At 66.4% G+C, this 115,343-nt stretch carries 106 protein-coding genes and 3 tRNA genes (1 of these 109 only partly in view); 83 read left to right on the top strand and 26 right to left on the bottom strand.

The features are described from left to right. From EB836_RS08890 to hrpB, 3 genes are all read right to left on the bottom strand, one after another. Window positions 1-987, bottom strand: partial view of an alcohol dehydrogenase catalytic domain-containing protein gene (locus tag EB836_RS08890; RefSeq protein ID WP_135539533.1) — the 5' portion only. It extends 69 nt beyond the left edge of the window; 987 of the gene's 1,056 nt are visible here — the first part of the coding sequence; its start codon is at window positions 985-987; the stop codon falls past the left edge of the window. A gap of 60 nt (window positions 988-1,047) precedes the next feature. Then, on the bottom strand, window positions 1,048-2,001 hold the full coding sequence (locus EB836_RS08885; RefSeq protein WP_346763084.1) for a 3-methyladenine DNA glycosylase: 954 nt from the start codon (window positions 1,999-2,001) through the stop codon (window positions 1,048-1,050). 84 nt (window positions 2,002-2,085) lie between these two features. Next, window positions 2,086-4,821 carry an ATP-dependent helicase HrpB gene (gene hrpB, locus EB836_RS08880; RefSeq protein WP_135539531.1) on the bottom strand — a complete coding sequence of 912 codons (2,736 nt, stop codon included), beginning with the start codon at window positions 4,819-4,821 and terminating at the stop codon, window positions 2,086-2,088. Between the two features lie 179 nt (window positions 4,822-5,000). On the opposite strand from hrpB, the gene EB836_RS08875 reads away from it, so the two are divergent. The 5 genes from EB836_RS08875 (at window position 5,001) to EB836_RS08855 (ending at window position 8,996) form a co-directional block, all read left to right on the top strand. Next, complete coding sequence (locus EB836_RS08875) at window positions 5,001-5,807, top strand: fumarylacetoacetate hydrolase family protein (protein ID WP_135539529.1); 807 nt, start codon at window positions 5,001-5,003, stop codon at window positions 5,805-5,807. A gap of 68 nt (window positions 5,808-5,875) precedes the next feature. Then, a complete protein-coding gene (gene gltX / locus EB836_RS08870) occupies window positions 5,876-7,342 on the top strand; it encodes a glutamate--tRNA ligase (RefSeq protein ID WP_135539527.1) in 1,467 nt (488 codons plus the stop codon). A 2-nt stretch (window positions 7,343-7,344) separates the two neighbouring features. Continuing rightward, the gene (locus tag EB836_RS08865; RefSeq protein WP_135539525.1) at window positions 7,345-8,685 is read left to right on the top strand and encodes an alpha/beta fold hydrolase; all 1,341 of its coding nucleotides are present in this window, start codon (window positions 7,345-7,347) and stop codon (window positions 8,683-8,685) included. A 126-nt stretch (window positions 8,686-8,811) separates the two neighbouring features. Beyond that, window positions 8,812-8,883: transfer RNA gene (locus EB836_RS08860), tRNA-Gln, on the top strand. 40 nt (window positions 8,884-8,923) lie between these two features. Next, window positions 8,924-8,996, top strand: a tRNA-Glu gene (locus tag EB836_RS08855). A 118-nt stretch (window positions 8,997-9,114) separates the two neighbouring features. Here EB836_RS08855 and EB836_RS08850 read toward each other — a convergent pair. Further along, complete coding sequence (locus EB836_RS08850; RefSeq protein WP_135539523.1) at window positions 9,115-9,831, bottom strand: DUF4282 domain-containing protein; 717 nt, start codon at window positions 9,829-9,831, stop codon at window positions 9,115-9,117. A gap of 138 nt (window positions 9,832-9,969) precedes the next feature. Then, window positions 9,970-11,043, bottom strand: a complete 1,074-nt coding sequence (locus EB836_RS08845) for an aldose 1-epimerase family protein (RefSeq protein ID WP_135539521.1) — start codon at window positions 11,041-11,043, stop codon at window positions 9,970-9,972. A 122-nt stretch (window positions 11,044-11,165) separates the two neighbouring features. Between EB836_RS08845 and galT the strand changes: the two genes are divergently transcribed. After that, window positions 11,166-12,392 carry a galactose-1-phosphate uridylyltransferase gene (gene galT / locus EB836_RS08840; protein WP_135539519.1) on the top strand — a complete coding sequence of 409 codons (1,227 nt, stop codon included), beginning with the start codon at window positions 11,166-11,168 and terminating at the stop codon, window positions 12,390-12,392. Beyond that, entirely contained in the window at window positions 12,389-13,681 is a 1,293-nt protein-coding gene (gene galK / locus EB836_RS08835) for a galactokinase (protein ID WP_135539517.1), read from the top strand. Before galT ends, galK begins: the two co-directional genes overlap by 4 nt. Before the next feature lie 152 nt (window positions 13,682-13,833). On the opposite strand, the gene EB836_RS08830 is transcribed toward galK, so the two are convergent. The 4 genes from EB836_RS08830 to EB836_RS08815 form a co-directional block, all read right to left on the bottom strand. Further along, entirely contained in the window at window positions 13,834-14,121 is a 288-nt protein-coding gene (locus EB836_RS08830; RefSeq protein ID WP_135539515.1) for a hypothetical protein, read from the bottom strand. Window positions 14,122-14,138: 17 nt separating this feature from the next. Continuing rightward, a complete protein-coding gene (locus EB836_RS08825) occupies window positions 14,139-15,836 on the bottom strand; it encodes a sodium:solute symporter family protein (protein ID WP_135539514.1) in 1,698 nt (565 codons plus the stop codon). Window positions 15,837-16,008: 172 nt separating this feature from the next. Then, window positions 16,009-16,767: a DeoR/GlpR family DNA-binding transcription regulator gene (locus EB836_RS08820; protein ID WP_135539512.1), complete on the bottom strand. Its 759-nt coding sequence runs from the start codon at window positions 16,765-16,767 to the stop codon at window positions 16,009-16,011. 76 nt (window positions 16,768-16,843) lie between these two features. Next, entirely contained in the window at window positions 16,844-17,560 is a 717-nt protein-coding gene (locus EB836_RS08815) for an IclR family transcriptional regulator (protein ID WP_135539510.1), read from the bottom strand. A 176-nt stretch (window positions 17,561-17,736) separates the two neighbouring features. Here EB836_RS08815 and leuC point away from each other — a divergent pair, with 176 nt between their 5' ends. From leuC to EB836_RS08780, 7 genes are all read left to right on the top strand, one after another. Then, on the top strand, window positions 17,737-19,221 hold the full coding sequence (gene leuC, locus EB836_RS08810) for a 3-isopropylmalate dehydratase large subunit (RefSeq protein ID WP_135539508.1): 1,485 nt from the start codon (window positions 17,737-17,739) through the stop codon (window positions 19,219-19,221). A 16-nt stretch (window positions 19,222-19,237) separates the two neighbouring features. After that, on the top strand, window positions 19,238-19,837 hold the full coding sequence (leuD, locus tag EB836_RS08805) for a 3-isopropylmalate dehydratase small subunit (RefSeq protein WP_135539506.1): 600 nt from the start codon (window positions 19,238-19,240) through the stop codon (window positions 19,835-19,837). Between the two features lie 162 nt (window positions 19,838-19,999). Beyond that, complete coding sequence (gene murA / locus EB836_RS08800) at window positions 20,000-21,316, top strand: UDP-N-acetylglucosamine 1-carboxyvinyltransferase (RefSeq protein WP_135539504.1); 1,317 nt, start codon at window positions 20,000-20,002, stop codon at window positions 21,314-21,316. Then, the gene (locus tag EB836_RS08795) at window positions 21,313-22,080 is read left to right on the top strand and encodes a lysophospholipid acyltransferase family protein (RefSeq protein WP_135539502.1); all 768 of its coding nucleotides are present in this window, start codon (window positions 21,313-21,315) and stop codon (window positions 22,078-22,080) included. The genes murA and EB836_RS08795 overlap by 4 nt, the downstream gene beginning before the upstream one ends. Continuing rightward, a complete protein-coding gene (locus tag EB836_RS08790) occupies window positions 22,077-23,090 on the top strand; it encodes an NAD(P)H-dependent glycerol-3-phosphate dehydrogenase (RefSeq protein ID WP_135539500.1) in 1,014 nt (337 codons plus the stop codon). Before EB836_RS08795 ends, EB836_RS08790 begins: the two co-directional genes overlap by 4 nt. 8 nt (window positions 23,091-23,098) lie before the next feature. Continuing rightward, the gene (locus tag EB836_RS08785) at window positions 23,099-23,632 is read left to right on the top strand and encodes a YbhB/YbcL family Raf kinase inhibitor-like protein (protein ID WP_135539498.1); all 534 of its coding nucleotides are present in this window, start codon (window positions 23,099-23,101) and stop codon (window positions 23,630-23,632) included. 92 nt (window positions 23,633-23,724) lie between these two features. Next, window positions 23,725-24,840, top strand: coding sequence for a D-alanine--D-alanine ligase family protein (locus EB836_RS08780; RefSeq protein ID WP_135539496.1), 1,116 nt, complete (start codon window positions 23,725-23,727; stop codon window positions 24,838-24,840). A 4-nt stretch (window positions 24,841-24,844) separates the two neighbouring features. Here EB836_RS08780 and EB836_RS08775 read toward each other — a convergent pair whose 3' ends face one another. Then, a complete protein-coding gene (locus tag EB836_RS08775) occupies window positions 24,845-25,393 on the bottom strand; it encodes a DUF3515 domain-containing protein (protein ID WP_135539494.1) in 549 nt (182 codons plus the stop codon). A 32-nt stretch (window positions 25,394-25,425) separates the two neighbouring features. Between EB836_RS08775 and thiL the strand changes: the two genes are divergently transcribed. Genes thiL through rsmD form a run of 4 tightly spaced genes read left to right on the top strand, consistent with a single transcriptional unit; the run spans window position 25,426 to window position 30,844 of the window. Further along, the gene (gene thiL / locus EB836_RS08770; RefSeq protein ID WP_135539492.1) at window positions 25,426-26,469 is read left to right on the top strand and encodes a thiamine-phosphate kinase; all 1,044 of its coding nucleotides are present in this window, start codon (window positions 25,426-25,428) and stop codon (window positions 26,467-26,469) included. 1 nt (window position 26,470) lies between these two features. Then, window positions 26,471-28,102: a DAK2 domain-containing protein gene (locus EB836_RS08765; protein ID WP_135539490.1), complete on the top strand. Its 1,632-nt coding sequence runs from the start codon at window positions 26,471-26,473 to the stop codon at window positions 28,100-28,102. After that, window positions 28,099-30,246, top strand: coding sequence for an ATP-dependent DNA helicase RecG (locus tag EB836_RS08760; protein WP_135539488.1), 2,148 nt, complete (start codon window positions 28,099-28,101; stop codon window positions 30,244-30,246). The genes EB836_RS08765 and EB836_RS08760 overlap by 4 nt, the downstream gene beginning before the upstream one ends. Window positions 30,247-30,256: 10 nt before the next feature. Continuing rightward, entirely contained in the window at window positions 30,257-30,844 is a 588-nt protein-coding gene (rsmD, locus tag EB836_RS08755; RefSeq protein ID WP_135539486.1) for a 16S rRNA (guanine(966)-N(2))-methyltransferase RsmD, read from the top strand. 35 nt (window positions 30,845-30,879) lie between these two features. On the opposite strand, the gene ehuA is transcribed toward rsmD, so the two are convergent. From ehuA to ehuB, 4 genes are read right to left on the bottom strand one after another with little or no spacing between them, the layout of a single operon-like run. Then, window positions 30,880-31,686 (bottom strand): ectoine/hydroxyectoine ABC transporter ATP-binding protein EhuA, encoded by an 807-nt coding sequence (gene ehuA / locus EB836_RS08750; protein WP_135539484.1) that lies wholly within the window; start codon window positions 31,684-31,686, stop codon window positions 30,880-30,882. Next, window positions 31,673-32,332, bottom strand: coding sequence for an ectoine/hydroxyectoine ABC transporter permease subunit EhuD (gene ehuD / locus EB836_RS08745; RefSeq protein ID WP_135539482.1), 660 nt, complete (start codon window positions 32,330-32,332; stop codon window positions 31,673-31,675). Before ehuD ends, ehuA begins: the two co-directional genes overlap by 14 nt. Next, window positions 32,329-33,159, bottom strand: a complete 831-nt coding sequence (gene ehuC, locus EB836_RS08740; RefSeq protein ID WP_135539480.1) for an ectoine/hydroxyectoine ABC transporter permease subunit EhuC — start codon at window positions 33,157-33,159, stop codon at window positions 32,329-32,331. The genes ehuD and ehuC overlap by 4 nt, the downstream gene beginning before the upstream one ends. A gap of 23 nt (window positions 33,160-33,182) precedes the next feature. Next, on the bottom strand, window positions 33,183-34,061 hold the full coding sequence (ehuB, locus tag EB836_RS08735) for an ectoine/hydroxyectoine ABC transporter substrate-binding protein EhuB (RefSeq protein WP_135539478.1): 879 nt from the start codon (window positions 34,059-34,061) through the stop codon (window positions 33,183-33,185). Window positions 34,062-34,177: 116 nt separating this feature from the next. Here ehuB and EB836_RS08730 point away from each other — a divergent pair, with 116 nt between their 5' ends. The 7 genes from EB836_RS08730 to mutM all read left to right on the top strand — a co-directional run bounded on the left by EB836_RS08730 (window position 34,178) and on the right by mutM (window position 39,335). Further along, window positions 34,178-34,936 (top strand): GntR family transcriptional regulator, encoded by a 759-nt coding sequence (locus tag EB836_RS08730; RefSeq protein ID WP_135539476.1) that lies wholly within the window; start codon window positions 34,178-34,180, stop codon window positions 34,934-34,936. A gap of 66 nt (window positions 34,937-35,002) precedes the next feature. Continuing rightward, entirely contained in the window at window positions 35,003-35,533 is a 531-nt protein-coding gene (gene coaD, locus EB836_RS08725) for a pantetheine-phosphate adenylyltransferase (RefSeq protein WP_135539475.1), read from the top strand. Window positions 35,534-35,536: 3 nt separating this feature from the next. Beyond that, entirely contained in the window at window positions 35,537-36,727 is a 1,191-nt protein-coding gene (locus EB836_RS08720) for an MFS transporter (RefSeq protein WP_135539473.1), read from the top strand. Window positions 36,728-36,882: 155 nt separating this feature from the next. Continuing rightward, window positions 36,883-37,362, top strand: a complete 480-nt coding sequence (locus EB836_RS08715) for a YceD family protein (RefSeq protein WP_240689754.1) — start codon at window positions 36,883-36,885, stop codon at window positions 37,360-37,362. Window positions 37,363-37,364: 2 nt separating this feature from the next. Beyond that, window positions 37,365-37,568 carry a 50S ribosomal protein L32 gene (rpmF, locus tag EB836_RS08710; protein ID WP_025777330.1) on the top strand — a complete coding sequence of 68 codons (204 nt, stop codon included), beginning with the start codon at window positions 37,365-37,367 and terminating at the stop codon, window positions 37,566-37,568. Between the two features lie 4 nt (window positions 37,569-37,572). Beyond that, window positions 37,573-38,277, top strand: coding sequence for a ribonuclease III (rnc, locus tag EB836_RS08705; protein ID WP_135539469.1), 705 nt, complete (start codon window positions 37,573-37,575; stop codon window positions 38,275-38,277). Window positions 38,278-38,315: 38 nt separating this feature from the next. Further along, window positions 38,316-39,335, top strand: a complete 1,020-nt coding sequence (gene mutM, locus EB836_RS08700) for a bifunctional DNA-formamidopyrimidine glycosylase/DNA-(apurinic or apyrimidinic site) lyase (protein ID WP_135539467.1) — start codon at window positions 38,316-38,318, stop codon at window positions 39,333-39,335. An 89-nt stretch (window positions 39,336-39,424) separates the two neighbouring features. Here mutM and EB836_RS08695 read toward each other — a convergent pair whose 3' ends face one another. Beyond that, the gene (locus EB836_RS08695) at window positions 39,425-39,907 is read right to left on the bottom strand and encodes a hypothetical protein (protein ID WP_135539465.1); all 483 of its coding nucleotides are present in this window, start codon (window positions 39,905-39,907) and stop codon (window positions 39,425-39,427) included. Window positions 39,908-40,441: 534 nt separating this feature from the next. Then, window positions 40,442-40,514, bottom strand: a tRNA-Asn gene (locus tag EB836_RS08690). A gap of 86 nt (window positions 40,515-40,600) precedes the next feature. On the opposite strand from EB836_RS08690, the gene smc reads away from it, so the two are divergent. The 18 genes from smc to EB836_RS08600 all read left to right on the top strand — a co-directional run bounded on the left by smc (window position 40,601) and on the right by EB836_RS08600 (window position 59,581). Further along, window positions 40,601-44,188, top strand: coding sequence for a chromosome segregation protein SMC (gene smc / locus EB836_RS08685; RefSeq protein ID WP_135539463.1), 3,588 nt, complete (start codon window positions 40,601-40,603; stop codon window positions 44,186-44,188). 309 nt (window positions 44,189-44,497) lie between these two features. After that, window positions 44,498-44,899 (top strand): hypothetical protein, encoded by a 402-nt coding sequence (locus EB836_RS08680; RefSeq protein ID WP_135539461.1) that lies wholly within the window; start codon window positions 44,498-44,500, stop codon window positions 44,897-44,899. 195 nt (window positions 44,900-45,094) lie between these two features. Next, window positions 45,095-46,237, top strand: a complete 1,143-nt coding sequence (ftsY, locus tag EB836_RS08675) for a signal recognition particle-docking protein FtsY (RefSeq protein WP_135539459.1) — start codon at window positions 45,095-45,097, stop codon at window positions 46,235-46,237. 161 nt (window positions 46,238-46,398) lie between these two features. Beyond that, a complete protein-coding gene (locus tag EB836_RS08670; protein WP_135539457.1) occupies window positions 46,399-47,619 on the top strand; it encodes an ammonium transporter in 1,221 nt (406 codons plus the stop codon). A 327-nt stretch (window positions 47,620-47,946) separates the two neighbouring features. After that, the gene (gene ffh / locus EB836_RS08665; RefSeq protein WP_135539455.1) at window positions 47,947-49,560 is read left to right on the top strand and encodes a signal recognition particle protein; all 1,614 of its coding nucleotides are present in this window, start codon (window positions 47,947-47,949) and stop codon (window positions 49,558-49,560) included. Window positions 49,561-49,717: 157 nt separating this feature from the next. Continuing rightward, a complete protein-coding gene (gene rpsP / locus EB836_RS08660; RefSeq protein ID WP_135539453.1) occupies window positions 49,718-50,152 on the top strand; it encodes a 30S ribosomal protein S16 in 435 nt (144 codons plus the stop codon). A gap of 1 nt (window position 50,153) precedes the next feature. Beyond that, a complete protein-coding gene (locus EB836_RS08655) occupies window positions 50,154-50,384 on the top strand; it encodes an RNA-binding protein (protein WP_135539452.1) in 231 nt (76 codons plus the stop codon). Window positions 50,385-50,574: 190 nt separating this feature from the next. Continuing rightward, on the top strand, window positions 50,575-51,075 hold the full coding sequence (gene rimM / locus EB836_RS08650) for a ribosome maturation factor RimM (RefSeq protein WP_135539450.1): 501 nt from the start codon (window positions 50,575-50,577) through the stop codon (window positions 51,073-51,075). Window positions 51,076-51,149: 74 nt separating this feature from the next. Next, on the top strand, window positions 51,150-51,920 hold the full coding sequence (trmD, locus tag EB836_RS08645; RefSeq protein ID WP_135539688.1) for a tRNA (guanosine(37)-N1)-methyltransferase TrmD: 771 nt from the start codon (window positions 51,150-51,152) through the stop codon (window positions 51,918-51,920). Window positions 51,921-52,094: 174 nt separating this feature from the next. Next, window positions 52,095-52,436: a 50S ribosomal protein L19 gene (gene rplS / locus EB836_RS08640; protein ID WP_135539448.1), complete on the top strand. Its 342-nt coding sequence runs from the start codon at window positions 52,095-52,097 to the stop codon at window positions 52,434-52,436. 31 nt (window positions 52,437-52,467) lie between these two features. After that, window positions 52,468-53,091, top strand: a complete 624-nt coding sequence (gene lepB, locus EB836_RS08635; protein WP_135539446.1) for a signal peptidase I — start codon at window positions 52,468-52,470, stop codon at window positions 53,089-53,091. A gap of 173 nt (window positions 53,092-53,264) precedes the next feature. Further along, window positions 53,265-53,969: a signal peptidase I gene (gene lepB / locus EB836_RS08630; protein WP_135539444.1), complete on the top strand. Its 705-nt coding sequence runs from the start codon at window positions 53,265-53,267 to the stop codon at window positions 53,967-53,969. Continuing rightward, window positions 53,969-54,730 carry a ribonuclease HII gene (locus tag EB836_RS08625; protein ID WP_135539442.1) on the top strand — a complete coding sequence of 254 codons (762 nt, stop codon included), beginning with the start codon at window positions 53,969-53,971 and terminating at the stop codon, window positions 54,728-54,730. The genes lepB (EB836_RS08630) and EB836_RS08625 overlap by 1 nt, the downstream gene beginning before the upstream one ends. Next, entirely contained in the window at window positions 54,717-55,034 is a 318-nt protein-coding gene (locus tag EB836_RS08620) for a DUF2469 domain-containing protein (protein WP_135539440.1), read from the top strand. The genes EB836_RS08625 and EB836_RS08620 overlap by 14 nt, the downstream gene beginning before the upstream one ends. A 154-nt stretch (window positions 55,035-55,188) precedes the next feature. Continuing rightward, window positions 55,189-55,590: a YraN family protein gene (locus tag EB836_RS08615; RefSeq protein WP_240689752.1), complete on the top strand. Its 402-nt coding sequence runs from the start codon at window positions 55,189-55,191 to the stop codon at window positions 55,588-55,590. Then, window positions 55,587-57,167 (top strand): YifB family Mg chelatase-like AAA ATPase, encoded by a 1,581-nt coding sequence (locus EB836_RS08610; protein WP_240689750.1) that lies wholly within the window; start codon window positions 55,587-55,589, stop codon window positions 57,165-57,167. The genes EB836_RS08615 and EB836_RS08610 overlap by 4 nt, the downstream gene beginning before the upstream one ends. Further along, window positions 57,164-58,372, top strand: coding sequence for a DNA-processing protein DprA (gene dprA, locus EB836_RS08605; RefSeq protein WP_135539438.1), 1,209 nt, complete (start codon window positions 57,164-57,166; stop codon window positions 58,370-58,372). Before EB836_RS08610 ends, dprA begins: the two co-directional genes overlap by 4 nt. Before the next feature lie 156 nt (window positions 58,373-58,528). Next, window positions 58,529-59,581 carry a tyrosine recombinase XerC gene (locus EB836_RS08600; protein ID WP_135539436.1) on the top strand — a complete coding sequence of 351 codons (1,053 nt, stop codon included), beginning with the start codon at window positions 58,529-58,531 and terminating at the stop codon, window positions 59,579-59,581. A 9-nt stretch (window positions 59,582-59,590) separates the two neighbouring features. Here the strand turns inward: EB836_RS08600 and EB836_RS08595 are convergent, their stop codons facing one another. After that, window positions 59,591-60,721 carry a D-alanyl-D-alanine carboxypeptidase family protein gene (locus tag EB836_RS08595; protein ID WP_135539434.1) on the bottom strand — a complete coding sequence of 377 codons (1,131 nt, stop codon included), beginning with the start codon at window positions 60,719-60,721 and terminating at the stop codon, window positions 59,591-59,593. 588 nt (window positions 60,722-61,309) lie between these two features. Between EB836_RS08595 and rpsB the strand changes: the two genes are divergently transcribed. The 9 genes from rpsB to EB836_RS08550 all read left to right on the top strand — a co-directional run bounded on the left by rpsB (window position 61,310) and on the right by EB836_RS08550 (window position 69,471). Beyond that, complete coding sequence (gene rpsB / locus EB836_RS08590; protein ID WP_135539432.1) at window positions 61,310-62,284, top strand: 30S ribosomal protein S2; 975 nt, start codon at window positions 61,310-61,312, stop codon at window positions 62,282-62,284. A gap of 33 nt (window positions 62,285-62,317) precedes the next feature. Beyond that, complete coding sequence (gene tsf, locus EB836_RS08585; protein ID WP_135539430.1) at window positions 62,318-63,145, top strand: translation elongation factor Ts; 828 nt, start codon at window positions 62,318-62,320, stop codon at window positions 63,143-63,145. A 185-nt stretch (window positions 63,146-63,330) separates the two neighbouring features. After that, a complete protein-coding gene (gene pyrH / locus EB836_RS08580) occupies window positions 63,331-64,083 on the top strand; it encodes a UMP kinase (protein WP_135539682.1) in 753 nt (250 codons plus the stop codon). A 168-nt stretch (window positions 64,084-64,251) separates the two neighbouring features. After that, window positions 64,252-64,809, top strand: coding sequence for a ribosome recycling factor (frr, locus tag EB836_RS08575; protein WP_135539428.1), 558 nt, complete (start codon window positions 64,252-64,254; stop codon window positions 64,807-64,809). Then, window positions 64,809-65,831 (top strand): phosphatidate cytidylyltransferase, encoded by a 1,023-nt coding sequence (locus tag EB836_RS08570; RefSeq protein ID WP_135539426.1) that lies wholly within the window; start codon window positions 64,809-64,811, stop codon window positions 65,829-65,831. The genes frr and EB836_RS08570 overlap by 1 nt, the downstream gene beginning before the upstream one ends. Window positions 65,832-65,896: 65 nt before the next feature. Continuing rightward, complete coding sequence (locus tag EB836_RS08565; protein ID WP_240689748.1) at window positions 65,897-67,201, top strand: 23S rRNA (adenine(2503)-C(2))-methyltransferase RlmN; 1,305 nt, start codon at window positions 65,897-65,899, stop codon at window positions 67,199-67,201. A gap of 114 nt (window positions 67,202-67,315) precedes the next feature. Next, complete coding sequence (locus tag EB836_RS08560) at window positions 67,316-67,876, top strand: DivIVA domain-containing protein (RefSeq protein ID WP_135539424.1); 561 nt, start codon at window positions 67,316-67,318, stop codon at window positions 67,874-67,876. Further along, entirely contained in the window at window positions 67,869-68,555 is a 687-nt protein-coding gene (locus tag EB836_RS08555; protein ID WP_135539422.1) for a hypothetical protein, read from the top strand. Before EB836_RS08560 ends, EB836_RS08555 begins: the two co-directional genes overlap by 8 nt. A gap of 31 nt (window positions 68,556-68,586) precedes the next feature. Next, entirely contained in the window at window positions 68,587-69,471 is an 885-nt protein-coding gene (locus EB836_RS08550; RefSeq protein WP_205683340.1) for a hypothetical protein, read from the top strand. A 96-nt stretch (window positions 69,472-69,567) separates the two neighbouring features. Here the strand turns inward: EB836_RS08550 and EB836_RS08545 are convergent, their stop codons facing one another. Continuing rightward, window positions 69,568-70,767, bottom strand: a complete 1,200-nt coding sequence (locus EB836_RS08545; RefSeq protein ID WP_135539676.1) for an acyl-CoA dehydrogenase family protein — start codon at window positions 70,765-70,767, stop codon at window positions 69,568-69,570. Window positions 70,768-70,938: 171 nt separating this feature from the next. Here EB836_RS08545 and dxr point away from each other — a divergent pair, with 171 nt between their 5' ends. Next, the gene (gene dxr / locus EB836_RS08540) at window positions 70,939-72,231 is read left to right on the top strand and encodes a 1-deoxy-D-xylulose-5-phosphate reductoisomerase (protein WP_135539420.1); all 1,293 of its coding nucleotides are present in this window, start codon (window positions 70,939-70,941) and stop codon (window positions 72,229-72,231) included. Beyond that, entirely contained in the window at window positions 72,228-73,736 is a 1,509-nt protein-coding gene (locus tag EB836_RS08535; RefSeq protein ID WP_135539418.1) for a site-2 protease family protein, read from the top strand. The genes dxr and EB836_RS08535 overlap by 4 nt, the downstream gene beginning before the upstream one ends. Before the next feature lie 12 nt (window positions 73,737-73,748). On the opposite strand, the gene EB836_RS08530 is transcribed toward EB836_RS08535, so the two are convergent. Then, window positions 73,749-75,188: a serine hydrolase domain-containing protein gene (locus EB836_RS08530; RefSeq protein WP_135539417.1), complete on the bottom strand. Its 1,440-nt coding sequence runs from the start codon at window positions 75,186-75,188 to the stop codon at window positions 73,749-73,751. 236 nt (window positions 75,189-75,424) lie between these two features. Here EB836_RS08530 and ispG point away from each other — a divergent pair, with 236 nt between their 5' ends. Further along, window positions 75,425-76,576 (top strand): flavodoxin-dependent (E)-4-hydroxy-3-methylbut-2-enyl-diphosphate synthase, encoded by a 1,152-nt coding sequence (gene ispG, locus EB836_RS08525; RefSeq protein ID WP_135539415.1) that lies wholly within the window; start codon window positions 75,425-75,427, stop codon window positions 76,574-76,576. Between the two features lie 89 nt (window positions 76,577-76,665). Continuing rightward, window positions 76,666-77,547: a DUF4081 domain-containing GNAT family N-acetyltransferase gene (locus tag EB836_RS08520; RefSeq protein WP_240689746.1), complete on the top strand. Its 882-nt coding sequence runs from the start codon at window positions 76,666-76,668 to the stop codon at window positions 77,545-77,547. 14 nt (window positions 77,548-77,561) lie between these two features. Here EB836_RS08520 and EB836_RS08515 read toward each other — a convergent pair whose 3' ends face one another. Next, a complete protein-coding gene (locus EB836_RS08515) occupies window positions 77,562-77,978 on the bottom strand; it encodes an RNA-binding S4 domain-containing protein (RefSeq protein WP_135539413.1) in 417 nt (138 codons plus the stop codon). Next, window positions 77,975-78,721: an NUDIX domain-containing protein gene (locus tag EB836_RS08510; protein ID WP_135539411.1), complete on the bottom strand. Its 747-nt coding sequence runs from the start codon at window positions 78,719-78,721 to the stop codon at window positions 77,975-77,977. Before EB836_RS08510 ends, EB836_RS08515 begins: the two co-directional genes overlap by 4 nt. Before the next feature lie 242 nt (window positions 78,722-78,963). Between EB836_RS08510 and EB836_RS08505 the strand changes: the two genes are divergently transcribed. Both EB836_RS08505 and EB836_RS08500 read left to right on the top strand, forming a co-directional pair. Continuing rightward, the gene (locus EB836_RS08505) at window positions 78,964-80,838 is read left to right on the top strand and encodes a proline--tRNA ligase (protein WP_135539409.1); all 1,875 of its coding nucleotides are present in this window, start codon (window positions 78,964-78,966) and stop codon (window positions 80,836-80,838) included. 9 nt (window positions 80,839-80,847) lie between these two features. After that, window positions 80,848-81,672, top strand: coding sequence for a TSUP family transporter (locus EB836_RS08500; protein ID WP_240689744.1), 825 nt, complete (start codon window positions 80,848-80,850; stop codon window positions 81,670-81,672). 51 nt (window positions 81,673-81,723) lie between these two features. Here EB836_RS08500 and EB836_RS08495 read toward each other — a convergent pair whose 3' ends face one another. Together EB836_RS08495 and EB836_RS08490 are read right to left on the bottom strand one after the other, a co-directional pair. Further along, a complete protein-coding gene (locus EB836_RS08495) occupies window positions 81,724-82,743 on the bottom strand; it encodes an aminoglycoside phosphotransferase family protein (protein WP_135539407.1) in 1,020 nt (339 codons plus the stop codon). Then, window positions 82,740-83,744 carry a hypothetical protein gene (locus tag EB836_RS08490; protein WP_135539405.1) on the bottom strand — a complete coding sequence of 335 codons (1,005 nt, stop codon included), beginning with the start codon at window positions 83,742-83,744 and terminating at the stop codon, window positions 82,740-82,742. The genes EB836_RS08495 and EB836_RS08490 overlap by 4 nt, the downstream gene beginning before the upstream one ends. 197 nt (window positions 83,745-83,941) lie before the next feature. On the opposite strand from EB836_RS08490, the gene EB836_RS08485 reads away from it, so the two are divergent. From EB836_RS08485 to EB836_RS08420, 14 genes are all read left to right on the top strand, one after another. After that, window positions 83,942-84,406, top strand: coding sequence for a ribosome assembly cofactor RimP (locus EB836_RS08485; protein WP_135539403.1), 465 nt, complete (start codon window positions 83,942-83,944; stop codon window positions 84,404-84,406). Between the two features lie 157 nt (window positions 84,407-84,563). Continuing rightward, a complete protein-coding gene (gene nusA, locus EB836_RS08480; RefSeq protein ID WP_135539401.1) occupies window positions 84,564-85,526 on the top strand; it encodes a transcription termination factor NusA in 963 nt (320 codons plus the stop codon). 117 nt (window positions 85,527-85,643) lie between these two features. Beyond that, entirely contained in the window at window positions 85,644-85,919 is a 276-nt protein-coding gene (locus tag EB836_RS08475; protein WP_135539399.1) for a YlxR family protein, read from the top strand. Between the two features lie 130 nt (window positions 85,920-86,049). Beyond that, window positions 86,050-88,986: a translation initiation factor IF-2 gene (gene infB / locus EB836_RS08470; protein ID WP_135539397.1), complete on the top strand. Its 2,937-nt coding sequence runs from the start codon at window positions 86,050-86,052 to the stop codon at window positions 88,984-88,986. A 153-nt stretch (window positions 88,987-89,139) separates the two neighbouring features. Beyond that, window positions 89,140-89,574 (top strand): 30S ribosome-binding factor RbfA, encoded by a 435-nt coding sequence (rbfA, locus tag EB836_RS08465; RefSeq protein ID WP_135539395.1) that lies wholly within the window; start codon window positions 89,140-89,142, stop codon window positions 89,572-89,574. Window positions 89,575-89,693: 119 nt separating this feature from the next. Beyond that, the gene (locus tag EB836_RS08460; protein WP_135539393.1) at window positions 89,694-90,554 is read left to right on the top strand and encodes a ligand-binding protein SH3; all 861 of its coding nucleotides are present in this window, start codon (window positions 89,694-89,696) and stop codon (window positions 90,552-90,554) included. An 11-nt stretch (window positions 90,555-90,565) separates the two neighbouring features. After that, complete coding sequence (truB, locus tag EB836_RS08455; protein WP_135539391.1) at window positions 90,566-91,504, top strand: tRNA pseudouridine(55) synthase TruB; 939 nt, start codon at window positions 90,566-90,568, stop codon at window positions 91,502-91,504. Between the two features lie 76 nt (window positions 91,505-91,580). Continuing rightward, entirely contained in the window at window positions 91,581-92,207 is a 627-nt protein-coding gene (locus EB836_RS08450) for a hypothetical protein (protein WP_135539389.1), read from the top strand. Then, entirely contained in the window at window positions 92,197-92,568 is a 372-nt protein-coding gene (locus EB836_RS08445; RefSeq protein ID WP_135539387.1) for a hypothetical protein, read from the top strand. The genes EB836_RS08450 and EB836_RS08445 overlap by 11 nt, the downstream gene beginning before the upstream one ends. A gap of 166 nt (window positions 92,569-92,734) precedes the next feature. Next, window positions 92,735-93,673 (top strand): bifunctional riboflavin kinase/FAD synthetase, encoded by a 939-nt coding sequence (locus EB836_RS08440; RefSeq protein ID WP_135539385.1) that lies wholly within the window; start codon window positions 92,735-92,737, stop codon window positions 93,671-93,673. A 91-nt stretch (window positions 93,674-93,764) separates the two neighbouring features. After that, window positions 93,765-94,034 carry a 30S ribosomal protein S15 gene (rpsO, locus tag EB836_RS08435; protein WP_135539384.1) on the top strand — a complete coding sequence of 90 codons (270 nt, stop codon included), beginning with the start codon at window positions 93,765-93,767 and terminating at the stop codon, window positions 94,032-94,034. 449 nt (window positions 94,035-94,483) lie between these two features. After that, complete coding sequence (locus EB836_RS08430) at window positions 94,484-96,706, top strand: polyribonucleotide nucleotidyltransferase (RefSeq protein WP_135539382.1); 2,223 nt, start codon at window positions 94,484-94,486, stop codon at window positions 96,704-96,706. A 62-nt stretch (window positions 96,707-96,768) separates the two neighbouring features. Next, window positions 96,769-98,022 carry a pitrilysin family protein gene (locus EB836_RS08425; protein ID WP_240689742.1) on the top strand — a complete coding sequence of 418 codons (1,254 nt, stop codon included), beginning with the start codon at window positions 96,769-96,771 and terminating at the stop codon, window positions 98,020-98,022. 15 nt (window positions 98,023-98,037) lie between these two features. Then, on the top strand, window positions 98,038-98,685 hold the full coding sequence (locus tag EB836_RS08420) for a TetR/AcrR family transcriptional regulator (RefSeq protein WP_240689740.1): 648 nt from the start codon (window positions 98,038-98,040) through the stop codon (window positions 98,683-98,685). 32 nt (window positions 98,686-98,717) lie between these two features. On the opposite strand, the gene EB836_RS08415 is transcribed toward EB836_RS08420, so the two are convergent. Next, the gene (locus tag EB836_RS08415; protein WP_135539380.1) at window positions 98,718-99,383 is read right to left on the bottom strand and encodes an SDR family oxidoreductase; all 666 of its coding nucleotides are present in this window, start codon (window positions 99,381-99,383) and stop codon (window positions 98,718-98,720) included. Window positions 99,384-99,594: 211 nt separating this feature from the next. On the opposite strand from EB836_RS08415, the gene EB836_RS08410 reads away from it, so the two are divergent. From EB836_RS08410 to EB836_RS08380, 7 genes are all read left to right on the top strand, one after another. Continuing rightward, entirely contained in the window at window positions 99,595-100,779 is a 1,185-nt protein-coding gene (locus tag EB836_RS08410) for a Glu/Leu/Phe/Val dehydrogenase dimerization domain-containing protein (protein WP_135539378.1), read from the top strand. A gap of 4 nt (window positions 100,780-100,783) precedes the next feature. Beyond that, complete coding sequence (locus EB836_RS18655; protein WP_135539376.1) at window positions 100,784-102,826, top strand: acetate--CoA ligase family protein; 2,043 nt, start codon at window positions 100,784-100,786, stop codon at window positions 102,824-102,826. A gap of 2 nt (window positions 102,827-102,828) precedes the next feature. Then, window positions 102,829-104,472 carry a thiamine pyrophosphate-dependent enzyme gene (locus tag EB836_RS08400; protein ID WP_240689738.1) on the top strand — a complete coding sequence of 548 codons (1,644 nt, stop codon included), beginning with the start codon at window positions 102,829-102,831 and terminating at the stop codon, window positions 104,470-104,472. 103 nt (window positions 104,473-104,575) lie between these two features. Then, window positions 104,576-105,742, top strand: coding sequence for an acyl-CoA dehydrogenase family protein (locus EB836_RS08395; protein WP_135539375.1), 1,167 nt, complete (start codon window positions 104,576-104,578; stop codon window positions 105,740-105,742). Window positions 105,743-105,918: 176 nt separating this feature from the next. Next, a complete protein-coding gene (locus tag EB836_RS08390; protein ID WP_135539373.1) occupies window positions 105,919-106,545 on the top strand; it encodes a superoxide dismutase in 627 nt (208 codons plus the stop codon). A 308-nt stretch (window positions 106,546-106,853) separates the two neighbouring features. Then, window positions 106,854-107,600, top strand: coding sequence for a 4-hydroxy-tetrahydrodipicolinate reductase (gene dapB / locus EB836_RS08385; RefSeq protein ID WP_135539371.1), 747 nt, complete (start codon window positions 106,854-106,856; stop codon window positions 107,598-107,600). Then, entirely contained in the window at window positions 107,600-108,058 is a 459-nt protein-coding gene (locus tag EB836_RS08380) for a tetratricopeptide repeat protein (protein WP_135539369.1), read from the top strand. The genes dapB and EB836_RS08380 overlap by 1 nt, the downstream gene beginning before the upstream one ends. Here the strand turns inward: EB836_RS08380 and EB836_RS08375 are convergent. Next, window positions 108,021-109,295 carry a heparan-alpha-glucosaminide N-acetyltransferase domain-containing protein gene (locus EB836_RS08375; RefSeq protein ID WP_135539367.1) on the bottom strand — a complete coding sequence of 425 codons (1,275 nt, stop codon included), beginning with the start codon at window positions 109,293-109,295 and terminating at the stop codon, window positions 108,021-108,023. The two genes, EB836_RS08380 and EB836_RS08375, sit on opposite strands and share 38 nt — an antisense overlap. Window positions 109,296-109,486: 191 nt before the next feature. Between EB836_RS08375 and EB836_RS08370 the strand changes: the two genes are divergently transcribed. From EB836_RS08370 to EB836_RS08360, 3 genes are read left to right on the top strand one after another with little or no spacing between them, the layout of a single operon-like run. Then, complete coding sequence (locus EB836_RS08370) at window positions 109,487-111,487, top strand: FAD-dependent oxidoreductase (RefSeq protein WP_135539365.1); 2,001 nt, start codon at window positions 109,487-109,489, stop codon at window positions 111,485-111,487. Then, window positions 111,484-112,107, top strand: coding sequence for a TetR family transcriptional regulator C-terminal domain-containing protein (locus tag EB836_RS08365; protein ID WP_135539363.1), 624 nt, complete (start codon window positions 111,484-111,486; stop codon window positions 112,105-112,107). Before EB836_RS08370 ends, EB836_RS08365 begins: the two co-directional genes overlap by 4 nt. A 16-nt stretch (window positions 112,108-112,123) precedes the next feature. Continuing rightward, window positions 112,124-112,804 carry a VOC family protein gene (locus EB836_RS08360; RefSeq protein ID WP_135539361.1) on the top strand — a complete coding sequence of 227 codons (681 nt, stop codon included), beginning with the start codon at window positions 112,124-112,126 and terminating at the stop codon, window positions 112,802-112,804. Between the two features lie 16 nt (window positions 112,805-112,820). Here EB836_RS08360 and EB836_RS08355 read toward each other — a convergent pair whose 3' ends face one another. Next, window positions 112,821-114,137, bottom strand: coding sequence for an ATP-binding protein (locus tag EB836_RS08355; RefSeq protein WP_135539359.1), 1,317 nt, complete (start codon window positions 114,135-114,137; stop codon window positions 112,821-112,823). 264 nt (window positions 114,138-114,401) lie between these two features. Here EB836_RS08355 and dapA point away from each other — a divergent pair, with 264 nt between their 5' ends. Continuing rightward, window positions 114,402-115,325: a 4-hydroxy-tetrahydrodipicolinate synthase gene (gene dapA / locus EB836_RS08350; protein ID WP_135539357.1), complete on the top strand. Its 924-nt coding sequence runs from the start codon at window positions 114,402-114,404 to the stop codon at window positions 115,323-115,325. The last annotated feature ends 18 nt before the right edge of the window (window positions 115,326-115,343 follow it).

Here is a 115,343-nt window from a genome sequence, read left to right as displayed (position 1 = left end):
GGGTGCTTCATCGAGACCGATGACCTTCGTGACGAGCTCCTGCGGGCGCAGCCGACCCGCGACGACGAGTTCGACGAGTCCGGGGTAGTCGGCGGCGGCCATTCCGTGCGAACCGAGCACACTGAGCTCGAGCGCGATCACCCGCGGCACATCGATGACCGGCTCTTCGGGCAGCAGACCGATCTGCACATGCCGGCCCAGGGGTGCCAACGCCCCGATCGCCGCCCGGATCGTATCGGCCCGACCCAGCGCATCGACGGTCACATCCACTCCATCGGGGCAGTCGTCGCTGAACTGCGCGACCACCTCGGCGCTCAGCTCGTCCGGACTCAGCCCGGAGGCGTTGACGGTCCTGCCGGCACCGAGGGTCCGCGCGGACTCAAGGCTCGCCTCGGCGATGTCGATCGCCACGACCTGCGCGCCGAGAGCCCGGGCGATCATGATCGCCGACAGTCCGACTCCGCCGCAGCCGAACACGGCCACCGTCTCCCCGGCGCTCAGCTGTGCGCGTGCCCGCAGCCCGTGGAAAGCCGTGGCAAAGCGGCAGCCGAGACCGACGACAGCCGCGGCCGGGAGTTCCTCCGGCACGGCCACGAGGTTCGCATCGGCATGGTGGATGACGACCTGATCAGCCCATGAGCCGAAATGCGTGAAGCCCGGCTGCGTCTGCTCGGGGCAGACCTGTGCATTGCCGGAGAGGCACCAGCGGCAGGTCCCGCAGCCGCAGACGAACGGCACGGTCACGCGCTGACCGGTGCGGAATTCCTCCACGCCGACCCCCACCGAGGCGATCCGACCGACCAGCTCATGTCCGGGAACATGAGGCAGATCGATCGTCGCATCGTGGCCCGACCAGGCATGATGATCGCTGCGGCAGACCCCCGTGGCTTCGACGTCGATGACCACGCCCGCAGCGGGCGCGGTCGGAGCAGCGATGTCGCGCAGCTGAGGGCGGACGGAGAACTGATCGAAGACGATGGCGCGCATACTGCTGATCGTAGACGGCACGTTCGGCCCGGAATCATCGCGTCCGCGTTCTGGCGGACGTCAGCGCGGGTGGATGTCGGCGGCCGCCAGAGCCTCGAGCATCCGTGCCCGCAGAGCCTGCGCCCGGGCCGAGAACTCCTTCTGTCGGCGCATGTACTCGGCCTTGCCGGCAGCGGTCTCGATGGCGACGACACCGTACCCCCATCCGCGCAGGTCATAGGGGGAGGCCTCCATGTCGAGCGTGCGGATGTCGAGCGCGAGATCGAAGCAGTCGACGACGAGACCGGAATCAGCGATCGGCGAGATCTTCATCGCCCATTTGTACAGATCCATGCCGGCATGCAGGCAGCCGGGCTGCTCATCGGCGATCATGCCCTCCCGGCGCGGCTGCAGAGTGTTGAGCGGCCTCGCGGGCTCGGTGAAGAAGCGGAACGCATCATGATGCGAACACTGGATGCGGTGACTTTCGACGACAGTATCGGTCTCGGCCGGGCTCAGCCGCAGCGGCACCTGCTGATGCCGGCGCTGCTCGTCGGTCAGACGGTAGACCATCGCCCACTCATGGATGCCGAAACACCCGAAATTCGCTTCCCGATGGAGTGTCGACGACAGCAGAGAGGCGATGAACTTCGCCCCGTCCCCGCGGTCTGTGCGCCAGGACCCGAGGTCGACCTCGGCGAAATTCCGGTCCTCATCGATGCGATACCAACGACGGTCGAAATACCGATGATCGGCCGCCTCGGCGAGCTCGACGCGGACTCCCGGACCGGGATGCCACTTCTTCAGCTGCCCGACCTTGAACGGATAGTAGGTGAAGAGGAAATCCTCGACCGGGTGGGACTCCTGCCGCATCCGCCGCTCGATGTGCGCATCGGTGCGCTCGGCGATCCCGGCAGCGTGCGCATCGCGCAGCGGCCGCCAGATCGCGGCAGGCACGACACCCTCACCGAGGTTGCCCGACGCGGAGTCGGCGCGCTCGGTCGCGGACGGAGTCGACGAGAGTGCGGAAGTCACCGGTCCATTGTCCCAGACCGCGAGGCGGATGCAGATTCGACGGCGGCGATGCCGACAGTGGGCGAGATCGGATTCGCCTGCGGTTCAGCGTCCGGAGCGTTTCGTGCCTTTCGCCGCTGGAGCGCTCAACGGGTCCGCGGGCCACGGGTGCTTCGGGTATGCGCCCCTGTTCTCGGCCCTGACCTGGGCATACGCATTGGCCCAAAATGACGCGAGATCGCTGGTGACCGCCAAGGGGCGTCGGGCGGGGGAGAGCAGGTGCGCGGTGACGGCGACCCTGCCGTCGCAGATGCGGGGGATCTCGCTCCACCCGAAGCACTCTTGGAGCTTGACTGCGAGCACGGGGCCGGGGATCTGTTCCGGATCGACGAGATCGGGATCCGGGTAGTCCAGCCGAACCCGGGATCCGCTGGGCACCTCGAGGCGGCTCGGCACCAACTCCTCGAGGCGGGCCGCCTCCGGCCACGGCAGCAGCGTGCGCAGCGCGGAGACGAGGTCGACCCGCGCAGGGTCGGCACCCTTCGCAACCCGGTCGAGAGCTTCGGGGCACCAGTGGTCAAGCGTGTCCGTGAGGTGCTGCCAGCTGACCTCGGGCCACGGCTCGCCGAACACCAGCCGCAGCATCCCGAGTCTGGCCCGCAGCGCTTCGAAGGCCTCCGAGGGGCGCAGCACCTCCCGCGCCCCACGCTCACGCACGGATTCGGCGATGGCCCGGCGGGCGAGTTCGGGACCGGCCTGAATCGGGGTGGCCGAGAGCTCGATCCCGCCGAGGCGGCTGCGCCGGACCGCCCGCACCTTGCCGCCCTCGAAGCTCGCTGTCTCCTCCGTGCGGAGCAGGCCGGCACCGGCGAGTTCGGCAGTGTCCTGGTCGATGGGCACCGCGGAGCGGATGATCGCCCGCGAACCGGCCAGCCCCACCTCGGCGATGGCCAGCCACGGACTGCCCTGCAGGGAGGAATCCCGCGGCAGGTTCGCCGCGGTTCCCGACGCCAGCAGATAGTCGGAGTCCGAACCGCTGCGCAGCCGGGCGATCTGCGGCGGGAAGGACAGAGCGGTGATGAGCCCGAGATCGTCCGTGCCGAGGCGGCCGAGTCTGTCGAGCGCGGCGTCGTCGGGCGCTTCGGGTCCGCCGTCGCCGAACTGCCGGGCCATGCCGGTGAAGCGTTTCCGGTCCTGGACGAAGCGGGAATCCTTGCTGCTGCTGCGCAGCTGTCGCAGCAGTGCTGAGAGGTCGGCTCCGGGAGCGCGCTGGTCGGATTCGATGACGGCGGTCGCCTCAGCTGCGAGCGCGGGGGTGAGCAGCGCCGTGCCGTCGAGGAGGCCGCGTGCCGACCACACCGAGGCGGGAATCGCCGCGATCGCCCGCCCGGTCTCGGTGACGTGGAGCCCGGAGATCGGGAGGTCGGGTGCACCGTCTGGCCCGTCCGTCGCGTCACTGACATCGACAGCGCCGATCGCCACGAGGTTGTCGATCGCCTGCCTTTTCGGTCCGGCCGGCAGCGGTTCGGGCAGCAGCGTCTCATCCCCACCCCACACCGCCAGGGCCAAGACCGCTGCGGTGAGGTCTGAGGTCACGACCTCGGGAGGAGTGTGCTCGGGCAGGCTCGCCCAATCGGCCTCGGACAGGCAGCGATAGGCCACACCGGGCCCCTGTCTCGCGGCGCGACCGGAACGCTGAGTGCCCGAGGCCTTCGACTCGCGCATCGTCACCAGGCCGGACATGCGCCGACGTGTATCCAATCGCGGCCCGCGTGCGAGCCCGGAATCGACGACGATCCGCACACCCGGAACCGTCAGCGCCGATTCGGCGACCGAGGTCGAGACGATGACGCGACGGGGAGACTGCGACTCATGAGGGCGGAGGATCGCGTCCTGGTCCTTCGCCGGCGTCCGGCCGGTGAGCGTGTGCACTTCGACCGGCGCGGCGGGTTCCGTCCCGGACGACGCAGATTCGGACGAAGCTGACTCCAAACGCCGCCGCACCCGCACAGCCACTTCGTCGACCTCACGGGCACCGGGTGCGAAGACGAGCACATCACCGGACCCGTTCTCTGCGAGCGCCCGCAGCGTCGTCGCCGCCAGATGATCCAGGAAAGCTCGGGTCACACCCCTGGCGTCGAGGGGCCGCTCTTTCGCCGGCGCCCACCGGATCTCCAGGGGATGGACGTCCGCGGCCACCGACAGCAGCGTCGCCGGCGACTGCGGACCCTCACCGAGGCGTGCAGCCCACAGTCGGGCATCGAGAGTCGCCGACATGACGATCACGGACAGGTCCTCGCGCAGATCCACCAGCTCCCGACACATCGCGAACATCAGATCGGTGTCCAACTGCCGCTCGTGCACCTCGTCGAGGATCACCCCCGACACCCCGGCCAGCTCCGGATCCCGCAGCATCCTGGCCATGAGCACACCGGTGGTGACGAACTCGATGCGTGTGCGCGCTGAGGTCCGCGAATCACCGCGGACCGTGAACCCCACCACCTCGCCGAGGCGGGTTCCCGTCAATGCGGCCAGTCGCCTGGCCGCCGCGCGGGCAGCCATCCGCCGCGGCTGGGTGACGATGATGCGCCCCGGTGCGGCGTCTGCACCGCTGGCAGCGGCCGCACCGCCAGCAGTGGCCGCACCGGCCGTCAGGGCCAGGTGCTCGGCAATCATCGGCGGCACCACGGTGGTCTTACCGGTGCCGGGAGGAGCCTCGACGACCAATCGCGGGGCACCGGCCGCCTCGGCGAGGTGGAGCTCGCCGATGAGCGCGGCTGCGGGCAGGCCCGCACCGATGCGGGCGAGATCGAAGGTGTGCGGGGCGGACGGATCGGGCATGGCACCAGTCTCTCAGCCGGGCGGCCCCACCCGCGCACTCAGCCCCACCCGCGCACGCGGCTCCGCGGCGCTCCTGCACGGGAGCCGACCAGTCATCCGGACGCATCCGGGCCCACCGGCTCACGGACCGGCAACGACCCGTGCGCGGAAGCGGCCCGTCACTGACTAGACTGGGGCACATGCGTATCGCCAGATTTGTGCATCAGGACGAACCCAAATACGGAGTCGTCGAGGGAGACGTGCCGCCGATCACCGACGGCAGCTGGGACACCTCGGGACTCGAACTCGCCGTCCTCGACTCGGACCCGTTCTTCTCACCGGCCCAATCGACGGGGGAGAGGCTGAAGCTCGACGATGTGCGTCTGGTCAGCCCCATCCTGCCGCGCTCGAAGGTCATCGGCGTCGGCCGCAACTTCGCCGACCACGCCGCCGAACTCGGCAACGAAGTACCCGTATCACCGCTGACCTTCTTCAAACCCAACACCGCGGTCATCGGTCCCGGCGACCCCATCCGTCTGCCGGCCGTCAGCGAATACGTCTCCTATGAGGCCGAACTCGCGGTCATCATCGGCCGCGTCGCCAAGGGTGTGAAGGCCGAGAACGCCCTCGACCACGTCCTCGGCTACACGGCCGGCAACGACGTCACCCTGCGCGACGTCCAGAAGGCCGACAAGCAGTGGTCGCGAGCGAAGGGCTTCGACACCTCCTGCCCGCTGGGCCCGTGGATCGAAACCGCACTCGACATCGACGATCTGAACATCCGCTCCTGGGTCGATGGAGACAAGAAGCAGGACGGCACGACCGCCGACTTCATCTTCGACATCCCGACTCTCATCGAACACCTGTCGGAGACGATCACCCTGCTGCCCGGCGATGTCATCCTCACCGGAACACCGGCCGGAGTCGGCCAGATCGTGTCCGGCAACCGCGTCGACATCGCCATCGAGGGACTCGGCGTCCTGTCGAACCCCGTCATGGACGCCTGAACCGCGCCACCGCGCACCGACTCACACACCACCGACTCACACCCGAGAAGAACACGCAAAGGACAATCGTGAGCGTCACAGTTCGTTTCTGCCCATCACCCACCGGCACTCCGCACGTCGGCATGGTCCGCACAGCCCTGTTCAACTGGGCTTACGCCAAGCACACCGGCGGCAAATTCGTCTTCCGCATCGAGGACACCGACTCCGCCCGTGACTCTGAGGAGAGCTTCGGCCAGGTCGTCGAGGCCCTCAAATGGCTGGGCCTGGACTGGGACGAAGGCATCGAGGTCGGCGGCGTCAACGGACCCTACCGTCAATCGCAGCGCGGTGAGATCTACGCCGATGTCATCGCCAAGCTCAAGGCCGGCGGCCACATCTACGAGTCCTACTCGACGAACGAAGAGGTCGAAGCCCGGCACAGAGCCGCCGGGCGTGACCCGAAGCTCGGCTACGACGGCTTCGACCGGGACCTGACCGACGAGCAGAAGGACGCCTTCCGCGCCGAAGGCCGCGAGCCGGTGTGGCGCGTGCGCATGCCCGATGAAGACATCACCTTCACCGACCTCGTCCGCGGTGAAATCACCTTCAAAGCCGGCACCGTGCCCGACTTCGTCGTCGTCCGCGCCACCGGGCAGCCGCTGTACACCCTGGTCAACCCCGTCGACGATGCACTCATGGGCGTCACTCATGTGCTCCGCGGTGAGGACATCCTGTCCTCGACCCCGCGCCAGATCGCGCTCTACGAACATCTCAAAGCGATCGGAATCGCCGAGGCGACCCCCGAGTTCGGCCACCTGCCCTACGTCATGGGCGAAGGCAACAAGAAGCTGTCCAAACGCGACCCGGAATCGAACCTGTTCCTCCACCGCGACAACGGCTTCATCCCCGAGGGCCTCATCAACTACCTCGCGCTGCTCGGCTGGTCGATCGGGCCCGACCGCGACATCTTCAGCGTCAAGGAATTCACCGAAGCCTTCGACATCCACGATGTCCTGCCCAACCCGGCCCGCTTCGACGTGAAGAAGGCCACCGCCATCAACGCCGACCACATCCGCATGCTCGAGACGGATGACTTCCGTGATCGACTGGTGCCCTACCTTCAGGCCGCCGAGGTGCTGCCGGAGACGCCGACGGATGCTCAGCTGGCGATCCTCGACCAGGCGGCACCTCTCGTGCAGACCCGGATGAAGCTGCTCGGCGAAGCCCCGGACCTGCTTGCGTTCCTCTTCACACCCGACGCGGATCTCGTCATGGCCGAAGACGGGCTGAAGACGCTCAAAGACTCTGCTCCCGAAGTGCTCGCCGCTTCGCTCTCGGTCCTCGAAGGACTCGAGGAATGGACGACGGAGAAGCTCGAGGAAGTGCTCTCGGCGAAGCTCGTCGATGAGATGGAGATCAAGCCGCGCCTGGCCTACGGTCCGCTGCGCGTGGCCGTGTCCGGCCGCAAGGTCTCCCCGCCGCTGTTCGAGTCGATGGAGATCCTCGGCAAGGACTCCTCGCTCACCCGCCTCAAGGCGCTGGCCGCACAGCTGTGACCATGGTCGAACAGACGAACTGGGCCCGCGGGGGACTGCACTTCTCCGATATCGTCATCGACGCGCCCTTCGACCATTTCGGACGGTCGGGCGATGCACCGGGGACGGCCGCCTCGGCGGGTGCCACCTCGGGCGGGATGACCTCGGCGCCGGTCAACCTGCCGCAGACGCTGACCGTGTTCGCACGGATCATCGCGACCGAGCCGGCGAGCACCAAGCCCTATCTCGTCTTTCTGCAGGGCGGACCCGGCGTCGAGGCCCCGCGGCCGGTGACACCGGTGAGCCCCGGCAGCTGGGTGGCCCGGGCGCTCGAGGAATTCCAGGTCGTCATGCTCGATCAGCGGGGGACCGGCCGCTCGAACCCGATCGGCTCGGTCGACGGGACGATCACCGGGTTGGAGTCCGTCGGCGATGACCCGGCCGCGATCGCCGAGGCGCTCTCGTACTTCCGAGCCGACTCGATCGTCGAGGATGCAGAGGTCCTGCGCGGCCACCTCGGCGTGGAATCCTGGTCGCTGCTCGGCCAGTCCTTCGGGGGTTTCACCACCCTGCGGTACGTCTCAGCGCACGCGTCTTCGCTCGACGAGGTGTACTTCACGGGCGGTCTGCCGGCGATCGGCCTCGACCCGGCCGCCGTGTACGGGCGGACGTGGGAAGGCATGATCGGCAAGTCTGAGCAGCACTATCGGACCTTCCCCGGCGACCGGGAGAAGATGCGTCGTCTGGTTGATCTCGCGTCGGCCGGCGAGGGCATCGCCCTGCCCGGAGGAGCACGCGCGACGCCCGAGCGGATCCGTCTGCTCGGGCACTTCCTCGGAGCCTCCGACGGACCGGAGAAGCTGCACTATCTGCTCGACCTCGATCCCGCCTCGGCGGCGTTCCGGCACGATCTGGCCGCGTCCCTGCCGTTCTCGGGACGCAACCCGCTCTACGCGGTCATCCACGAATCGTGTTGGGCCGACGGCACGGTGACGAACTGGGCCGCGCGACGGGCGATGCCCGACGCCGTCGCCGAGGATCCCACTCTGCTGGCCGGCGAACATGCCGGGCCCGAATCCCTCCACGAGGATCCCGAGCTCGCGCCGTTCGCCGAGGTGGCCGACCTCGTTGCCGTTCGTCAGTGGCCGAGGCTCTACGACGTCGATGCGCTGCGGGCCGCCGAGGTCCGCGGTGCTGCGGCGGTGTACTACGAGGACGCCTACGTGCCCGTGGAGCACTCGCTGGCCACTGCCGAGCACCTTTCCGGGGTGCAGGCGTGGGTGACGAACGAGTACGAGCACAACGGGCTGCGAGCCGACGGCTACCGAGTCCTCGACCGGCTCATCGGGCTCGCCCGCGGGTGAGGCCGGCGTGTTAAGAAGCTCACACTGAAAAGGAGCCCCGGAAATTTGTCGTGAGGCGGGGTGCTTGTGTAGAGTTATATCTCGTTGCTCAGGGAAAATCCCCACGGGGATGACCTTGAAAAACATTGGGCTATGGTGTAATTGGCAGCACGAGTGATTCTGGTTCATTTAGTCTAGGTTCAAGTCCTGGTAGCCCAGCGGACATCATCCGGAGGAGTCTCCAGGTGAGTTGTTCTGAGCCCCCGTCGTCTAGTGGCCTAGGACGCCGCCCTCTCAAGGCGGTAACGGCAGTTCGAATCTGCTCGGGGGTACGGTTGAGCCCCGCATCGAAGTTTCGGTGCGGGGCTCACTCTAATTCACGGGGCCTGAGCTCGGCAGGATCGCCGGCCTCCCCCGGGGCGGCGATCTGCCCGAGCTGCGGCGGCGGACTCAGCGGGAGACGGAGTCGGCGATCTTCTTCGTGTTCTCGGCCGTCTTGATGTTCGACACGATGAGCTCGAGCACGAGACGCACGCCGATGACCCACAGCGCCGGAATGATCCAGCCGAAGACGATCGAGAGGATCAGCGGCAGGACGTTGAAGCTCGGGCCGTCGTTGAAGTAGCTCGCCGTCGTACCGGCGACGACTCCCGCGCTGATGCCGGCGACGATGGTGCCGAGGTACGAAAGCGCGGCGACGATCATCGCGATGATGTAGATGAAGCCCGCCCACTTCACCGCAATGAAGTTGTCGAAGCGGATGTCGAACAGCGACTTGAAGAATCCTGCCTGGGCGGGTGCCTGCTGTGGGGCCTGCCCGTACGCGGGCTGACCGTAGACCGGCTGACCATACGCCTGCTGGTCGTAGGCCTGCTGCTGGCCCGCGCCCTGCTGATAGGCGCCGGGCTGTGAGTAGGAGCCCTGCTGGTACGACGGAGACTGGTAGGCGTTGGGATCATACGTTCCCTGCTGGTAGGCGGCCTGTTGGGCCTGGCCCTGGCCCTGTCCCTGATCGCCGGCGCCTGCGCCCTGGCTCTCGGAAAGCTGTTCATTGGGGGTGGGCTGCCCCTCGGGAAGCGGTTCATTCGGATTGGGCTGACCGCTGTTGGGGTCGTTCGGGTTCGGCTGGCCGGTGTTCGGGTCGTTCGGATTCTGAGGAGTCGACATGTTCGTCCCTTTCGCGAATGGAGAGCGGTCCGTCCGGATTGCACTCCCTGGCTATCTGCCTGTAGTCGCAACCTATCAGGGCACCCTTTCAGAGGGAACGTCGTCCGTCATGTTGACAGAGACAGGAGAAACGACGATTCAGACGGCATCCTCCGGAGCGGAGTCCGCACTCGCCGACGAGGATCCCGCGCGGGGCCGCAGGCCGATGCTCCACTCGACGGCGAGCTCGTCTCCGGGTGCGACGATGTCGAAGTCCTCGCCTGGAATTCCGGCGGCGAATGCGTTCGGCGGACAGGTCATCGGCTCGATCGCGATCGCCCGCCGGGCCAGATCCGCGCCGAGTCCATCACCGGTGCACACCTGCCAGGTGCGGAAACCAGGGTCCATCCCGATGATGACCTCACGATCGTCGGCGCCCTTGAGCCGGGCGCGTGACCATGCATCGTCCCCGCGCCGAGGCGAACCGAAGGCATCATCGAGCACCGTGTCACCGATCGTGCGCAGCGCCCGGAAGTCCTTGCACACGATGCACGCTGACTCATCGGCCACATGGTCGGCCGGGATCACCGTGCCGTCGTCGAAAGGACGGACGTCGGTCGGGATGAGCCGGTCATCGGTCTCGAGCCAGGTCGTGGCGGGAACGACCAGCTGGGCGTCGTCGACTGCGCCGCCAGAGGAGCCCGAGCCCCTGTCGCCGGGGGAGCCCGAGCCCCGGCCGCCGGAAGAGTGCGAGCCGGGGCCGCCGGGGGAGTGCGAGCCGGGAGAGATCCACGGGTGGAAACCGAAACCGAACGGAGCCCGATCCGACCCTGTGTTGAGGGCACGGGCGCGGACGCTCAGCCCCTCCTCGGCGAGCTCGTAGACGATGCGGAGTGCGAAGGCGAACGGGTAACCCTCCGCAGGCTCCAATGCGTAGTCGAGGCTGACGGTGGACTCGCAACGCTGCGTCACCGTCCACTCGACGTCGGCGACGAGGCCATGCAGAGCGGTATCGTTGCCGGGCTCGGTGATCGGAAGCTGATGATTTCGCCCGTCGAAATCGAAGCGCCCACCGGCGATCCGGTTCGGCCACGGCGCGAGCACGGCACCGTCGAAGGCCGCCATCGGCACCACGATCGGGCGATCGCCGACGGTGAAGCTGAGCAGGGCCGCACCGATGGGGGAGACGACTGCCGTGGACTCGCTGCAGACGAGTTCGATGCTGGTGGTCATAGGTCTCCGGAGTCGGCGATGGCGGTGGGAGGATTCGTTGCCGATATTCTACGCCGTCCGCCGTCGCCGCAGCGGGCGGATGTTAGCATTATGATCGAAAATGATAACTTTTGGGAGGTCTGATGCCAGCGTCGCATCGCCGGACGAATCTGTCCGATGGTCGTGAGGTCCTGTTCTTCCAGGACCCCGACTCACCAGCACCGACGATCGCCGCGGACCCCCGTCCCGACGAATCCCGGCCGGCCAGCGGCGCCCTGCGCTTCGATGTGCTCACCGGCGAATGGGTGGCCGTGGCCACGCACCGACAGTCGCGCACTCACCTGCCCGCCGCCGCCGACTGCCCGCTGTGCCCGTCGACGACCGCTCGGCCCACCGAAGTCCCGGCCGAGGACTTCGACGTCGTCGTCTTCGAGAACCGATTCCCCTCGCTGGGACCCGACCTCGGCGAGGTCCCGCCCGTGACGACCGTCGACGAGGCCCTCGCCGAGGCAGCACTCAGTTCCGGTGACACCGCCACCGGGGCCGACGCAGCCACCGCCGAATCCGTGAGAGCCGCACTGTCGGCTCCCGGGTACGGCCGCTGTGAAGTCGTCGTGTTCTCCTCCGAACACAACCGGTCCTTCGCCGAGCTCGGCACCGCCCGCGCTCGCACCGTCATCGACGCCTGGGCGCATCGGACAGCCGAACTGTCGGCCCTGCCGGGCATCGAGCAGGTCTTCATGTTCGAGAACCGGGGCGAGGAGATCGGGGTGACGATGAACCACCCGCACGGTCAGATCTATGCTTACCCGTATGTCACTCCGCACACGGCGATCACCTCGGCCCGGGCACGGCAGCATCTGCGGGCGAGCGGCCGGGCGCTGATGGGAGACGTGCTGGCCTTCGAACGCGAGTCGGGGGAGCGGATGGTCCTCGAATCCGAACACTTCTCCGCTTTCGTGCCCTTCGCCGCCCGCTGGCCGATCGAAGTCCATATCGTCCCTCACCGGCAGGTGGGCAGCCTCGACGAACTCGATGAGGTCGAACGCGACGATCTGGCTCGAACCTATCCCGAAGTGCTGCGGCGCATCGACGGCCTCTATCCGACGTCCACCCCCTATATCGCGGCCTGGCATCAGGCGCCGGTCAACAGCGACGATCGCGACGCCGAATGGCTCCACCTCGAGATCACGAGCCCGCGGAGAGCCGAAGCCAAACTCAAGTTCCTCGCCGGCTCCGAAGCGGCCATGGGGGCCTTCGTCGGCGACGTCTCGGCCGAAGAGACCGCGGCACGGCTGCGTGCCGTGCCGAGTGCGGACACCGATGCGACCGGCACGGTCGACGACTCGAACGAAGGCAGAAGCCGATGAGCAGCGCAGCAGCACCGACCCCCGAGAGCCTTTCGACGGAGTTCGAGACCCTCTTCGGATATGCGCCGCTCGGCTGCTACCGCGCGCCCGGACGCGTGAACTTCATCGGCGAGCACACGGACTACAACAACGGCTTCGTGCTGCCCATCGCCATCGACAGGGCCGTGTACGTGGCCATCGGACGGCGTCCGGCGCACAACACCGAAGAAGCCGACGACGGCGCACTCGGGCGAAACCACTCGAACGACACGGGCAGAGGAAGTGCGCAGCCGCCTCGGTGCGGGGAGAGCATTCGCATCATCTCCGACCACCGCGACGAATCGGGCGAACGCGTCAGCGGACAGTTCACGGCTGCAGAGCTGACCCCCGGAACGCTGCCCGGCTGGCTCAGCCACCCGGCCGGCGTCGTCGACGAGATCGCCAAGACGACCGGCACGATGGTCGGCGGAGTCGACCTCTACATCGAATCGACCGTCCCCGTCGGTGCGGGACTGTCGTCATCGCACGCCCTCGAAGTGGCGGTGCTCATCGCCCTCGACGAGGTCTTTGGGCTCGGGCTCGACGACCGGGAGAAGGTGCTGCTGACCCAGCGGGCCGAGAACGACTTCGTCGGCGCGCCGACAGGAATCGTCGACCAGGCCGCGTCGATCATGACCGAGGCCGGACATGCGCTGTTCCTCGACTGCCGCGACCTCAGCGCCCGCCAGATCCCCTTCGACCTCGACGCCGAAGGGCTCAGACTGCTCGTCATCGACACCCACGTCTCCCACTCGCACAGCGAAAGCGGATACGGGGCCCGGAGGAAGACCTGCGAGGACGTCGCCGCACTCTGTGGCGTCGAGAGCCTGCGGGAACTCGCCGACGATGTCGACCTCACCGGTTTCACCGAGGAGCAGCGCAAGCGGGTGCGCCACGTCCTCGCCGAGAACGCTCGCGTCCGCGCCACCGTCGAACTCCTCACAGACAGCAGATCGTCGACAGGCGCCGACCATGACGCTCGCGTCCAGGCGATCGGCGATCTGCTGGTGGCTTCTCACGAGTCCCTGGCCCATGACTACGAGGTCTCATGCGTCGAGCTCGATGCCGCCGTGACGGCGGCGCTGGGAGCCGGGGCGATCGGGGCGCGGATGATCGGCGGCGGTTTCGGCGGATCGGCGATTGCGCTCATCGACGCTGCTGAAGTCGACGCTGTCGGGCAGGCCGTGACCGCGGCCTTCGCCGAACTCGGATACCGGGCACCGGACATCTTCGCCGTCAGCGCGGGACGAGGAGCCGGCCGGTTCGAGTGACCCGGCGCCGGGCTGCCCCCATGAACCAGCAGTGAAACCGACGGATCGGCAGGCGTGATGCCTGCCGGTCCGTCGGTTTCGTCACCGGATGCGCGTGAGGAGCGCCCTCATCGCGGCTGGGCCCTGAACTGCACCAGCTGCGAACTGCAGTGTCAGTCGTTGTCCGGGGCCGCCTCGGTGCCGGTGACGTCATCGGTGGTCTCGACGATCCGGATCGGTCGCACCTTGGCCCAGGCGAGGAAGAGTGCGGCCGCGATGATGAGGCCGATTCCGGTCCACAGGTTCGCGTCGATGCCTCCCGTCCGCTCCGCCTCATCGGGAGTGAAGTCGACGATGCCGGCGATCGTGAGGACGATCCCGAAGATCCCCAGCAGCACGCCGATGAAATTGCGGATGTCGAAGGCGCCCGCGGTCTTGGTCAGTTCGTTCGAATTGCTCATTGGATTCACTGGCTCCTTCACCCGAAGGTCACGTTGAGGATGATGACGAGGACGAGCGCGGCTCCGGCCACCGGGACCGGACGCTTCCACACCGGCGGCTTCGGCTCGTTGAAGTCCTCGAAGTCGGCCTTCGGAGTCTCGGAGTAGACGAGTCCGCGCAGCTCATGGGCAGGCTTCGGTGCCGTCCGGAAGGTGACGATCACCGAGAGGAGGATATCGACGACGAAGGCCGTGCTGGCGGCGAGGAACGCCGCGCCCTGGCCCGGCAGGTCGAAGACCCCGGTCTCGCTGAGGATGAAGACCGCGACGGCCGAGAGCGTACCGCCGACCAGACCGACCCAACCGGCGGTTGCGGACATCCGCTTCCAGAACATACCGAGGATGAACGTGGCGAACAGCGGCGCGTTGAAGAAGCCGAACAGCGTCTGCAGGTAGTCCATGAGGTTGGAGAAGTTGCCGGCGATGAGCGCGGTGAAGATCGCGACGATGCAGGCGCCGATCGTGGCGAAGCGGCCGACCTTGAGGTAGTAGTCGTCCTCGCGGTCCTTGACCACGTACTGCTGCCACAGGTCGTAGCTGAAGACGGTGTTGAACGCGGAGATGTTCGCGGCCATTCCGGCCATGAATGCGGCGAGGAGACCGGCGATCGCGACGCCCAGCAGGCCGTTGGGCAGCACCTCGCGCATGAGCAGCAGGAGCGCATCGTTGTAGGTCACTCCCGTCTCGGCGGCGGCGCTGGCCTCGCCGACGGAGGCGGAGATCTCCTTGAACTTCGACAGCTGGGTGACGAGGACGGCGGCGATCATGCCGGGGATGACGACGATGAAGGGGATGAGCATCTTCGGGAATGCACCGAGGATCGGTGTCATCCGCGCGGCATTGATGCTCTTCGAGGCCATGGCCCGCTGGACTTCGACGAAGTTCGTCGTCCAGTAGCCGAAGGAGAGGACGAAGCCGAGACCGAAGACGATGCCGACGACCGAGAGCACGGGGTTGGCGAAACCGGAAAGCTGCTCACCGGGCCAGCTGCTCAGCTGCTCGGCACCGAGCATGCCGTCGTTGCTCACCTTCTCCACGAGGCCGTCCCAGCCGCCGACCCGGTTCAGCCCGATGATCGTCAGCGGCAGAAGGGCTGCGACGATGACGAAGAACTGGAGCACCTCGTTGTAGATCGCTGCGGTCAGTCCGCCGAGGGTGATGTAGGACAGGACGATGACCGCGGCGACGACGAGGGCGATCCACAGCGGCCACCCGAGCAGACGGTTGACGATCGTGCCGAGCAGGAAGAGGTTGACGCCGGCGATGAGGATCTGCGCGACCGCGAACGACAGCGCATTGACCAGGTGAGCACCCGGACCGAAGCGCTTGCGCATGAACTCCGGTACGGATCTGACCTTCGACCCGTAGTAGAAGGGCATCATGACGACGCCGAGGAAGAGCATCGCCGGCACCGCTCCGATCCAGAAGTAGTGCATCGTCGGCATGCCGTACTGAGCGCCGGTGGCCGACATGCCCATGATCTCCACGGCACCGAGGTTGGCCGAGACGAACGCGAGAGCCGTGACCCACGCCGGAAGGCTCCGGCCCGAGAGGAGGAACTCGATGCTCGAGGAGATCCCGCGTTTGGCGAACCACCCGATTCCGAGGACGAAGATGAAGTAGATCGCAATCAGCAGATAGTCGATCCACTGTGCGTCCAAGCGGATTGCTTCCAAGGTTCCTCCAACAGCGTCGGTGAATGGTCGGCTGTGGTCTGAGCCACCCAAACCGACACTTTAGAGGATTGTGAGCTTGATCGCTAGTGATCGAACCTGAACAGTTTTGATCGCTTGTCCGGGGGTGTGTCGAAGCCGGTGTCGACGGAGGCGTCGACAGTGGGTCGGAAGGTCACGCAACTTCGACATCGACGCCTGCAGACCGCAGCGCCTCGAGCGGGGTCTTCTCGCTCTTGCCGTCGGTGATGAGGTGGTCGATCTCGTCGGTGGGCACGGTGAGCACAGAGGAACGCAGGCCGATCTTCGTGTGATCGACGAGCGCGATGACGCGAGTGGCGCCGGCAGCCATGGCGCGATCCGTGTCGGCGACGGGGAAGGCGGGAGTCGAGAGACCGAAGTCCGCGGCCAGCCCATTGCCGGAGAGGAACACGGTGTCGGCGCGCAGTCCGAGCAGCTGGGAGACCGTCCCGCCGCCGACGAAGGCTCGGATGGAGTGGCGGAGGATTCCCCCGACGACGATGACCTCGTTGTCGGGGGAGGAGACCATGGCCTCGGCGACGAGGAGTGAGTTCGTCACGACTCGCAGTCCTGAGCGGCCGACGAGCTCCTTGGCCAGCAGTTCGGTCGTCGTGCCGGGGCCGAGTGCCACGACGTCGCCGTTGCGCACATGCGCCGCCGCGGCCCTGGCGATTGCGGTCTTCTCTGCCAGCGCCTGTTCGAGCTTCTCCGCATAGCTCGACTCGCGGGCACTCGATACCAGCACGGCGCCGCCATGCGTGCGGATGAGCCGCCCCTCATCGGCGAGCTGGTCGAGGTCGCGCCGGATGGTCACGGCCGAGGTGTCGAGCTTCTCCGAGAGCGAGGAGATCGATACGGCTCCATCGCGTTCGATCGTGTCGACGATGATGTTGCGTCTCTGAGCGGCGATCATGGGGCCATAGTACAGACCGCGGGCCCGGAGGAGAGTTCCTCCGGGCCCGCGGTCGGGTGCGGCTTCGGGAGCGTGGCTAGCCGCGCACGAGTGCTTCGGTCAGCGTCCTCGCGGCGTCGATGACGGACTTCGCGTGCAGGCGACCCGGCTGCCGGGTGAGCCGGTCGACGGGGCCGGAGATCGAGACGGCCGCGACCACGCGATTGCTCGGCCCGCGCACGGGGGCCGACACCGAGGCGACACCGCGCTCGCGTTCAGCGATCGACTGCGCCCATCCTCGGCGACGGATACCGGAGAGCATGGTCGCGGAGAACCGGGCCCCGCGCAGCCCGGTGTGCAGCCGGTCGGGCTCCTCCCAAGCCAGCAGCACCTGGGCGGCGGAACCGGCGCGCATCGACAGCGTCGCCCCGATCGGCACGGAGTCGCGCAGACCCACGGGGCGTTCGGCCGCGGCCACGCACAGACGCAGATCGCCCTGACGGCGGAAGAGCTGGGCGGACTCACCGGTCTGATCGCGCAGCTGCCCGAGCACGGGACCGGCCGCGGCCAGCAGGCGATCCTCGCCGGCGGCCGAGGACAGCTCGGCCAGGCGCGGACCGAGGACGAAGCGCCCCTGCAGGTCACGACCGACGATGCGGTGGAATTCGAGGGCAACAGCCAGGCGGTGGGCAGTGGGGCGTGCCAGTCCGGTCAGCGTCACCAATTCGGCGAGAGAGGCGGGTCCGGCCTCAAGTGCGGAGAGAACCATTGCGGCCTTGTCGATGACCCCGACGCCGCTACCATTGCTTGTCATAGACACCATTGTGCGCGTCTCAGTGGGCGAGATGCAAGTTCGCATTGCGATACGGGCGAGTAGATTTCCCTTACGCACTCACTCCAGTGCAGACAACCCAGTTCATCGACGCGCCGACCCTCGTCGCGTCAGATCTACATCGGGTGCAGGGAACCCCTGCACCGGCGGGAGGAACCATGCCACGCACATTGGCCGAGAAGGTCTGGGCCGATCACGTCGTCTCACTTGGTGTTGACGGTGCGCCGGACCTTATCTACATCGACCTCCACCTCGTCCACGAGGTCACCAGCCCGCAGGCCTTCGATGGACTCCGACTCGCCGGGCGCCCCGTGCGCCGCCCCGACCTCACGATCGCCACCGAGGACCACAACACACCGACCTGGGACATCGACAAGCCGATCGCCGAACCCACCTCGGCCACGCAGATCAACACCCTGCGCAAGAACGCCGGGGAGTTCGGGATCCGCCTGCACAGCCTCGGCGACGCCGACCAGGGCATCGTCCACGTCGTCGGACCGCAGCTGGGCTTGACCCAGCCGGGCACGACCGTCGTCTGCGGCGACTCGCACACCTCCACCCACGGTGCTTTCGGGGCTCTGGCCTTCGGCATCGGCACCTCCGAGGTCGAGCATGTGCTCGCCACTCAGACGCTGAGTCTCAAACCGTTCAAGACGATGTCGATCACCGTCGACGGCGACCTGCCCGAAGGCTCGTCCGCCAAGGACATCATCCTCGCCATCATCGCGAAGATCGGCACCGGCGGAGGACAGGGCTACGTCCTCGAATACCGCGGCTCGGCGATCCGTCAGCTGTCGATGGAAGCACGCATGACGATCTGCAATATGTCGATCGAAGCCGGCGCCCGCGCCGGAATGGTCGCCCCCGACGAGACGACCTTCGACTACGTCAAGGGCCGCCCGCATGCCCCCGAAGGCGAAGACTGGGACGCCGCAGTCGAATACTGGAAGACCCTCTACACCGATGAAGGCGCCGAATTCGACGCCGAGGTCGTCCTCAAGGCCGAAGACATCGAACCCTTCGTCACCTGGGGCACGAACCCCGGGCAGGGCCTGCCGCTGTCGGCCTCGGTGCCCAGCCCCGATGACTTCACCGACGAGAACGACAAGACCGCCGCGGCCAACGCCCTGGCCTACATGGGGCTGACCCCGGGCACCCCACTGCGCGAGATCGCCGTGGACACCGTCTTCCTCGGCTCCTGCACGAACTCCCGGATCGAGGACCTGCGGGCCGCTGCCGAGATCGTCCGCGGCCGGAAGAAAGCCGAGAACGTCCGCTTCATGGTCGTGCCCGGCTCGGCGAAGGTCCGCCTCCAGGCCGAGGACGAAGGCCTGGACAGGATCTTCAAGGACTTCGGCGGCGAATGGCGCTTCGCCGGCTGCTCGATGTGCCTGGGCATGAACCCCGACCAGCTCGCCGAAGGCGAACGCTGCGCCTCGACATCGAACCGCAACTTCGAAGGCCGCCAGGGCAAGGGCGGACGCACCCACCTCGTCTCACCGCTCGTGGCTGCGGCCACCGCGGTGCGCGGCACCCTGTCCTCGCCCGGCGACGTCGCCGACCTGCCGCGGGACGCCGAACCCGTGGAATGGGCCGACGAACGACTCAGCCTGTCCCTGACCCCGATCTCGGCGAACGACTGAAGAAGGAAGACGAGCCATGGAAGCTTTCAGCACCCACACCGGCGTCGGCGTTCCTCTGCGCCGATCCAATATCGACACCGACCAGATCATCCCCGCGAAGTTCCTCAAGCGGGTCACCCGCACCGGCTTCGAAGACGCTCTGTTCTACCGGTGGCGGACCAGTGACGACTTCGTCCTCAATGACCCGGACTTCTCGGCCGGCTCCGTGCTCGTGGCCGGCCCCGACTTCGGCACCGGGTCCTCACGCGAACATGCCGTCTGGGCGCTCAAGGACTACGGCTTCCGGGTCGTGCTGTCCTCGCGCTTCGGCGACATCTTCCGCGGCAACTCCGGCAAGGAGGGCCTGCTGGCCGCGCAGCTCGAACAGCACGACATCGAGCTGATCTGGAAGATCCTCGAAAACCAGCCGGGCACCTCCATCACCGTCGATCTCGAGGAGAAGACAGTGACCTGCGATTCGGTCACCGTGCCCTTCCAGATCGACGACTACACGCGCTGGCGCCTGCTCGAAGGCCACGACGACATCAGCCTCACCCTGGCCAAGGAAGAGGACATCGTCGCCTACGAATCCTCCCGGTTCGCGTTCAAGCCCAAGACCCTGCCCGCCAAGGTCTGACCCTCGCCGAGGCGGCCGACTCCGGCTCGGGTCGGCCCCGCCTCGGCGAGTCGGTGGGAACCCGATGCCTGCGATAGTCTAGGACGGTGCCCCGGCCAACGTTCGGGCACCGTCTCCGGGCGTCACCATGCCCGGATCCGATCATCGGAATCAGGGAGGAACATGCTCGAAGTACGTGGGGGAAGCCCGCTGGACGGCACCGTCAGAGTCCGCGGCGCCAAGAACCTGGTGCCCAAGGCGATGGTCGCCTCCCTGCTGGGAGAGACCCCATCCGTGCTCCGCGGTGTGCCCCAGATCCGCGACGTCGAGATCGTCACCGGACTCCTCGAGCTCCACGGGGTGCGTGTGAGCTCGGCCCCCGACGGAGACCAGCCCGACGGTGAACTCCACCTCGACCCTGCCGACGTCGCGCAGGGCTCGATCGTCGACATCGACGCTCACGCCGGCTCCTCGCGCATCCCGATCCTCTTCTGCGGACCGTTGCTGCACAGTCTCGGGCAGGCCTTCATCCCCGACCTCGGCGGCTGCCATATCGGGGACCGGCCCATCAACTTCCACCTCGACGTCCTCCGCCAGTTCGGTGCCGAGGTCGACAAGACTCCCGGCGGTATCATGCTCAAGGCGACCAGCCGCCTGCAGGGAACGAAGGTCGAACTGCCCTACCCCTCGGTCGGCGCCACCGAACAGGTGCTGCTGACAGCCGTGCGCGCCGAAGGCGTGACCGAGCTGCGCAATGCCGCGATCGAACCCGAGATCATGGACCTCATCGCGCTGCTGCAGAAGATGGGTGCGATCATCACCGTCGACACCGACCGGGTCGTGCGCATCGAAGGCGTGGAGTCGCTGCGCGGCTTCATCCACCGTGCCCTGCCCGATCGCAATGAGACCGCCTCCTGGGCCTCGGCCGCCCTGGCCACCGGGGGAGACATCTTCGTCGCCGGAGCCAGCCAGCCCGAGCTCATCACCTTCCTCAACATCTTCCGCAAGATCGGCGGCGAGTTCGAGGTCCAGGAATCAGGAATCCGTTTCCGCCATCCCGGCGGCAAACTCAAATCCTTCGCCCTCGAAACCGACGTCCACCCCGGCTTCATGACCGACTGGCAGCAGCCGCTCGTCGTCGCGATGACCCAGGCCGAGGGGCTGTCGATCATCCACGAAACCGTGTATGAGAACCGCTTCGGCTTCACCGAGGCCCTGCGCGACATGGGAGCCCAGATCCAGCTCTACCGCGAATGCCTCGGCGGCACCCCCTGCCGCTTCGGCCGCCGCAACTACCAGCATTCGGCCGTGGTCTCCGGACCCACCGACCTCAAGGGCACCCGCATCGACGTGCCGGACCTGCGCGGCGGATTCAGCCATCTCATCGCCGCTCTGGCCGCCCAGGGCGCGAGCGAAGTCCACGGCATCGAACTCATCAACCGCGGATACGAGAACTTCCTCGACAAGCTCGTCGGACTCGGTGCCGAGGTGTCCGCATGAGCGCGGTCACCGAACCGGACTCGAACAACCACGACCTGGTCTCCTTCGACCCCGCCTCGGTGCGGTCTCAGAACCGGGCGGGCACCGTGGCCGCTACCGCGGCCTTCGGGCTCATGCGCACAGCCACGAAGATGAGCGTGCGCGGCATCGAACACCTGCCGCCGAAGGGCACCGGAATCATCGTCGCGGCCTACCACGCGAACCACCTCGACCCGATCCTCGTCGGGCTCGCCCTCAAACGCAACGGTCGGATGCCGCACTTCCTCGCGAAGTCCACCCTGTTCTCCGGGGCCCTCGGCCTCATTCTCAAGACGATCGGACAGATCCCGGTGCTGCGGTCATCGGCTTCGGCGGGAGACTCCCTCGAATACGCGAAAGACGCCCTGGCCCACGGGCAGACCGTCGTCATCTATCCCGAAGGCACGCTGACGAAGGACCCCGAGCTCTGGCCCCAGCATTTCAAGACCGGCACCGCCCGGCTCGCGCTCGAGACCGGAGCCCCGATCATCCCCGCCGCCCACTGGGGACTGAACACGATCTTCCCGCGCGGCCAGAAGAAGCTGCGCTTCAAACCCTTCAGCAATGAGTCGACGGTCGTCTTCGGACCGCCCGTCGACTACTCGGACCTGTGGGCCCACCGCGCCGAGAAGGCGACGATGGGGAAGCTGTCCAAACGGCTGAAGGACACCATCGCACGGATGGTCGCCGAACTGTCCGAGCGTGCACTGCCGCAGCGATTCGAAGAGAAGGAGACGGGCGAATGAGTGTGGACAAGATCGCGGTCCTCGGAGCCGGATCGTGGGGGACGACCTATGCCGCGGTCATCGCCGACGCCGGATTCCCCGTCACCCTGTGGGCCCGCCGTCCCGAGGTCGCCGAGGAGATCAACACCTCACACACGAACGACCGCTACCTCGGCGAGCGCATCCTGCCCGCGGGGCTGTCCGCGACCGCTGACGACATCGCCGCCGTCACCGACGCCGAGGTCATCGTGCTCGCCGTGCCCGCCCAGACTCTGCGACAGAACCTCTCCCGGTGGAAGCCGCACCTGCGCCCCGGGGTCAAGCTCGTGAGCCTGATGAAGGGCATCGAGGTCGACACCGGCAAACGCATGTCCGAAGTCATCGCCGAGGTCGCCGAGGTGGACGAGAACCAGATCGCCGTCGTCTCGGGCCCGAACCTCGCCCGTGAGATCGCGGACCGGCAGCCGACCGCCACCGTCGTGGCATCGGCCGATATCACCACCGCCGAGGTGGTCGCGGAGATCAGCGCGAACGCGTACTTCCGTCCGTACACGAACACCGACGTCGTCGGCGTGGAGGTCGGCGGTGCGATCAAGAACATCATCGCCCTGTCCGTGGGCATCGCCGACGGGCAGAAGCTCGGCGACAACTCGAAGGCCTCGATCATCACCCGCGGACTCGCCGAGACCTCCCGACTGGCCGCGGCCATGGGCGCGGAAGCGCACACCCTGTCCGGGCTGGCCGGGCTCGGCGACCTCGTCGCCACCTGTGCCTCACCCCTGTCGCGCAACCGCACCTTCGGGCGCCATCTCGGTGAGGGGATGAGTCTCGAGGACGTCATCGCCCACACCTCGCAGACGGCCGAAGGCGTGAAGTCGGCCCCGGCCGTGCTCGCCCTGGGCCGCCGCTTCGACGTCGACCTGCCCATCACCGAGGCGGTGTGCGCGGTGCTCGCCGGCAAGCTGCGGGTTGACGAACTCGCCGGTTTGCTGTTGTCTCGGAAGCGTAAGCACGAAGGACCCCCGGCCTAAGGAGCATCATGAGTGCGAACTCACCGTTCTACAATCTTCCCGAACTCCCGACCTTCACGCTGACCAGCACTGACATCGAGGACGGCGGGGTGCTCACCGGCCCCCAGCTCTCCGGTGCCATGGGTGTTCCCGGCGGCGAGGACGTCTCCCCGCAGCTGTCCTGGTCCGGCTTCCCGGCCGAGACCAAGGCCTTCGCCGTGACCTGCTTCGACCCCGATGCCCCGACCGGCTCGGGATTCTGGCACTGGGTCGTCACCGACCTCGACGCCACGACGACGAGCCTGCCCGCCAACGCCGGTGACCCGGCCGCAGACCTGCTGCCCGGTGGTGCCGTGACGCTGCGCAACGACGCCGGAGAGCCGCGCTTCGTCGGTGCCGCCCCTCCGGAAGGCCACGGCCCGCACCGCTACTTCTTCATCGTCACGGCCCTGGCCGAACCGCTGGGCATCGACGAATCCGCCTCACCTGCCTTCGCCGGTTTCAACATGTTCTTCAAGGGCATCGGCCGCGCGTGGCTGGAATGCACCTTCGAGGCCAAGTGAGCTAGAGTCTTTCAGTCCGCGCACACCTCGACGGCGTGCGCACCCCCGTTTCCGGTCCCAGTTCGGGGGAGCTCCACACAACAAGGAATCTCATGGCAGACAACGATCACCGGCCCCTCGTCGCAGTTCTCTTCGGCGGGCGTTCGAGCGAGCATTCCGTCAGCTGCGTCACCGCGGCCGGAGTGATCGGTGCCATCGACGCCGAAGCCTTCGACGTCCTGCCGATCGGCATCACGAAGACCGGCGTGTGGCGGGTCGTCGACGACTGGGCGAGCATGCGCTTCGACCCCCAGGACATGCCCGAGGTCACCGACAACGGCACCGAGGTGATTCCTCCGCTGGCCGCAGACGGGGCGCCTCTTCTGCAGCGCGACGCCGAGGGCAACTGCTCCGAACTCGGCTCCGTGGATGTGTTCTTCCCGCTCCTGCACGGACGCTTCGGTGAGGACGGGACGCTGCAGGGTCTGTTCGAGCTCAGCGATACCGCGTTCGTCGGTTCCGGTGTGTTCTCCTCGGCCGCGAGCATGGACAAGCACTTCACGAAGTCGCTCATGGCGCAGGCCGGGATCCCCACCTGCCCGTGGGAGCTCGTGACCGAGACGATGTGGGAGATCGACCGTGCCGAGGTCGAGGCCCGCATCGCCGGCCTGGGCCTGCCCGTGTTCGTCAAACCTGCCCGCGCCGGCTCGTCCATGGGCGTGAGCCGAGTCGCCGAGGCGGCCGACCTCGAGGCCGCACTCGCCGGAGCCTTCGAACACGATTCCAAGGTCATCGTCGAACCCCAGGTCAACGGCCGAGAGGTCGAATGCGCGGTGCTCGGCTCGCTCTACGATACGACCCTGCGCGTGTCCTCACCGGGGGAGATCAGCGTCACCGGCGACCACGCCTTCTACGATTTCGATGCGAAGTATCTCGATCTCGCCGATGCCGAGGTCACCTGCCCGGCCGACCTCGATGAGATGACGACGGAGGCGGTGCAGGACGTGGCCGCAGCGGTGTTCCGTCTCTTCGACTGCACCGGCCTGGCCCGTGTCGACACCTTCGTCACGGACACCGGGGACGTCGTCGTCAACGAACTCAACACCCTGCCCGGGTTCACCCCCACCTCGGCGTACCCGTTCATGTGGGCGAAGTCGGGAGTCGAATACTCCGAGCTCATCGGCGAACTCATCTCCATCGCGCTCGTCGATCACGCCCGCGCGAAGTGAACCTCTAGTCTTCGACGTCCTCGGCGCCGACGCATTCGGCTTCGGGCTCGAGCTTCGCCAGGGCCGGGGAGACCGCGGCGAGCACATCGTTGCCGGATTCGGCCTTGCGGTTGACGAGCACCTCGACGGCGGGCTTCCGGCCATAGCTGGTGAACATCCACGTCGCATCGTCATCGTCGTCCGACGGCTTCGAGATCCAATCGACTCCGCTGACACTCACACACTGATCGGTCGTCGGCCCGGGCGGGGTGACCCCGCAGCGCAGCACCGCGATGTTCGGATCGCCCCACGCCTTCGTGCCCTGTGAGGACGTGGTGCGGGCCTTCTGCCCGGAGATCTCATCGGGCAGGGTGAGCATGATGTCCGCACACTTCGGGTTCGCGGCATCCTTCGCCGGTTCGACGATGACCTTGTGCGCACAGCCGGAGAGCGCGACGCCGACCAATACGGCGGCCACGGCGGCCAGGGCCAGAGAGCGCGGGCGATGCGGCGACCGCGAGGCGCGGCGCGGCGACTGTGAGACGCGGCGCGGCGAAGCAGAGCGAGATCTCATAGGACTACCGTATCTCCCGATAACCTGGAGGCATGACCCGACTGTCCGAACTTCGCGAATCACACATCATCGCCCGCGTGCTCACTGGCAACCCGAGCAGCGCTCACGTGATCGTCGGACCCGGAGACGATGCGGCCGTGACCGCACCGGACGGTCGGCTCGTATCGACGGCGGACATGCTGGTGGAGAACGAGGATTTCACCCGCGACTGGTTGGAATGGGAGAAGCTCGGCCGGAAGGCCGCCGCCCAGAACCTCGCCGATGTCTGCGCCATGGGTGCCCGCCCGCACGGACTGCTCGTGTCCCTGGCCGTTCCCGACGACACGGACATCACCGCCGTCGAAGCCCTGTACTCGGGTCTTTTCGCCGAGGCGGGGCGTGCCGGTGCCGCACTCGAGACCACCGTGCCGATCATCGGCGGAGATCTGTCGTCCTCCGGCCTCATCGTCGTCGCGATCACCGCACTCGGGACCGTGGGCCAGGGCAGCACCGCGGCCGCTGTCGGCACCGCAGGTGTGGACGGGCCGGGCACGGGTCCGGCGATTCTGCGCTCCGGCGCCCGACCGGGAGATTCTCTCTACCTCGCCGGGACGGTCGGTCGGGCCGCGGCCGGACTCGACCTCCTCTTCTCCGGTCTCCGACCGGACACGGCCGCACCCGAACTCGCCTCCCTCATCACCGCCCAACTGGCCCCACGCCCCGACTACGGGGCGCTGCTCGGTCTGAGGGCCGCCTCGGCGATGATCGACGTCTCCGACGGTCTGAGCCTCGATCTGGCCCGGATCGCCGTCGCCTCGGGGGTCGGCGTCGAGCTCGACCGGACGGCGCTGCAGGATCTCGTCGACCCGCTGCTGCCGGCCGCTGAACAGGTGCTCGGTGAAGTGGCGGGTGCAGCGGACCTCGCCCTGTCCTGGGTCCTCCACGGAGGAGAGGACCACGGCTTCGTCGCGTCGAGCGCCTCGAGTCAGGACCCTGGAGTAGGCTGGCGGAGAATCGGTGAGATCCGCACCGGACACGATGTCAGCCTCGACGGCACACCCGTGCCGACGAGCGGTTTCAGCCATTTCGGGAAGTGACATGAGCAACGCCATCAGCCTCAACGGTCGACTGGCCGCCCGTTGGGCCCGTCGGGCGGTCGACCGGCTGCGCAAGGAACGCACCGAGATCGACGAACTCAACGTCTTCCCCGTCCCCGACGGCGACACCGGCACGAACATGTACCACACCCTGCGCTCGGCCTACCTCGCCGTCGAAGAACTCACCGGACCCGTCACCCTCCCGCAGGTCGTGGCCGCACTCGCCGCCGGTGCCGGCCGAGGCGCACGCGGCAACTCCGGACTCATCCTCGCCGTCGCCCTCCAAGGCGTCGCCGATGCCTTGGCCGAGGTCACCGTCGCCACCGCCGACGCGATGGCCACCGCCCTCGAGACCGCATCCGACCGGGCCCGCGCCGCCGTCGCCCGGCCCGTCGACGGCACCATGCTCACGGTCCTTGACGCGATGGCCACCGAGGCGCGTGAACGCGCCGAGACCGGTGGTGACCTGCTCGAAGTCATCGAAGCCGTGCGCGAACGCTCGCGTTCGGCCCTGCGTGAGACCACCGGTCAGCTCACGGTCCTGCGCGAAGCCGAAGTCGTCGACGCGGGATCGACCGGCATCGTCGAACTCTTCGACCTCCTCTACGCGACCGTCACCGGACGCACCCCGCAGGATTCGATGCTCACCGAGGTGGCCCGCGCCCCGAAGATCATCCACGAGGCCACGGCCGAGGAGCTCGAGATCGTCGTGATCCTCGCGACCGCCCCCGCCGCCGAGCTCGCTGAGGAGCTCGACCGCCTCGGCGGGACCTCGATCGTCATCACCGCGCACAAGGTCCACGTCCACGTCATCGACGAAACGGTCGCCGCGACGGTCATCGACCACCTCGGCGGCTATGGGATCGCTCGCCTGGACATGGAGGATCTGCGCCTGCACGAGGAGGAGGGGGAGACGAAGCTCGTCGCCCTCGTCCAGGGCACGGGACTGCTCATGCATGCTGCGCTCAACGGGGCCACGGCACTGACCTCGTCGGTCGGGGATCTCGCGGAGACGATGTCCGAACTCATCGCCTCCGAAGACCGTGAGGTGATCGTCGTGCCCAGCTCCACTTCGGCGCTCAAGGCCCTCTCCGGGCTGCGCGCGGTCACGGGAAAGGATGCGGAACGGGCCGGGCGGGCGCAGGTCGTGCGCTCACGCAACGCCGCCACCCTGCTCTCGGCTCTGGCCGTCTACGATCCCTTCGCCCCGGCCGCGGAGATCTTCGCCGATATGACCGAAGCCGCTGCCGGCACCCGGGTCGGGACGATCTTCTCGGCCGATCAACTCGCCACGGACCCGCCGACCGGGGTGCTGCCGATCGTCCGCGAAGGCGACGACGCAGGAACAGCCTCGGCGCTGGGAGCAGCGGCTCATCCGGCGCAGTTCTACCGGGTCTACATCGAAGGCAAGGCGAAGACGCAGAGCACGGAGCTGAGCACGCTCGTCGTCAAACTCGCCGACCGGCTCCTCGGGGCCGGGGGAGAGCTGCTCACCGTCGTCCACGGACCCGACTGCGTCCCCGAGGTGCTCGACCATCTGCGGGACTGGATCGCGAAGTCCCACGACAATGTCCACTTCCAGGAGTTCGACGCCCGCGACCGCGGGGTGCTCGTCATCATGGGGGTCGAATGACGACCCGGCTCGAAGACAATTTCCGCAAGGCCGACCGCACGCACCTGGCCAAACGCGGTGTGCACACGGTGGCCGACCTGTTCCGGTTCTTCCCCCGTCGCTACCTCGTCCCCGGTGAGTCCACACGGTTGGGCGATCTGCCGCTGGGGGAGACCGCGATCATCCAGGCCGAGGTGATCAGCGTGAGCACACGGCGGATGAAGCAGCGGCGCGGCACGATCACCGAGGTCATCGTCCACGACGGGGAACAGTCGATGAAGATCGCGTTCTTCAACCAGCACTGGTTGGACAAGGCTCTGACGCCGGGGCTGACCGTGGTATTCGGCGGCAAGGTCGAATCTTACCGCGGGCAGCTCACCCTGGCCTCCCCTGCGTGGCTCAACCGCACCGAGGACGACCACGAGTGGACGCCAGAGGATCTCAACTCGCCGTTTCCCATCTACCCGGCGGTCAAGAAGATCGCGCAGTCGCGGCTGTGGAGCGCGATCAAGACTCTGCTCAGCGTGGCCGGGCCCGAAGAGTTCGCCGACCCCCTGCCCAAGGGCCTGCGCGAGAAATACGATCTGCCGGATCTGCGTACGGCGCTCGAGGACATGCACAAGCCGCGCCGGATCGAGGACGTCGAGAGGGCCCGCCAGCGGTGGAAGTGGGAAGAGGCGCTGGCCCTGCAGACCGAATTCGTCTCCCGCAAGGCCGCCTATGCGCAGGAGAACGCCACCCCGCTGCTGACCGAGGGGCCGAAGAGCCGGCGCTTCGACTCCTCGCTGCCCTTCACGCTCACCCCGTCCCAGGTCAGAGTCGGTGAGGAGATCGGTGCGGACATGGGCCGGGAGCAGCCGATGCACCGACTCCTCCACGGAGATGTCGGCTCCGGCAAGACCCTCGTGGCTCTGCGGGCGATGCTCACTGCCGTCGATTCCGGGGCCCAAGCCGCGATGCTCGCCCCCACCGAGGTCCTCGCGACTCAGCATTTCCACTCCATCCAGCACTTCCTCGGCGAACAGATGGGGCTCTCGCCCCTGCTGTCCGAGGACGACCAGGTGACGGTGGCGCTCATGACCGGATCGATGCCGGCCCGGGAGCGGCGGGAACTCGCCCTCGACCTGGCCACCGGGAACATCGACATCGTCGTCGGCACGCATGCGCTGCTGTCGGAATCGACGATCTTCGAGAACCTCGGGCTCATCGTCGTCGATGAACAGCACCGCTTCGGTGTCGAACAGCGTGAGGCGATGCGGGCCAAGGGCGGGGAGTCCACCCCGCACACGCTCGTGATGTCCGCGACCCCGATCCCGCGCACGGTCGCGATGACGGTCTTCGCCGATCTCGACATCTCGACACTGACCGAGATGCCGGCCGGGCCGAAGAACATCGCCACCCACGTCGTGCCGATCGTCGACCAGCCGAACTGGTTCGCACGGGTCCGGACGCTCATGCGCGAGACCGTCGAATCGGGGCGCGGGGTCTTCGTCGTCTTCCCTCGGATCGAACCCACGGACATCGAGGACCCGGAGACCGGTGCCGTGATCGGACAGAAGCAGGGCATCGAGGATCTCAGCCGCAAACTCGAAGACACCCCGGAGCTGTCGGGGAAGAGATTCGGGCTGCTGCACGGGCGGATGTCGACCGGTGAGAAGGACAAGGTGCTCAAGGACTTCGCCGACGGGGACATCGAGATCCTCGTCTCGACGACGGTCATCGAGGTCGGAGTCGACGTGTCACGGGCGACGATGATGGTCATCGCCGAGGCGGAGAACTTCGGTGTCGCCCAGCTCCACCAGCTGCGCGGACGTGTCGGACGTGACGGCAGTGCGGCCATGTGCTTCCTGCTCACCGAGCTGAGCGAGACCGATGAGAGCTTCGCGCGGCTGCAGGCCGTGGCCGAGACGCTCGACGGATTCGCCCTCGCCGAGTACGATCTGGATTCCCGCGGGGAAGGCGATGTGCTCAGCGCCTCCCAATGGGGCGGATCCTCGCTGCGGCACCTGTCGATCCTCCGGGATTCCGAGATCGTGGCTGAAGCCAGGAGAGTCGCCGAGCAGATCGTCGCCGTCGACCCGCAGCTCGACGCGGTACCGGCGCTCAAGGCCTTCATCCGGCGGGTGCTGCCCGAAGGCGACGCACACTTCATCGAAGCAGGCTGAGGAGGCAGGTATGAGAATCATCGCCGGAGCGCACAAGGGTGCCCGCTTGTCCTCCCCGTCCGGGGCGAACACGCGCCCCACCGCCGATCGGGTCAAGGAATCCCTGTTCTCGATGCTCGAAGGCTATGGGGTGCTGCAGGCCGCGAACGTCCTCGACCTCTTCGCCGGATCCGGAGGCCTCGGATTCGAAGCGATGTCGCGGGGCGCCGCGCAGGTCGACTTCGTCGATTCGTCGCTGACTTCCATCCGCTCCCTGCAGTCCAATGCCGAGAAGCTCGGTATCGAACACTCCGCGGAGGTGCACGCCGGAGACGTCCTCCACTTCCTGGCGGGACTGCCGGTGACGGACGCCCCGGAAGCGCGGACGTTCGACCTCGTGTTCATGGACCCGCCGTATCCGCTCAGCGAAGACGCGGTCACACAGATCCTCGGACGGCTGACCGCGCACCTGGATCTCGAGTCGATCGTCGTCGTCGAACGCGCCGCACGCTCACCCGAGCCGACGATGCCCGACGGGCTGGAAGTCTTCCGGTCGAAGACCTTCGGTGAGACCGCGGTCCATTTCGTCCAGCTCGTCGGGGAGCCGGGCGAGGCCTGACTCCCCGACGCGGTGCTGACGCTTCGGAAGCGAGATCAGAGCACGCTGGAGAGGAACGACCGCGTGCGATCGTGCTGCGGGTTGTTGAAGATCTGATCCGGCGGCCCCTGCTCGAGGACCTGACCGCCGTCGAACATCATCACCCGGTGGGAGACGTCGCGGGCGAACTGCATCTCATGCGTGACAAGCAGCATCGTGATGTCCGTGGTCTCGGCGATGTCGCGGAGCACTCCCAGCACGTCGCCGACGAGCTCCGGGTCGAGCGCCGAGGTCACCTCGTCGAGGAGGAGGATCTCCGGGCTCATCGCCAGCGCACGGGCGATCGCCACACGCTGCTGCTGACCGCCGGAGAGCCGGGTCGGGTGCTCATCGGCCTTCTCGGCCAGCCCGACGCGTTCGAGCAGCTCCTTGGCTTCCTTGCTCGCTTCGCTCTTGGACTTGCCGAGCACATGGACAGGGGCCTCGATGATGTTCTCGAGCACGGTCATATTCGGGAACAGGTTGAACTGCTGGAAGACCATGCCGATGCGCGTGGTCATCTCCCGCGTGCGCTTCTTCGGCAGCTCGACTCGCTTGCCGTCGCGCTCTTCGAAGGTCAGCGGTTTGCCGTCGACGAAGATGTAGCCGCCGGTGAGCTCCTCGAGCGTCATCACCAGGCGCAGGATCGTCGTCTTGCCCGAACCGCTGGGGCCGATGAGAGTGACGCGTTCGCCGGGAGCGACAGAGAAATTGAGGTCTTTGAGCACAGTCGTCGGACCGAAGCTCTTCTCGACATCGGTGAACTCGATCGCGGGGGTCGCCGAAGCGGAAGGATTGGCTGGGGTGTTCTCAGTAGGTGGCAAGGCGCTTGTCCAATCTCTGAATGAGCAGTGAGGTCGGGTAGCTGGCGGCGAGGAAGATGATGCCGGCCAAGGTGAAGGCTTCCGTGTAGGCGAACGTCGACCCGCCGAACTGCTTGGCCGCAGTGACGAGCTCGACGACGGAGATCGCGAACAGGAAAGGCGTGTCCTTGAACATCGCGACCGCGTAGTTGCCCAATGACGGGATGGTCGCACGCAGCGCCTGCGGCAGGATGATGGCCGTGAACTTCCGCACGGGCGGAAGCGACAGGGCTGTCGCCGCCTCGTGTTGACCGGGAGGCACAGAGTCAATGCCGGCACGATAGCTTTCGGACATGTACGTCGAGTAGTGGACGCCGATGACGATGAAGCCGATGACGAGTGCAGGGACGTCCACGAGTCCGGGGATGCCGGAGAAGGCGAAGTAGACGAACATCAACTGAACGACCAGTGGAGTGTTGCGGATGAATGCCACGAGCAGTCGCACGAGCCAGTTGATCCACCGCGGCAGTCCGCGGATGGCCACGGCGAGGATGAGGCCGAGGATCGCGGCGATGACAGTGCCGATGACCGTGGCGATGAGAGTGTTGACGAAACCGTGGAGCAGGATGGGCAGGGCTTCAGCGGCGAATTCCCAATTCCAGTTCACCGGTCACCTCCCTCGCCTGAAGAGGGACGTTTGAGCGGATCCGTTCCGAGTCCCGAGTCTGTGCCTTCACCCGCGACGCCGTGTGAGACGAGGCGGTCCTTGCGCACGGTGTCCGCGCGGGCGGCGCGTCGGGCCTCACGACGGTCGGTGCGCGAATTCGGGCGTCGGCGGCCGAGTGCGGCCGTGGCCCTGCGTTCGAGGAAGTTCATGAACTCCTGCAGCATCCAAGCGAGGATGAAGTAGATGATGAGACCGATGGAGAATGCGAAGTATGTATCGCCCGTCGACTGGCGCAGCTGATTGATCTTGTCGGTGAGATCGGACAGCGTGATGAAGAAGACGACCGCCGAGCCCTTGAGCAGCTGGATGAGCAGCGTCGCCAAGGAGGGGATCATCAGAGCCCAGGCCTGTGGGAAGATGACACGCAGCATCCGGCGGGTGGGGGAGAGGCTGAGCGCGATCGCGGCCTCCCACTGGCCAGGCGCCACGGTCTTGATCGACGAGCGGACGACCTCGGCCGAATAGGCACCGTAGTTGAGCGCGAGAGCCCCGATGCCGCAGAGCAGCGGGTCGAGTTCGAATCCGAGGAGCGGGAGGACGTAGAACAGCCAGAACAGCTGCACGAGCAGAGACGTGCCGCGGAAGAACTCGACGATGATCCGTGCAGGGGCGCGCAGCCACCAGTGCGGCGAGGTCATCGTGATGCCGAGGACGAGCGCGATGATGATGGCGCCGACCGAGCCCGCGACCGTGAGGATGATCGTTGTCTGAATTCCCTCCCACAGCTGTGGGAGGAAACTCAGCAACGTTGCGAGATTGTCGTTCATGATCTCAAGTGCCGAAGGACGACTCAGGAATCAGCGGTGGGCAGGTCGCCCTTGCACAGCTGATCGGTCGTGATCGAACCGTCAGGACGCTCTTCCTTCGTGAATCCGTAGTCACCGACCACGTCGAGGTAGGACTTCTCATCGGAGACGATGTTCTCCAGAGCCTTGTTCCACTCGTCTCGGAGTTCATCGTCATCGGTGCGGAAGACCGTGGCACCGGCACCGACCTGCGGAACATCGTCGATGACCTGGACGAAGGAGTCGCTGACTTCGACGCCGGAGTCCTTCGTGTTCTTCTCCATCCAGTTGAGCGAGATGGCGGTGAGGGCGAAGACATCGGCGCGGCCGGTCGTCACGGCGTCCATGCCGTCCTGGGGCGTGCCGACCTCTTGGGTCTTGATGCCCAGGTCCTTCGCATAATCTGATTCGACGGCGCCGGTCATCGTCGCGAGTTTGGCGCCCTTCTTCTTGACGTCGTCGAGGTTCTTCATGCCGTCCTGCTTGCCCTTCTTCGTCATCAGGGCGGTGGTGTACATGAATTCGGGATCGCCGAAGGAGGCCTGTTTGCAGCGGTCGGGCAGGATCGACATGCCGGCTGAGATCGCGTCGAAGCGTTCGGCGTTGAGGCCGGGGATGAGGGAGCCGAATTCGGTGTTGACGCCTTCGACGTCGTCGACGCCGAGCTCCTTGAACACGGCCTTCGCTATGGCGACGGACGCTCCCTGGAGCTCTCCGCCCTTTTCGAAGCTGTACGGGGCTTCGCCGGCGAAGCCGACGGTGATCTTTCCGTCGTCGATGGCCTTCTGCAGAGTCGACTTGTCCGAGTCGCTTCCTCCGCAGGCACCGAGGGTGAGCGTCAGCGCGAGAATCGATGTCGCGGCGGCCAGTCCTTTGAGTTTCATGTGCTGTTCCTTCCTTGAACGTCGACACATCGTCGTGACGTGCGTCTCCTGGACAGTATTCAATACTTATGTTGTCCGAATGTCACACTGTCAGACAAAGTTATATGATCGTAACCGTGACGAATCCTCCCGCCTCCGAGCTGCCGGTCCTGCGCAAAGTGGTCCGTTCCTCGACGAGCGACCTCATCGCCGACCAGCTGCGCAATGCCATCTACAACGGATCGCTCGAACCCGGGCAGTCGATCAACGAAGTGCGCACCGCCGAACTCCTCGAGGTGTCGCGGCCGTCCCTGCGGGAAGCGCTGCAGCGGCTCATCAGCGAAGGCGTGATGACGCATGCGCCGGGGCGGGGAGTCCATGTCAAGAAGATGCGGGTGACCGACATCGACGACGTCTATGCCGTCCGGGAAGCCATCGAATCGCAGGCGATCAAGCTCATCATCCGGCGGGAGCGCGCCACCGCCCGGATCACCCGCGCGCTCAGGGAGCTGGAGCGGGCGATCGAAGACAATGCTGCGCGCACCATCGGCGATGCCGACCTGTCGTTCCATCATGCGCTCGTCGCCTGTTCCGGTTCGGCCCGGCTGACAGACCTGATGAAGGTCTCGATGGTCCACACCCGTCTGCTGTCTCTTTCGGACCGACGCGGCTACGAGGTTCGCTGCGACGTCCTCGACAGCCACCGCGAACTCGCCGAGGCGGTCACCGCCGGCCGCGAATCACAATCCCTTGGGGTCCTTGCCCGGATCATGGCCGAAGCGGCTTCCCGACTGCACGGGCCCGACGCCGGAGTCGACGCGCAGGTCGTCAAGGCCCTCGACGACGGTGCCGCCGCCGATGACCAATGGTCGCGGCTGCGGGAGAGAGCGCAGTGAGCACGGTGGGGCGTCCGCGACCCGGGGTCGGCACCGCAGGCGACCGCCAGCCGATACGATGAGGGCATGAAGGTCGTCTGTCCCGGTTCCTATGATCCGATCACCATGGGTCATCTCGATATCATCGCCCGCAGCGCACGCCTGTTCGAGGAAGTGGTCGTGGCCGTCGTGCACAACCCCTCGAAGTCCGGTCGTTTCGCCCCGGAAGTCCGCGCGGACCTCATCCGCCGCTCGCTCGATGACGATGAGCGAACCCGGAGCGCCGAGAACGTGAGCATCGACATCGTCTCCGGCGGCCTCCTCGTCGACTACTGCACGAGCATCGGTGCACCCGCCGTCGTCAAGGGGCTGCGTTCGGGCACGGACTTCGCCTACGAACTGCCGATGGCGCTGATGAACAAACACCTCACCGAGCTCGAAACGATCTTCGTCCCCGGCAATCCGCGGTTCGAACACGTCTCCTCGTCTCTCATCAAGGAAGTCCACGCGAACGGCGGGGACATCCACGGGCTCGTCCCCGCCTCGGTGCTGGAAGCTCTGCACGGTCATGACACCGGTGCCGGTGATGACGGCTCCGGCAACGACAGCGCCGACTGAGGGATGAGCGCGGCCGCAACACCTGCCAACAGGGCCTGGTTCCCGGGCCTCGTCACCCACACCGTCATCGCACACGCGACGTACAACGGCGTGCGCGTGCTCATCTCCTACCGGACCCTCGAGCTCGGCGGATCGGGGGTCGTCCTCGGTCTCATGACCGCCGTCTACTCCCTCGTTCCGCTGCTCACGGCCCTCTTCGTCGGCCGGCTCGTCGATCGGGGGTACGCCACCGCGGTGCTGTGGGTCGGCACCATCCTGTCGATCCTGCCCGTCGCGCTCGCGGCCGTCGCACCCAACCTCGGCGTACTCCTCATCGCCACGATGAGCTTGGGCGTCGGGCAGCTGCTGACGACCGTGGCCTCCCAAGCGCTCATTCCGCAGAGCTTCCCCGCCGACCGGATGACCGCGAAGTTCGGCCACCTCACCCTCGGGGTGTCCATGGGCCAGACCATCGGACTGCCCGTGGCCGGCATGATCGCCGACGCCACCTCGGGTGACGCCGCGATCACCAATGCGCTGTGGTTCATGACCGCGCTGTCGGCGCTGACCCTCATCGCCGCTGTCGTCGTCATGCTCCGCGGGCGCACCCCGCACGTCTCCCGCGCCGAGGCGGCCGAAGGCGCCATCGCACCGTGGACGCTCCTGTCGACCCGGGGAATGAAACCCGCGATCTTCGCTTCCATGGCCACGCTCGCCGCCGTCGACCTGATGACGGCGTACCTGCCGCTCATCGGACAGGAGAACGGACTGTCCGTGACGCTGGTGACCTGGCTGCTGGCGCTGCGAACGCTCGCCTCGGTGATCTCGCGCCTGTTCATCGGGATGCTCACGACCAGGTGGCGCAACCTGTCCCTGCTGTGGACCGCCTCGGCGACGGCCGGTGTCTGTGTCGCGCTCATCCCCGTGCTCAGTCAGCCGTGGACGCTCGGACTCCTGCTCGCCCTCGCCGGATTCTGCTTCGGACTCACCCAGCCGCTGACGATGACCTGGGTCTCGACCCTGGCCGATGCGAAGAATCGGGCCGCGGTGCTGTCCATCCGTTTGGCGGGCAATCGACTCAGCCAGGTCGCGATCCCCTCGGCCGCCTCGGCGCTGACGGTCATCGCCGGTTCCGGGGCCGTGTTCATGATCGCCGGCGCGCTGCTCCTCGTTGCCGGGGGAGTGACCTGGCGCAACGAACACGAGCGATGGTGATGAGGAACACCTGCGGCGGTCGATCGGGGCGATTGGTAATGACCGCCGATGATGATTAGAATGGTGAGTCGCGTGTGAACGCAGGAGCGACATCCTCAAACCACCGGGAGGACGGCATGAAGCAGCGATCTGAATTCGTCTTCGATCTCAGATCGATGGGTCTGCTCGGCAATCCGGGTGAGTGGGAACGGGTGAACACCACCTTGTCTGCTCCAGCGGATCTCAAGATCGAAGTGATCGGGGTTGGTCAAGGTTCACCACTGGCGCTCGAGCTGATGTTCGAGAGCGTGTCGGAGGGGATCTACGTGTCGGGCACAGTCTCGGCGACGGCCCGCGGCGAGGACGCGAGGACACTCGAGCCCATCGAGCTGCCGATAGATGTCGACATCCAGGAGATGTACGTCTATGAGCAGGCCGAAGGCGACGAGGACTCCTACGTCATCGACCGGGATCAGCTCGACCTCGAGCCCGCGATCAGAGACGCCGTGGTGATGGCTCTGCCGTTCAATCCTTCACAGGATGAGAGCGAGGAGTTCAGCTACACCCTGGGGGAGGACCTCGAGGTGGAACCGGACGAATCCGAATCGCCGTTCGCATCATTGAAGAATCTGTTGGATGAGAAGAAAGAGAGCTAGACGTGGCTGTTCCGAAGCGTAAATTGTCGCGCAGCAACACCCGCCACCGTCGTTCGCAGTGGAAGGCCAAGGCTCCGAACCTGGTCAAGACTGTGGAGAACGGTCGCGTTGTGTACTCGCGCCCCCACCAGGCCAAAGTCGTCGAAGACGCAGCCGGCACCCCGCTGTACCTCGAGTACAAGGGCCGCAAGGTCGCTGACGTCTGAGACTGTGGACACTGACACCACAGCAGCACTGAAGAAGAGTCTCGGGATCGATATTGATCCCGAGACTTTTCGTCTCGCGCTCACGCATCGTTCTTATGCCTTCGAGGCCGGCGGAATCCCCACCAATGAGCGCCTCGAGTTCCTCGGCGATTCCGTGCTCGGCCTCGTGGCCACCGAATCGCTCTACTACGACAACCCGGACCTGCCCGAAGGCCAGCTGGCCAAAATGCGGTCGGCCGTGGTCAACACTCGAGCCCTGGCCGCGATCGCCCGCAGGCATGGGATCGGCGAGCACATTCTGCTCGGCAAGGGTGAGGAGCTGACCGGCGGCCGCAACAAGGATTCGATCCTCGCCGACACCGTCGAGGCTCTCATCGGCGCCGTCTTCGTCTCTCGGGGACGCGACGTCGCCTTCGCCTTCGTCCATCGCCTCATCGACGGCATGCTCGACGACGCGGTCAACCTCGGCGCCGGAATGGACTACAAGACCACGCTGCAGGAGGCTGCGGCCGACCTCAGCCTCGGGGCCGTGAGCTACGAGATCACCTCGTCCGGGCCCGACCACGCTATGGTGTTCACCGCCACCGCGATGCTCGGCGACAACGGCTGGGGCAGCGGGGACGGCTCGTCGAAGAAGGCCGCCGAAGCCGCCGCCGCCGAGGTCGCCGTCAAAGCCATCCGCACCGTCTACCCGGACTACCGTCGCTGAGCGATCTGTGGGTCCGCGTGTGACAGGACGGTGTTCCCATGCCTGAGCTTCCCGAGGTCGAAAGCGTCCGCCGCGGCGTCGACGAATGGACGACGGGGACGACGATCACCGGCGCCGAGGTGATCGACCCCCGAATACTCGGCACGACCTCCCAGCGCCGCATCGACCCGTCCGCGATCGACGGCTTCGTCACCGCCGTCAACGGTGCGCACATCCTCGGTGCCGAACGGCGCGGGAAGTTCATGTGGCTGAGCCTGGGGGAGGGCAGCCGGCCACAGCCGGGCCCGGCCGATCGGCAGAATACGATGCTCGGAGAGACGCCCGAGTTGGGCATTCTCGTCCATCTCGGGATGAGCGGGCAGCTGCGCATCCACGATCCGAATGACGAACTGCACCGGCACACGCGAGCGATCCTGCGCCTCGGCGGCAGCGACAGTGAGCTCGGTGGCCGAGCAGGCGATGGGGCAACCAACGGTGGGGCAGCCAACGGTGGGGGAGGCGTCGCCGGAGTGGGTCGCGAACTGCGCTTCGTCGACCAACGGATCTTCGGTCATATCGGCGTCCAACCGCTCGTGCACGGGTATGGGCGGCTCGTGCCCGCCTCGGCGATCCACATCGCCGCAGACCCACTCGAACCCGCATTCGACCCCGAACGGGTCGTGGAAGCTCTGGCGAAGAAGCGCACGGCGATCAAAGCGGCGCTGCTCGACCAGACTTTAGTCAGCGGCATCGGCAACATCTACGCCGATGAGGCGCTGTTCCGGGCGGGAGTCCATCCTTCTGCTGTCCCTGCGCGCACGCGGAAGAGCCGCCTCGTTGCGGTCCTCGAATCCGCGACGAAGGTGATGACCGATGCCTTGGCCGTGGGCGGGACGAGTTTCGATGCCCTCTACGTCAACGTCAACGGCGAATCCGGATACTTCGACCGGGCGCTGCTCGTCTACGGGCGCGGAGGACAGGAATGCGTGCGCTGCGGGACCGAGATCGCGAGGATCACCGTCGGCGGCCGCGGCACTCACTTCTGCCCGGAGTGCCAGAAACCCCCACGGTACCGGTAGTCCCCGGGCCGATCACCTCGGCGAACGTGGGCTCGGCCGAGCTGCCGACCGTCCGAGCGGGTGAGGGGTGCCGGTTACGGGGAGTGGAATCAGCGACGTCCGGCAGCCCCGGCGAGGAAAGCGCGATGACCGTCGATGAGAGTTCGCTGCGCCTGCGAGTGGTTCGGGGCCGAAAGCATGTTCGCGGGGTTCGTCGGTGACAGCCACAAGGCGTCGACCTCCACGACGGCTCCGTTTTTCAGTCGTGCAGCCGCGACGAGGCGGGGGCGGGAGCCGGGAGCCGGGATGAGGATCCTGTCGAGTTCTCGCCACGAGATTCGCCTGGCCCGCCCGACGAACCCGCACCAGATGAACTCGTCGGGAGTGATTTCGAGCCGAGCCCGCGAGCCGAGCCAGAAGTTCACTCCGGCACCGATGAGCAGGAGGAGGGGGCCGAAGAGGAAAATGAGGAACATGGTGTCGCCGAGGACGGCTAAGAGGATCACCGCAATGAGAGCCAGAGCCGCCATGATGGTGAGCATCCAGCCGATGACGAATGAGATCTTCCCCTCGCGCCTGATGACCGCGTTCATCTGATCAGACTCTGCCTTTCCTCGTGTCGACCAAGCTGGCTTCCCCGCGAACCGATCCCTCAAGAACAGCGATCGCCGTGCGCGTCAGCGTCTCAGCGTCACTATGATCCCACACCTGTCCCGCAGCGCTCCTTGAAGCGGGCACGGGGAGACGGGGCAGAAGCTCTGCTCGCCGGTGCTGTTTCGTCTCTTGTGTACGAACGCATCCAACACCGTTCGCGGCGAATCACACCGTTCGCGGCAGCATGCACCGGTGCGGCGCGCTGAATTGCCGCTAACGGTGCCGGATGCCCGGCTGAAGCTCGGAGACGGGCTCGGACTGGCGGCCGATGCGAACCGAGCAGAATGCACCCGATCGGCTCACCCCCATGATCGTCGCGGGCGCAATGAAGCCGCCTGCGGGCAATGGGCGAAGATGGCCGGATGTCCGTCTTCTCGGACCGTCATCGGTCGCATTCGCTGTGCAACACCACCTGCCGTCGGCGGGCGGTGAATGGTCAAGGGCCCCGTCGCGCACGACAGGGCCCCCACCAGCTCCCCCGGCTGGGCTCGAACCAGCGACCCTTCGATTAACAGTCGAATGCTCTGCCAACTGAGCTACGGAGGAAAACGGCGCAGTTGCCTGCGCACGAGGAGACACTTTACCAAAAGATTCCGAATCTCGTGGCCCGCCCGGATATGCTGGTTTCCAATATGCATCTCAAAAGCCTGACACTGCGGGGATTCAAGTCCTTTGCCTCGGCGACGACTCTCAGATTCGAGCCGGGCATCACCTGCGTCGTCGGTCCCAACGGTTCAGGCAAATCCAATGTCGTCGACGCCCTGTCCTGGGTGATGGGCGAGCAGGGTGCGAAGAATCTGCGCGGCGGAAAGATGGACGACGTCATCTTCGCCGGAACCTCGAAACGCCAGGCCCTGGGGCGCGCCGAGGTGACTCTGACGATCGACAACACCGACGGAGCCATCCCTGTCGACTACACCGAGGTGACGATCTCGCGGACCCTCTTCCGCACCGGCGGGTCCGAATACGCCGTCAACGGGGCCCCGGCCAGGCTCCTCGACATCCAAGAGCTGCTCAACGACTCCGGCCTGGGCAAGGAGATGCACGTCATCGTCGGTCAGGGCCGCCTCGACGCGATCCTCCACGCCGACCCGCTGGAGCGACGCAGCTTCATCGAAGAGGCCGCCGGTGTGCTCAAACACCGTCGCCGCAAAGACAAAGCGGTCCGCAAACTCACCGGACTGCAGACGAACCTCGACAGGCTCACCGATCTGCGCACCGAACTCAACCGGCAGCTCGGGCCCCTGGGCCGACAGGCCGAAGCCGCGGCGAAGGCCGCCACCGTCCAAGCCACACTGCGAGACACCACCGCCCGACTCCTCGCCGACGATGCGGTGCGGATGCAGTCCTCGCTGGCGACGACGAGCGGGGGCGAGGACCACAGCGACCGCATCGACGAACTCGACCGGCTCCGCACCAGCACCGAGGCGCGACTGGGTGAGGTCGAAACCCGCCTGTCGGGACTCGACACCGAACTCGAGGCGAAGCGGACCGCCGAATCGAAGACTCAGACGCAGATCGTCCGTGCCCAGGGCCTGAGCCAGCGGGCCGAAGACAAGCGCTCCCACCTGCTCTCGGAGGTCGCGAGCCTGGGCCGCCGCGAATCCAAGTCTCCCGATGAGCTGCGTGCCCAAGCCGCCCGCTTCAAGGACGAACTCACCGAGGCCGAGGCGGCCGTCACCGAGACGAACTCAGCGCTCGAGGCCAGCCAGAAACGCAAGGAAGAACTCACCCGGGACCTGCGCACCGCCGAAGACGAAGTCAAGGCAGCACAGATCGCCATCACCGAAGCAGTGAAGAACCGGTCGGCTCTGCAGTCGAAGCAGACCCAGGCCGAGGAGCGCATCGCGGACCTGCAGTCGCGCATCGCCGCCAACCGGTCCGAAATCAACACCGTCACCGCTCGCATCGCCGAACGCAGCGCCGAACTCGAGACCGCAGAGACCGGGGTTGAAGACGTCGAAGCAGGGGAGACCGAACTCGACTCCGCTTATGAGACGGCGCTGGAGGCCCAGGAGAAGTGTGAGGCCGAACGCGCCGAGCTGCAGGAGAAGCAGTCGCAGGTCGCCTCCGAGCTGTCCTCGGCCAGAGCCCGGGCCGAAGCCCTGGCACTGGGCACCGCGCTCGAGGCCGACCTCGAAGACATCATCAACGCCGAACTGCCCGGAGTCGGCACCGCCGTGACCGAACACCTGAGTGTGACGACCGGCTTCGAGATGGCGGTGGCCGCGGCCCTGTCGACCACGGTGTCCGGCGTCATCGTCGACGATGGCCAGTCGGCGCTGGGAGTCCTCGACCACCTCGGCGAGGACACGAACGTGTCCCTGACGATCCCGACCGGCGCCGAGGCGGTCGCCGGCAAGGGCGGCAACGGAACGGGGCGGACGGAGCTCGCCCCGCTGCCCGAGCTGGCGGGGCTCTCCGGCACCGAGGCGGGGGAGCCAGCTGCCGGGGCGGGGAAGCTGCAATGGCTGAGCGAACTCGTCACCAGCGATGTCCCCGAGCTGCGGACCCTGCTCGCGGCCGCCCTGCACGCAGTCGTCTGCGTCCCCGACGCTCGTGCCGGCGTCGCTCTGACCAAAGCCCGTCCCGAACTCACCGCGGTCACCGTCGACGGGGAGGTGCTCTCGGCCACCCGCATCAGCCGGGCGCGCACGGCCTCGGGCACCCGGTTGGCCTCTCAGACCGCACTCGACGACACCCATGCGACGATCACCGAACTCGAGGATCGGGCGGAGACGCTCAAGACTGCGCTCGCCGACCTCGAACCGCGCCTGAGCAGAGCCCGCGAGGAAGCGGCGGCGGCACTCGATGCGCTCCACTCCTCGGACGCGAAGATCATGGCCGCAGCCGAAGAGGTCTCGCGCATCACTGGCGAGATCGGTGTTGCCCGCACCCGCCTGCAGCGTGCCGAAGAGAACGAAACGGAGCTGAAGTCCCGCCTCGATGCCGCCCAGCGCGAGGTCGAGACCGCGCAGGCGGCGCTGGCCGGAACCGCCGAGGTCGTCGAAGTCGTCGACACCTCCCGCCGGGACGAACTGAGCGCGCAGGTCTCCCAGTCGTCCGAAGACCTCGTCGAGGCACGCATCAGCCACCGTTCGGCCACGGACCGGGCACGGTTCCTCAGCGACCGGGTCGACTCTCTGCTGCGGGCGGCGAAGGCCGAAGAGGCGGCGCGGGAGCAGAACCAGCGCACGATTGCGAAGAAGAAGCGCGCGGCCGACTCGGCGAAACTCATCGCTGAAACCGCGGCCGACGCCGCGGAACTGGCACAGTCGACGGTCGTCGAACTCGGCGAGGCGATCCAGGTCCTCGTCGACGAACGCGGCGGTCTGCGCGAGGAGAAGGGCCGCCTCGGCGAGGAATTGGCTGCCACTCGAACTCAGCTGCAGAAGCTCAAGGACGCCGCCGCCGAGGCGGAGCTGGCCAAGGAACGGTATCGACTGAAACTCGAGGAGATCGCCCACCGGGCGCAAGAGGAGACGGGGCTGGGCATCGATCGGCTCATCGACGAATTCGGCCCCCACCTGCCCGTGCCCTCGTTCGAGGAGGGTGTGGAGGACACGCCGTACGTGCGTGCCGAAGTCGAGAAGCGACAGAAGCAGGCGTCTGCCTCGCTCAAGCGCATCGGCACGGTCAATCCGCTCGCGCTCGAGGAGTATGAGGCGCTGAAGGAACGGCATCAGTTCCTCGAGAAGCAGATCGCCGACATCGAAACCTCCCGCAAGGACCTCATGCAGCTCGTCGAGGAGGTCGACCGGCACGTCGAACGCGTCTTCGCGGACGCCTATGCGGACACGGCACGGGAATTCGAGGACATCTTCTCCCGACTCTTCCCCGGCGGTGAAGGTGCGCTGAGCCTGACCGACCCCGACGATATGCTCACCACCGGCGTCGACGTCCACGCCCGGCCGGCCGGCAAGAAGGTCAAACGGCTCTCCCTGCTCTCCGGCGGTGAACGCTCGCTGGTCGCCGTGGCGATGCTCGTGGCGATCTTCAAGGCCCGACCGAGTCCCTTCTACGTCATGGACGAGGTCGAAGCCGCTCTTGACGACCTCAACCTCTCGCGTCTGCTCACGGTGTTCGAGGAGCTGCAGGACTCCTCGCAGCTCATCGTCATCACCCACCAGAAACGGACGATGGAGATCGCCGATGCGCTCTACGGGGTGACGATGCACGGCGATGGGGTGTCGAAAGTCATATCGCAGCGCATTCCGTGAGCCCAGCTTGTCAATGTCGAATGACTGCCCGCGGCCACGAGCGCGGCCACGAGCGCGGCGGCGGGCGCGCCCGAGGCGGCGGCGGGGGCGCCTGAGGGGGCGATGTGGAGGTTCGGGCCCGGGCCGATGAGGCGATTCGGCACGGACGCCCAGGACAGTCCCAGGGAATTCTCCAACTGCCATGCGGCCCTGTAATACGATTGTCGTCGCCCGGGACTATAGACTTGGGCCGAGACCCAGGTATTCGAAGAATGTGAGGAGCGGGACGTCCATGGCCGAGGCTGCTGATCTGCGAGGTGGCTCGAGGGCATGAATTCGGTGCTTGTCATCATCGTAGGACTGGCGATCTCGTTCGCTCTGGCTCTCGTCGTCGTCCTCCTCGTCGCTCTGCCCGGCCTGCGTGCCGAGGGCCGACTCAAGTACTCCTCCGAGGTGCAGCGATTCCGTCTGCCCGCCCAATGGACCGGCTACGACGACGAAGTCCACGAATTCTTCGGCCACGACGACGGCACCTCGCATCTGGCCACGCGGGAACAGGCGGCGGTCACCGCGATCCGCGACCATTCCTATGTGCTGCGTCCGCAGCCTCGCCGTCACGCGGCCCCCTCGCTCATCACGGTGCGTCCGCGCACCCGCCACTGGAAGATCCCGGAGTCGGGAACCGGGTGGAAGACCACCGCCGGTCTGCTCTTCGGCAGCCGCGGATCCTGAGTGCTGACAGGTTCTGAGCGCAGACGAAACCAAGATCACAGACAAACCGGTCCCCGCGGAATCGGGGCCGAGGACAATGGAAACCGCGCCGACTGATTCCGGCGTGGGACACGACAGACAGACACCACCGGATGAGTCCGGGAACTCGAGTGCCGGCGGCCTGACCGAAGGCTCTCAAAGGAGGACGGAAGAACAATGGATCAGCCGATCATCTTGCTCGTCGTCGCGGCCATCGTCTTCATTCTCGTTGTTGCGCTGGGCATCTCCCTGCGCGTCAGCGGCACGAAGCGAGGACCGCGCGAAGAACGCAGCATCGATGCCGATGTCACCGGTGAGCTCAGTACCGATGAGGTCGCCGAGGCGGTCGCGAAGGAGAAGGCCGAGGCCCGCGGTTCGGAGGTTCCCACGGAACCGGCCAGCCGGCTCGTGCGCCTGCGCGAACGCCTCGCGAAGTCGAACTCCGGGCTCGGCCGCGGCCTGCTCAATCTCCTGTCGCGGGACAACCTCGACGAATCCGCATGGGAGGAGATCGAAGACACGCTCATCCTCGCCGACGTCGGTGTGGAGCCGACGACCGAACTCGTCGACCGGCTGCGCGAACGCGTCAAGGTCCTCGGCACGCGTGACCCCGACGAGGTGCGCGGGCTGCTCCGGGAAGAGCTCATCACCCTCGTCGACCCGACCATGGACCGCTCCCTGGCCGATCAGGGAACCGGCGGAGATCCCGCGGTCATCCTCGTCGTCGGAGTGAACGGATCGGGGAAGACCACGACCGTGGGCAAGATCGCCCGCGTGCTCGTCGCTGAGGACAGAACCGTGCTCCTCGGGGCCGCGGACACCTTCCGCGCAGCCGCCGCCGAGCAGCTGGCCACCTGGGGTGAACGCGTCGGCGTCGAAACCGTGCGCAAGGAAGAAGGGGCCGATCCCGCCTCGGTGGCCTACTCGGCCGTGGAGAAGGGGCAGGCCGACGGCACTGACGTCGTCCTCGTCGACACCGCCGGACGGCTGCAGAACAAGCGCGGCCTCATGGACGAGCTCGGCAAGGTCAAGCGTGTGGCCACCCGCCCGCTGGGCGAGGGCCACGAGATCGACGAGGTGCTCCTCGTCCTCGATGCGACCACCGGACAGAACGGCATGCAGCAGGCGAAGGTCTTCGCCGAGGCGGTCGACGTCACCGGAATCGTGCTCACGAAACTCGACGGCACGGCGAAGGGCGGCATCGTCATAGCCGTCCAGCGTGAGCTCGGCGTGCCGGTCAAGCTCATCGGGCTGGGTGAGGGCGCAGACGATCTCGCGCCCTTCACCGCCGAAGGATTCGTCGACGCGCTGCTCGACTGATTTCGCGTACTGATTCTGCCGGGTCTCACCCTTGTATCGACGGGGTGGGGCCCGGCTTGTCACACTGCGGAAACATGACCGAAGCATCACTGTGACATGCGTCATGGAGACTGTCTCTGCGCGGTTCGATCCGGAACCGGCTTGGACAGATGAGAGACGACATGGAACTCGATGCAGTGAACGTATGGATGATGGTCGCGGCAGGGCTGGTGCTGCTCATGACACCGGGGGTGGCGTTCTTCTACGGCGGGATGACGCGAATCACCTCGGCCATCAATATGATGATGATGGTCTTCTCCGCAATGGCCGTCGGCGGGCTCGTCTGGGTGCTCTGCGGATATGGTCTGAGCTCGGGTGATTCGATCGCCGGAATCGTCGGCGATCCGCGGTCCCAGCTCGGACTCAGCGGTGCCGTGGCCGATGATCCCGCCTCGCTCATCTCGATCGGCTACGGATCGACCTTTGCGATGATCGCGATCGCGCTCATCGCCGGAGCCGTCGCCGACCGAGCGAAGTTCTCCACCTGGCTCGTCTTCTCCGCCGCCTGGGTGACTCTGGTGTACTGCCCGCTGGCGTTCATGGTCTGGGGCGACGGTCTGCTCAGCGAATCGGGTGCGATCGGCCGCCTGTTCGGACCCGCCATCGACTTCGCCGGCGGCACCGTCGTCCACATCAACGCCGGCATCTCCGCCCTCGTCCTCGTCATCGTCATGGGTCGCCGCGCCAGATTCTCGGCCCCGCACAAGCCGCACAATATTCCGATCACCGTGCTCGGAGCGGCCCTGCTGTGGTTCGGATGGTTCGGCTTCAACGGGGGCGCCGCCGCGACGATCGAACAGGGCGGTCTGATCTGGATCAACACCCTGGCCAGCCCGGCCGCCGGCATGATCACCTGGATCGTGATCGAACGTCTCCGGGCTTCGCGACCGAGCAGCATCGGCAGCGTCTCGGGAGCGATCGCCGGCCTCGTCGCGATCACCCCGGCGTGCGCTGACGTCGACCCCTATGCTGCCGTGCTCATCGGCATCGCCGCAGGTGCCGGAGCGATCTTCGCCGTGGAGGCGAAGAATCGTCTGCGCTACGACGATGCGCTCGATGTGGTGGCCGTCCACCTCGTCGCGGGGGTCATCGGCACTGTGATGATCGGCTTCTTCGCCTTCCCGCACGAGGACGGGCCGGCCGGTCTCTTCTACGGAGCCGGTTTCGAACTGCTCATCGCGCAGGTGCTCGCCTGTCTCGTGGCCGTCGTCTTCGCCGGCCTCGCCACGCTTGCCATCGCACTGGTGCTGCGCGGGACGATGGGGCTGCGGATCGACCCTCGCGAGGAGCTCGAGGGGATCGATGCCTTCGAGCACGCGGAGCAGGCCTACTCCTTCCGGTGACCTGCGACCGGCGGCCGCCGCTTCCCGCCGGTCACTGCGGCCCGGTGGTCACTGCCCCGCCGCCCGTCTGCAGGTGCTCTCTCCTGCAGTCAGGCGGGCATCCATCATCGTTCACCGCAAATCACCGTGGCGCAGCGAGGGGGTTTGCTGCTTACGGTGCCTGTTGCGACTAACGGTGCCTGTTGCGAGGGAGCGGGTGGGGGAGTGCGAGGCGGGGCCGCCTCGGCGAGAGTTCACCGGGCATTGTCAGCACTCACGGTTTCAGCCGGACGCGGGTGAGTTGCTAGGCTTAAGAGTCGACCAAATCATCGTGAAGAAGGCTTGTACGTGTTTAACTCTCTGTCAGACAGGCTCACCGCGACTTTCAAGAATCTGCGCGGGAAGGGCCGGCTGTCCGAAGCCGACGTCGATGCCACCATTCGTGAGATCAGACGTGCCCTGCTCGACGCCGACGTCGCCCTGCCTGTCGTGCGTGCCTTCACCGGCCGGATCCGGGAGCGTGCGCTGTCCGAGGAAGTCTCGGGCGCACTCAATCCCGGCCAGCAGGTCGTCAAAATCGTCAACGACGAACTCGTCGGCATCCTCGGTGGTCAGACGCGCCGTCTGAACTTCGCCAAGCGTCCGCCGACGGTCATCATGCTCGCGGGCCTCCAAGGTGCCGGTAAGACCACCCTGGCCGGAAAGCTCGCGCACTGGCTGAAGTCCGAGGGCCACCGCCCGATGCTCGTCGCCGCCGACCTGCAGCGGCCCAATGCGGTCAACCAGCTCCAGATCGTCGGTGAACGTGCCGGAGCCGTCGTCTACGCTCCCGAACCGGGCAACGGCGTGGGCGATCCGATCCAGGTCGCCACCGACTCCCTCGAGGTCGCGAAGTCGAAGCTGCACGATGTCGTCATCGTCGACACGGCCGGCCGGCTCGGCATCGACGAGGAGCTCATGGCCCAGGCCGCGGACATCCGCACCGCGGTCAACCCCGACGAAGTCCTCTTCGTCATCGACGCGATGATCGGCCAGGACGCGGTGAAGACCGCCGAGGCGTTCCTCGAAGGCGTCGACTTCACCGGCGTCGTGCTCTCGAAGCTCGATGGCGACTCCCGCGGCGGTGCGGCACTGTCGGTCGCCGAGGTGACCGGCAAGCCGATCATGTTCGCCTCGACCGGTGAGTCGATGAAGGACTTCGAACAGTTCCATCCGGACCGGATGGCTGACCGGATCCTCGACATGGGCGACATCATGACGCTCATCGAGCAGGCCGAGAAGAACTTCGACGAAAAAGAGACCGAGAAGCTCAAGAAGAAGGTCGAAGCCGGCGAGGACTTCGATCTCAACGACTTCCTCACGCAGATGGCGGGCCTGAAGAAGATGGGCTCGATGAAGAAGATGCTGGGCATGATGCCCGGCATGAGCCAGTACAAGGAACAGCTGGCGAACTTCGACGAGCGTGAGGTCGACCGGGTCGAAGCGATTGTGAGATCGATGACACCCCAGGAGCGATCGAACCCGAAGATCCTCAACGGCTCCCGCCGCGCCCGCATCGCCAAGGGTGCCGGCACCACCGTCACCGCGGTCAACCAGCTCATGGAGCGTTTCGGCCAGGCGCAGAAGATGATGCGCTCGATGACCCGCGGCGGCGGGATGCCCGGAATGCCCGGTGGCGGCGGTGGCATGCCGCAGATGCCCGGAATGGGCGGAATGCCCGGTGGCCCGGGGGCCCGGAAGAAGAAGGTCTCGGGGAAGAAAAAGGGCCGCAAGGGCGGTCAGTCGGGCAACCCGGCCAAGCGCGCCCAGGAAGCGAAGGCGCTGGCCGATAAGAAGGCCGGCAAGACCCAGGACCCGGTCGGCTCGGCCTTCGGCGGAGTCGATCTGGACAAGGACGAGGAATTCGACCCTTCGAACCTGCCGAAGGGATTCGGCGGAATCTTCCCAGGTGGCAAGAAGTAGAGCCTTCTGGCACAATTGACTCTTGTACTTTTGCTCTCGGTCCGGGCCCTCTCATCCGCGCCGAAGTGATAGTCCGAGCCGCGGCTTCCAGCAGGTCAACCCCACGATCGAACTGGATCAGCTGTGCACACAGAACACAAAAGGAGACACCACTCAAGTGGCAGTCAAAATTCGTCTGACCCGCATGGGCAAAGTCCGTGCACCCTTCTACCGCGTCGTCGTCATGGATTCGCGGACGCGTCGCGACGGCAAGGCCAAAGAGCAGATCGGCATCTACCACCCGACCCGTGAGCCTTCGGTCGTCGAGATCGACTCCGAGCGCGCTCAGTACTGGCTCTCGGTGGGCGCTCAGCCCACCGAACAGGTGCGTGCCCTGCTCAAGCTCACCGGTGACTGGCAGAAGTTCACCGGCGAGGGCGAAGCGGTCAACACCGTCAAGCCGCAGCAGGAGAAGGAAGCCTACGTGGCTCCCAACGCCGAGTCGGTCGTGAAGGAAGCCATCACGCAGAAGGGCGGCAAGTCCGCTGACGCTGCTGAGGCTCCGGCCGCCGAAGCCGCACCTGAGGCCGCTGAAGAAAGCGCTGAAGCCTGAGATGTTGGCTGATTCGCTCGAGCATCTGGTCCGCGGCATCGTCGATCATCCCGACGACGTGTCCGTTCGCTCGCGTTCATCGCACCGCGGCACGACCCTCGAGGTTCGGGTTCACCCCGAAGACCTCGGTCGGGTCATCGGCCGTGCGGGCAGGACCGCCAAGGCCCTGCGCACCGTGATGAACTCTCTGGCCGGCCGTGAGTCGGTGCGAGTGGACCTCATCGAGGCGTAACACCTTCTGTGCGAGAGGGGATGCAGTGCAGATGCGCTGCATCCCCTCTCGTGCATTCACCACCCCGTCGCCGACTAGACTGGTGCCTGAACACGGCCGCAGGCGCAGGATCTGCCGCGACGGATCGTCGCGCACATGCACCGACGTCAGCCGGCCGGACAGTCAACGACCGCAAACTTCGAGGAGCAGAATGGACACGGTGATCGCCCGCCTGGGCAAGCCGCACGGGATCAAGGGCGAATTCACCGTCGAGGTGCGCACGGACCGTCCCGAGGAACGGCTCACCCCCGGGGCGAACTTCGCCACCGACCCGGACATCGGCACGCTGACGCTGAAGTCGGCGAGGTGGCACCGCGACCGACTTCTCCTGGCCTTCGAGGAAGTCCCCGACCGCAACCGCGCCGAGGAGATCCGCAACACCCTCATCCTCGCCGAACAGGACGAAGAGGACGAGGACGACGACGCCTGGTACCTCGACGACCTCATCGGCCTCAACGTCTATGAGAACGACGAGCTCGTCGGAGAGATCGTCGACGTCACCAACGGCACCGCTCAGGACCTGCTGCACATGAAGCACACGCTCGGCCATGTCGTGCTCATCCCGTTCGTCACCGCGATCGTGCCCGATGTCGACATCGAGGCCGGCCGCCTCGTCGTCACCCCACCCGCCGGCCTCTTCGACGCCGAATGAGTGAACCGTCCCCGATGAGCAGCAACGACACCCCCGCCGAGGAGGCCGCCGCCGTTGGGCAGGGGGACCGGGCCATGTCGATCGACGTCGTCTCGATCTTCCCCGAGTACCTTGCCGGACTGCAGCTCTCGCTCATCGGCAAGGCCGTCGAACGCGGGCAGCTGGGACTCAACGTCCATGACCTGCGCGACTTCACCTTCGACCGGCACAACACCGTTGACGACTCTCCCTATGGCGGGGGAGCGGGTATGGTCATGAAGGCCGAACCCTGGGCGCTGGCGCTCGAACACATCCTCGCCGGTCGCCCCGCCGGGGAGGCGAAGCCCACGCTCATCGTCCCGAGCCCCGCCGGCGAGGTGTTCGACCAGCGCATCGCCGAGGATCTCGCCTCCCGGCAGCATCTCGTGTTCGCCTGCGGTCGCTACGAAGGCATCGATCAGCGGGTCATCGACTGGGCCGGGGAGCGCTTCGAACTGCGGCCCATGAGCATCGGCGACTACGTCCTCAACGGCGGTGAAGTCGCGTCGATGGTGATGATCGAAGCGATCAGCCGACTCATCCCCGGGGTCATCGGCAACCCGGAATCCCTGACCGAGGAGAGCCACGAAGACGGTCTGCTCGAATACCCGATCTTCACGAAGCCGGCGAGCTGGCGTGGCCGGGACGTGCCGGAGATCCTGCTCAGCGGCAACCATGCGGCGATCGCGCGGTGGCGGCGTGACCGACGTCTCGAAAAGACCGCCGAAGTCAGACCCGACCTCCTCGCCCGGCTCACCGACCTGAGCGGAGAGGACCTGGCCGCGCTCGAACGGTTTGAGTCTGAGCGTGGAACCGTGACAGAATAGAGCGTCGCGTTTGTTGGCCCCCACCTGCTTCAGGGGGATGTGGGTCCACCATGATCCGCCGTCTCTGATGCGGCGGATCGACGGGGAGCAATCCCGACAGACGATCCAGTCACCGGTTCACCGGTCCGATATGCGTGTCCTCGACCTGAAGCTGGGGCCACAGGAGAAACCACAATGCAGAAGCTCGATGTTGTAGATTCAGCCTCGCTGAAGTCCGATGTGCCTGAATTCCGCGCCGGCGACACCCTCAACGTTCACGTCAAGGTGATCGAGGGTTCGCGCTCGCGTATCCAGGTGTTCAAGGGCATCGTCATCCGTCGCCAGGGCGACGGAGTCCGTGAGACCTTCACCGTTCGTAAGATCAGCTTCGGCGTCGGTGTCGAGCGTACCTTCCCGGTGCACTCGCCCAACGTCGACAAGATCGAGGTCCTCTCTCGCGGCGATGTCCGCCGTGCGAAGCTCTACTACCTGCGCGAACTGCGCGGCAAGGCTGCTCGCATCCGCGAAAAGGCCTGATTTGCCCGGCACTGTGGGAGATGATCACACCGTGCCGAACCGACATGAAGACGCGACCTTCGGGTCGCGTCTTCTGTATTCGGCCAGGTTCTGGAAGACGATCGCGGCCATCGCCGTCATCATCGTCATCCTCGGCGGATCCGTCCGCGGATTCGTCATCCAGCGCTTCACCATTCCCAGCGCCTCGATGGAGCCGACTCTCAAGGTCGACGACTCGATCACCGTCTGGCGTCCCGACGCCCTGCGCGGCGACATCCAGCGCGGCGACATCGTCGTCTTCGACGGCCGTGGCTCCTTCGTCGACGACGCCCTGCCGACGCCTCTGCAGAAGATCGGGTCCTGGGTCGGACTCGGCCCCCGCGACGTCTACTACGTCAAACGCGTCATCGCCGTCGGCGGCGACACTCTGCAGTGCTGCGATGCCGACGGTCGGCTCCTGCTCAACGGCGAACCTCTGCGTGAAGACTATGCCCCCACCCCCGCCTCGGCGGTGGAATTCTCCGTCGAAGTGCCGGCCGACACGATGTGGGTGATGGGTGACAACCGCACCGACTCCGCGGACTCGCGGTCGCTGCTCGGCCGTCCCGGTGGGGGATTCATCCCCACCGACCGGGTCATCGGCCCGGTCATCGGCCACGGTTCCTCGATCGACTGAGCCTTCGCCGCGACCGTCGGTGCGACTCAACCGCCATGGTGGGTGAGGCGGTTCGCGACTGCGCCTCCGCCTCGGCGAGGGCAACCGTGTGCGGTTGAGGATCCGGTCAGGTTCGTGCTGGTACGCTCGGTTCAGTCCCAGCGGAAACCGTGGCCGAATGTGAAAGCGAACGAATGACCAGCGACTCTCAAGCTTCCCCGCCCCCCGCCTCGAAACGGTTCGTGCGGGGGCTGTTGGAGACCGTGGCGATCATCGTCATCGCCCTGCTCATCTCGACGGCGCTGAAGACCTGGGTCGTCCGCTCGTTCTACATTCCCTCGGAATCCATGATGACCACCCTGCAGGTCGATGACCGGGTGCTGGTCAACCAGCTCGCCCCACGGTTCGGGCCGGCCAACCGCGGCGACATCGTCGTCTTCGACGACCCCGCGCACTGGCTCTCGGCAGCCGAGACCACCCAATACACCCCCAACCCGGTCCTCGAATTCATCGGCCTGGCCCCCTCGGATGCGGGAAACCAGCTCATCAAACGCGTGATCGGGGTCGGCGGCGACACCATCGAATGCTGCGATGGGCAGGGGCGCCTCATGGTCAACGGCGAATCGATCGACGAGACCTACCTCGATGAAGGCACCGCACCGTCCGAGGTCGAGTTCAAGGTCACCGTCCCCAAAGGCCACTACTGGGTGATGGGCGACAACCGCGGCAACTCCGCCGATTCCCGTTATCACATGGACAGCGAACCCTTCGTCTCCGAAGACGACATGGTCGGGACCGTGTTCCTCATCAATTGGCCGTTCAATCACTTCAGCTGGGTGTCGAACCCCGAAGACGTTTTCGCCGACGTCCCCGATTCGCAGGGAATCACCGGGAACTGATGACCATGCGCGGACTGACCGACCTCAGTGTCGAGAACGGACTGTTGAGAGAGGGCTTCGACTTCGTCATCGGTGTCGACGAGGTCGGACGCGGCGCCCTGGCCGGCCCCGTCAGTGTCGGTGTCGCCCTGTTCGATCTGCGGAAGATCACCGGCGCCGAGGTGCCCGCGGGTATCCATGATTCCAAGCAGCTCAGCGCCCGGTCTCGGCAGGACGCCACCGACCGTGTGCGTTCGTGGGCGACTGCCGCGGCGGTGGGTTCGACGAGCCCCGCCGAACTCGACGAGATCGGCATGACCATGGCGCTCAACCTCGCCGGACGGCGGGCGATGATCGAGATGCTCGACGCTTGGGGTGGTGCCGGTGTTGGTTCGGTCGCCTCGGCGGGGGACTGCCCGGAGCGGACGATGGTTCTCCTCGACGGCCGCCACGATTGGCTCTCGGCCCCACTTACCCTCGACTGCCTGGGGATATTCGGGCACTGCGCCGAATTCGAACTGCCGCCGGTTCGCACCGTGATCAAGGGCGACGGCTCCGTGCCGGCGATCGCGGCGGCGAGCATCGTCGCGAAAGTGACTCGCGACGAGACGATGATCGCACTCGCCGAGGATCTGCCGCACTATGGTTGGGAGTCGAACGTGGGATACGGCACGGCGAAGCACCGGCAGGGCATCGTCGACTTCGGTCCCAGCATCCACCACCGTCAGAGCTTCCGCTTGCACGCGGTATCAGAAGGGAGGGGTCATCATGAGCGCCGATGATCTGGACGACTACGAGGCTCAACTCGAGCTCCAGCTGTACAAGGAATACCGAGATGTCGTCGGTCTCTTCGCCTATGTCGTCGAGACCGAACGACGCTTCTACCTCGCCAATCACGTCGACCTCAAAGCCCACAACGATGCCGGGGACGTGTACTTCGAACTCACCCTGCGCGATGCGTGGGTGTGGGACAGCTACCGTTCCTCCCGGTTCATCAAGACCGTGCACGTGCTGACCTTCAAAGACGTGAACATCGAGGAGATCGCGAAATCCGATCTCGAACCGCCGACGTCGATCCGGGGCTGAGTTCGGGAAGCGAGTCCGGGCGGGCACTCGCGCACCAGCATCTGTGGATCATGCTCTGACTCCGGCGTGATTCGGCTGTGGACGGCCGTGCGGCTTCCACAGGCTCATTTCTCCCTCTTCTCGCCGCTCTCGTTGCCGTGGTCAGCTGGCCGACATGGCACAGACACGGGCAACTCGGCGAAAACGCACTGCGAAGGGCATGCGCAAGCAGGCTCTGGGCGACAGAGGAGAGGACCTCGCGGCGGCCTACCTCGAGCACGCCGGGCTCGTCATCGTCGAACGCAACTTCCGTTGTCCGCGCGGTGAACTCGACATCATCGCCCGAGACGGTGACACCGCCGTCTTCGTCGAGGTCAAGACCCGTCGCACCGCTGCCCTCGGATCACCGCTCGAAGCCGTCACGCGAGCCAAACTCACCCGCATCCGCATGCTCGCCGGAATCTGGCTGCGGGGGCAGAGCGAATACTTCCCCGCAGTCCGCATCGACGCGCTCGGCATCATCATCGAGCCGAGCATCCAGTATTTCCACTGCCCGAACATCCAGGTCGACTCATGACCGAGGCACCGGAAATGCGGGAACCCGGCACCGCTGAGCCGAAGGGCCACATCATCGGCCGCGCCTGCGCCGTGGCTCTGTGGGGACTGAGCGGAAAGATCGTGTCGATCGAAGCCAGCATCAGCGCCGGTCTGCCCGGAATCGACATCGTCGGACTGCCGGACACCTCGGTGAGCGAGTCACGCAAACGACTGCGTGCGGCCCTCGCCTTCCTCGGTGCCCCTGTGGCGACACAGCACCTGACGATCAACCTCACCCCGGGCACGGTGCCGAAGATCGGCACCGGCTTCGACCTCGGCATCGCCGTCGCCGTGCTCAAGGCCCTGGACCTCATCTCGAGCGAGGACACCGGGTCGATCATCCACTGCGGCGAGATCGGACTCGACGGCAGGATCCGACCCGTGACGGGAATTCTGCCCGCCCTGCACACCGGGATGCAGGCAGGCTTCGACCGGTTCGTCGTCCCCATCGGCAATGCCTCGGAAGCCTCTTTGCTCGGACGAGCCCGCACCCTCCCCGTCGCCTCCCTGGCCGAACTCGTCAACGCCTACGGCGGATCCATGGCCGTACCTCCTCTGCCCGCGGTGATCGACATGGACCGTCCCGTCCCCGTCACACCGGAACTCCACGACCTCGCCGAGGTGCAGGGCCAAGCCGAAGGGCGATTCGGACTCGAAGTCGCCGCCGCCGGAGGACACAACCTGCTCATGCGCGGCACACCCGGAGCCGGCAAGACACTGCTCGCCCAGTGCCTGCCCGGGATTCTGCCGGCTCTCAACGATGACGAAGCCGTCGAAGTCGCCACCGTACGGTCCCTGCGGGGAGAACTCGACGGCAGCGAGGGACTCGACCACCGACCCCCGTTCGAAGCACCCCACCACCGCAGCACCGCCTCGGCGCTCATCGGGGGACGTCGCCCCGGAACGGTCGGGATCCTCAGCCGCGCACACCGCGGGGTGCTGTTCATCGACGAAGCTCCGGAATTCTCCCGCGATGTGCTCGAAGCGCTGCGGCAGCCGATGGAATCCCGCCGCGTCCACATCCACCGGGCCTGGGGTTCCATGGTGCTGCCGGCGGCCTTCCAACTCATCATGGCCGCGAACCCGTGCCCCTGCGGAGTCGGAATGGCCGGGGCCGGAGCGGACTGCCGGTGCACCCCCTTGGACAAACGCCGCTATCGCAATCGCCTGTCCGGGCCGCTGCTCGACCGAGTCGACCTGCAGCTCGAACTCTTCCCCGTCTCTCCTGCAGACATCCGTCTCGGCGGGGGACAGGAGACCAGCGCCGTCGTGGCCGCACGTGTGCTCGAAGCCCGGAGGCGACAGACCGAACGCTTCGCCGACTGTTCCTGGCACCTCAATGCCGAAGCGCCCGGCACCTGGCTGCGCGACCACTTCGGTCTCAGCCCTGCGGCATTGACCGACCTCGACCGGGCACTCGACACGGGACGGATCACGATGCGCGGCTACGACCGGGTGCTGCGGGTCGCGACCACCCTGGCCGACCTCGACGGAAAACCGGGACCCGACCACGACGCGATGCGGATGGCGCTCGCCCTGAGGACGCAGGAGTCATGACCGTGAACACGAACGAGGAGGTCCGCGCGGCCATCGCCTCCCTGCTGCGCATCGGCGAACCCGGCGACGGTCTGCTCAAACGCCTCGTCGACGACATCGGACCGGTCGCCGCGCACACGATCGTCACCGTCGTCGGCCGAGGTGAGGCCACCGCGGATGAGGCGATGGCGGGGCTGAACTCCACCGGCGCCGAGGCGGCCACGCACGGGCAGATGCGCGAAGCCATCGAGAGGTGGGCAGTCCGCGCAGGCGACGAGGACGTTGCTGTCGCCGGGCGCGATCTCGACAAGATCGCACGACTCGGCGGTCGGCTCGTCATCCCCGGCGACGAAGAATGGCCGAGCATGCTCGACGACCTCGGTCCGGCCGCACCGTTGGGGCTGTGGGTGAGAGGCACTGTGAGCCTCACGCGCGCCCTCTCCCGCGCGGTCGCCGTCGTCGGAGCCCGGGCCGCGAGCAACTACGGCACCAAATGCGCCTCCGACCTCGCCTGGGATCTCGCCGCTCACGGGATCACCGTCGTCTCCGGTGGAGCGTTCGGCATCGACGCCGCCGCGCACCGGGCCGCCATCGCCCGCGAGGCACCGACGATCGCGTTCATGGCCGGGGGAGTCGACCGCTTCTATCCGGCCGCAAACGCCGATCTGTTCGAGCAGATCCTGGCCACCGGCGCGATCGTGTCCGAGACCGCTCCGGGGATGACCCCGATGCGCCACCGGTTCCTTCTGCGCAACCGACTCATCGCCGCCTCCGCACAGGTGAGCGTCATCGTCGAGGCCGGATGGCGAAGCGGAGCGCTCAACACGGCCCGTCATGCCCTCGAACTCTCCCGGCAGGTCGCTGCGTTCCCCGGATCGGTCTATTCGGCGTCATCGACCGGGGCCCACCGGCTCGTGCGTGAGCATGAGGCAGAACTCGTCACCTGCAGCGACGACGTCATCGCACTCATGGACGATCACGCTCCGGCGCTCTTCGACACCGACAGCGGTGCCTCTCAACGACCCGATCCGCTTGAGGACCTCGGGGAGAGGGAGAAGATCTGCCTCAATGCGCTGACCGTGTCGAAACCACTCGACGTCGGCACGATCGCCTCCCGGGCGGGACTGACCATCACAGGTGCGCTCAGCTCCCTGACCGTGCTCGACCTCGCCGGATTGGCCGAACGCCGCGACACCGGGTGGGTGAAGCTGCGCGTGCGGCGCTGATTCCTCGTGGGTGATTCCCCATAACCGTGCCGCGAGGCTTCACCGGCGTCTTCTCCATCGGTGAGTTCATCGTCGACGACCTCGATCCGATGGTGTCCGACCTGCCGCAGAGGCCAATCCTCACTCGCACGTGATCGCACACGTATCCTGGGGACTGTGAGCACACTGTCGACGGTCGCCGAAGTGGTGGCAGGCTATGCCGACCACCTGCGATCCCGTGACGTCTCCGAACACACCGCTCGCGCCTATGTCTCCGATGTCACCGATTTCCTCGACCACGCCGTGCACTCGTCGAAGCTGCGCCTCGGCAGGGCAGAGGAGAACTCCGGTTCGCCGAAGGCTGAGGGAAAGCGGATCGATCTGGCTGCCGTCGAACTCGATGATCTGCGATCATGGCTGATCGCCCTCGACGATGCCGGTGCCGCGAAGTCAACGGTGGCACGCAAGATCGCCGCCGTCCGCTCCTTCTTCGCCTTCGGCGTGAACAATCTGGGACTGCCGAACAACCCCGCGGCACGGCTGCGGACTCCGAAGAAGGACTCGCGCCTGCCCACGGTGCTCAAACCGCAGCAGGCCGCTGCCCTCGTCTCCGCCGCCGATCGGGACGATTCTCCGCCCGAAGCCTCCGCCGCCGACGGTTCAGCCTCGCCAGGATCGGGTTCTCAGCGATCCGCACGTGAGCGCAGCGACGATCCTCTCGAAGCCGCCAAACGTCTCCGTGATGCCGCGATCCTCGAAATGCTCTACGCGACCGCAGTGCGTGTCTCCGAACTCACCGGCCTCGACCGCCGCGACGTCGACCACCGGAAAGCGATGATCACAGTGCTCGGCAAAGGCGACAAGGAACGCCGAGTGCCCTTCGGCGCTCCGGCACAGACGGCGCTGAACGACTGGCTCGCCGCCCGCGATCTGTTCGCCGGGCCCAACAGCGGGGACGCTCTGTTCCTCGGGGTCCGCGGCGGACGCATCGGAGCCCGGCAGGTGCGCGAACTCGTCCACCGCTACGGTGCCGAGGATCCGAGCGCACCGGACATCGGGCCCCACGGGCTGCGGCACTCGGCGGCCACCCATATGCTCGACCGCGGGGCCGACCTCAGACAGATTCAGGAGCTGCTCGGCCACTCGACCATGAGCAGCACCCAGATCTACACTCACGTGTCGATGCAGCGTCTGCAGGAGACGTACCGCCGCGCCCATCCGCGGGCCTGAACACCAGCGCTATTTGCGGAACTCCCAGTGCCAGGGCTCGGGCAGCGAACCCGACTGCCTCGCCCACCCGGGATGGATCCATCCGAATTTCGGGGCATTGGCCCGCATCCACTGGTGCTGAGCGGTGCCGAAGGAATTGATGCCGCTGCCGAGATCGACCGCGAGAGCCCACCCGTGGTTCGACGTGCCCGGTGTGGCGGCCATCCGACCTTTCCGTCGTTTGAGGATCACCTGCGTGGCGTAGTCGCGATAGGCATCCGTGACCGAGATCGGTGATCCGAACCGAGCCGCGAACGCCAGCGACATCCGGTCGAAGGCGGCCTGCGCATCGCAGCGCAGCATCTGACCGGGCGCCGTCTTCAGCGGACACATCGCCGAGGCGGGAATCCGGCCGTTGCTGTGTCCGCCCCAGGCCCCGGCCCCCGACGTCGCCGAACCGCCACCGCCGGCCTTGGCCTCCTCATCCGGTTTCCGCGACAGCGGCAGCAGCAGGGACTGCTCCTGCCCGAAGAACCTGCTCGGATCGATATAGCGCTTCTTCGCCTCGTCCGGCCACGCCCCGATGTGCAGACACGACCGGTCGCAGTGGTCACCGGAGCCGATCGTGCCGATGCGCTCGCCGGCCGAGAACTCTTCGCCCTTCTTCAGCATTGTCGCCGCCGGTTGGAATGACAGCACATGCCCGGAGGCGGTGAGCACGCTGACGGTGGCCGTGCCTGCGACCGTGCCGGCGAAGCGGATGGTGCCCTTCGTCGGCGCCCGCAGCGGTTCTCCCTCGACCGCGAGCACATCGATTCCCCGGTGTCCCTTGAGCCAGGGCTTGTCGGGCGGGTCGAAAGCGTTGATGATCTCCATCGCGGGCACCGGGCTGACCCAGTTCTGTGCATCGGTCGCCGCTGAAGCACTCGGGGGAGACGTGGTGAAGATGAGTGCCGAGGCGAGGAGCGACGTCAGCAGCAGAGACCGGATCTGCCCGGAACTGGCGAACGACCACTCGGGGCGGTATGACCGTCGACGATGGTGGGGCCCGCCGGATGCACCGCGATAGTGGGACCGGCGGGTCCATCCTCGGCGGTGAAGCGGGTGGGTCCATCCTCGGCGGTGAAGCGGGTGATGCGGATCAGGGGAGACGAGGTTCATGCGCCCATAGAAGCCCCCGCCCCTCCACCGTGTCACCCTCCCAGAAGCCGCCTGTGGACACGTGTAGGCCGTCCCCAGGGCTCGGGAGGTGGAGTCGGGGCAGGGTCCACAGAAACAGGTGGTCGAGTGCCCGCGTGCGCACCCGCGTGCAGCCCTCTCCGGTCTGCGGACTTCAGGCACGAACCGCGCGCGACTGCCTGCAGGGCCGCGCACCGGAACCGTCCCAGGGGCGGTTCCCCTCCACACCCTGCGGCGCACGAGTCGGCGGGTTCGGGAGGCAGCCGAGCGCCGCCTCGGCGAGGGCGGACCTCGATTGGAAATGACTTGCCCAACCGGGATAGAATCGCGTCAGCAGAAGCATGTCTTCTGACTACGCGTATCCGAATTCTTCTCCTTCCCATGGTGCAAGCTGCCATCAGGTGTGCTTGTGGGGCGGACGAACCGGGTACCAGGAATCAACCGAAAATGTCATCGACGCTCCCCGTCGGTCGGATCGAAGCGATCCCTCACGGGTTTCGCATCGCGGAAGGACCGACGCGCGCGTGACGTAAAAGCACCCTCGGGTGCAACAGAAAGGAGGGCGTCGGCATGGCCGTCGTCACCATCCGCCAGCTGCTCGACAGCGGCGTACACTTTGGACACCAGACCCGTCGTTGGAACCCGAAGATGAAGCGCTTCATCTTCACCGAGCGCAACGGCATCTACATCATCGACCTGCAGAAGTCGCTGGGCTACATCGACTCAGCCTTCGAGTTCGTCAAGGAGACCGTGGCCCACGGCGGCACGATCCTCTTCGTCGGCACCAAGAAGCAGGCCCAGGAATCCATCGCCGAACAGGCCAAGCGCGTGGGTCAGCCCTTCGTCAACCAGCGTTGGCTCGGCGGCATGCTCACGAACTTCCAGACCATCTCGATGCGTCTGCGCCGCCTCAAGGAACTCGAAGAGATCGACTTCGACGATGTTGCAGGCTCCTCGCACACCAAGAAGGAACTGCTCATCCTTCGTCGCGAGAAGGACAAGCTCGAGAAGACCCTCGGCGGCATCCGCGACATGCAGCGCACCCCGTCGGCCGTCTGGATCGTCGACACCAAGAAGGAACACCTCGCCGTCGATGAGGCCAAGAAGCTGGGCATCCCGGTCATCGGCATCCTCGACACCAACTGCGACCCGGACGACGTCAACTACCCGATCCCGGGCAACGACGACGCCATCCGCTCGGTCTCGCTGCTGACCCGCGTGGTCGCCGACGCTGTCGCCGAGGGCCTCATCGCCCGTCACTCCTCGGACGAGCAGTCCGGTGAGAAGAACGTCTCCGCTGTCGAGCCCATGCCCGAATGGGAGCGCGAGCTGCTCGAAGGCAAGACCGAGGAGAAGCCCGCCGAGGCTGCTGCCGAGTCCGCTGAAGCCGCTCCTGCCGCTGAGGCCGAGACCGCTGCCGCAGCTCCTGCCGCCGAGGCTGAGACCGCTGCCGCAGCTCCCGCCGCCGAGACTGCTGAAGCTGAGACCGCTGAAGCCGCTCCGACCGCTGAAGCTGCCGACTCCACCGAGTCGACCGAGTCCTGATTTCCTTTAACTCCACCACCCTGAGGAGAAAGAATGGCAAACTACACTGCCGCTGACATCAAGGCACTGCGCGAGAAGACCGGCGCCGGCATGATGGACGTCAAGAAGGCTCTTGACGAGTCCGACGGCGACCAGGCCAAGGCTATGGAAGCTCTGCGCGTGAAGGGGCTCAAGGGAGCCACCAAGCGCGAAGGCCGCTCCACCTCCGACGGCCTCGTCGCCACGCACGTGGACGGCGGTGTCGGCACCATGATCGAACTCAATTCGGAGACCGACTTCGTCGCGAAGTCCGAGCCGTTCGTCAAGCTCGCCGACCAGGTCCTCGAGCTGGCCGTGGCCAACAAGTCGGAATCGGCCGAGTCGCTGCTCGCCGCCGAGACCGACGGCAAGCCCATCTCCCAGTTCATCACCGAGTCCGGTGCCACCCTGGGCGAGAAGGTCGACCTGCGTCGCGTGGGTCGCGTCGAAGGCGCCAAGGTCGCTTCCTACCTGCACCGCACCAACAAGGACCTGCCCCCGCAGGTCGGTGTGCTGCTGGCCTTCGAAGGTGACGACGAGACCGTGGCACACGATGTCGCCGTGCACATCGCTGCCATGAGCCCGAAGTACTTCTCCCGCGAAGACGTTCCCTCCGACATCGTCGAGAACGAACGCCGCATCGCCGAAGACACCGCGAAGAACGAAGGCAAGCCCGAGAAGGCTATGCCGAAGATCGTCGAAGGTCGCGTCAACGGCTTCTTCAAGGAGAACTGCCTGCTCGACCAGGGATTCGCCAAGGATCCCAAGCAGTCCGTGGCCGCGGTGCTCGAGGCTGCCGGCGTCAAGGCCACCGGCTTCCTGCGCTACCGCGTCGGAGCCTGAAACACCACTGACCGCTGAGCAGCCCCTGCGTCTGCTCGGCAGGTTCGCTGCGTGAGTGAGAACTCACCTGCGCAACGGGGTCGGACCGATCGGTCCGACCCCGTTTTTCGCTAGACTGGCCCAGACGACTCAACCGAATGACGATCCACCCGGGCATCGATCTGCCCGCACGGAAGAAGGACTCCATGACAAGCACCCCGGTTCACGAATCTGCTCACGTCAGCCATCCCGTCCGCACCCATCGCCGGCGCGTCCTGCTCAAACTCTCCGGTGAGGTCTTCGGCGGCGGTCGGATCGGCGTCGACCCGGATGTCGTGGCTGCGGTCGCCCGCGAAGTCGCCCCCACGGTCGAGGACGTCGAGGTCAGCATCGTCGTCGGCGGCGGCAACTTCTTCCGCGGCGCCGAACTGTCCCAGCGCGGCATGGACCGCACCCGCGCCGACTACATGGGCATGCTCGGCACCGTGATGAACTGCCTGGCACTGCAGGATTTCCTCGAACAGACCGGAGTCGACACCCGGGTCCAGACGGCGATCCCGATGTCCCAGGTCGCCGAGTCCTACATCCCCCGCCGCGCCATGCGGCACATGGAGAAGAACCGCGTCGTCATCTTCGGTGCCGGCGCTGGACTGCCCTATTTCTCCACCGACACCGTCGCCGCCCAGCGCGCCCTGGAAGTCCACGCCGATGAGGTGCTCATCGCGAAAAACGGCGTCGACGGGGTCTACACCGCCGACCCGAAGGTCGACCCGGCTGCTGAGAAGCTCACCGAGATCACCTACCAGGAAGCCCTGCAGCGCGGACTCAAAGTCGTCGACGCCACCGCCTTCAGCCTGTGCATGGACAACAAGCTGCCGATGCACGTCTTCGGCATGGAAGGCGAAGGCAATCTGCGCAAGGCGATCATGGGCGACAAGATCGGCACCGTCGTCCACTGAGATCCGCCGCCACCGAGGCGGTCACCCCTCCACAGAGGAGGCGCCGAGGCGGGCCCACCGTTTCGCATCCACGCAGGTGAGGACACCCCTGTGAAGATTCGGTGCGGCATTTTTCAGTCATGACCCATAGAATGAACCCAAAGCTTACAGAGATGGAAAGAGTGAACCGTGATTGAAGAGACACTGGCCGAAGCCAGAGAGAAGATGGACAAAGCCGTCGAATTCACGCAGGACGACTTCGCGTCGATCCGCACCGGCCGCGCCAACCCCGCACTGTTCGCCGACATCGAAATCGACTACTACGGTGCTGCGACCCCGCTGCAGCAGCTGGCATCGTTCCAGACCCCCGAGGCCCGCACGATCCTCGTGACCCCCTACGACAAGGGCACCCTGGGCGATATCGAGAACGCTCTGCGCAACTCGGACATCGGTGCGAACCCGGCCAACGACGGACATGTCATCCGCGTCGTCCTCCCGGAACTCACCGAGGAACGTCGCAAGGAATACGTCAAGATCGTCAAGGGCAAGGCCGAAGACGGCAAGGTCTCCATCCGCAACATCCGTCGCCACGCCAAGGATGTCCTCGAGCGCATCAAGAAGGACGGCGAGGCCGGCGAGGACGAGGTCACTCGCAGCATCTCGGAACTCGACGATCTGACGAAGAGCAAGGTCGACAACATCGACCAACTGCTCTCCCAGAAGGAAGCCGAACTCCTCGAGGTCTGATGATCTCCGTGACCGGGTCCGACAGCCCAGCCGCAGATCCGGCTCCACTCGGGGAGCCGGATCACTCGCGCGACGCAGCACAATCAGAGGCGCCGTTCCCCAAACGACGGGACCTGCGCCACTCGGACAAGCCGTATTCGCCGGACGATCCGGATTCGAACCCGACCCCCGAGGCGGTCGAAGAGTCCGAAGAACCCGAACCGAAGGACTACGGTCGAGCCGGCCGCAACCTCCCCGCCGCCATCGGCATGGGCATGCTCATCGGCGGCGTCGTGCTCGCCTCCCTCGTGTTCCTGCCGATCTCGTTCCTCTTCATCGTCCTCATCGGCATCGTCGCTGCGATGTGGGAACTGGCGAATGCGCTTTCGCGTTCGGGTTCCCTCGTCTCCCGTGTGCCCACCATGGTCTCCGCGGCCTGCATGGTCGTGGCCACCTATATCGGCGGTCGTGAGGCCCTGTGGGTGACCTTCGCCGCCAGCGCCGGCGCGGTCATGCTGTTCACGATGGTCGAACGGCGGAAGAACGCGGTCAAAGACGTCTCGCTCTCCCTCTTCGCCCTCACCTACGTCGGCCTCATGGCCTGCTTCATCGTCTTCCTGCTCACCCAGCCCGACGGCAACTTCTACATCATCATCTTCCTCGCCTCCGTCGTCGCCTCCGACACCGGCGGCTACGTCTTCGGCGTGCTGTGGGGCAAGCACCCCATCGCACCGAGGATCTCGCCGAAGAAGTCCTGGGAGGGCTACCTCGGCTCCACGGTCTTCGCCGCGATCGTCGCGACCATCCTCGCCGTCACCCTCGTCGGTGCCCCGTTCTGGACCGGACTGGTCATCGGTGCGGTCATTCCCGCGTTCGCGACCCTCGGCGACTTCAGCGAATCGATGATCAAACGCGATCTCGAACTCAAGGACATGGGCACCCTGCTGCCCGGCCACGGCGGAGTGATGGACCGACTCGACTCGATCCTGCCCACCGCCCCCGTCGCCCTCGTCCTGTTCATGGTGCTGCCCGGCTACCTCTGAGCAGCGTTCACCGGCGTGGCGGCTCACACACGACAGTCCCGTGCCCGACATGAGACAATGGGTCCGTGAGTTCTCAAGCAGGCAGAAGGCAGACCAGGCCCGTCGTCGAACACGCCGACGGCACGACATCGAAGACCCCGATGCGCGATGGCCGTCCCCTTCTCAACTTCAAGTCCGCGCGGGTCAAGCAGCCTCCCCAGCACTTGGCCGACATGAGCATGGGCGAACGGGTCGAAGCGGTCAAGGAAATGGGCCTGCCGGCCTTCCGCGCCAAGCAGATCTCGACGCACTACTTCAGCCACTACGTCACCGACACCGAGGCGATGACCGACCTGCCCAAGGACAAGCGGGCTGAGATCCAGGAGCGGTTCTTCCCGCACCTGCTCACCGAGGTCCGTCGGCTGCGCACCGAGAACGGCGACACCATCAAATTCCTCTGGCGTCTCTTCGACGGCGCCCTCGTCGAGTCCGTCCTCATGCGCTACCGCAACCGGGTCACCCTGTGTGTGTCCAGCCAGTGCGGCTGCGGCATGAACTGCCCGTTCTGCGCGACCGGTCAGCAGGGGCTGACGCGCAACATGTCCACCGCCGAGATCGTCGAACAGGTCATCCGCGCCAACCAGGTCATCGCCGCCGGCGAACTCGCCGAGGCACCGAAGTCGGACATGCCGGGCACCGGCGAGACCGCGCTCGGCGCCGAAGCCGACGATGATGACGCGGCAGGGGAGTCCGCGTTCGACGGGGACGGCACGGCCGCCTCGGCGAGCGGACCCGAACGGGTCTCGAATATCGTCTTCATGGGCATGGGCGAGCCCCTGGCCAACTACAAGCGGGTGATGGACGCGGTTCGCCGGTTCGTCGGACCGGCACCGGAGGGCCTGGGCATGTCGGCCAGGCGGATCACGATCTCCACGGTCGGGCTGGTGCCGGGCATCAACAAGCTCGCCGCCGAGGACATCCCCGTGACCTTCGCGCTCAGCCTCCACGCACCCGATGATGAGCTGCGCGATGAGATGATTCCGGTCAACACCCGGTGGAAGGCCGATGAGGCCATCGACGCCGCCTTCAACTACTACCAGGTCACGGGGCGGCGCGTGAGCATCGAGTACGCGCTCATCAAGGACATGAACGATCACGTCTGGCGCGCCGAACTGCTCGCGAAGAAACTCAATGCGCGTGGCCGCGGCTGGGTGCACGTCAACCCGATTCCCCTCAACCCGACCCCCGGATCGGTGTGGACGGCCTCGGAACCGGAAGTCGCCGACGAATTCGTCCGCCGCCTCCTCGACCACGGCATTCCGACGACGATCCGCGATACCCGCGGCTCCGACATCGACGGTGCCTGCGGTCAGCTCGCCGCCGCCGACTGAGACACGGCCCGGTCGGAGACATCCGATGCCCGGCACGTACGTGCCGGCACGCAATTTCTGCGGCTTCCATCTATCATGGTGGAAACACCACAGCCACTCGCTTCTGGAGGAGACATGGCGGACACGACTTTCCCTCGGATGTCCGGTTGGAAGAACGGATACGACCCCAAGCAGGTCGACAGCTTCTTCAAGCGCGCCCGCGAGTCCTTCGAACGGCCGACCCCGCAGCCCGGGGACCTGGATTCGCGTGCCGTGCGCACGGTCGGCTTCGACCTCGTCCGCAAGGGCTATCATGTCGCCGTCGTCGATGCCGCACTCGACCGCCTCGAAGACGCCTTCGCCAAGCAGGCCCGCGACCGTCTCATCGCACAGTCCGGTCAGGACGCCTGGGTCTCCGAGCTCACCCGCGTCGCCGCGTCCCTGCGGGGCCGTCTGGTGCGTGAGACCGGGGAACGCTTCGACAACCCGCCTCCCGGTGTCATCGGCTATGACATCGAGCAGGTTGATGACATGTGCGACAAGGTCAACTCCTACTTCACGCAGGGCGTGGCGATGAGCGTCGACCAGGTCCGCCGTGTGCTGTTCAAGACGGCGAAGGGCAAGAAGGCCTACAACGAGGACCAGGTCGATGCGTTCATCGACCGCGTCGTCGAGGTGATGGCCTCCGTTGACTGACTTCCACTTCTTCTCCGTTCCGACGAAGTCGCATCCCGGCACCCTCAACCCCGTCTACGAGATCCTCGACTTTCCGATCGCCATGGGGCAGGCCGACGACGTCGTCCTCACCGGTCCCGCACCCGAGAAACCGCTCGTCGACGGTCGCGAAGTCACCGACCCCCGGCTCATCAAGGCCCTGTCCGTGCCCGTCGAACTCGACCGCGCGGAGGTGCTCGACCGCAGTTCGAAACTCGCCGGGGTGCTGCGGGCCATGGGTGTGGTCCCGGAGTCCGGTGCCACGCTCACCGTCGCCGAGGATGTCCCACCGGTGGCGCGGGCGCTCAGTCTCCTCGCCGCGGCCCGGATCGGGCTGACCGTGGACCTGCGCGGTCCCGGGGATTCCTCTGACGGTGTCGCGGGCGCCGGAGATGCGATCGTTCTGCACGCTATCGAAGCGGAACCGGTCGAACCGGGTCGGGCGTCGGTGCGGGTCACCCGCTCGCGGTTCGAAGGCGTGGGCGTGACCATCGGGGCCGAGACCGCGAACCTCGATCAGGCGATGCGCGACTCCCGGGTCGAATTCGCCGCACTCGTCCCACTAGCCCCCGACCACACCCTTCTGCTCACGGACTCCGGTGAGATCGACGCCGAGTCGAGCCTCGAGTGGCTGCGCAACGAGGTCCTCTCTGCCTCGTAGGCCGCAGCACGATCCGCGATTCGCACCGACCGTGGAGCGTCTGCGCGCCGCCGGCTGCGTCTTCGCCGAAGACGAAGCGGCGATTCTTCTCGAAGCGGTGCACCTCGGCGACCCGGACACGAAGCTCGTCGACCTCGTTGCACGACGGGTCGCGGGAGAACCGCTCGAACAGATCGTCGGCTGGGTCGACTTCGCAGGACTGCGCCTGAACGTGCGGCCCGGAATGTTCGTTCCCCGGCAGCGCACCCGCCAGCTGGCCGAGGCCACGGCGTCCGCGATCAGGGACGTGGCGCGCCGCCGCGGTGCAGGAGGAGCGGGCCCGGTGGTGCTCGAAGCCTTCTGCGGAGTCGGACCCGTCGCCTCGGTCGCAGCCGCCGCAGTCACGGCCGCTTCGGTGCCGGACGTTCAGATCCATCTCGGTGATGTGCAGGCAGAGGCGGTGAGGTGCGCCGTGCGGAATGTGACAGCATCCTCGCAGGCCGGGGCGCCTGGGCAGCCGGGAGCGCTTGGGCAGTCAGGGATGCCTGGGCATGAGCGGCGGCCGGGGATCACCGTGCACGGACACACTCTCGACTGTCTGCACGGCCTGCCCGAGGCATTGCGGCACAGGTTCTCGGTCATCGCCGCCGTTCCACCCTATGTGCCCGAGACCGCCGCGGACTTCCTGCCCCGTGAAGCCGTGGACTTCGAACCGGCCCGTGCACTGTTCGCGGGTCCCGATGGGCTCGACCTCGTGCGACGTCTCATCATCGAATCCACTGACTGGCTCGCAGCCGACGGTGTGCTGCTCATCGAACTCGGCCGGGAACAGGCCGCGGACGCCGCCGAGTTCGCCACTGCCCATGGGATGCACGCTCACAGCCGCCTCGGCGAGGACGAACTGACGATCACGCTGGAACTGCGACCGGTGTCGTGAACGCGACACCGCCCGCCGAACCCCGAAGGGCCGGCGGGCGGCAGCGACACTGAGCGGCGGGAGCGCCGAGCTTGCGCAGAAGCCGGCGGCCCAACTTCAGTTGGCGAAGGCGTTGATTCCGGTCATCGTCCGACCCAGGGTGAGCTGGTGGACCTCATGCGTGCCTTCGTAGGTGAGCACGGTTTCGAGGTTGACCGCGTGACGCAGCGGCGGGTACTCGCTCGTGATGCCCGAACCGCCGAACAGGGCACGCAGGTCACGGCAGACGTTCATCGCGGTATCGACGTTGACCATCTTGCCGAGGCTGATCTGCTCCGGACGCACGCCCTTTTCGGAATCCTTGAGCTTGCCCAGGTGAGCGGCGAGCAGAGTGATCTGCGAATACTGGCCGAAGGCCTTCGCGAGCTTCTGCTGCGTGATCTGGAACGACGAGAGCGGACGGTCGAACTGGATCCGGGTTCCGGTGTACTCCAGCGCCGAGAGCAGCGCGTCACGAGCGGCGCCGGTGACACCGAAGACGATTCCGTAGCGAGCCTCGGACAGGCAGGACAGGGGGCCCTTGAGTCCCTTGGCCTTCGGCAGCATGGCATCTTCGGGCAGACGGACATTGTCGAGGACGATCTCACCGGTGATCGACGCTCGCAGCGAGATCTTGCGATGGATCTCCGGGGTCTGCACACCCTCCGTGTTCGACGGCACGACGAAACCGCGCACGACCTGCTTGCCCTTGTCGTCGACCTCTTCGGTCTTGGCCCACACGACCATGACATCGGAGACCGGGGAATTCGTGATCCACATCTTCGCGCCGTTGAGGACCCAATCGGACCCGTCCTTCTTCGCGGTCGTCTTCATCCCCGAAGGGTCGGAGCCGACATCGGGTTCGGTCAGTCCGAAGCAGCCGATGGCCTTGCCGGCGGCCATCTTCGGCAGCCATTCTTCCTTCTGCTCCTCGGAACCGAAGTGGTGGATGGCGAACATCGCCAGCGAGCCCTGCACGGACACGAGCGAGCGCAGACCGGAGTCGACGGCTTCGAGCTCACGACAGGCCAGACCGTACTGTGTGGCAGTCGATCCGCCGCAGCCGTAGCCGTCGAGGTGCATGCCGAGCAGACCGAGTTCGCCGAGACCCTCCGCGAGCTCACGGGCGGGGATGGTCGCGTCGAGGAAGTAGTCACCGATCTTCTCGCGAACGTTCTCGTCCAACCACTTCTTGACAATCGATGCGAATTCGAGGTCATCGGATTCGAAGACCGAATCCAGTCCAAGAATGTCGTCAGGGCTCAGCGTCTTGCTCATATCCATCTCTTTCGCCATTGATTCTTCTCACTCACTGTTTCACCGGATCGCGGTGGAAGACCAGCGCCGGCGAACCACAGCAGACACCTGCGGTTCATCGGGTGGGACACGAGCTGCCACGCGGGGTCGTGTCGAGTCATTTCCCAGAGAACTTTGGCATCATCGGTTGGCGTGAGTAAACGTAGCTTCATTGTAGTCGGCTCCACCGGTTCGGTCGGCACCCAGGCCCTCGATGTTCTCCGTGGACATCGGGACGAGCATCGGATCGTCGGCCTCGCCGCCGGATCCCAACTCGATCTGCTGGCCGACCAGGCGCTGACCTTCGGCGTTCCCGTCATCGGGCTCACGACCCCACCGGCCGGGGGAGAGGCCGAAGTGCGTGCGCGCCTGTCTGAGATGGCCGCGCAGCGAGGAATCGCCGATCCCGTCGAGGTCATCCACCTCGGCGACACCGCCGCCGAGGCGGTTGCGGGCCTGGACGCGGATATGATCCTCAACGCGATCACCGGTGCCGCCGGCCTGGGCACGACCCTGGCCGCCCTCGCCCAGGGCACCGATGTGGCTCTGGCGAACAAGGAATCCCTCATCATCGGCGGCTCCATCGTCCTCGACGCCGCCCGTGCCACCGGTGCCCGGCTCATTCCCGTCGACAGCGAGCATTCGGCGATCGCGCAGGCACTGCGCGCCGGCACCCACGGTGAGGTCAGCAAACTCATCATCACCGCCTCGGGCGGGCCCTTCCGCGGCATGACTCGCGATGCCCTGCGCCGTGTCAGCCCGGCACAGGCGCTCAACCATCCCACATGGTCGATGGGGTCGATGATCACCATCAACTCCGCGACTCTGGTCAACAAGGGCCTCGAAGTCATCGAAGCCCATCTGCTCTTCGACATCGACTTCGACCACATCGAAGTCGTCGTCCACCCGCAGTCCCACATCCACTCGATGGTCGAATTCAGCGACGCCTCGACGATCGCGCAGATCTCCCCGCCGGACATGCGACTGCCCATCTCCTACGCCCTGGGCACTGAGGACGATGGAACGACGAAACGTCTGTCCTCGGGCGCGGTGGCGAACAACTGGGGCCAGCCCATGCACTGGTCGTTCGAACCCGTCAACCATCTCGCGTTCCCGGCACTCGGCCTGTCCATCGATGCCGGGCGGAAGGGACGCAGCTATCCGGCGGTGCTCAACGCCGCCAACGAGGTGTTCGTAGCAGCGTTCATCGCCGGTGACATTCCGTTCACAGGAATCGACAAAGGCCTCGCCCGAGCCCTGGCCGCGCACGAACCGGCCGCCGCACACACCGTGGACACCGTGCTCGCAGCCGATGCTTGGGCCCGCGAGTTCGCCCACACCGACGTCGCAGAACAGAAGGCGGCCCAGAAGCCTGCGCGCGACTCCGCACGCGATTCTGCCCGGAATTCCGCGCACGACTCTGCAGGGAACGGGGGCCGCGCATGACCGTTGTGCTCTACATCGTCGGGATCATCCTCTTCCTCATCGGCATCTCGATCTCCATCGCCTTGCACGAACTCGGCCACCTCACCCCGGCGAAGAAGTTCGGGGTCAAGGTCACCCACTACATGGTTGGGTTCGGCCCGACCCTGTTCTCCTTCCGCAGGGGAGAGACCGAATACGGCATCAAAGCGTTCCCGCTCGGCGGGTTCATCGCGATGCCTGGCATGTACCCGCCTGCCGAAGCAACGACGCAGCGCGTCGACCGGGTCGGTGCTGTGGCTGCGGTCGACAGCGGCACGGGGACGGACGGTGAAGTCACGGCAACGGCGGGCCACCTCGGCGAGGGTGATTCCGACCTTCATCGGAGCGAGCCTCTCGACGGTGACTCACCACGTCGGAATCGGCGGAAGGGTCGCCTGTTTGAGAACACGATGGCTGATGCCCGGGAATTTTCGAATCAGGAGATCGAGCCGGGGGAAGAGCACCGGACGTTCTACGCGCTGAGCGTGCCAAGGCGGCTCGTTGTCATGTTCGCCGGACCCTTCGTCAACCTCGTCCTCGGCATCCTCATCATGGCGATCTCGCTGCTGGGCATCGGCGTGATGACGCCGACGACGACGGTGCAGACCGTCGTCGAATGCGCGGTGCCGGCCTCCGAGGCTCAGCAGCGTCCCGCGTCGGAGCAGAACACGTGCCGTGCCGATGACCAGCTCACCCCCGCCTGGGAGGCCGGGATCGAACCCGGCGATGAGATCACAGCGATCGCCGGTGTCGAGACGAAGGACTGGGACCAATTGTCTGCAGTCATCAAAGACCATGCCGGTGAGCGCGTTGACGTTGACTACATCCGCGACGGAAAGGCAGCGTCGGTGACGGTGCCGATCATCGCGACTGAACGTCCGAAGGTCGATGACTCCGGCAATGCGCTGATGAACGCCGACGGCACCCCGCAGACCGAGAGCCAGGGCTTCCTCGGCATCGGACCCGTGTTCGATCGCCAGCCTCTGCCGCTCGGCGAATTCCCCGGAGCCGTCTGGGACCAGGTCTCGGGAGTCTTCCACGCGATCGTCACCCTGCCGGTCAAGCTCGTCGACATCGGCGAGGTCGCGGTCGGGTCGAAGGACCGCGACGCCGAAGGGCTCGTCGGCATGGTCGGCGTCGGCCGCATCGCGGGTGAGATCGTGTCCACCGACCGCATCGACGTCATGGACAAGGCGCAGATGGGTCTGGGCATGCTCGGCTCGGTCAACATCTTCCTCTTCGCGTTCAACATGATCCCGCTGCTGCCGCTCGACGGCGGACACATCGCCGTCGGCCTCTACGAAGGCGCTCGCCGCCGCATCAATCGGTTGCGCGGTCGCGGACTGGTCGGACCCTTCGACACGGCGAAGCTGCTGCCGCTGACCTACGTGTGCATCGGACTCATGCTGTGCATGACGGCGCTGCTCATCTACGTCGACCTCGTCAAACCCATCACCCTCGACGCGATCTTCAACGCCGGCGGATAGGGGTGCAGGGCCTCAGGCGCTCAGGGTGATCGCCTGCACCTCACCGAGGTGGTTGAGCCCGACCGTGATCGTCACCGTCTGATCCGGTGCATCCGTCGCTGCTGCATCGCTGGTGCCCGTCGCTGTCCCGTTGCCCGGCACCGTGACCACTCCGCGCAGCGGGGAGACCATGGTCAGGTCCGCTTCGGTGAACGGGGCCGTGACCTGCTTGGTCGCCCGCCACCTTGTGAAGCGCTCCCGTCGTTCGTCCCGGGGTTCGTCGAGGTCCATGTTCATCGAGAACAGCTCATCGGCGATCGTGTCGTCGAATTGCGTGACGAGGTTCGCCGCGTCCAAGACCGTCTGAATCTGTGCGGACTTCGCCTCATAGCGGGGCACCGGCGCCGAGGTGGAGCTGCGGTCAAGAGCCAGGCCCGGCCTCCCAATGGCTGCCGCCCAACCGGCGTCGACGGCGTTCTGAACACTGCGCTGAGCCGGGTAGTACGTGGTGTTGCCGAGCACGACGATGCTCAACCCCAGGTCGGGGAACCAGCGCATGTGCGAGCCGTAGCCGGGATAGCCGCCCGAATGGCAGACCACTCGCCCGAAGCGCGAATCCAGCCGGGTCTCCAGGCCATACCCGTAGACCAGGGTCTCCGTATGGTGCTCGCTGCGCTGGGTCTCGATGAGCCGTCGGCCCTGCTGATTGCCGGTGAGAATGTGCGGAAGCGTTCCGGGCTCCGCATCGAGGTCGTCGAGCGCGTCGAGGTGGGCCGCCATCCACGTGCCGATGTCGCCCACCGTGGAGATCACCCCGCCGATGGGGGAGAAGACCCCGGGCCCGGTGAGCTCGGCCGGGTGAAGACCGCCGTCGGCATCGACTCGGAATCCCGGTGTCAGGTCCGGGAAGTCGGTGTGGTCGAAACCGGTGCGCGTGAGTCCCAGGGGGTCGAAGACTTCCGCGCTCACGAGCTCGGAGAAAGGGCGTCCGATAACCGCCTCGGCGACCATGCCGAGCACCGCATAGCCGAGGTTCGAATACTCGTAACCGGTGTCGGCGGGCGCTGTGGCGATCGTGCCGCGGCGCAGCCAGGCGATCAGCTCGTCCGGGGCCATCGACTCCATCCGGTCGGCCCACGGATCGTCCTTCGTGAACCCGGTGCCCATGGTCAGAGCCTGCCGGCAGGTGCGGTCGGCGATCGCCGTGCCGGCCAGTTCGGGCACAAGCCGACCGAACGGCCGGTCGAGGTCGAGGCCGTCCGCGGCGAGGAGACCGATGGCCGCGGCGGTGAAGGACTTCGTCATCGACGCGATCCGGTACGGAACGTCGGCGTTGACGGCTCGTGCGGAGCCTCCTCGGCGAAAGATCCCCCAAGCCAGGGATCCACCCTGATCGGCCAGCGCGCTCGCCTCCGCATCCAGGGAGGCGGTCATCGCCTCGATGTCGGGTTCGGGGTATGCGCCTTCGCTCACGGGTCCGCTCCTTCACATTTCCGGCACAGTTCTGGCAGGTCACTGTCACACTACCGGTCGGGCGGCAGACTGGAAGGGGAGGCTGGGACGGAATCGACCTTCGAACGCGCGACCGGGACTCGCCCAGAGGTCCTACAATGGACGTGGTTCGAACAATCCGGCCGCAGCGAGGCGCCACCTCGGCGTCGGCACCATCATCGTCGCTGGTCACCAGCCAGACGGAAGGGATCGTCTTCGTGACATCGGTGAATCTCGGAATGCCCGCCGCTCCACCTCCCGTGCTTCAGCCCCGGCGGAAGACCCGGCAGATCCAGGTCGGCAAGGTCGGGGTCGGATCCGAATCCCCGGTGAGCGTGCAGTCGATGACGACGACGCCGACGACCGACATCAACGCGACCCTGCAGCAGATCGCCGAACTCACCGCAGCCGGCTGCGACATCGTGCGTGTCGCCTGCCCGACGGCCGAGGATGCCGCGGCCCTGCCGATCATCGCCGGGAAGTCCCAGATCCCTGTCATCGCCGACATCCACTTCCAACCCAAGTACGTCTTCGCCGCGATCGACGCCGGATGTGCGGGAGTGCGCGTCAACCCGGGCAACATCCGGAAGTTCGACGATCAGGTGCGTGAGATCTCGAAGGCCGCCGCCGACGCCGGAGTGTCCATCCGCATCGGCGTCAACGCCGGTTCCCTGGACAGACGACTCATGGACAAGTACGGCAAGGCCACCCCGGAAGCACTCGTCGAATCCGCGCTGTGGGAAGCCTCCCTGTTCGAAGAGCACGGGTTCTATGACTTCAAGATCTCCGTCAAGCACCACGACCCGGTGATCATGGTCCGCGCCTACGAACTGCTCGCCGAACGCGGGGACTGGCCGCTGCACTTGGGTGTGACCGAGGCAGGACCCGCCTTCCAGGGCACCATCAAGTCCGCGACCGCCTTCGGCCACCTGCTCGCCGAGGGCATCGGCGACACGATCCGCGTCTCCCTGTCCGCGCCTCCGGCCGAAGAGGTCAAGGTCGGCAACCAGATCCTCGAATCGCTCAACCTGCGCCCGCGCCGGCTCGAGATCGTCTCCTGCCCTTCGTGCGGTCGGGCTCAGGTCGACGTGTACACCCTCGCCGAGGAGGTCACCGCCGGGCTCGAAGGCATGGAAGTGCCGCTGCGCGTGGCGGTCATGGGCTGCGTGGTCAACGGCCCCGGTGAAGCCCGCGACGCCGACCTCGGAGTCGCCAGCGGAAACGGCAAGGGCCAGATCTTCGTCAAGGGGGAGGTCATCAAGACCGTGCCCGAATCCGAGATCGTCCAGACGCTCATCGAGGAGGCCAACCGGATCGCCGAGGATGCCACCGGGGACTCATCGGGCCCGCCTGCGGTCGTCGTCGGGTGAGTGCGATACCTTGAGTCGAACACGTTCATCATCCGGGCCGCCTCCTTCGTGACGGCCACGGACAGCGTCAGGGAAGAGTGCACGGGCAGATGGTGCTGAGAATCGCGCGACTGGAGCATCAGCATACGCAGTGGCTGACAGACCTGCTCGCCCGCAACCCCTGCCAGAACGTCTACCTCATCTCCCTGCTCGAAGTCACCGGCACCGCCCGACTCGGCTCGCCCGCCGGGACTCTCTACGGGGTCTTCGACCGCGACCGGCCGGTGGCCGCCTACTGGGTGGGCGGGAACATCATCCCGGTCGCGGCGACGCCGGAGACGAACGAGGTGCTGGCACGCAAACTCAATGCCGATGGCCGCGTCTCCTGTTCGCTCATCGGTGAGCGCACCGTCATCCTCGACCTGCAGTCGCGCCTGAACTGGGGTCGACCGCGAGGCGTCAGGCAGCGCCAGCCGCTGCTGGCGATCAGTTCGGATCCGCTCGTGACTCCGGACGAACACGTTCACCGGGTGACCCTCGATGACCTCGGCGCGGTGTTTCCCGCCAGCGTCGACATGTTCACCAAAGAGGTCGGATTCTCACCCGTCGAAGACGGCACCGCCGGTTACCTGTCTCGGGTGCGCGGCATCATCCGCAGCAAGAACTGCTACGCCCGGATCTCGACCACTCTGCCCGATGGTGGAGCCGTGCCCCGATGGCCGGCGACGGAACAGGACGAGCAGGTGCTGTTCAAAGCCGATATCGGCATTCGGGCCCGCCGCATCGTCCAGGTCCAGGGCGTGTGGGTCCATCCTGAGGTGCGCAACCAGGGGCTCGGGGCGGCCGGGATGGCCGCCGTCGTCCAACGCACGCGCGACAAGGGCCATTCCACGGTGAGCCTGTATGCCAATGACTACAACGAGTCCGCGCTTCGGATGTACGCCCGCGTCGGCTTCGACCAGGTCGGCACCTTCGCCACCGTCATGTACTGACCGGGTGGTAAACCTCAGTCGCGGCGGTTGCGGGACTGGGGCTTGGCCATGTCGCCTAAGAACTTCTCCATCTCCCGACGGTCCTTCTTCGTCGGACGCCCCAGCCCTTTGTCGCGACGGGGCACGAACCCGCGCAGAGCCGGGTCCGGCGGGGGAGTGAGATCTTCGTAGCACTTCACTGCGACGGACGCCTGCATCCGGGTCGGGATGAAGCCGGTGATCTTCCAGGTGAATTCGGACCCGGCCTTGCGCACCCGGACCTCTTGGCCGATCGTCACCTTCTGTGCGGCTTTGACCCGCTGACCGTCGACCTGCACATGCCCGCCTCGGCAGGCCTGAGTGGCGAGATTGCGGGTCTTGAACATCCGCGTCGTCCACAGCCACACGTCGACGCGCATGTGCTTTGCCGCATCACGGTTGATCTCGGTCATCGCCGGTGTCCTTCGGGCTCCTGGCTGCGAGAGTCGGCCCGCAGAGCCAGCTCGGAGCGGCGGGTGAACGTCTGGGCGGGACGGCCCCGCCCCTGAGTCACGGCCTGACCGGTGGGATCGAGCAGCGGCAGCATGGTGCGCCGGAACGTATCGGCCTGCAGACTCTCCCCGGCCACAACCTCGTGGAGTTCGCGCAGCTGCCGCAGCGAGAACTCGCTTTCGAGCAGACCGAAGGGATCCGGAGTCCGTTCGTGCAGCGCCCGCAGCCGGTGCACGGCCACGCGCACGATCTCCCGATGCTCCTCACTGAGCTCCTCGACCTCGTGCACGGGCACGAGTCTGCGGCGGTGGGCGGGGGAGTCGGCGTAATCGGAATCCCGCGCAGCCTCCTCGGCGGCGGGGTGGGGATGATCATCCTCGGCGAGGCCGACGTCGGCGGCCGAGAGCACATCGAGGTGAGCCACGGAGATCACCCACCCGCGATCGTCACGGTCGGGCTGATCGAACACGTGCAGCTGCACCGGTGCCCGGTCGACCAGCCGCGCCTTCTCGCGCAGGCACCGGGCGACCGCCTCGGCGAGCCGTTCCTGCGGACGCAGGATCGACCCGGGCAGCTGCCAGACCCCATCCCCGGGATGGGTCATGAGAACATGCAGGCCGCGGCCGGGCACGGGGCAGAGGACCGCGGTGTCGACCGCGACCGAGGGCCGCGGGAACTGCGTGAGTTGACTCGGATCAGGCATGCTCTTCGTATCGTTCGAATTCGTCGTCGGTGCAGGTGGTCGGCGAGGTGACCGCAGGTCTCGCTTGGTGCTGGACTTCCGTGCAGCACGCACCAGTCTAATTCTCTTCGGCCGGGTGACGAATCCTCTCTCACCGGTGAGCGAAATCCTGCCCGCGCGGATTCGTCCGCGCCGATTCCCTGACCCTCGCCCGCGTGCGATAGTGTTCGAGCAGAGTCCTGACAAGTTGAGGAGAATCACCCATGGCCCTGCGCATGTCGTCCCTGTTCGTGCGAACCCAGAAGGAGGACCCGGTCGGCGCCGAGGTGGCCAGCCACAAACTGCTGCACCGCGCCGGATACATCCGCAGGTCCGCCCCGGGGATCTACACGTGGCTGCCGCTGGGCCTGGCCGTGCTCGGCAAGATCGAGGCCATCGTGCGCGAAGAGATGGCGCGCGCCGGCTCCCAGGAAGTCCATTTCCCCGGCCTGCTGCCGGCCGACCCGTACAAGACCTCGGGCCGTTGGGAAGCCTTCGGACCCGACCTCTTCCACCTCAAGGACCGTCGGGACAACGACTACATCCTCGCGCCCACCCACGAGGAGGTCTTCACCCTCCTCGTCAAGGATCTCTACTCCTCGTACAAGGACCTGCCGCTGTCGATCTACCAGATCCAGACGAAGTACCGCGACGAGGCCCGGCCCCGGGCAGGACTGCTGCGCGGACGCGAATTCATCATGAAGGACGCCTACTCCTTCGACATCGACGATGCCGGACTCGACGCCTCCTATGAGGCCATGCGCGTGGCCTACCTGCGGGCCTTCGCTCGCCTCGGCCTGCCTTGCCTGCCCGTCAAGGCGACCCCGGGCGCGATGGGCGGCTCCGGCACCGAAGAGTTCATCTACCCCTCCGAGGTCGGCGAGGACACCTTCGTGCGCTCGCCCGGCGGGTACGCCGCGAACGTCGAGGCCGTGACCTCGATCGTTCCCGAGGCGATTCCGTACGCTCAATCTCCTGCCGCCCACGTCGAGGACACCCCGGACACCCCGACGATCGAAACCCTCGTCGCCGCCGCGAACGCTCAGCATCCGCGCGCCGACCGCGAGTGGACGGCCGCAGACACACTGAAGAACGTCGTCTGTGCCGTCACCCATCCCGACGGCACGCGCGAGATCATCGTCATCGGCCTGCCCGGTGATCGCGAAGTCGACCTCGACCGGGCCGCCGGCACCGGAATGCTCGGCAACGGCGAGGTCGGCCTCGAGGCCGCCACCGCCGAGGATCTTGCCGCCCACCCGGAACTCGTCAAGGGCTACATCGGGCCCGGCAACGACCTGGCCGACCCCGTGCTCGGTCTCGAATCGCCCTCGAAGATCCGCTACCTGCTCGACCCCCGTGTCGTCGACGGCACGCGCTGGATCACCGGAGCCAACGAACCCGGACGTCACGTCTTCGACCTCGTCGCCGGTCGTGACTTCACCGCCGACGGCACGATCGAAGCCGCCCAGGTGGTTCTCGGCGACCCCGCACCGGACGGTTCGGGACCCCTGGAACTGGCTCGCGGCGTTGAGATCGGTCAGATCTTCAAGCTCGGCCGCAAGTACGCCGAAGCCCTCGACCTCAAGGTGCTTGACCAGAACGGGAAGGCGCAGACCGTGACGATGGGCTCCTACGGGCTCGGCGTCACCCGCGTCATGGCCTGCATCGCCGAGGAGTACCACTCGGAGAACGGCCTGCTGTGGCCCCAGCATCTGGCCCCGGCCGATGTCCACATCGTCGTCGCCGGCAAGGGCGACGAGATCGCCGAAGCGGCCGAGACCATGACCGCCGAGCTCGAAGCCGAAGGTGTCAGCGTCCTGCTCGACGACCGCAACAAGGTCTCACCGGGCTTCAAGTTCGCCGATGCCGAACTCATCGGCATCCCCACGGTCATCGTCGTCGGACGGGGGCTGGCCGACGGTGTCGTCGAGGTCCGCGACCGTCTCGGTGACGGCAAGGGCGATGTCCCCGTCGCCGAGGTGGTGCCGTCGACCGTGGCACGAGTGCGCGCAGCATATGCGAAGGCGAACGATGCAGCCGATGCGGCGGTGGCTGCCGACGGCGCGGACGCGTCCGACACCGCCGACGCGAACGACTGAGCCTCCTCGGTGTTCGAAGCGCTCACCGGCGGCATCGATGTCACCGTGGCCATGGTCCTGTGGCTGCTCGCCGCAGGAGTCCTGGCCGGGTGGATCGATGCGGTCGTCGGCGGGGGTGGACTCATCCAGCTGCCCGCGCTGCTGCTCGTCCCGGGGATGACCCCGGTCCAGGCGGTCGCGACGAACAAGATCGGGTCGATCGCGGGCACGACCGCCTCGGCGATCACGTATCTGCGCAAGATCACCCCGGATCGGTCGGCGACGATCCCGGCGGCTGCCTCGGCGTTCCTCGGCGCTGTGCTCGGGGCGAAGCTTGCGACCCTGGTTCCCTCCGCATTGTTCACGCCGATCATCCTGCTCGCTCTGATCGGGGTCGGACTGTTCACGCTGCTCAACCCCAGCCTCGGCGCGGATGCGAGCCTGCGGTTCGGGGAGACGTCGAAGCGGCACCATGCGCTGTCATGGCTCATCGGGCTCGTCATCGGCGTCTATGACGGGGTGCTCGGGCCGGGGACGGGATCGTTCCTCGTCATCGCCTTCGTCTCGGTCATCGGGTTCTCGTTCCTGCAGGCCTCGGCCACGGCCAAGGTCATCAACTGGGCGACGAACTTCGGTGCGCTCGTCTACTTCGTCCCCGATGGTCAGGTGGTGTGGCTGCTCGGAATGGTCGTGGCGGTCGGAAACGTCGCCGGCGGCATCTTCGGGGCTCGGACCGCGCTGAAGAAGGGGTCCGGGTTCGTCCGCGTCATCTTCGTCGTCGTGGTCTCCGCGATGATCCTCAAACTCGGCTTCGACATCCTGACCACCCTCATCCACCCACCCCTTGCTACCTGACGGCGGCCCAGCAACCTCGCGCGAGGTTGCTGGGCCGCCGTCAGGTAGCAATTAGCCGATGGGTTTGAGGGCGTGGGCGTTGACTCCGGCCACGTCGGCGCCGGACAGAGCGCGGGCGACCCACAGGGAACGCGCCGCATCGGCCAGGCTCGACGTCGACCCCTCGGAGGCCGAGCGCAGATACCAGAACATGTTCGTGATCTCGCGGGCCACGGTCGCTCCCATCCCGTACTGCGGGTCGATGCGCGCGCACAGGGCCAGGTCCGTGGCGAAACCGCGCAGCCACGCCGCCTGCGCCTGCGGATGGTTCGACGGGATCTCGGCCAGACGATTCCACAGCACCGGGGCCAAGGTATAGGCGGTCGGCCCGGCCAGAGGCTGCGGGTCGATGGCCTTCCACGTCGAAATGCCCGTCGGATCCGGATTGCCGGCAAGGATGTTGTAGTAGTGCAGGTCGGCGTGGATGAGCCAGTTCTCATCCGAGGAGGCCAAGGTCTGCATCCAATTGCGGGCGAACGACAGCAACAGCCGATCATTCGGGCCTGCCTCCGACCACCCGGTGAGCAACCCGGCATCGGCATCGAAGCTGTTCAGCCACCCGCCGACGACGTCCTGGACGCGCAGGAACTCCGCCGCCGCCGGAATCTCCAGAGACCGCTGCAGGGCACCCCACACGGGAGGCACATCGGCCAAGGGCAGCACCGAGAGATTGTCCTTCGTGCGCAGACGCTCCTGCAGGGTCACGCGGAAGCTGCGATCATCGCGGATGACCCGCACGGCGCCGTGCCCGTTCCACATCTTCAACGCGCGCAGCACCTGCGCATGCGCGGCGGTATGCGCCGAGGTGGGGGCCGCGAACCGCAGCACACCCTGATAGTTCTCCTGAGTGAGCACCGGAATGACCAGCGATTCGCAGCCGGCCCACGGGGAGCCGGGCACATCGTCGAAGCGCAGCTTCCACCGATCGAGGAGCTCAGTGGCCATGAAATCGAGCGCCGCGACCCAGGCATCGGTGCGGAACTCGCCGATGATGTCGCGAGTGGACCGGTAGAGAACAGGTGGAACCCTCACTTCGTCGCCTCCGCCCGTCCCGGATCGTCGTAGGAAAAACGCAGCGGCTGCGGTGCGGCGAAGACCGTGCGTGCCCGCGCCGATTCCCACAACCGCAGGATCGCCGAGGCGTCACCGTCCAACCACGGCAGCACCGAGGCGGCCACGCCGTCTTCGAGATTGAGGGCGAGCTCCTTCGCCGACTCGGCATCCGTGGGGGTGGGCTCGAGTTTCCACGCCGAGGCGTTCGGGTCCGCCTGCTTCTCGCCGAGGAGTTCGAGCATCTCCCCGGACAGGGCCCCCAGGGACTCGAGCCGGGCCAGCGCCCTCTTGCGTTGAGAGGACTTGACCGGGAAATTCACGGCCAGGCGTTCGTAGCCGTAGGCCGCCGCCCGCGACTGATTGAGGATCGCGTTGAACATCGCCTGCCGATCCTCCGCACCGCCGGACGGGGAATCGCCGCTGCCGTTACCATCCTCGCTGCCCTCGCCATCCTCGCCGCCCTCGGCATCCTCGGCGGCTGCCGACGGCTGCGCACGGTCGGACATGTCCTCACGCCCGGTGCGGATGAGGTCATCGGCAGTGTCGATGAGCTCGGGCCGCTTCGTCCCGGCCGTCAGTGCCAGCCCGGTCGCGACGTCGGCCAGGACGGGGATGAGGCCCGATCCGAGCGGCGACGACGCTGAGAAGACGGCCTTGAGGACGACCTCGGCGGCGTCGACGAATGGGCGTGATTCCTCCGTCGGGGGAGGATCGGTGGCGAACTCCGTCGGCGGGTTCCACTCGGGGCCGATCGCCGTCTTGAAATCGGCAAGATCCTCACCAGCGGTTTCCGGGTCACCGGAGCCGGGGGAGGCGGCGTCGAGGATGCGTGCGATGCGGTTGCGCAGCTGCTGCGTGGAATCGAGGGTGGGGATGTCGGGGTCGGAGTCGATGCGCAGGCCACAGGCCGTGAGCAGACTCAGACTCATTCCGCTGACGCCGGTAGTCAGGAGGACGCGGCGACTGACGGGAAAACGCATACGGCAATCCTATCGGATGCCCACCGGCCGGCCCGGACGCACAGTCCGGGCGGAAACTCGCCCCGCGGATCGGATGCTTAACGTCGAGCGAGGGTGTCGCTTAGGGTGGGGTGAAACGGTCGACCGGGCATGCGCACGGGCCACCGCACCCACGCCGCCGCCTCGGCGAGTGGGCCGTCCAGTGACGAGGAGGAGATATGGACGAGGACATCGAACGGATCAAGGGTCTGCTCGCCCCACCCCTGGAATCCGCGGGATTCCACCTGGAGAACGTCAAGGCCGTCGCCGCAGGCCCCCGCCGCACGCTCACCGTCGTCGTCGACCTCGATGAGTCGAGCACGGATCCGATGTCGATGGAGAAGATCGCCGAATCGACGAAGATCGTCGGCGCCGCCCTCGACGAGGTCGAGATCTTCCGAGACAAGCCCTACCAGCTCGAGGTCACCAGCCCCGGTGCCACACGCAAGCTCGAGACCCCGCGTCACTTCCGCCGCGTGATCGGCCGCCGCCTGGAGATCACGACGAAGAAGGACACTTTCAAACTCGACCTCGCCGAGGTGGGGGAGACTTCGATCACGGGAACGAACCCCCAGAACAGGCAGACGAAGCAGGTGCCGCTCGACGACATCCGCACGGCGCAGGTGGAATTGAAGTTCCGCTGAGGTCGAACTGACGTTCCGCCGCGGCCGAACGTGGGGCTTCGCTGATACGGTGCGGGCGCGGACTGGGATAGACTGTTACGCCTGCATAAGTGAACACAGACAATTCAACGCTCGAGTGAGCTGCAATGCTTGAGTGAGCCGGAGAGGACATAGGCATATGGACATCGATCTCAATGTTCTGCGCGTGATCGAACGAGAGCGTGAGATTCCGCTGGAGACCCTCGTCGAACTCATCGAACAGGCTCTCTACCTCGCCTACCAGAAGACCGAGGGTGCGTGGCCCGACGCCCGCGCAGAGCTCGACAAGTCCTCCGGTGAGGTGCGCATTCTCGCTGTTGAGTTCGACAACGACGACAACCCGATCGGCGAATTCGACGACACCCCCACCGGCTTCGGCCGCATTGCCGCCCAGACCGCCAGGCAGGTCATCTACCAGCGCCTGCGCGACGTCGAGGACGAAACCGTGCTCGGCACGTTCAAGGGCCGCGAGGGCGAGATCGCCTCGGGTACCATCCAGCAGGGCAGGGATCCGCAGATGGTCCAGGTCGACCTCGGCGATGTCGAGGCCGTTCTGCCCCCGCACGAACAGGTCCCCGGCGAGGAATACACCCACGGCACTCGTCTGCGCGTCTACATCGCCGACGTCCACAAGGGGCAGAAGGGCACCTCGGTCACCGTTTCCCGCACCCACCCGAACCTCGTGCGCCGTCTCTTCGCCCATGAGGCCCCGGAGATCGCCGACGGCACCGTCGAGATCGTGTCCCTGGCCCGTGAGGCCGGCCATCGCACGAAACTCGCGGTGCGCGCCACGAAGCCCGGCGTCAACGCGAAGGGCTCGTGCATCGGCGAGCTCGGATCCCGTGTGCGGGCAGTCATGAACGAGCTCGGCCAGGAGAAGATCGACATCGTCGACTACTCCGACGATCCGGCGAAGTTCATCGCCCACGCGCTGTCGCCGGCGAAGGCCAGAAGTGTCGAGATCCTCGACGCAGCCGCCCAAGAATCCCGCGCCGTCGTACCGACCGACCAGCTCTCACTGGCCATCGGCAAGGAAGGGCAGAACGCCCGCCTGGCCGCGAAGCTCACCGGCTGGAAGATCGACATCGTCGCAGCCGACTGATCCTCGCCGAGGCGGCCCACCGGTCGACATCGCCGCAGGCGAACAGCCTTCCGCAGTGATCCTCACCACTGGCCCCTTGGCGCGCGCCGTGGCGTCGGTGCTGTAGAATCATTCATTGTGAATGTTGGCGATGGACCCGTAAGGACGTGCATCGCCTGTCGGCAGAAGGCCGATCGGAGCGAGCTGACGCGATTCGTCTTCCGCCCCGATCAGCACCCCGCCGTCGTCCACGACGTGTCAGCGACACTGCCGGGACGCGGCGCCTGGGTGCACCCTGACGAGAAGTGCCTGACCAAGGCACGGACCGCTGCCCCCTTCGCTCGAGCCTTTCGAACGAAGATCACGGCCTCGGACCTCCCGAAGCCGGACACCGAACCCAAAGAGAACGGGTAGCCGAATGGATGACAAGTTGTGAGTGTCGCACGATGACACCCAGACGGAAATCGAGAGAGCAGTGAAATGAGTACTGCTCTTCATTGATGAGGTTCTTTCCTGACCGGGAAAGAACCCGGACAGGAGAACTGTGGCAAAGCCCCGTGTCCATGAGCTCGCGAAAGAGCTCGGCACAACCAGTAAAAACGTCCTTGAGAAGCTTCAGGACATGGGCGAATTCGTTCGCTCTGCTTCCTCGACGCTCGAAGCGCCCGTCGTGCGCCGAGTGAAGGAAGCCTTCGCCGATTCCGCACCCGCCGCTGGCGAGAAGTCTGCCGGTGGTGCCGCGAAGAAGTCCGCTGCCAAGCCCGCGGCGAAGCCCGGAGCCCCGAAGCCCGGTGCGAAGCCGGCACCCAAGCCCGCCGCGAAGTCGACGGCCAAGCCGGCCCCGGAGAAGTCCAAGTCCGCTGAGGCGGACGAGACCGCAGCGAAGCCGGCGTCGAAGCCGGCAGCCAAGCCGGGCGCCAAGCCCGCAGCTCCGGCTGCCCCGAAGGCAGAGACTCCCGCCGAGGCTCCCGCGGCCGAGACGAAGCCCGAAGGCTCCGCCTCCGCCAAGCCCGATGCACCGAAGCCGGCTGCCGCACCCAAGCCGGGTGCGCCGAAGCCCGGTGCGCCGAAGCCCGGTGCCCCCAAGCCGGGTGCGCCCAAGCCCGGTGCGCCGAAGCCCGGGGGCCGGTCATCGGCACGCCCCGGCAACAACCCGTTTGCTCCCTCGCAGGGAATGCCGAAGCCCGGTCGCGGCCCGAAGCCCGGCGGCCGTCCCGGCGGTCAGGGTGGTCAGGGCGGACGCCCCGGCAACAACCCGTTTGCTCCCTCGCAGGGAATGCCGAAGCCCGGCCAGAAGCCGCGCGGCACCGGTGAGGAGTCCGCGGCAGGTCCGCGTCCGGCACCGCGTCCGGGCGCACCTCGCCCGAACCCGTCGATGCTGAAGAACTCGGCACTGAACAAGCCCGCTCCCGGCCGCGGTCGCGGCGGGGGACGCGGCAATGCCCCCGGCGGCGGTCCCGGTGCTCCGGCAGGCGGTCCCGGCGGCGGTCCGCGTCGCGGTCCCGGCGGTCCGGGCGGACGCGGTTCAGGTCGCGGTCGCGGAAGCACCCAGGGTGCATTCGGCCGCGGCGGCGGTCCCCGTCAGAAGGGACGGAAGTCGAAGCGGGCGAAGCGCGCAGAGCTCGAGCAGATGCAGGCTCCGTCGGTCGGTGGCGTCACCGTTCCGCGCGGAAACGGCAACACGCCGCTGCGTCTGCGTCGCGGCTCCTCGCTGGCCGACTTCGCCGAGAAGATCAACACGGATCCCACGAACCTCGTGACCGTGCTCTTCCACCTCGGTGAGATGGCGACGATCACCCAGTCCCTCGACGAGGCGACCTTCGAGATCCTCGGCGAGGAGCTCGGCTACAAGATCGAGATCGTCTCGCCCGAAGACGAAGACCGTGAGCTGCTCGAGACCTTCGACATCGATCTCGATGCCGAAGCCGCCGAAGAAGACGATGAAGACCTCCAGGCTCGTCCGCCGGTCATCACCGTCATGGGTCACGTCGACCACGGTAAGACCAAGCTGCTCGACGCGATCCGCTCGGCCAATGTGGCAGCACGGGAAGCCGGCGGCATCACCCAGCACATCGGCGCCTACCAGGTCGAGGTCGACCACGAGGGCCAGGAGCGCAAGCTCACCTTCCTCGACACCCCGGGCCACGAGGCGTTCACCGCCATGCGTGCCCGCGGTGCGAAGTCGACCGACCTCGCGATCCTCGTGGTCGCCGCCGATGACGGTGTCATGCCGCAGACCATCGAAGCGCTCAATCACGCTCAGGCGGCGAATGTGCCGATCGTCGTGGCTGTCAACAAGGTCGATAAGGAGGGGGCGAACCCGGCCAAGGTCATGCAGCAGCTGACCGAGTACAACCTCGTGGCCGAAGAGTACGGCGGCGAGACCATGTTCGTGCCGATCTCCGCGCTCAAGCGTGAGGGCATCGACCAGCTGCTCGAGTCCGTGCTCCTGACCACCGATGCGGCACTGGACCTGCGGGCCAACCCCGACAAGTCCGCTCGCGGCATCGCGATCGAAGCCAAGCTCGACAAGGGCCGCGGCGCGGTTGCGACCGTGCTCGTCGAGTCCGGCACCCTGCGCCAGGGCGACGCCATCGTCTGCGGCACCGCCTACGGACGTGTGCGGGCGATGTTCGATGAGAACGGCAACCTCGTCGAGGAGGCCGGTCCCTCCCGTCCGGTCCAGGTCCTCGGTCTGTCCTCGGTCCCGCGTGCCGGTGATTCGTTCATCTCCACCGATGACGACCGCACCGCACGTCAGATCGCTGAGAAGCGCGACGCCATCGAGCGCAATGCCGCTCAGGCCCGCGGTCGCAAGCGCATCAGCCTCGAGGACTTCACGAAGGCGCTGGCCGAGGGCAAGGTCGACATGCTCAACCTCATCCTCAAGGGCGACGTCTCCGGTGCTGTCGAAGCACTCGAGGATTCGCTGCTCAAGATCGATGTGGGCGAGGAAGTCGATCTGCGGATCATCCACCGCGGCGTCGGTGCGATCACCGAGAACGACATCAACCTGGCCACGGTCGACAACGCGATCGTCATCGGCTTCAACGTCCGTCCGGAAGCGAAGGCTCGCGACCTGGCAGACCGCGAAGGCGTCGACGTCCGCTACTACTCGGTCATCTACCAGGCGATCGACGACATCGAGAGCTCGCTCAAGGGCATGCTCAAGCCCGAGTACGAAGAGGTCCAGACCGGTACCGCGGAGATCCGCGAGGTCTTCCGGTCCTCGAAGTTCGGCAACATCGCCGGTTCGATCGTCCGCGATGGTCACATCAAGAGGAACTCGACCGCACGCGTCACTCGCGACGGAGTCGTCATCGGCAACAGTGTCAGCATCGAGTCGCTGCGCCGGTTCAAGGACGATGCCACCGAGGTCCGTGAGGGCTACGAGTGCGGTATCGGACTCGGCAAGTTCAACGACCTGCGCGTCGGAGACATCATCGAGACTTTCGAGATGCAGGAGAAGCCGCGCGACTGAGCGGACCAGTCTGAGTCGCACGCTCACGATGTGAGTCGCAACCGTTGGCTCCGGTCGGCCCCTGGAACAGGGGACCGGCCGGAGCCGGTTCGATTCCACGTCTAAGATAGGGCCGGAGACACGCTCCGGCCCCGAACCACGAAGGACAGCACTATGGCAGACCCCACCAGGGCTCGCAAGATCGCCGATCAGATCAAGGTCATCGTCGCCAGCACGATCGAGCGTCGGCTCAAGGATCCGCGCCTCGGCTTCGTCACCGTCACCGATGTGCGTGTGACCGGAGATCTGCAGCACGCCACCATCTTCTACACCGTCTACGGTGACGACCAGGACCTCATCGGCACCGGCAAAGCGCTGGAATCCGCGAAGGGCTTCATCCGCTCCGAGGTCGGCAAGGGGCTGACGATCCGTCTGACCCCGAGCCTCGAGTTCATCGCCGATGCCGTCCCCGAGGCGGCCGCCCGTCTCGATGGACTGCTCGCTCAGGCCGCCGCCGACGATGCCCGCGTGGCCGATCTGGCTGAGAACGCGGAGCACGCGGGAGACGCCGATCCGTACAAGAAGAGCGAGAGCGCCGACGACGAGTGATCGGCGATCTTCGTCACGAATGCAGAAAACGTCGTCGTAACAGTTTTGTTATGTTTCCGAGATGTCGTAGACTTCTTCGGGTAACGAAATGATCACGACTCTGTTAAGGGAATTCTGCATTGGGTAAGCACTCTTCACCGAAGCCGTCGTTCGCGAAGCAGCTCATCCGGGACCTGACTCCCGGCAGGCGCCCCGCGGGACGACGCGCAGCGACTGCGCCGTCGACGGCGACATCCGTGCTGGCGACCGTCAAGCAGCGTCCCGTCGTCGCCGCGATCGCCGTTCCGGCCGCAGCGACCGCGGCCGTGGTCGGTTCGACCGTCGTGATGGGCCCGCCGGAATCCGGCGAGGTCACCAGCGAAGCCGCCAGCACCACGCCTGAGCAGGCGAGTCCCTCGTCTGTGAGCCAGGACGAGATCGACGCGCAGCGGAAGAAGGCCGGCGAAGAGTACCTCGAGAAGGTCAAGGACAACCCGAAGTACAAGAACAAGTCTTCGAAGTCCACCCTCGAGGTCAAGACGCCGAAGCCGGAGCCGACCGCCGAATCCTCGACCGCGGCGACCAAGAGCGGCAGCGACTCCTCGTCCAAGGACAAGTCCACCGAGGGCGGAGGCACCTCGGACGACACCTCCGCCCCGTCGTGCAGCGTGTCATCGTCGATCGAATCCGGTCTGCTGCCCAACGCCGTCAACGGATACCGTGCCGTGTGCGCGAAGTTCCCCGAAGTCAAGACCTTCGGCGGCCGTCGCCCCGGCACCGGGTCGGACCACAACACCGGTGAAGCCGTGGACATCATGATCAGCGGCGCCACGGGTGACCGCATCGCCGACTACCTGATCAAGAACCAGGGCAGCCTCAACGTCAAGTACGTCATCTGGAAGCAGCGCATCTGGATGCCCGGCCAGGGCTGGAAGGGCATGGAGGACCGCGGCAGCACGACTGCCAACCACTTCGACCACGTGCACGCCTCCTTCAACTGAAGTCGGCCTCAGTGAGCGATAGTTCCCCACAGGGCATCCTCGTCTGCGACAAGCCGCAGGGCCTGAGCTCCCACGGTGTGGTCTCGCGGATCCGGCGCTGGTTCGGCACGAAGAAGGTCGGCCATGCCGGCACGCTCGATCCCATGGCCACCGGTGTGCTCGTGCTCGGCCTCGGCCGCGGCACCAAACTGCTCACCTACATCACCGGAGTCTCGAAGACCTACTTCGCGACGATCCGACTGGGCGCGTCGACCCCGACCGATGACGCGGACTCCGAACCCGACCGCTTCGCCGAGCCCGCAGCGCTCGCGCGCATCGACGCCGCCGCCATCGAGGGCGCCGTGGCAGCCCTGCGCGGCCCGATCGACCAGGTGCCCAGCGCCGTCTCGGCGATCAAGGTCGACGGCAAACGCTCCTATGCCCGCGTCCGCGCCGGTGAGAACGTCGAGCTCAAGGCCCGCCGGGTCGAAGTCTCCGCGTTCGAGGTCATCGACATCCGCTTCGCGGCAGACGAAGGGCACATCGACGTCGATGTCGAAATCGACTGCTCCTCGGGCACCTATGTGCGTGCCCTGGCTCGCGATGTCGGCGCCGACCTCGGCGTCTACGGCCACCTCACGGCTCTGCGCCGCATCCGCGTCGGCGACTTCGAGCTCGACCAGGCCGTGACCCTGCCCGAGGACCTCGACGACCCTGCTCCCGGGCTCATCCCCCTCGCCGAGGCGGCCCGCACCCTTCTGCCCGTCGTCACGGTCACGCGCGACCGGGCCACGGCGCTCATGCAGGGCAAGATCGTCGCCTCCCGCGACTGGGCCGGCGACTCGGCCGCCGACGCCCTCCCCGGCACGGAAGTGTCCGTGATCTGCGAGGACACGCTCGTTTCCGTGGCAGAGGTGCGAGCGGACGGAGGACTCAAATCCGTCACTGCCTTCGCCATCGACCTCGCCTGAACAACCTAAAAGATTGTATTCGATCAATACAATGGAAACTCTTGTATTGCGGCCGAGGGTCTGCTGTACTGGAACCATGTTCGTCTTGACCATCGACCAGCAGAATTCGCGCACGAGCGCCGACGCCGTGCCCGAGGTCCTCGCGGTGCTGGCCCCCATTGCGACCGTCGTGCCCTTCGCCCGCACCATCGGCGATGAGGTCCAGGGAGCCCTGGAGGATGCGAACGCCGTCGCCGAGGCGGTGCGCCGACTCGCGGTCCGCACCGGCTGGCACATCGGCATCGGCATCGGCGAGGTCGACGAACCGCTGCCCGAAGCGACGGCCGCGGGCCGGGGCCCGGCCTTCTACGTCGCCCGAGAAGCCGTCGAAGCCGCGAAATCCGCTCCCGCCCACCTCGTCGTCCGCTCCGGGGAGGACCCGGGGGAGAGGTCCGCGACGGCGGACCATTGTTCGCTCGCCGAGGCGGCCCTGCGCCTGCTCGTGAGCACACTGGCCGAACTGCGCGCACAATCGCGCGGCTACGTCGACTACCGGCTCGACCACCCCGAGGCGACTCAGGCCGAGATCGCCGCCCGCTTCGACGTCTCCCAGCAGGCCGTGTCGCGAGTGCTCGCTCCCGGGACCGCGGATATCGTCGCCGGCGCCCAGACACTCGCCCGTCACCATCTCGAGCTGGCGGAAGGAGCATTCGATGTGGACTGAAGTCCTCGTCGCCGTCGGCGCGGCACTCGTCGCTGCACTCATCGGCTGGCCCCTCGTCCCCGCCTTCCTGCGGCTGACCCATTCGGGTCCCGGAAGCAGACCCGAGCGCACCGGAGCCGAAGATGTCGAAGTCCTGCGCGGAGGACTGTGGGTCGGCATCGTCGAACGTGCCCTCATCGCCGGGGCCATCGTCCTCGGCCGTCCCGAACTCATGGCCGTGGTCATCGCGGTCAAGGGCCTCGGTCGCTTCGCCGAGATCAAATCCTCGGCGGCAGCGGGGGAGCGGTTCATCATCGGCACCTTCGTTTCGATCGCCTTCGCCTCCCTCGTCGGGGTCGTCGGCTGGGCGATCATCGCCTGAGCGCAGACGCGCAGACGACCGTAATCGCCCGACCGGCGTGACCCGCCCGCCTCCGCCGGTTCGTCCGCGCCCGAGATCGGGTGGAGCCGCCTCGGCGAGGTGTGGGTTAGGAGGCGTGAGATCTCTGCGATAATCTGAATCGGTGCACGGAAGGAGCGAATGTCTGGTGGAGCTGTATCACGGACTCGGTGAAGTCGAGGCCGACGCTGTCGGCACCGTCGTCACCCTCGGCAACTTCGACGGCGTGCACCGCGGGCACCAGACGGTTCTCAAGACCGTCGCCGCCCTCGCTCGGCAAGAGGGACTGCGCTCGATCGCGATGACCTTCGACCCGCATCCGCGCACGGTGCACCGTCCAGCCGACCCGACCGTGATGATCACCTCGACCCGGCAGCGGGCCGACCTCATCGCCGAGACGGGCATCGACGCCCTCCTCATCCAGCCCTACGATCTCGATTTCGCCGCCCAGACGGCCGAGGAGTTCGTCCGCACCTACTTCGTCGAGGGCCTGGCCACGAAGATCGTCGTCGTCGGCGACGATGTCCGCTTCGGGCGCGACAACGAAGGCACCATCGACACGTTGCGCCGCCTCGGCGAGAAGTACGGGTTCCGGACCGAGACGATCGACGAAGTCGGACGTGGGGGACGATATTCGTCCTCGCGCATCCGCGAACAGCTCACAGCCGGGGATGTCGCCGAGGTGGCCGACCAGCTCGGTCGCTACCACGCCCTGCACGGCACCGTCGTCCACGGCGATGCGCGCGGCCGCGACCTCGGGTTCCCGACCGCGAACCTCTCGACCGACCCCGAAGGGCTCGTGCCCGCCGATGGCGTCTACGCGGGATGGGCGACGTTCTCCGGTGAGGGTCAGGCGTATCCGGCGGCGATCTCCGTGGGCACGAATCCGACGTTCCACGGTGAGACGCGTCGGGTCGAGGCCTATGTGCTCGACAAGGAGTTCGGCGAATTCGACGTCTACGACCGTGAGATGACTCTCGAATTCGTCTCCCGCATCCGCGGCCAGGTCGCGTTCACCGGGATGGACGACCTCATCGTGCAGATGCATGAGGACATCGCCGATGTGCGCGAGGTCCTGCACACCTGATACGCTGAACTCTGCCGTTTTCACCGGCCGCGGTCCCAGAGTGCGAGGATTTCAGGTCTTCGCGCCGCGCAACGATACGAAGGAGAACTCCATGGCTCTCGACACTGCTGTGAAGCAAGAGATCATCAAGGAATATGCAACTCACGAGGGCGACACCGGTTCTCCCGAGGTTCAGGTTGCACTGCTGACCCGCCGGATCACCGATCTGACCGAGCACTTCAAGGATCACAAGCACGACCACCACTCGCGTCGTGGCCTGCTGCTCCTCGTTGGTCAGCGTCGCCGCATGCTCAAGTACCTGCAGAAGGTCGACATCGAGCGTTACCGTTCGCTCATCAAGCGCCTCGGCCTGCGCCGCTGATTCGGTCTGAGCCGATCAGCTCACGCTGATCTTCTCTCACCGATCGATTCGGAAGCGTCCCACCACTCGGTGGGGCGCTTTCGTGCTTCCGCGGCCGGGTCCGGCCCGGTGCGTGCCGCTTCGCAACGGTGCTTCGGCGGTTTCGTGCTTCTGCGGTAGACTCGGACGTGGACACTCTTGCCATGGACGTTTCGGTCTTCGGTAGTGGCCTCCGGAGGAATGCGCGTCTGCATCTGCTTTCACCTGTGTGCAGCGCCGGTTCCGTGGGCCCCGATCGATGACCGGCCTGGATCCATGGAGAGTCCACAGCCAATATCCCGCCGGCAGGACGCGGGGCCTCGCGCTGCACAAGGCAGAGCGATGCCTCATACGTCGAGGGCCATTCCTCGAGCGCTGCAGGCCTCACATCGATGAGGGCCACCGCGCACCGGCACAACATAGGAGACTACGTGGGACTCAACCCTGAATCCGCCGTTGCCAATATCGACAATGGCAGCTTCGGTTCGCACACCATCCGCTTCGAAACCGGGCGTCTGGCCCAGCAGGCCGCCGGTTCCGCCGTCGCTTACCTCGACGACGACACCATGCTGCTGTCGGCTACGGCCGCCGGCAAACACCCCCGTGAGGGCTTCGACTTCTTCCCCCTGACCGTCGACGTCGAAGAGCGCATGTACGCCGCCGGACGCATCCCCGGCTCGTTCTTCCGCCGTGAGGGTCGCCCCTCGACCGACGCGATCCTCACCTGCCGCCTCATCGACCGCCCGCTGCGCCCCTCCTTCGTCAAGGGCCTGCGCAACGAGGTCCAGGTCGTCGTCACCGTGATGTCGGTCAACCCCGACCACCTCTACGACGCCCTGGCGATCAACGCCGCCTCGATGTCGACCCAGCTGTCCGGTCTGCCGTTCTCCGGCCCCATCGGCGCTGTGCGCATCGCGCTCATCGACGGTCAGTGGGTCGCCTTCCCGAACCACTCGCAGCTCGAAGACGCCGTGTTCAACATGGTCGTCGCGGGCCGAGTCGTCGGTGACGACGTCGCCATCATGATGGTCGAGGCCGAAGCCACCGACAACGTCATCGACAAGATCAAAACCGGCGCCCAGGCTCCCACTGAGGAAGTCGTGGCCGAAGGCCTCGACGCCGCCAAGCCCTTCATCGCCGAGCTCTGCCGCGCCCAGTCCGAACTCGCCGGTCGTGCCGCGAAGCCGACCGTCGAATTTCCCGTCTTCCGCGACTACGAGGACGATGTCTACGAGGCCGTGCGCGAGCTCGCCGAGGCCAAGCAGACCGAGAACTTCCAGATCGCGGACAAGCAGGAGCGCGAAGCCGCCGGTGCCGTCCTCCTCGACGAGCTCTTCGAGAAGCTCGGGGAGCGCTTCGCCGGACGTGAGAAGGAGATCGCGAACGCGCTCAACGCTCTGACCAAGCAGGTCGTGCGCAAGCGCATCCTCACCGATCAGGTCCGCATCGACGGACGTGGACTCAAGGACATCCGTCCGCTGACCGCGGAGACCAACGTCATCCCGCGCGTCCACGGTTCGGCCCTGTTCGAACGCGGCGAGACCCAGATCCTCGGTGTCACCACGCTCAACATGCTCAAGCTCGAACAGCACATCGACTCGCTGTCGCCGGTGACGTCGAAGCGCTACATCCACCACTACAACTTCCCGCCCTACTCGACCGGTGAGACCGGCCGTGTGGGCAGCCCGAAGCGCCGCGAGATCGGTCACGGCGCCCTTGCCGAGCGTGCGCTCGTGCCGGTCCTGCCCAGTCGCGAGGACTTCCCGTACGCCATCCGTGAGGTCTCCGAGGCCCTCGGTTCGAACGGTTCGACCTCGATGGGTTCGGTCTGCGCCTCGACCCTGGCCATGCTCTCGGCCGGTGTGCCGCTCAAGGCCCCTGTCGCCGGCATCGCCATGGGATTGGTCTCCGACGTCATCTCCACCGACCAGGGTGAGCAGACCGCATACGCGGCGCTGACCGACATCCTCGGCGCTGAAGATGCCTTCGGCGATATGGACTTCAAGGTCGCCGGCACCCCGGACTTCGTCACCGCGATCCAGCTCGACACGAAGCTCGACGGTCTGCCCGCCTCGGTGCTGTCCGCAGCGCTGAAGCAGGCGCACGAGGCCCGCATGGTCATCCTCGGCGTCATCAACGACGCCATCGACACTCCCGCCGAGATGGCTGCGACGGCTCCGCGGATCATCTCCGTGAACATCCCCGTCGACAAGATCGGTGAGGTCATCGGGCCCAAGGGCAAGATGATCAACCAGATCCAGGAGGACACGGGCGCCGACATCAGCATCGAAGACGACGGAACCGTCCTCATCGGTGCCACCGACGGACCGGCTGCCGAGGCCGCCCGCTCGATGATCAACGCGATCGCGAACCCGCAGGTGCCCGAGGTCGGCGAACGCTACCTGGGAACCGTCGTGAAGACGATGAGCTTCGGTGCCTTCGTCTCCCTCACGCCGGGCAAGGACGGTCTGCTGCACATCTCGGAGCTGCGTAAGCTCAATGAGGGCAAGCGCGTCGAGGACGTCGAAGACGTCGTCGGTGTCGGCCAGAAGGTCCAGGTCGAGATCACGAAGATCGACGACCGCGGCAAGCTTTCGCTGGCTCCGGTCTCCGATGACGATGAGCAGTCGGACGACGAGGGATCAGACAACTGATACTCAACAGTTCACACACCGGGGAGGGCAGCCGAATCGATCGGTCTGTCCTCCCCGGTGGTTTGACGCTGACCACCGAACACATGCCGGGCCTGGCCTCGGAGACGATCGGCATCTGGGTCGCCGCCGGCTCCCGGGACGAATCCGCTGCGACCGCGGGTTCGACGCACTTCCTCGAGCACATGCTGTTCAAGGGCACCGGCAGCCGTGACGCGAAGACGATCGCCGCGGCCTTCGACCGCACTGGAGGTGACTCGAACGCGATCACCGCGAAGGAGCTCACCTGCTATTACTCGCGGTGCCTCGTGACCGATCTGCCGAACATCACGAATCTGCTGCTCGACATGGTCTCGAACGCCCAACTCGACGTCGAGGAGTTCGAGCGGGAGCGCGGTGTCATCATCGAAGAGCTCGCGATGTCGGCCGACGATCCCGGCGATGTGCTCTTCGACGACTTCGATTCGCTCGTCTTCGGTTCGCATTCGCTGGCGCGCCCGGTCGGGGCGACGAAGGACCAGATCCGGGCGCTCGGCCATCACACGGTCATCGACCACTACACCTCGACGTACATTCCGCCGCGGCTGGTCATCGCTGCCGCCGGTGGGGCGACCCATGAGGATGTGCTGGCGATGGTTGAGGATGCCCTCTCCGAGGCGGGGCTCGGATCCCGTGCCGACGTCTGGTCGGGTGCGGGGGTCGGGAAGGGATCGCATCTGGGTGGGGCCGCACGCGTGCGCCCGGACTTCCATGCCGGAATCTCCCATACCGTCAAGGACATCGAGCAGTTGGGCATCATGCTCGGCTGCGAAGGCCTGGAAGAAGGTCACGAGGATCGGTTCATCTACTCGGTCCTGCTGACCATGCTCGGCGGCGGCATGTCGTCGCGTCTGTTCCAGAGCGTTCGTGAGGAACGCGGACTGGCCTATGCTGTCAACTGCGTGGCCAGCCAGTTCACGGATGTCGGCACCTTCGGCATCTACGCCGGATGCACTGCGGAGAACGCGCAGGCTGTCGTCGATCTGGCTCTGAGCGAATGGGACCGGTTGGCGCAGGAGGCTCCGAGCCAGTTCGAACTCGACGAGATCGTCTCACAGCTCTCGGGCTCGATGGTGCTCGGTCTCGAATCCTCGGCGGCGCGGATGAATCGTCTGGCGCGGTCGGAGATCTTCGGCCTGCCGTTGGAATCGCCGATGGACCTTATCGAACGCGTCCGCTCGGTCACGGCCGAGGACGTCAGTGCGATGGCCGGTCGGCTGCTCTCGCGGCCGAAGGCCCTGGCCATGGTCGGCCCGACGGCCGAGGTCGAATTGCCCTGAAGGGAGTCTGAGACGATGGCGCGGAAGAACGCGGCCGTGCGCCGGGACGAGATCCTGGCGGCGACGGTCGAGGAGATCGAAGCCTCCGGTCTGCGGACCCTGCGCGTCTCCGATGTCGCTGCTCGGCTCGGTTTGAGCGCGAGCCTGGTCATCTATCACTTCGAGACGAAGGAAGCTCTCGTCTCCGAGGCCTTCGGCTATGCCGGACGTCAGGACATCGACCATGCCCGGGACCTCGCTTCGGGGGCGCCGCCCGCGCATCCCACTGCCACTGCCGCCGACGCGGTTGCGGAGCCGGACTCAGCGGCGCTCTCGGCTCGGCAGCGTCTGTGGAATGTCATCCGGTGGTACATGCCCAGCGGCTCGTCGCGCAGTTGGCGGATCTGGATCGACGCCTGGTCGGCTGGTCTCTTCGACGAGGAAGTGAAGTCGACGTTCGCCGGACTCGACCGCGAATGGAAGTCGGTGCTCAGCGGTCTCATGGACGAGGGCATCGCCGCGGGGGAGTGCCGGCCTCCTGAAGGCGGCACGGAAGCCTGTGCGACGAGGATTTTGGCCTATCTCGACGGCCTGGCGATCCAGATGATGGTCAATCCCGACACCGTCGACGCCGAGCGGATCGCGGTCTGGGTCGAGGACTTCCTCGGCCGCGAACTCGGCTGACACCTTCAGCCATCTCAGTTGATTCCTTCGCGTCAATAGCGAGCAGAGAACCCACCGTCAGCGGAGAGCAGCTGACCGCTGATCCATCGTCCCTCCTTGGAGAGCAGGAATGCGGTGAGACCAGCGATATCGCGTGGAGTGCCCATTCGGCCGAGCGGCTGATACGGGATCAAACCAGTCCTGGTCTCTTCATCCATCCACCCTGTGTCGATCGGTCCCGGATTAACCACGTTCGCGGAGATCTTCTTCGGCCCGAGCTCTCGTGCTGCGGAGATGACAATGCGATCCAGAGCGCCTTTTGACGCACCGTAGGGAAGGTTTCCCGTGGTGTGGTCGCTGGTGAATGCGACGATGGCTCCTCCCGAATCACCGACTTGATTCGCAAATGCCGCAATGAGGAGGAGCGACGCCCGAGCGTTGACTGCGACGTGGTGGTCGAAACTTTCTGCGGTTGTGTCGAGAATGCCCGACTCGCTATCGTGCGCATGACTGAGAACCAGCCCATCAATAGTGCCGTGATCTCGTGACACTCTGTCGACCAGCTCCTGTGCTTCCTGAGCGGACGACAAATCGCAAGGGTAGTCACCGGCCTCCAGATCGCTCGTGCAGACCGCCCAGCCATCGGAATCCAGTTTCGAGGAGACTCCAGCGGCAATGCTGTTCTGCCGACCGGCACCGGTGATGAGGACTGTTGACATGTCATGATCCTAGCGAAAAGCCATTCGCGGGTCGTCCGACGGTGGCACCGGACGTTGACAACTCATTGAGGGACAAGCACGGGCCAGCCCTCGCCGCACGTGGTCTTGACGCGCCAGGCCTCGCCGCGTCAGACTGGTGTCACAGCGTTACTGAATCGCGGTTCAGTAAACTTCTGCTGCGGTCTGACCCCGATGCCCTCCTGGAGGCCCTATGTTCATGGACATCACGTGGCAGGATTCTGTCACCGGCGCACTCGGCTACGTCGTCATCGACACCCTCGTGCGCGGCACGGCCTCCGGTGGACTGCGCATGCGCAAGGGTTGCACCCTCGAAGAAGTGCGCGGACTGGCTCAGGGCATGACGCGGAAAGAAGCCATCCACTTGCGCGAAGGCCGCCACTACGTCCCGGTCGGCGGGGCGAAAGGCGGGATCGACTTCGACCCCCGCGCACCGGGAGCCAAAGACGTCCTCGAACGCTTCCTCGTCGCCATGAACCCGATCATGCGCACCTACTGGGCCCTCGGCGAAGATCTCGGAGTCCGCCAGGACGACATCGACGAGATCCTCGCCCGTCGCGAGCTCGGCTCCGGACTCTCCGCCGTGAACAAACTCGTTGATGATCCGGACGCCGTCGAAGCCCGCGCGAACACCGCATTCTCCACGATCGTCGACGGCGTCGCTCAGGACGAACTCGTCGGCGGACTCGGCGTGGCCACCTCGGTGATCGCCGCACTCGAAGCCGCCGGCCGGAAACCCAGCGAATCCACCGCCGTCATCCAAGGCTTCGGCTCCATGGGCGGAGCCACCGCCCGCTACCTCGCCGAGGCGGGACTGCGCATCGTCGGCATCGCCGATGCCGACGGGTTCGTCTCCAACCCGGACGGACTCGACGTCGAAACCCTGCTCGCCAGCCGCGACCCATTCGGTGGAATCGACCGTGCCCGACTGCGGCCGGCAGACCACGACGGTGACCGCGACGATTGGCTGGCCGCCGCCACCGACGTCCTTGTCCCCGCCGCCGTCAGCTACGCGATCACCGCAGACAGCTGTGACCGGATCCGCGCCGAACTCATCGTCGAAGCAGCGAACATGCCCGTCCTGCCCGCCGCCGAAGAGAAGCTGCTGGCCCGCGGAGTCACCGTGGTCCCGGACTTCCTTGCGAACTCCGCGACGAACGCCTGGTGGTGGTGGGTGACCTTCGGCGACGTCGACGGCAGCTGGGACGACAGCCGCGCCCTCGTCACCACGACCCTGCGCGACCTCACCACCGAGGTGCTCACCACCGCCCGCGACCAGGGCATGGGCCCACGTCAGGCCGCCCAGGAAAAGGTCGACATGAACCTCGTGAAACTCGCGGACCTCAGCCCAGCCCCCGCCTCGGTGCCGGAAAGCTAGCGGCATGGATGCCTTCTTCGATCCCGGCAGCGTGGCCGTCCTCGGAGCATCGAACGATTCCAGCAAATGGGGATTCTGGCTCGCCGCCGGCGCACTGCGCGGAGCCGACCGCCGCAGCGTCCACCTCATCAACGCGAAGGCCGCCTCGATCCAGGGCCACCCCACCTTTGCGCACTTGGGCGAACTGCCGGAGGTGCCCGAACTCCTCGTCGTCTCCGTGCCCGGCCCCACCGTGGCAGGAGTCGTCGCCGAGGCGCTCGAGCTCGGGGTGCGCGCCTTCCTCGTCATCTCCGCACGCGTGCCCGATGCGGCCGGGCTGGCCGCCACCATCCGAGCCGCCGGCGGACGTCTCATCGGCCCGAACTCGCTGGGCCTCGTCGATTCGAGCAACGACCTGCTCCTGGCCTGGGGCAACTTCACCCCCGGCTCCTTAGCCGTGGTCACGCAGAGCGGGCAGCTCGGCACAGAGATCGCGACTCTGTCGGCCCGCAGCGGACTGGGCATCTCCCGCTTCGCCTCGATCGGCGGGCAATCCGATGTCCGCGCCGCCGAGATCCTCACCGCACTCGTCGACGACCCCGCCACCACTCAGGTCGCCCTGTACCTCGAATCCTTCGCCGGCGGCCCCGCCCTCGTCGCCGCGCTCAAAGCGCTGCGGGCAGCAGGGAAGCCGACGATGATCCTCACCACCGGAGCTTCCTCGGCGGGCGCGCGGATGGCGAAATCGCACACGGGTTCGCTGACCTCGACGATGGACGCCGTCGATGCCGCCTGCCGCGCGGCCGGGGCCATCCGGCTGAATACCCCCGGCCAGCTCGTCGAACTCGCCGGCTTCTTCACCACCGCGTGGCTGCCGGCCGGCCCACGCATCGCCGTGCTCTCCGACTCCGGCGGCCAAGGCGCGATCGCCGCCGACACCGCCGAGAACTGGGGACTCCACGTGCACGAGCTCAACTCAGACACCGCAACCCGAATCGGTGCCGCACTGCCCGAAGCCGACCACATCGACAACCCCATCGACCTCGACGGGGCCGGAGAGAAGAATCTCGATACCTACGCCGACCTCACCGAGGCGCTGCTGGCCGACCCGGACATCGACGCCGTCGTCCTCAGCGGCTACTTCGGCTGCTACGGCCAAGACGTCCCCGAACTCCTCGAGACCGAGCTGCCCGTCGTCGAACGCTTCGGCCGGATCGTCGCGGAGGCGAAGAAGCCCGTCATCGTCCATTCGATGAGCGCGGACTCGCAGGCCGTGACCCGACTGTGGGAGCTCGGCGTCCCCGCCTACACCTCGATCGAGGCCGCCATGCGCGTGCTCTGCCGTGCCGGCTTCTACGCCGCCCACTCCGGCCGACTCACCGACACCCAGGACGTCACCGGCACCGTCACCCCATGGGGGACCGGATACGCCGCCGCCCGCGACGTCATCGCCACCGCCGGTGTTCCCGTCCCCGCCGCCGTGAGCCTGGGCAGAGGCAGGGAACCGGCCGAGGTGGTCCCGGGCTCCGGACTCCACCCGCCGTTCGCCCTCAAGGCCGGATGGCCGGCGCACAAGACCGAAGTCGGCGGCATTGCCCTCGGGCTGAACGATCTCAGCGCCGTCGAGGAGGCCTATGCGGACATGGTCGGCCGCCTCGGTGACGGCGAGTACATTCTCGAGGAGATGGACACCCGCGATCATGTCGTCGAGATCCTCGTCGGCGGTCGGCAGGATGAGAACTTCGGGCCGCTGGTCATGGTCGCGGCCGGCGGAACGGAGACCGAACTCTTTGCCGACACGTGGCTCGAACTGGCGCCCGTGTCGCATACCGAAGCGCTCGAGATGATCTCGCGACTGAGCTGCTCGCGGCTGCTGACCGGGTGGCGGGGACGACCCGCCGCCGATATCGACGGACTCGCCGAAGTCATCGTCTCCGTCTCACGGCTGGTCGCCGGCAGCAATGACATCGCCGAGATCGAAATCAACCCCGTGCGAGTCGCCCCTGATGGGGCGGTTGCCGTCGACGCACTCGTCGTGACCACAGAGAACCCTGACAGCGAGGAATGAGAATGGAACAGATGACCATCACCGGCGGTGCCCACCTGGCCCGCGCGCTCCAGGCCGAGGGGATCACCCGCGTGTTCGGGATCCCCGGCACCCACAACCTCGAGATCTTCGCGCAGCTGAGCGCCCACGGCATCGACATCGTCTCTCCCCGCCACGAACAGGGCGCTGGGTACATGGCCGACGGCGCCGCGCGCACCACCGGAGAGGTGCAGGTCATCGTCACCACCACCGGTCCGGCCGCGCTCAACGCCCTGACCGCGCTGCTGCAGTCATTCACCGACTCCGTACCGGTCCTCCTCATCACCCCGGGCATGCCGCTGACCCACCCGGGCCGCGGCAACGGGCTCCTCCACGAGGTGCGCAACCAGGAGGCGGCGCTGTCCGCGGTCCTCACCGAAGTCCACCGCGTCACGAGCCCCGGCGAGGTGTCCCTGGCCGTCGGACAGACCCTGTCGGCGATGCGTTCGGGACGCAAGCGGCCGGCCGCCATCGAGATTCCGCTCGACCTCATCGAAACCACCGGACCCGGCCGCCTCCACCCGTCGGTGACCCGTGCCCTGCCGGCCCCGGTACAGACCCAGATCGACACCGCCGCCGAGGCGATCGCCGCCTCGAAGCGCCCTCTCATCATCGCCGGCGCCGGCGCGCTCGGCGGGGGTGCCGGCACAGAGATCGAAGCGCTGGCGGACACGCTCGGGGCCGGGATCCTCCTGTCCTCGAACGCCAAGGGACTCGTCGATGATCGGACGGTGAGCTGCCTCGGCGCTGTCGGGTTCCTCGAAGTGCTGCCCGCACTCCTCGGCGATGCCGAGGCCGTCATTGCGATCGGCACCGAATTGGCGTCCAGCGATTTCTGGCCCGAGCCGCTGTCGCTGCCCGACACCGTCGTGCGCATCGACATCGACGAGGTGCAGATGCTCACGAACGCGGCCGTGACCCACCCGATCCTCGCGGACGCGGCCGCCGCGGCCGCTGATCTGAATACTCGTGTGGCGGGTCTGCGGACCGCCGCCGATGCGGCCACCGCACGGGACTGGACGGCCGGCTGGAAGGCACGGACCGCCTCGGCGGCGGAATCCGAAGGGCGGCCCTGGGTCGAGCTCTCGGCAGCGCTGACTGCGTTCGCGGAAGCCGACGACACTCCGCTCATCGTCGCCGCGGATTCGACGATGGCCTGCTATTACGGAGTGCAGACCGGGTGGGCGGCTCGGCGCGGTGACCGGTTCCTCTACCCGGCGGGGGCGGGAACGCTCGGCTACGGACTGCCCGCCGGAATCGGCGCGAAACTCGCCTCACCCCGAGCCCGAGTGGTTGCCGTCGAAGGCGACGGCGGGTCGATGTTCACCATCGCCGAACTCGCCGCGGCCGTGCAGGCCGGCGTGCGGATGACGCTCATCATCGTCGACAACGGCGGGTACGGCGAGATCCGCAACGAGATGGAAGACCGCGGCGATACGCCCTCCGGCGTCAAGCTCACCGGACCCGACTTCCCAGCCCTCGCGCAGGCGATGGGCGCCCGAGGCATCCATGTCGACGGCTCGCAGGAGCTGCTGGACGCCCTGACCGACGCCGAGTCAGCGGAGGGTCCGACGCTCATCCACATCACAGAGAACTCACGGGCCGGGGCGGACATGCTTCGCCGGTGAGGCGGGCGCGCCGGCGCCGCTGTCGTCAACCGGTGAAGAACGAAGGACTTCGGTCGGGCGCAACGGCGCGTCCGACCTGCACACGAATCTGAAGGAGATCAGCATGAGCTACACACCTTGGCCGCTGTCGGAAGAACAGCATGACATCCTCGACCTGGTGCGCGGATTCGCCGCGGACACGATCCGGCCCGCCGGACGCCGCGTCGACGAAGCCGACACCGAATCGCCCGTCGACATCTTCCGGGCCGCCGCCAAGCTCGGGATCACGGACTTCATGGTCCCCGAGGAGTTCGGCGGCGGCGGGTTCACCGATGTCTTCACCCAATGCCTCGTCCAGGAGCAGCTGTGCTTCGGCGACCCGGGCATCGGGAACTTCGTGTGCTCGAACGGGTTCTTCGCCGATCCGATCCTCGCTCTCGGCACCGATGAGCAGAAGGAGGCCTGGCTGCGCCCCCTGACCGGATCGGAGCCGGTGATCACCGCACTGGCGACGACGGAACCGGGATCCGGATCGGACTCGGCTTCGATCATCACACGCGCGGACGCCGTCGACGGCGGATACGTCCTCAACGGGCAGAAGGCGTGGATCTCCAATGCCGGACTCGCGGACTACTACGTCGTCTTCGCCAAGACCGACCCGACTCAGCGCTCACGCGGAATCAGCGCCTTCCTGCTGCCGCGCGAGACCGAGGGGATGGAGTTCGGGGCGCCGATGAAGAAGATGGGCCAGCGGGCGATCGTGTGCCGGGAGATCTTCTTCTCCGACGCATTCGTGCCCACGTCGGGCCGCCTCGGCGAGGAAGGCAAGGGCTTCTACGGCCTCATGCGCACCTTCGACATCTCACGGGTCGTGCTCGGGGCGGCGGCCCTGGGCACGGCGCGGGCGGCATTCGAATACGCGCGCGACTACGCGCACGAGCGCATGCAGTTCGGGACGAAGATCATCGACCACCAGGCCGTGGCCTTCCGCCTGGCCGACATGTCCTCACGCATCGATGCCGCGTGGCTGCAGGTGCTCAACGCCGCACGGATGCTCGACGCCGGGGACGCGGTGGAGCGGCAGAAGATGACGGCCGCGGCGGCGATGGCGAAGCTGAACGCCTCGGAGACGGCGATGTTCTGCACCTGGGCGGCGGTGCAGACGCTCGGCGGCTGGGGCTACTCACGCGAACACCCGGTCGAACAGTGGATGCGCGACGCCAAACTCGAGGAGATCGAAGAGGGCACCTCGGACATCATGCGGCTGCTCATCTCGCGCAACCTCGGCTGAGGAGCGGACAGGGGCTCATGTGTCATCGAGACGGGTCGGTCGTGTCTTCGACGGGCTGATCAGCGGAAAAGGGAATAGGACTCGGGAAACCCTTGTTGTCCGAGATGAGACCCTGGGATAGGGTCGAAATGAAGCCACCGATGTGGTGGTCATCAAATCTCATCAGGAGGAATCTCATGGCTGAGCAGTACACACTTCCGGAACTGCCCTACGACTACTCCGCTCTCGAGCCGCATATCTCGGCTCGCATCATGGAGCTGCACCACGACAAGCACCACGCCACCTACGTCAAGGGCGCCAACACCGCCGTTGAGCAGCTGGCCGAGGCCCGCGAGTCCGGCAACCTCGCGAACGTGCCGAAGCTGACCCGCGACCTCGCATTCAACCTCGGCGGACACGTCAACCACTCGATCTTCTGGAACAACATGTCCCCGGACGGTGGAGACAAGCCGGTCGGTGAACTCGCCGCAGCCATCGACGACCAGTTCGGTTCGTTCGACAAGTTCCGCGAGCACTTCACGACCGCAGCCACCACGATCCAGGGCTCCGGCTGGGCCGTCCTCGTCTACGACCAGCTCGGCGGAAACCTCTTCATCGAACAGCTCAAGGACCAGCAGTCCGACATCCAGCTCGGCGGCACCCCCGTTCTGCAGCTCGACATGTGGGAGCACGCCTTCTACCTCGACTACCAGAACGTCAAGCCCGACTACGTCAAGGCCTGGTGGAACATCGTCAACTGGGCCGACGCCGGCGCACGCTTCGACCGCGCTGTCGCACAGACCAAGGGCCTTCTCCTCGGCTGACCCCAATTGCTACCTGACGGCGGCCCAGCTACCTCGCGCGAGGTAGCTGGGCCGCCGTCACGTGTGTGGAGGGAAGAGATCCGGCGCCGAGGCGGCCGGAGACGTCGGCGCCTACGAGATCGACGCCCGTGCCGACGGCCCACACCTCCCTCTCCGAACCACCTGACGGGGTCCCAGCAACCTCGCGCGAGGTTGCTGGGACCCCGTCACGTAGTAATAAAGGGCGGTGGGTGAGCGGTGACGGTGGTCGAGTCGCTAGACTGGCGTGCGGAGATCGCCGGGATCATCACACAAGGAGTCAAAGACACATGAGCATTCGCGTAGCCGTCATCGGAGCCAAGGGGCGGATGGGATCCCACGCCGTCGAAGCGATCGAGAACGCCGAGGGCATCGAACTCGTCGCGGCACTCGGCAGCAGCGATTCGCTCGAGACCCTGCTCGATGAGGACATCGACGTCGCCGTCGAACTCACCGTGCCCAAATCCACCGAGGACAACGTCACCTTCCTCGTCGAACATGACATCGACACGGTCGTCGGCACCACCGGCTGGGACAACGACCGCCTGGCCCGGCTGTCATCGACACTCGAGGCTCATCCGCAGACCGCGGTGCTCATTGCCCCGAACTTCTCGATCGGTGCGGTTCTGGCGATGCGCTTCGCCGAACTCGCCGCCCCCTACTTCGACTCCGCCGAAGTCGTCGAGATCCACCACACCCGCAAACTCGACGCACCTTCGGGCACCGCGAACCACACGGCCCAGCGCATCGCCGCGGCCCGCAACGCCGCCGGACTGCCCGCTGTGCCCGACTCGACGGAATCCGACCCGCAGGGTGCCCGGGGTGCCGTCATCGACGGCATCCATGTCCACGCCATCCGCCAACAGGGCATGAACGCCCACGAGGAGATCCTCTTCGGCTCCGACGGCGAGGCACTGACCATCCGCACCGACTCGCATTCCACCTCGGCGTTCATGCCCGGCATCATCACCGCGGTGCGTTCGATCGCCGATTACACGGGGCTCATCCACGGCCTCGAGAACATGCTCGACCTCTGATGTCGAAGGCCAAGATCGGGGCGATCATCGTCTCCGTCGTCCTCGTCTTCTACTTCGTCCTCATGGGGCAGCGGGCGTGGATCCTCGTGCGCGAACCCGACCTCATCCCGCGCATCATGGGCATCGCCCTGTTCGTTCTCCCGCTCATCGGCGCGTGGACGCTCACCGTCGAACTCATCTTCGGAGCACGGACCGAGAAGCTTGCCCGCATCCTCGGCGCCGAAGGCGGACTGCCCGTCGACGATCTGCCGCGCACGCCGGGCGGGAAGATCATCCGCGAAGCCGCCGATCGGGAATTCGTGAAATACCAGGCCGAAGCCGAATCCGCCCCCGAAGACTGGCGCTCCTGGTTCCGACTCTCGTGCGCCTATGACGCCAGCGGGGATCGCAAACGCGCCCGGGCGACGATGCGGAAGTCGATCAGCCTCTTCCGCGAAGGGCAGAAGCAGGGCGCCTGAGCGAAGACGCCCGAATAGTAGCCGCGATTCCGCCTTCCAAGGGTCCGCGCGAGTTGACGCACATCTTCCACAGCAGCGGGACGAGCACGAAGACCAGTGCGTGGATCGAGTATTCCGTGGTCTGCTCGGCCACGGTCGCCGCACCTTCGACCGGGTCGCCGACGATCTGCGGCCGGGTGATCTCAAGCAGCACCACATGTGCCGCGTAGACGCTCAGGGGCATCGATCCCGGTGCCGACAGCGGCGCGAGTGCCCAGGACCTGCGTCCCAACAGCACCGCGGCGGCCTGGCACGCCGCGATCGTCATCACCGCGGTCCCGCCGGTGGAGAGCAGGTCGAACGGTGTGCCCGAATGCGGTCCGGCGATTGCCAGCCACCACCACGAGGTCGCGGGAGTTACCCCGTAGCTGCCGGTGAACAGCGCCGCGCTGAGATCGATGCCCCACATCTGCGAGTCCTGCACGAGCGCGGCATCACCGCCGAAGACGTTGAGCAGGATCCAGGAGGTGCCGCGCCCGAGGATGAATAGTCCGAGTCCGGCAGTGAACAGTCCGAGCAGATGCCTGTCGATGTCGAGCTTGGCCACGGCCATGCCCAGCAGACTGTAGGACATCCACTGCAGCACGGGGTAGTAGCCGGTGAGGAGGAGATCTGTGAGCATCGTCCCCGGAGTCGCGAAGTCGAAGAAGCCCATCGGCAGGTAGCTCGGCTCGAGGAAGTACGTCGACCGCACGAGCATCGAGACCGCGGGGGAGATGAGCATCCACGCCCCGGCGATCGCGAACAGCGCACCGGCCCGCAGACGCAGGAACACCAGAGCGAGGGCGAACATGATCCCGTAGTTGACGAGGATGACCGCGAGCAGCGTGGAGATCGACCCGAGGCACAGTCCGACGAGCACGATCGCCGCCGCCCGGATGAGCACGCTCGGCGCCGCATCGCGCAGCCGTCCCCGTTCGGAGAGCCGCCCGCGGGTGGACAGGACCAGTGAACAGCCCGCGAGGACGGCGAAAAGCGCCGAGGCGCGACCGGCGAAGACCGCCGCCCAGGTCGGCATCCCCGTTTCGTCGGCCAGCGCGAAGATATGGGTGACCATCATCGCCAGCAGTGCGATCCCGCGGGCGACATCGAGTCCGATGAGTCGACCGGCGGGGCTGAGTCGGTCAGCCACCATCGCCGAGGCGGTGGCCGGGTCAGATCCGTGCCCGCGGTGGGAGTTCGCCTGCTGAGAGCTCATGGAACGATTCTCACACGAGTTCAGGGCAACCGTGGCCGATGCCGGATCGGCCACGGCATCTTTATGCCATGACTGCCACGGCGCCGTCCCCTGCCTCTCGGATCTGTGCGAGGACGAACCCTTGCCGCCATTCGTCATATGGTGATATGAATAACGGGGTCAGCCGCATCCTCGAGTGATCAAGGACGATCATGTCTCAGCTGTTCCCGCACCTCTTCGAACCCATCGCCCTCGGCCCCCTGACCGTCCGCAACCGCATCGTCTCCTCCGGCCATGACACCGTCCTCGACGATCACGGTCACATCGGCGACGATCTCGTCGCGTACCACGAAGCCCGCGCGCAGGGCGGAGCCGGACTCATCGTCCTGCAGGTCTCCGGCGTCCACGAAACCGCCCGCTACACCAGCCACGTGCTCATGGCCACCGACGAATCCTCAGTGCCCGGATATCAAGCCGTCGCCGAGGCGGTCCACCGCCACGGTGCCACGATCTTCGCTCAGCTCTTCCACCCGGGCCGGGAGGTCATGGACGGTGAGCGCGGCATGGCCCCGCGAGCCAAAGCCCCCAGCGACGAACCGCAGGAGCGATTCAAGGTCGTCCCCGAAGCGCTGACCACCGCCGAGGTCAAAGACATCATCGCCGGATACGGCCGTGCCGCGAAACGCATCACCGACTCCGGCATCGACGGCGTCGAGATCGTCGCCAGCCATGGCTACCTGCCGATCCAGTTCTTCAATCCGGGTGTCAACACCCGCACCGACGAATACGGCGGCAGTCCGCAGAACCGCCGCCGGTTCCTCGCCGAGGTGGTCGCAGCCGTCCGCGAATCAGTCGGTCCCGACGCAGTGGTGGGCCTGCGGATTTCCGGAGAGGAGAAGACCGAAGACGGACTCGTCGCCACCGAGATCCTCGATCTCATCGACCATCTCGACGGCCTTGACCATGACGGCCGCGACTGTCTCGACTACTACTCCGTGACCGCCGGCGATTCCTCGACCCTGCAGGGAGCAGTCCATATCGTGCCTTCGATGCAGGTCGAGGCCGCTTATGCGACGAACCTGTCCGAGCAGGTCAAGAAGATCACGGATAAGACCGTCATGGTCGCCGGCCGCATCAACCAGCCCCATGAAGCCGAAGCGGCCATCGCCGAGGGCCGCACCGACATGGCGATCATGACTCGCGCGATGATCTGCGACCCCGAGATCGCGAACAAATCCCAGGCCGACAGAGTCGACGAGATCCGTGCCTGCATCGGCTGCAACCAGGCCTGCATCGGTCATTTCCAGCAGGGAGTGCCGATCTCGTGCATTCAGTACCCCGAATCCGGTCGCGAACTCACCTTCCTGCCCCGACCCCGCGTTCGCGCCCGAGACAAGGTCCTCGTCATCGGTGGGGGACCCGCCGGACTCAAAGCCGCGGCCGTCGCCGGCGAACAGGGCGACGAGGTGGTGCTGTGCGAGAAGGAGCCCCACCTCGGCGGAGCTGTGCTGCTGGCTCAGGAACTTCCGTATCGATCCGAATTCGGGGGAGCTGCGACGAACCTGACCGCCGAGGCGGCCCGCGCCGGCGTCGACATCCGCACCTCGACGCCGGTGACCCAGGCGTTGATCGACGACATCGTCCCCGATCACGTCATCGTCGCCACCGGGGCCCAGCAGCGGCTGCCCGCGCTCGAGATCGCCGACGATTCTCTCGTCATCGGAGCCCGCGACTATCTGCGCGAGGACCCGAACCTGCCGACCGGCCGGGTGCTCGTCACGGATTGGAAAGGCGACTGGATCGGCCTCGGCATCGCGCTGCGATTGGCCGAGGCCGGCCGGCACGTGACCTTGGCGACCGCGGCGAACTTCGCCGGTGCCGCCATCCAGCAGTACACGCGCACCCTGCTCGTCTCTCAAGCCCTGCGGACCGGGCGCATCGAGTTCCTGAACGACGCTCGGCTCGTCGGAGTCGACGCCGACACCGGGTATCTGCAATCCACGCTGTGCGAAATCGTCCACGAGGTCGCAGACGTCGCCGCGACGATCGTCTCGGCAGCACCGCGATCGGTGCCGGTCGATCTCGACTTCGGGACCGCCTCGGTGACGGTGATCGGCGACGCGCTGGCCCCGCGCACGGTCGAGGAAGCCGTGTACGAGGGACTCACCGCGGCCACCGAGATCGCAGCCCGGCAGCGGACTGTTCCGGCATGAGTCCCCGTCCTGCGCAGCCGCCCGAACGGGCCGAAGCGAAGAGATCAGCGATCATCCGGGCCACCCTCGACGTCATCGTCGACCGTGGGCCCGCCGCCGTGCGACTGGCCGATGTGGCGAGTGCGGTGGGCATGTCGGTCGGGACCGTGCAGTACTACTTCGCCTCACGCAATGAGCTGCTCGCGCAGTCGTTCTCATCTCACACCGCGACCGTGCTCACCGACATCGAGAAGATCGCGAATGCTCGCGAGGACAACCGTGGACACACCGCGCGGCATCGCCTGCACACCGCCTTCGCCGCCATTCACGAGGTCGGCAGACACGAGCAGCGATCCCGGATCTGGCTCGAACTCGTCACCGTCGCCCGCACCGACCGGGGGCTGCAGAACTGCGTCGACGCCGTCTTCGACGGCTGGCGGGGACTGTTCCGGCAGATCATCGACGACGGGGTGGAAAAGGGCGAGTTCCGCCTCGGCGGGCTCACCGTGGCCGAGGTGGTCGACACGTTGACCGCGATCATCGACGGCTTCGACCTCGCCACCGTCGCCGGGCACGGACCGAATCCGCGGACGATGGCGCGTATGCTCATCGAAACCGCCGACAAGCTGCTCGAAAGCTGAGAGGAAGAGCGTCGAGATGAGTGAAGAAGTGTTTAGCCCCGCTCGGATCGCCGACGCCGGTCTCGACGACTGGAGGCAGCTGGCTGGCCCGATCCGTGCTCGATTTCTCCCGCGGAGCTTCACCGATGCGGCGGCCTTCGTCAGCCGCACCAGCGAGCTCCCCGGTGCGGTGACCCATCCTCCCGAAGTCCTCCTCGCCGGCGGCCAGGTCATCATCACTCTGACCAGCATTGACGCTGGGGGCGTGACAGCTTCCGAGATCGACCTCGCACGAGAGATCAGCGCCATCGCAGCCGATGTCGGACTGCCCGCGGACACCACGCATCTCATCCAAGCGGAATTCGCTCTCAACACTTCGGCCAGCGATCGTGTGTCACCGTTCTATGCGGCTCTCCTCGACGGTGTGCCGGCCGGCATCCACTCGAACGGTGATCTCGTCGACCCCAGCGGACAGGTGAATACGCTTCTGTGGTGGCAGGAACCCAAGACCGACAGCCGGTTCCCATTGCCGGACTCAGTCGTCGACCAACGCTGGCATCTCGATGTGTGGGTCAGCCACGATGAGGCAGAGGGAAGGATCGCCGCTGCGATATCGGCCGGCGGACGCCTTGTCTCTGATGCGGCGGCTCCCTCGTACTGGGTCCTCGAAGACCCGGACGGCAATCGGGCATGCGTGTGCGCACCGATGATCGTCTAGGCCCACGGGGCGGAGCTCACAGCCGCGCGATGGTCTGCACGTCCTCGCCGAACTGCCGGGCGGTCTCGTCGGAAACGGTCGCACGGGTCGCACGCAGCGCCTCGAGATAGTCGGCCGTCGACAGCACATTCGTCCGGGAAGCGATGTCGACCAGCTCCTGACGCAGTGATGATGCCAAAGCCTCCTGCGAAGCACGCCGGGCCGCGTACTCGATATCTGCCGGGGTCAGCCCATCACTGGCATCGACGAGTACAGCAAGATCGACACCGGAGATCGTGTGCTCGGGAATGTAACGCGACCAGATCGCCTCCCTGGCCGTGGCATCGGGCAGACCGATCGGAATGACATAGTCGAAACGCCCATGCCGTAGAAACGCCGCGTCGAGAGCGCGGACGAAGTTCGTCGCACAGATGAGCAGCCGGCCCTCCCGGTCCCGGAACTCCGCGACCTGCTTGAGCAGCTCATTCGTCACTCCCTGAGTCGGCGAGGGCGGTTCACCGCCGCGTTTCGACGCGATCTCCTCAACCTCGTCGATGAACACAACAGCATGCTCAAGCTCGTTGATCTGCTCAAACGTCGTGCGCAGACCAGCGGCCACACCACCGGGTTCACCGGAGAGGCGTGAGGGGAAGACCTCGACGAACGGCCAATCCAAACGCGACGCCACCGCCTTCGCAAACGTCGTCTTCCCCGTCCCCGGAGGACCGAAGAGCATGACCGCTCGAGGTGGGACCACCCCGAAATGATCGGCGAGATCCGGTTCGGCCAAAGGCACGACGAGGCGGTCCTCGAGCATGTCCTTCTCCTCCTGCATTCCGCTCACCCCGTCCCAGAGGTGGCGCGGCAGGATCCGTCCTCCGACTGTTTTGAGCCGGTCGAGCTCACGGCGCTGGACGGGCAGGTGCCGTTCGACGTACTTCAACCCGGAACGGGCCTCGAAACCATTGGCCACAAGACCATCGCAGGCCGGGGTTCCGGCGGGAATGAGCATCGACAGTTTGCCCAAACCCAGCGGCATGAGGCGACGTTCGAGCGCATCGAGGAGCCCCGCCTCGGCGCGAGGTCCCTGCCCCGGATCGGCACGCACCCTCTCCAGGACATGGAAGAACACGAGCACGCCCTGACCATGGGCGGCACGGCCGACGGCGGCGCCGACGATCTCCTCATCGCGTACGGCAACGACCGCCTGATTGCGCTGGCAGGTGGCCAGCACTTCGGAAAGCGGATAGAGCGGGGGAGCGGTCGCTGCAGACTCCGGCATGGCGGCCTCAAAGAGACGGATGAGTCCGTCGAGATCATCATCATGGAAATCGCGGATGCGGGTGCGGGTCATCGAAAACTCCTTCGGTTTCGGTGGCGGGCAGGGTCCAAGCGTAAACGACTCCCGGCCACCGGCCGTGATCTGTCTCTCACCGACGAACGGCGGGGCCGCCTCGGCGAGGGAAAGGGACCAGGGGCGCGAGGGCGCGGAGAACGCGAACCCGTGAGGATGTTCACCAGATCGTGATAGCTCGTGCGCGTGATTCGCGACGAAGACCATCCGCAACGCGGGTGGACCACTGCACTTGTGAGACGACGTGGGCGGTATCCTGGGACTATGGCGATTCTCGGTGACAGGGCAGCAGCGACTGCCATTGACGCGTTCGGTACCGTCGGCACGGCAATGGTGACCCCATTCAAACGCGACGGAAGCATCGACTATGCGTCCGTGGAGAAGGTGGCGAACCACCTCGTCGAGCTCGGCAACGACATGCTCGTCGTCTCCGGGACCACCGGCGAATCACCGACGACGACTGACGACGAGAAGGTCGAACTGCTGCGCGTCGTGCGCGGGGTCATCGGCAACCGGGCGAAGATCATCGCCGGCACCGGCAACAACGTCACCGCCCACACCATCGAACTCTCGCGGCGCTCGGCCGATGCGGGAGCCGACGGCATCCTCATCGTCACCCCCTACTACTCGAAGCCGACGCAGCCGGCGATCGAAGCGCACATGCGCGCGGCCGCCGACTCGACCGACCTGCCGGTGATGCTCTACGACATCCCCGGACGGGCCGGCGCACCGATCATCACGGATACGCTGCTGAGGCTGTCCGATCATCCGAACATCCTCGCGGTCAAGGACGCCAAAGGCGACCTCTTCGCGTCCTCGTTCGTGATGAACAACTCATCGCTGGTCTACTACTCCGGCGAAGACGCCCTCAACCTGCCGCTGCTGTCCCTCGGCGCGCTCGGACTCGTATCCGTTGCCGGACACGTGTGCTCCGACCGCTTCGCGGCGATGGTGGCCGCAGTGGCGAACAACGATCTCAACACCGCCCGCGTCCTCTCCCGCGATACCGCGGATGTCGTGGATGCGCTCATGAACCACATGCCGGGAGTGACCTCGGCGAAGGCCGCTCTGCAGGCCCAAGGAATACTCGACAACCGCGATGTGCGGATGCCGCTGCTCCCAGCTGATGAGGAGCAGGTGGCGTTCGTCACCGCCCAATTGACCAGGAGTGGTTACCTCAGTGAATAATGCATTGACCCAAGAACT

The organism is Brevibacterium sp. S111 (assembly GCF_004745075.1).
In the GTDB taxonomy this organism is placed as follows: domain Bacteria; phylum Actinomycetota; class Actinomycetes; order Actinomycetales; family Brevibacteriaceae; genus Brevibacterium.
This window is presented reverse-complemented; position numbering and strand designations above follow the sequence as displayed.

What these genes read in the sequence shown, in the direction of transcription:
- hrpB (WP_135539531.1), bottom strand. Translation starts at nt 4,821, where the DNA reads ATGCCCGATCCGTCCGCCCCGCACACCTTCGATCTCGCCCGCATCGGT.
- EB836_RS08875 (WP_135539529.1), top strand. Translation starts at nt 5,001, where the DNA reads ATGCGTATCGCCAGATTTGTGCATCAGGACGAACCCAAATACGGAGTC.
- EB836_RS08865 (WP_135539525.1), top strand. Translation starts at nt 7,345, where the DNA reads ATGGTCGAACAGACGAACTGGGCCCGCGGGGGACTGCACTTCTCCGAT.
- EB836_RS08850 (WP_135539523.1), bottom strand. Translation starts at nt 9,831, where the DNA reads ATGTCGACTCCTCAGAATCCGAACGACCCGAACACCGGCCAGCCGAAC.
- EB836_RS08845 (WP_135539521.1), bottom strand. Translation starts at nt 11,043, where the DNA reads ATGACCACCAGCATCGAACTCGTCTGCAGCGAGTCCACGGCAGTCGTC.
- galT (WP_135539519.1), top strand. Translation starts at nt 11,166, where the DNA reads ATGCCAGCGTCGCATCGCCGGACGAATCTGTCCGATGGTCGTGAGGTC.
- galK (WP_135539517.1), top strand. Translation starts at nt 12,389, where the DNA reads ATGAGCAGCGCAGCAGCACCGACCCCCGAGAGCCTTTCGACGGAGTTC.
- EB836_RS08830 (WP_135539515.1), bottom strand. Translation starts at nt 14,121, where the DNA reads ATGAGCAATTCGAACGAACTGACCAAGACCGCGGGCGCCTTCGACATC.
- EB836_RS08820 (WP_135539512.1), bottom strand. Translation starts at nt 16,767, where the DNA reads ATGATCGCCGCTCAGAGACGCAACATCATCGTCGACACGATCGAACGC.
- EB836_RS08815 (WP_135539510.1), bottom strand. Translation starts at nt 17,560, where the DNA reads ATGACAAGCAATGGTAGCGGCGTCGGGGTCATCGACAAGGCCGCAATG.
- leuC (WP_135539508.1), top strand. Translation starts at nt 17,737, where the DNA reads ATGCCACGCACATTGGCCGAGAAGGTCTGGGCCGATCACGTCGTCTCA.
- leuD (WP_135539506.1), top strand. Translation starts at nt 19,238, where the DNA reads ATGGAAGCTTTCAGCACCCACACCGGCGTCGGCGTTCCTCTGCGCCGA.
- murA (WP_135539504.1), top strand. Translation starts at nt 20,000, where the DNA reads ATGCTCGAAGTACGTGGGGGAAGCCCGCTGGACGGCACCGTCAGAGTC.
- EB836_RS08795 (WP_135539502.1), top strand. Translation starts at nt 21,313, where the DNA reads ATGAGCGCGGTCACCGAACCGGACTCGAACAACCACGACCTGGTCTCC.
- EB836_RS08790 (WP_135539500.1), top strand. Translation starts at nt 22,077, where the DNA reads ATGAGTGTGGACAAGATCGCGGTCCTCGGAGCCGGATCGTGGGGGACG.
- EB836_RS08785 (WP_135539498.1), top strand. Translation starts at nt 23,099, where the DNA reads ATGAGTGCGAACTCACCGTTCTACAATCTTCCCGAACTCCCGACCTTC.
- EB836_RS08780 (WP_135539496.1), top strand. Translation starts at nt 23,725, where the DNA reads ATGGCAGACAACGATCACCGGCCCCTCGTCGCAGTTCTCTTCGGCGGG.
- EB836_RS08775 (WP_135539494.1), bottom strand. Translation starts at nt 25,393, where the DNA reads ATGAGATCTCGCTCTGCTTCGCCGCGCCGCGTCTCACAGTCGCCGCGC.
- thiL (WP_135539492.1), top strand. Translation starts at nt 25,426, where the DNA reads ATGACCCGACTGTCCGAACTTCGCGAATCACACATCATCGCCCGCGTG.
- EB836_RS08765 (WP_135539490.1), top strand. Translation starts at nt 26,471, where the DNA reads ATGAGCAACGCCATCAGCCTCAACGGTCGACTGGCCGCCCGTTGGGCC.
- EB836_RS08760 (WP_135539488.1), top strand. Translation starts at nt 28,099, where the DNA reads ATGACGACCCGGCTCGAAGACAATTTCCGCAAGGCCGACCGCACGCAC.
- rsmD (WP_135539486.1), top strand. Translation starts at nt 30,257, where the DNA reads ATGAGAATCATCGCCGGAGCGCACAAGGGTGCCCGCTTGTCCTCCCCG.
- ehuC (WP_135539480.1), bottom strand. Translation starts at nt 33,159, where the DNA reads ATGAACGACAATCTCGCAACGTTGCTGAGTTTCCTCCCACAGCTGTGG.
- ehuB (WP_135539478.1), bottom strand. Translation starts at nt 34,061, where the DNA reads ATGAAACTCAAAGGACTGGCCGCCGCGACATCGATTCTCGCGCTGACG.
- coaD (WP_135539475.1), top strand. Translation starts at nt 35,003, where the DNA reads ATGAAGGTCGTCTGTCCCGGTTCCTATGATCCGATCACCATGGGTCAT.
- EB836_RS08720 (WP_135539473.1), top strand. Translation starts at nt 35,537, where the DNA reads ATGAGCGCGGCCGCAACACCTGCCAACAGGGCCTGGTTCCCGGGCCTC.
- EB836_RS08715 (WP_240689754.1), top strand. Translation starts at nt 36,883, where the DNA reads ATGGGTCTGCTCGGCAATCCGGGTGAGTGGGAACGGGTGAACACCACC.
- mutM (WP_135539467.1), top strand. Translation starts at nt 38,316, where the DNA reads ATGCCTGAGCTTCCCGAGGTCGAAAGCGTCCGCCGCGGCGTCGACGAA.
- EB836_RS08695 (WP_135539465.1), bottom strand. Translation starts at nt 39,907, where the DNA reads ATGAACGCGGTCATCAGGCGCGAGGGGAAGATCTCATTCGTCATCGGC.
- smc (WP_135539463.1), top strand. Translation starts at nt 40,601, where the DNA reads ATGCATCTCAAAAGCCTGACACTGCGGGGATTCAAGTCCTTTGCCTCG.
- EB836_RS08680 (WP_135539461.1), top strand. Translation starts at nt 44,498, where the DNA reads ATGAATTCGGTGCTTGTCATCATCGTAGGACTGGCGATCTCGTTCGCT.
- ftsY (WP_135539459.1), top strand. Translation starts at nt 45,095, where the DNA reads ATGGATCAGCCGATCATCTTGCTCGTCGTCGCGGCCATCGTCTTCATT.
- EB836_RS08670 (WP_135539457.1), top strand. Translation starts at nt 46,399, where the DNA reads ATGGAACTCGATGCAGTGAACGTATGGATGATGGTCGCGGCAGGGCTG.
- EB836_RS08655 (WP_135539452.1), top strand. Translation starts at nt 50,154, where the DNA reads ATGTTGGCTGATTCGCTCGAGCATCTGGTCCGCGGCATCGTCGATCAT.
- rimM (WP_135539450.1), top strand. Translation starts at nt 50,575, where the DNA reads ATGGACACGGTGATCGCCCGCCTGGGCAAGCCGCACGGGATCAAGGGC.
- trmD (WP_135539688.1), top strand. Translation starts at nt 51,150, where the DNA reads ATGTCGATCGACGTCGTCTCGATCTTCCCCGAGTACCTTGCCGGACTG.
- rplS (WP_135539448.1), top strand. Translation starts at nt 52,095, where the DNA reads ATGCAGAAGCTCGATGTTGTAGATTCAGCCTCGCTGAAGTCCGATGTG.
- lepB (WP_135539444.1), top strand. Translation starts at nt 53,265, where the DNA reads ATGACCAGCGACTCTCAAGCTTCCCCGCCCCCCGCCTCGAAACGGTTC.
- EB836_RS08625 (WP_135539442.1), top strand. Translation starts at nt 53,969, where the DNA reads ATGACCATGCGCGGACTGACCGACCTCAGTGTCGAGAACGGACTGTTG.
- EB836_RS08620 (WP_135539440.1), top strand. Translation starts at nt 54,717, where the DNA reads ATGAGCGCCGATGATCTGGACGACTACGAGGCTCAACTCGAGCTCCAG.
- EB836_RS08615 (WP_240689752.1), top strand. Translation starts at nt 55,189, where the DNA reads ATGGCACAGACACGGGCAACTCGGCGAAAACGCACTGCGAAGGGCATG.
- EB836_RS08610 (WP_240689750.1), top strand. Translation starts at nt 55,587, where the DNA reads ATGACCGAGGCACCGGAAATGCGGGAACCCGGCACCGCTGAGCCGAAG.
- dprA (WP_135539438.1), top strand. Translation starts at nt 57,164, where the DNA reads ATGACCGTGAACACGAACGAGGAGGTCCGCGCGGCCATCGCCTCCCTG.
- EB836_RS08595 (WP_135539434.1), bottom strand. Translation starts at nt 60,721, where the DNA reads ATGAACCTCGTCTCCCCTGATCCGCATCACCCGCTTCACCGCCGAGGA.
- rpsB (WP_135539432.1), top strand. Translation starts at nt 61,310, where the DNA reads ATGGCCGTCGTCACCATCCGCCAGCTGCTCGACAGCGGCGTACACTTT.
- tsf (WP_135539430.1), top strand. Translation starts at nt 62,318, where the DNA reads ATGGCAAACTACACTGCCGCTGACATCAAGGCACTGCGCGAGAAGACC.
- pyrH (WP_135539682.1), top strand. Translation starts at nt 63,331, where the DNA reads ATGACAAGCACCCCGGTTCACGAATCTGCTCACGTCAGCCATCCCGTC.
- EB836_RS08570 (WP_135539426.1), top strand. Translation starts at nt 64,809, where the DNA reads ATGATCTCCGTGACCGGGTCCGACAGCCCAGCCGCAGATCCGGCTCCA.
- EB836_RS08560 (WP_135539424.1), top strand. Translation starts at nt 67,316, where the DNA reads ATGGCGGACACGACTTTCCCTCGGATGTCCGGTTGGAAGAACGGATAC.
- EB836_RS08545 (WP_135539676.1), bottom strand. Translation starts at nt 70,767, where the DNA reads ATGAGCAAGACGCTGAGCCCTGACGACATTCTTGGACTGGATTCGGTC.
- EB836_RS08535 (WP_135539418.1), top strand. Translation starts at nt 72,228, where the DNA reads ATGACCGTTGTGCTCTACATCGTCGGGATCATCCTCTTCCTCATCGGC.
- EB836_RS08520 (WP_240689746.1), top strand. Translation starts at nt 76,666, where the DNA reads ATGGTGCTGAGAATCGCGCGACTGGAGCATCAGCATACGCAGTGGCTG.
- EB836_RS08515 (WP_135539413.1), bottom strand. Translation starts at nt 77,978, where the DNA reads ATGACCGAGATCAACCGTGATGCGGCAAAGCACATGCGCGTCGACGTG.
- EB836_RS08510 (WP_135539411.1), bottom strand. Translation starts at nt 78,721, where the DNA reads ATGCCTGATCCGAGTCAACTCACGCAGTTCCCGCGGCCCTCGGTCGCG.
- EB836_RS08505 (WP_135539409.1), top strand. Translation starts at nt 78,964, where the DNA reads ATGGCCCTGCGCATGTCGTCCCTGTTCGTGCGAACCCAGAAGGAGGAC.
- EB836_RS08490 (WP_135539405.1), bottom strand. Translation starts at nt 83,744, where the DNA reads ATGCGTTTTCCCGTCAGTCGCCGCGTCCTCCTGACTACCGGCGTCAGC.
- EB836_RS08485 (WP_135539403.1), top strand. Translation starts at nt 83,942, where the DNA reads ATGGACGAGGACATCGAACGGATCAAGGGTCTGCTCGCCCCACCCCTG.
- nusA (WP_135539401.1), top strand. Translation starts at nt 84,564, where the DNA reads ATGGACATCGATCTCAATGTTCTGCGCGTGATCGAACGAGAGCGTGAG.
- rbfA (WP_135539395.1), top strand. Translation starts at nt 89,140, where the DNA reads ATGGCAGACCCCACCAGGGCTCGCAAGATCGCCGATCAGATCAAGGTC.
- EB836_RS08450 (WP_135539389.1), top strand. Translation starts at nt 91,581, where the DNA reads ATGTTCGTCTTGACCATCGACCAGCAGAATTCGCGCACGAGCGCCGAC.
- EB836_RS08445 (WP_135539387.1), top strand. Translation starts at nt 92,197, where the DNA reads ATGTGGACTGAAGTCCTCGTCGCCGTCGGCGCGGCACTCGTCGCTGCA.
- rpsO (WP_135539384.1), top strand. Translation starts at nt 93,765, where the DNA reads ATGGCTCTCGACACTGCTGTGAAGCAAGAGATCATCAAGGAATATGCA.
- EB836_RS08420 (WP_240689740.1), top strand. Translation starts at nt 98,038, where the DNA reads ATGGCGCGGAAGAACGCGGCCGTGCGCCGGGACGAGATCCTGGCGGCG.
- EB836_RS08415 (WP_135539380.1), bottom strand. Translation starts at nt 99,383, where the DNA reads ATGTCAACAGTCCTCATCACCGGTGCCGGTCGGCAGAACAGCATTGCC.
- EB836_RS08410 (WP_135539378.1), top strand. Translation starts at nt 99,595, where the DNA reads ATGTTCATGGACATCACGTGGCAGGATTCTGTCACCGGCGCACTCGGC.
- EB836_RS18655 (WP_135539376.1), top strand. Translation starts at nt 100,784, where the DNA reads ATGGATGCCTTCTTCGATCCCGGCAGCGTGGCCGTCCTCGGAGCATCG.
- EB836_RS08400 (WP_240689738.1), top strand. Translation starts at nt 102,829, where the DNA reads ATGGAACAGATGACCATCACCGGCGGTGCCCACCTGGCCCGCGCGCTC.
- EB836_RS08395 (WP_135539375.1), top strand. Translation starts at nt 104,576, where the DNA reads ATGAGCTACACACCTTGGCCGCTGTCGGAAGAACAGCATGACATCCTC.
- EB836_RS08390 (WP_135539373.1), top strand. Translation starts at nt 105,919, where the DNA reads ATGGCTGAGCAGTACACACTTCCGGAACTGCCCTACGACTACTCCGCT.
- dapB (WP_135539371.1), top strand. Translation starts at nt 106,854, where the DNA reads ATGAGCATTCGCGTAGCCGTCATCGGAGCCAAGGGGCGGATGGGATCC.
- EB836_RS08380 (WP_135539369.1), top strand. Translation starts at nt 107,600, where the DNA reads ATGTCGAAGGCCAAGATCGGGGCGATCATCGTCTCCGTCGTCCTCGTC.
- EB836_RS08375 (WP_135539367.1), bottom strand. Translation starts at nt 109,295, where the DNA reads ATGAGCTCTCAGCAGGCGAACTCCCACCGCGGGCACGGATCTGACCCG.
- EB836_RS08370 (WP_135539365.1), top strand. Translation starts at nt 109,487, where the DNA reads ATGTCTCAGCTGTTCCCGCACCTCTTCGAACCCATCGCCCTCGGCCCC.
- EB836_RS08365 (WP_135539363.1), top strand. Translation starts at nt 111,484, where the DNA reads ATGAGTCCCCGTCCTGCGCAGCCGCCCGAACGGGCCGAAGCGAAGAGA.
- EB836_RS08360 (WP_135539361.1), top strand. Translation starts at nt 112,124, where the DNA reads ATGAGTGAAGAAGTGTTTAGCCCCGCTCGGATCGCCGACGCCGGTCTC.
- EB836_RS08355 (WP_135539359.1), bottom strand. Translation starts at nt 114,137, where the DNA reads ATGACCCGCACCCGCATCCGCGATTTCCATGATGATGATCTCGACGGA.
- dapA (WP_135539357.1), top strand. Translation starts at nt 114,402, where the DNA reads ATGGCGATTCTCGGTGACAGGGCAGCAGCGACTGCCATTGACGCGTTC.